The sequence below is a fragment of the Nonomuraea sp. NPDC050394 genome (assembly GCF_044459065.1).
Lineage (GTDB): Bacteria > Actinomycetota > Actinomycetes > Streptosporangiales > Streptosporangiaceae > Nonomuraea.
On record NZ_JBITIO010000005.1, the window covers coordinates 170,093 to 280,472 of the forward strand.

The 110,380-nt window shown below is 69.6% G+C and carries 106 protein-coding genes, 3 tRNA genes and 2 pseudogenes (2 of these 111 cut by a window edge); 58 read left to right on the top strand and 53 right to left on the bottom strand.

What is annotated here, in order from left to right:
• A protein-coding gene (locus tag ACIBKY_RS21660) for an ATP-binding cassette domain-containing protein (RefSeq protein ID WP_397098700.1) crosses the window boundary here: on the top strand, positions 1-1,219 show its end. The gene continues 1,445 nt to the left of window position 1, outside the view; only the last 1,219 of its 2,664 coding nucleotides appear in the window; its start codon lies off the left edge, out of view; its stop codon occupies positions 1,217-1,219.
• 2 nt (positions 1,220-1,221) lie between these two features.
• Here ACIBKY_RS21660 and ACIBKY_RS21665 read toward each other — a convergent pair whose 3' ends face one another.
• Positions 1,222-1,998, bottom strand: coding sequence for an ABC transporter permease (locus ACIBKY_RS21665; protein WP_397098702.1), 777 nt, complete (start codon positions 1,996-1,998; stop codon positions 1,222-1,224).
• Positions 1,995-2,879 carry an ATP-binding cassette domain-containing protein gene (locus ACIBKY_RS21670; protein ID WP_397098704.1) on the bottom strand — a complete coding sequence of 295 codons (885 nt, stop codon included), beginning with the start codon at positions 2,877-2,879 and terminating at the stop codon, positions 1,995-1,997. Before ACIBKY_RS21670 ends, ACIBKY_RS21665 begins: the two co-directional genes overlap by 4 nt.
• 103 nt (positions 2,880-2,982) lie before the next feature.
• Here ACIBKY_RS21670 and ACIBKY_RS21675 point away from each other — a divergent pair, with 103 nt between their 5' ends.
• Positions 2,983-3,729 (top strand): TetR/AcrR family transcriptional regulator, encoded by a 747-nt coding sequence (locus ACIBKY_RS21675; RefSeq protein ID WP_397098706.1) that lies wholly within the window; start codon positions 2,983-2,985, stop codon positions 3,727-3,729.
• Here ACIBKY_RS21675 and ACIBKY_RS21680 read toward each other — a convergent pair.
• Positions 3,722-4,246 (bottom strand): DinB family protein, encoded by a 525-nt coding sequence (locus tag ACIBKY_RS21680; protein ID WP_397098708.1) that lies wholly within the window; start codon positions 4,244-4,246, stop codon positions 3,722-3,724. The two genes, ACIBKY_RS21675 and ACIBKY_RS21680, sit on opposite strands and share 8 nt — an antisense overlap.
• Positions 4,247-4,345: 99 nt before the next feature.
• On the opposite strand from ACIBKY_RS21680, the gene ACIBKY_RS21685 reads away from it, so the two are divergent.
• Positions 4,346-5,893 carry a PucR family transcriptional regulator gene (locus ACIBKY_RS21685; RefSeq protein ID WP_397098710.1) on the top strand — a complete coding sequence of 516 codons (1,548 nt, stop codon included), beginning with the start codon at positions 4,346-4,348 and terminating at the stop codon, positions 5,891-5,893.
• A gap of 30 nt (positions 5,894-5,923) precedes the next feature.
• On the opposite strand, the gene ACIBKY_RS21690 is transcribed toward ACIBKY_RS21685, so the two are convergent.
• The 4 genes from ACIBKY_RS21690 to ACIBKY_RS21705 are packed head-to-tail and all read right to left on the bottom strand — an operon-like array spanning position 5,924 to position 10,190.
• The gene (locus ACIBKY_RS21690) at positions 5,924-7,099 is read right to left on the bottom strand and encodes an ABC transporter permease (RefSeq protein ID WP_397098711.1); all 1,176 of its coding nucleotides are present in this window, start codon (positions 7,097-7,099) and stop codon (positions 5,924-5,926) included.
• Complete coding sequence (locus tag ACIBKY_RS21695; RefSeq protein WP_397098713.1) at positions 7,086-7,763, bottom strand: ABC transporter ATP-binding protein; 678 nt, start codon at positions 7,761-7,763, stop codon at positions 7,086-7,088. Before ACIBKY_RS21695 ends, ACIBKY_RS21690 begins: the two co-directional genes overlap by 14 nt.
• On the bottom strand, positions 7,756-9,396 hold the full coding sequence (locus ACIBKY_RS21700) for a peptidoglycan-binding protein (RefSeq protein ID WP_397098715.1): 1,641 nt from the start codon (positions 9,394-9,396) through the stop codon (positions 7,756-7,758). The genes ACIBKY_RS21695 and ACIBKY_RS21700 overlap by 8 nt, the downstream gene beginning before the upstream one ends.
• Positions 9,393-10,190 (bottom strand): hypothetical protein, encoded by a 798-nt coding sequence (locus ACIBKY_RS21705; protein ID WP_397098717.1) that lies wholly within the window; start codon positions 10,188-10,190, stop codon positions 9,393-9,395. The genes ACIBKY_RS21700 and ACIBKY_RS21705 overlap by 4 nt, the downstream gene beginning before the upstream one ends.
• Before the next feature lie 131 nt (positions 10,191-10,321).
• Here ACIBKY_RS21705 and ACIBKY_RS21710 point away from each other — a divergent pair, with 131 nt between their 5' ends.
• Positions 10,322-12,055, top strand: a complete 1,734-nt coding sequence (locus ACIBKY_RS21710) for a hypothetical protein (RefSeq protein WP_397098719.1) — start codon at positions 10,322-10,324, stop codon at positions 12,053-12,055.
• 2 nt (positions 12,056-12,057) lie between these two features.
• Complete coding sequence (locus ACIBKY_RS21715; protein ID WP_397098721.1) at positions 12,058-12,351, top strand: hypothetical protein; 294 nt, start codon at positions 12,058-12,060, stop codon at positions 12,349-12,351.
• A gap of 2 nt (positions 12,352-12,353) precedes the next feature.
• Here the strand turns inward: ACIBKY_RS21715 and ACIBKY_RS21720 are convergent, their stop codons facing one another.
• Both ACIBKY_RS21720 and ACIBKY_RS21725 read right to left on the bottom strand, forming a co-directional pair.
• The gene (locus ACIBKY_RS21720) at positions 12,354-12,851 is read right to left on the bottom strand and encodes a hypothetical protein (protein WP_397098723.1); all 498 of its coding nucleotides are present in this window, start codon (positions 12,849-12,851) and stop codon (positions 12,354-12,356) included.
• A 48-nt stretch (positions 12,852-12,899) separates the two neighbouring features.
• Complete coding sequence (locus ACIBKY_RS21725; protein ID WP_397098724.1) at positions 12,900-13,199, bottom strand: nucleoside triphosphate pyrophosphohydrolase; 300 nt, start codon at positions 13,197-13,199, stop codon at positions 12,900-12,902.
• A 92-nt stretch (positions 13,200-13,291) separates the two neighbouring features.
• On the opposite strand from ACIBKY_RS21725, the gene ACIBKY_RS21730 reads away from it, so the two are divergent.
• Genes ACIBKY_RS21730 through ACIBKY_RS21740 form a run of 3 tightly spaced genes read left to right on the top strand, consistent with a single transcriptional unit; the run spans position 13,292 to position 16,417 of the window.
• Complete coding sequence (locus ACIBKY_RS21730; RefSeq protein ID WP_397098726.1) at positions 13,292-14,281, top strand: HNH endonuclease; 990 nt, start codon at positions 13,292-13,294, stop codon at positions 14,279-14,281.
• A gap of 58 nt (positions 14,282-14,339) precedes the next feature.
• Positions 14,340-15,629, top strand: a complete 1,290-nt coding sequence (locus tag ACIBKY_RS21735; protein ID WP_397098728.1) for an alpha-glucosidase/alpha-galactosidase — start codon at positions 14,340-14,342, stop codon at positions 15,627-15,629.
• Entirely contained in the window at positions 15,626-16,417 is a 792-nt protein-coding gene (locus ACIBKY_RS21740) for a DeoR/GlpR family DNA-binding transcription regulator (RefSeq protein WP_397098730.1), read from the top strand. Before ACIBKY_RS21735 ends, ACIBKY_RS21740 begins: the two co-directional genes overlap by 4 nt.
• Here ACIBKY_RS21740 and ACIBKY_RS21745 read toward each other — a convergent pair.
• Together ACIBKY_RS21745 and ACIBKY_RS21750 are read right to left on the bottom strand one after the other, a co-directional pair.
• On the bottom strand, positions 16,397-17,665 hold the full coding sequence (locus ACIBKY_RS21745) for an alpha-glucosidase/alpha-galactosidase (protein ID WP_397098731.1): 1,269 nt from the start codon (positions 17,663-17,665) through the stop codon (positions 16,397-16,399). The genes ACIBKY_RS21740 and ACIBKY_RS21745 overlap by 21 nt on opposite strands.
• Positions 17,662-18,552 carry a carbohydrate kinase family protein gene (locus ACIBKY_RS21750; protein WP_397098733.1) on the bottom strand — a complete coding sequence of 297 codons (891 nt, stop codon included), beginning with the start codon at positions 18,550-18,552 and terminating at the stop codon, positions 17,662-17,664. Before ACIBKY_RS21750 ends, ACIBKY_RS21745 begins: the two co-directional genes overlap by 4 nt.
• Before the next feature lie 160 nt (positions 18,553-18,712).
• On the opposite strand from ACIBKY_RS21750, the gene ACIBKY_RS21755 reads away from it, so the two are divergent.
• The 4 genes from ACIBKY_RS21755 to ACIBKY_RS21770 are packed head-to-tail and all read left to right on the top strand — an operon-like array spanning position 18,713 to position 22,687.
• Positions 18,713-19,651 carry a carbohydrate ABC transporter permease gene (locus tag ACIBKY_RS21755; RefSeq protein WP_397098735.1) on the top strand — a complete coding sequence of 313 codons (939 nt, stop codon included), beginning with the start codon at positions 18,713-18,715 and terminating at the stop codon, positions 19,649-19,651.
• Positions 19,648-20,514 carry a carbohydrate ABC transporter permease gene (locus tag ACIBKY_RS21760; protein ID WP_397098737.1) on the top strand — a complete coding sequence of 289 codons (867 nt, stop codon included), beginning with the start codon at positions 19,648-19,650 and terminating at the stop codon, positions 20,512-20,514. The genes ACIBKY_RS21755 and ACIBKY_RS21760 overlap by 4 nt, the downstream gene beginning before the upstream one ends.
• 3 nt (positions 20,515-20,517) lie before the next feature.
• On the top strand, positions 20,518-21,834 hold the full coding sequence (locus ACIBKY_RS21765; protein WP_397098739.1) for an ABC transporter substrate-binding protein: 1,317 nt from the start codon (positions 20,518-20,520) through the stop codon (positions 21,832-21,834).
• Position 21,835: 1 nt separating this feature from the next.
• On the top strand, positions 21,836-22,687 hold the full coding sequence (locus tag ACIBKY_RS21770; protein WP_397098741.1) for an endo alpha-1,4 polygalactosaminidase: 852 nt from the start codon (positions 21,836-21,838) through the stop codon (positions 22,685-22,687).
• An 11-nt stretch (positions 22,688-22,698) separates the two neighbouring features.
• Here ACIBKY_RS21770 and ACIBKY_RS21775 read toward each other — a convergent pair whose 3' ends face one another.
• From ACIBKY_RS21775 to ACIBKY_RS21785, 3 genes are read right to left on the bottom strand one after another with little or no spacing between them, the layout of a single operon-like run.
• On the bottom strand, positions 22,699-23,028 hold the full coding sequence (locus ACIBKY_RS21775) for a hypothetical protein (RefSeq protein WP_397098743.1): 330 nt from the start codon (positions 23,026-23,028) through the stop codon (positions 22,699-22,701).
• Positions 23,021-24,433 carry an ADP-ribosyltransferase gene (locus tag ACIBKY_RS21780; protein WP_397098745.1) on the bottom strand — a complete coding sequence of 471 codons (1,413 nt, stop codon included), beginning with the start codon at positions 24,431-24,433 and terminating at the stop codon, positions 23,021-23,023. The genes ACIBKY_RS21775 and ACIBKY_RS21780 overlap by 8 nt, the downstream gene beginning before the upstream one ends.
• 2 nt (positions 24,434-24,435) lie before the next feature.
• Positions 24,436-24,675 carry a hypothetical protein gene (locus ACIBKY_RS21785; RefSeq protein ID WP_397098747.1) on the bottom strand — a complete coding sequence of 80 codons (240 nt, stop codon included), beginning with the start codon at positions 24,673-24,675 and terminating at the stop codon, positions 24,436-24,438.
• A gap of 195 nt (positions 24,676-24,870) precedes the next feature.
• Between ACIBKY_RS21785 and ACIBKY_RS21790 the strand changes: the two genes are divergently transcribed.
• The 6 genes from ACIBKY_RS21790 to ACIBKY_RS21815 are packed head-to-tail and all read left to right on the top strand — an operon-like array spanning position 24,871 to position 29,569.
• Positions 24,871-25,656 (top strand): S1C family serine protease, encoded by a 786-nt coding sequence (locus tag ACIBKY_RS21790; RefSeq protein ID WP_397098749.1) that lies wholly within the window; start codon positions 24,871-24,873, stop codon positions 25,654-25,656.
• 9 nt (positions 25,657-25,665) lie between these two features.
• Complete coding sequence (locus tag ACIBKY_RS21795) at positions 25,666-26,124, top strand: AAA family ATPase (RefSeq protein WP_397098751.1); 459 nt, start codon at positions 25,666-25,668, stop codon at positions 26,122-26,124.
• A gap of 30 nt (positions 26,125-26,154) precedes the next feature.
• Positions 26,155-26,631 (top strand): AAA family ATPase, encoded by a 477-nt coding sequence (locus ACIBKY_RS21800; protein ID WP_397098753.1) that lies wholly within the window; start codon positions 26,155-26,157, stop codon positions 26,629-26,631.
• Positions 26,632-26,636: 5 nt separating this feature from the next.
• Positions 26,637-27,521, top strand: a complete 885-nt coding sequence (locus ACIBKY_RS21805; protein WP_397098755.1) for a DUF58 domain-containing protein — start codon at positions 26,637-26,639, stop codon at positions 27,519-27,521.
• Positions 27,518-28,468 carry a VWA domain-containing protein gene (locus ACIBKY_RS21810; protein ID WP_397098757.1) on the top strand — a complete coding sequence of 317 codons (951 nt, stop codon included), beginning with the start codon at positions 27,518-27,520 and terminating at the stop codon, positions 28,466-28,468. The genes ACIBKY_RS21805 and ACIBKY_RS21810 overlap by 4 nt, the downstream gene beginning before the upstream one ends.
• On the top strand, positions 28,469-29,569 hold the full coding sequence (locus ACIBKY_RS21815) for a VWA domain-containing protein (protein WP_397098759.1): 1,101 nt from the start codon (positions 28,469-28,471) through the stop codon (positions 29,567-29,569).
• On the opposite strand, the gene ACIBKY_RS21820 is transcribed toward ACIBKY_RS21815, so the two are convergent.
• From ACIBKY_RS21820 to ACIBKY_RS21835, 4 genes are all read right to left on the bottom strand, one after another.
• Positions 29,555-30,235 carry a DUF899 domain-containing protein gene (locus tag ACIBKY_RS21820; RefSeq protein ID WP_397098761.1) on the bottom strand — a complete coding sequence of 227 codons (681 nt, stop codon included), beginning with the start codon at positions 30,233-30,235 and terminating at the stop codon, positions 29,555-29,557. The genes ACIBKY_RS21815 and ACIBKY_RS21820 overlap by 15 nt on opposite strands.
• Positions 30,236-30,313: 78 nt before the next feature.
• Positions 30,314-30,775: a hypothetical protein gene (locus ACIBKY_RS21825; RefSeq protein ID WP_397098763.1), complete on the bottom strand. Its 462-nt coding sequence runs from the start codon at positions 30,773-30,775 to the stop codon at positions 30,314-30,316.
• A 74-nt stretch (positions 30,776-30,849) separates the two neighbouring features.
• Positions 30,850-32,838 carry a hypothetical protein gene (locus tag ACIBKY_RS21830; protein ID WP_397098765.1) on the bottom strand — a complete coding sequence of 663 codons (1,989 nt, stop codon included), beginning with the start codon at positions 32,836-32,838 and terminating at the stop codon, positions 30,850-30,852.
• A gap of 38 nt (positions 32,839-32,876) precedes the next feature.
• Positions 32,877-33,182, bottom strand: coding sequence for a hypothetical protein (locus ACIBKY_RS21835; RefSeq protein ID WP_397098767.1), 306 nt, complete (start codon positions 33,180-33,182; stop codon positions 32,877-32,879).
• 388 nt (positions 33,183-33,570) lie between these two features.
• Between ACIBKY_RS21835 and ACIBKY_RS21840 the strand changes: the two are divergent.
• The 5 genes and pseudogenes from ACIBKY_RS21840 to ACIBKY_RS21860 all read left to right on the top strand — a co-directional run.
• Positions 33,571-34,576, top strand: a pseudogene (locus ACIBKY_RS21840) (IS30 family transposase); the annotation flags it as partial.
• 259 nt (positions 34,577-34,835) lie between these two features.
• Complete coding sequence (locus ACIBKY_RS21845; RefSeq protein ID WP_397098769.1) at positions 34,836-35,885, top strand: IS110 family transposase; 1,050 nt, start codon at positions 34,836-34,838, stop codon at positions 35,883-35,885.
• Positions 35,886-36,086: pseudogene (locus ACIBKY_RS21850) on the top strand (IS30 family transposase); the annotation flags it as partial. It abuts the gene before it with no gap.
• A complete protein-coding gene (locus ACIBKY_RS21855; RefSeq protein ID WP_397098771.1) occupies positions 36,070-36,408 on the top strand; it encodes an integrase core domain-containing protein in 339 nt (112 codons plus the stop codon). The pseudogene ACIBKY_RS21850 and the gene ACIBKY_RS21855, both read left to right, overlap by 17 nt.
• A gap of 24 nt (positions 36,409-36,432) precedes the next feature.
• Positions 36,433-36,630, top strand: coding sequence for a hypothetical protein (locus tag ACIBKY_RS21860; RefSeq protein WP_397098773.1), 198 nt, complete (start codon positions 36,433-36,435; stop codon positions 36,628-36,630).
• Here ACIBKY_RS21860 and ACIBKY_RS21865 read toward each other — a convergent pair.
• Both ACIBKY_RS21865 and ACIBKY_RS21870 read right to left on the bottom strand, forming a co-directional pair.
• Complete coding sequence (locus tag ACIBKY_RS21865; protein ID WP_397098774.1) at positions 36,608-37,321, bottom strand: HAD family hydrolase; 714 nt, start codon at positions 37,319-37,321, stop codon at positions 36,608-36,610. The two genes, ACIBKY_RS21860 and ACIBKY_RS21865, sit on opposite strands and share 23 nt — an antisense overlap.
• Before the next feature lie 187 nt (positions 37,322-37,508).
• Positions 37,509-37,581: transfer RNA gene (locus tag ACIBKY_RS21870), tRNA-Arg, on the bottom strand.
• Between the two features lie 1,005 nt (positions 37,582-38,586).
• Between ACIBKY_RS21870 and ACIBKY_RS21875 the strand changes: the two genes are divergently transcribed.
• Positions 38,587-39,690, top strand: a complete 1,104-nt coding sequence (locus ACIBKY_RS21875; protein WP_397098776.1) for a D-alanyl-D-alanine carboxypeptidase family protein — start codon at positions 38,587-38,589, stop codon at positions 39,688-39,690.
• Here the strand turns inward: ACIBKY_RS21875 and mscL are convergent.
• From mscL to ACIBKY_RS21890, 3 genes are read right to left on the bottom strand one after another with little or no spacing between them, the layout of a single operon-like run.
• Positions 39,687-40,085: a large conductance mechanosensitive channel protein MscL gene (gene mscL / locus ACIBKY_RS21880; protein ID WP_397098778.1), complete on the bottom strand. Its 399-nt coding sequence runs from the start codon at positions 40,083-40,085 to the stop codon at positions 39,687-39,689. The two genes, ACIBKY_RS21875 and mscL, sit on opposite strands and share 4 nt — an antisense overlap.
• A 23-nt stretch (positions 40,086-40,108) precedes the next feature.
• Positions 40,109-40,651: an SAF domain-containing protein gene (locus ACIBKY_RS21885; RefSeq protein WP_397098780.1), complete on the bottom strand. Its 543-nt coding sequence runs from the start codon at positions 40,649-40,651 to the stop codon at positions 40,109-40,111.
• Positions 40,648-41,448 carry an S-methyl-5'-thioadenosine phosphorylase gene (locus ACIBKY_RS21890; protein WP_397098782.1) on the bottom strand — a complete coding sequence of 267 codons (801 nt, stop codon included), beginning with the start codon at positions 41,446-41,448 and terminating at the stop codon, positions 40,648-40,650. The genes ACIBKY_RS21885 and ACIBKY_RS21890 overlap by 4 nt, the downstream gene beginning before the upstream one ends.
• A 129-nt stretch (positions 41,449-41,577) precedes the next feature.
• Here ACIBKY_RS21890 and ACIBKY_RS21895 point away from each other — a divergent pair, with 129 nt between their 5' ends.
• The gene (locus ACIBKY_RS21895; protein WP_397098784.1) at positions 41,578-43,545 is read left to right on the top strand and encodes an MFS transporter; all 1,968 of its coding nucleotides are present in this window, start codon (positions 41,578-41,580) and stop codon (positions 43,543-43,545) included.
• Here the strand turns inward: ACIBKY_RS21895 and ACIBKY_RS21900 are convergent, their stop codons facing one another.
• From ACIBKY_RS21900 to ACIBKY_RS21910, 3 genes are all read right to left on the bottom strand, one after another.
• The gene (locus tag ACIBKY_RS21900; protein WP_397098786.1) at positions 43,546-43,842 is read right to left on the bottom strand and encodes an FmdB family zinc ribbon protein; all 297 of its coding nucleotides are present in this window, start codon (positions 43,840-43,842) and stop codon (positions 43,546-43,548) included. It lies immediately after the preceding gene.
• 66 nt (positions 43,843-43,908) lie between these two features.
• Positions 43,909-45,414: a potassium/proton antiporter gene (locus ACIBKY_RS21905; protein ID WP_397098787.1), complete on the bottom strand. Its 1,506-nt coding sequence runs from the start codon at positions 45,412-45,414 to the stop codon at positions 43,909-43,911.
• A 22-nt stretch (positions 45,415-45,436) separates the two neighbouring features.
• Positions 45,437-46,006: a 5-formyltetrahydrofolate cyclo-ligase gene (locus ACIBKY_RS21910; RefSeq protein WP_397098789.1), complete on the bottom strand. Its 570-nt coding sequence runs from the start codon at positions 46,004-46,006 to the stop codon at positions 45,437-45,439.
• Between the two features lie 24 nt (positions 46,007-46,030).
• On the opposite strand from ACIBKY_RS21910, the gene galU reads away from it, so the two are divergent.
• The 7 genes from galU (at position 46,031) to ACIBKY_RS21945 (ending at position 50,594) form a co-directional block, all read left to right on the top strand.
• Positions 46,031-46,933, top strand: a complete 903-nt coding sequence (gene galU / locus ACIBKY_RS21915; RefSeq protein WP_184967425.1) for a UTP--glucose-1-phosphate uridylyltransferase GalU — start codon at positions 46,031-46,033, stop codon at positions 46,931-46,933.
• A complete protein-coding gene (glp, locus tag ACIBKY_RS21920) occupies positions 46,920-48,107 on the top strand; it encodes a gephyrin-like molybdotransferase Glp (protein ID WP_397098793.1) in 1,188 nt (395 codons plus the stop codon). The genes galU and glp overlap by 14 nt, the downstream gene beginning before the upstream one ends.
• Positions 48,104-48,571: a cyclic pyranopterin monophosphate synthase MoaC gene (gene moaC, locus ACIBKY_RS21925; RefSeq protein WP_397098795.1), complete on the top strand. Its 468-nt coding sequence runs from the start codon at positions 48,104-48,106 to the stop codon at positions 48,569-48,571. The genes glp and moaC overlap by 4 nt, the downstream gene beginning before the upstream one ends.
• The gene (locus ACIBKY_RS21930) at positions 48,568-49,044 is read left to right on the top strand and encodes a molybdenum cofactor biosynthesis protein B (RefSeq protein ID WP_397098797.1); all 477 of its coding nucleotides are present in this window, start codon (positions 48,568-48,570) and stop codon (positions 49,042-49,044) included. The genes moaC and ACIBKY_RS21930 overlap by 4 nt, the downstream gene beginning before the upstream one ends.
• Before the next feature lie 40 nt (positions 49,045-49,084).
• Positions 49,085-49,729 carry a GNAT family N-acetyltransferase gene (locus tag ACIBKY_RS21935; protein ID WP_184967430.1) on the top strand — a complete coding sequence of 215 codons (645 nt, stop codon included), beginning with the start codon at positions 49,085-49,087 and terminating at the stop codon, positions 49,727-49,729.
• Positions 49,730-49,865: 136 nt separating this feature from the next.
• Positions 49,866-50,468 carry a hypothetical protein gene (locus tag ACIBKY_RS21940; protein WP_397098799.1) on the top strand — a complete coding sequence of 201 codons (603 nt, stop codon included), beginning with the start codon at positions 49,866-49,868 and terminating at the stop codon, positions 50,466-50,468.
• Positions 50,469-50,517: 49 nt separating this feature from the next.
• Positions 50,518-50,594 (top strand) — tRNA-Ala (locus tag ACIBKY_RS21945).
• Positions 50,595-50,838: 244 nt separating this feature from the next.
• On the opposite strand, the gene ACIBKY_RS21950 is transcribed toward ACIBKY_RS21945, so the two are convergent.
• The 4 genes from ACIBKY_RS21950 to ACIBKY_RS21965 form a co-directional block, all read right to left on the bottom strand.
• On the bottom strand, positions 50,839-51,459 hold the full coding sequence (locus tag ACIBKY_RS21950) for a hypothetical protein (protein ID WP_397098801.1): 621 nt from the start codon (positions 51,457-51,459) through the stop codon (positions 50,839-50,841).
• A gap of 101 nt (positions 51,460-51,560) precedes the next feature.
• Positions 51,561-52,625 (bottom strand): hypothetical protein, encoded by a 1,065-nt coding sequence (locus ACIBKY_RS21955; protein WP_397098803.1) that lies wholly within the window; start codon positions 52,623-52,625, stop codon positions 51,561-51,563.
• Positions 52,622-53,038: a hypothetical protein gene (locus ACIBKY_RS21960; RefSeq protein ID WP_397098805.1), complete on the bottom strand. Its 417-nt coding sequence runs from the start codon at positions 53,036-53,038 to the stop codon at positions 52,622-52,624. Before ACIBKY_RS21960 ends, ACIBKY_RS21955 begins: the two co-directional genes overlap by 4 nt.
• Before the next feature lie 78 nt (positions 53,039-53,116).
• Positions 53,117-53,545, bottom strand: a complete 429-nt coding sequence (locus tag ACIBKY_RS21965) for a hypothetical protein (protein ID WP_397098807.1) — start codon at positions 53,543-53,545, stop codon at positions 53,117-53,119.
• 72 nt (positions 53,546-53,617) lie between these two features.
• On the opposite strand from ACIBKY_RS21965, the gene ACIBKY_RS21970 reads away from it, so the two are divergent.
• Positions 53,618-54,004 carry a helix-turn-helix domain-containing protein gene (locus tag ACIBKY_RS21970; RefSeq protein ID WP_397098809.1) on the top strand — a complete coding sequence of 129 codons (387 nt, stop codon included), beginning with the start codon at positions 53,618-53,620 and terminating at the stop codon, positions 54,002-54,004.
• A gap of 182 nt (positions 54,005-54,186) precedes the next feature.
• Here ACIBKY_RS21970 and ACIBKY_RS21975 read toward each other — a convergent pair whose 3' ends face one another.
• The 3 genes from ACIBKY_RS21975 to ACIBKY_RS21985 all read right to left on the bottom strand — a co-directional run bounded on the left by ACIBKY_RS21975 (position 54,187) and on the right by ACIBKY_RS21985 (position 56,472).
• A complete protein-coding gene (locus tag ACIBKY_RS21975; RefSeq protein ID WP_397098811.1) occupies positions 54,187-54,678 on the bottom strand; it encodes a hypothetical protein in 492 nt (163 codons plus the stop codon).
• 136 nt (positions 54,679-54,814) lie between these two features.
• Positions 54,815-55,420, bottom strand: coding sequence for a hypothetical protein (locus ACIBKY_RS21980; RefSeq protein ID WP_397098812.1), 606 nt, complete (start codon positions 55,418-55,420; stop codon positions 54,815-54,817).
• A gap of 338 nt (positions 55,421-55,758) precedes the next feature.
• Positions 55,759-56,472: a hypothetical protein gene (locus ACIBKY_RS21985; protein ID WP_397098814.1), complete on the bottom strand. Its 714-nt coding sequence runs from the start codon at positions 56,470-56,472 to the stop codon at positions 55,759-55,761.
• A 300-nt stretch (positions 56,473-56,772) separates the two neighbouring features.
• On the opposite strand from ACIBKY_RS21985, the gene ACIBKY_RS21990 reads away from it, so the two are divergent.
• The 3 genes from ACIBKY_RS21990 (at position 56,773) to ACIBKY_RS22000 (ending at position 59,538) form a co-directional block, all read left to right on the top strand.
• Positions 56,773-57,498: an ABC transporter ATP-binding protein gene (locus tag ACIBKY_RS21990; protein ID WP_397098816.1), complete on the top strand. Its 726-nt coding sequence runs from the start codon at positions 56,773-56,775 to the stop codon at positions 57,496-57,498.
• Between the two features lie 38 nt (positions 57,499-57,536).
• The gene (locus ACIBKY_RS21995) at positions 57,537-58,811 is read left to right on the top strand and encodes an FtsX-like permease family protein (RefSeq protein ID WP_397098818.1); all 1,275 of its coding nucleotides are present in this window, start codon (positions 57,537-57,539) and stop codon (positions 58,809-58,811) included.
• 118 nt (positions 58,812-58,929) lie between these two features.
• Positions 58,930-59,538 (top strand): dihydrofolate reductase family protein, encoded by a 609-nt coding sequence (locus ACIBKY_RS22000; protein WP_397098820.1) that lies wholly within the window; start codon positions 58,930-58,932, stop codon positions 59,536-59,538.
• A 182-nt stretch (positions 59,539-59,720) separates the two neighbouring features.
• Here the strand turns inward: ACIBKY_RS22000 and ACIBKY_RS22005 are convergent, their stop codons facing one another.
• Complete coding sequence (locus tag ACIBKY_RS22005) at positions 59,721-60,488, bottom strand: acyl-CoA thioester hydrolase/BAAT C-terminal domain-containing protein (RefSeq protein ID WP_397098822.1); 768 nt, start codon at positions 60,486-60,488, stop codon at positions 59,721-59,723.
• A 60-nt stretch (positions 60,489-60,548) separates the two neighbouring features.
• Here ACIBKY_RS22005 and ACIBKY_RS22010 point away from each other — a divergent pair, with 60 nt between their 5' ends.
• Positions 60,549-61,646, top strand: a complete 1,098-nt coding sequence (locus tag ACIBKY_RS22010; RefSeq protein WP_397098824.1) for a winged helix DNA-binding domain-containing protein — start codon at positions 60,549-60,551, stop codon at positions 61,644-61,646.
• A gap of 131 nt (positions 61,647-61,777) precedes the next feature.
• Here ACIBKY_RS22010 and ACIBKY_RS22015 read toward each other — a convergent pair whose 3' ends face one another.
• A complete protein-coding gene (locus ACIBKY_RS22015; protein ID WP_397098826.1) occupies positions 61,778-62,959 on the bottom strand; it encodes a hypothetical protein in 1,182 nt (393 codons plus the stop codon).
• Between the two features lie 114 nt (positions 62,960-63,073).
• Positions 63,074-64,690, bottom strand: coding sequence for a dolichyl-phosphate-mannose--protein mannosyltransferase (locus ACIBKY_RS22020; RefSeq protein ID WP_397098828.1), 1,617 nt, complete (start codon positions 64,688-64,690; stop codon positions 63,074-63,076).
• 78 nt (positions 64,691-64,768) lie between these two features.
• Here ACIBKY_RS22020 and rsmI point away from each other — a divergent pair, with 78 nt between their 5' ends.
• A complete protein-coding gene (gene rsmI / locus ACIBKY_RS22025) occupies positions 64,769-65,617 on the top strand; it encodes a 16S rRNA (cytidine(1402)-2'-O)-methyltransferase (RefSeq protein WP_397098830.1) in 849 nt (282 codons plus the stop codon).
• 10 nt (positions 65,618-65,627) lie between these two features.
• On the top strand, positions 65,628-67,199 hold the full coding sequence (locus ACIBKY_RS22030) for a dolichyl-phosphate-mannose--protein mannosyltransferase (protein ID WP_397098832.1): 1,572 nt from the start codon (positions 65,628-65,630) through the stop codon (positions 67,197-67,199).
• Here the strand turns inward: ACIBKY_RS22030 and ACIBKY_RS22035 are convergent.
• A complete protein-coding gene (locus tag ACIBKY_RS22035; protein WP_397098834.1) occupies positions 67,150-68,670 on the bottom strand; it encodes a hypothetical protein in 1,521 nt (506 codons plus the stop codon). The genes ACIBKY_RS22030 and ACIBKY_RS22035 overlap by 50 nt on opposite strands.
• Positions 68,671-68,770: 100 nt before the next feature.
• On the opposite strand from ACIBKY_RS22035, the gene ACIBKY_RS22040 reads away from it, so the two are divergent.
• The 3 genes from ACIBKY_RS22040 to ACIBKY_RS22050 all read left to right on the top strand — a co-directional run bounded on the left by ACIBKY_RS22040 (position 68,771) and on the right by ACIBKY_RS22050 (position 71,994).
• On the top strand, positions 68,771-69,994 hold the full coding sequence (locus tag ACIBKY_RS22040; RefSeq protein WP_397099457.1) for a glycosyltransferase family 2 protein: 1,224 nt from the start codon (positions 68,771-68,773) through the stop codon (positions 69,992-69,994).
• A gap of 114 nt (positions 69,995-70,108) precedes the next feature.
• The gene (gene cseB, locus ACIBKY_RS22045) at positions 70,109-70,801 is read left to right on the top strand and encodes a two-component system response regulator CseB (RefSeq protein ID WP_397098836.1); all 693 of its coding nucleotides are present in this window, start codon (positions 70,109-70,111) and stop codon (positions 70,799-70,801) included.
• A complete protein-coding gene (locus ACIBKY_RS22050) occupies positions 70,798-71,994 on the top strand; it encodes an ATP-binding protein (protein WP_397098838.1) in 1,197 nt (398 codons plus the stop codon). The genes cseB and ACIBKY_RS22050 overlap by 4 nt, the downstream gene beginning before the upstream one ends.
• 2 nt (positions 71,995-71,996) lie before the next feature.
• Here ACIBKY_RS22050 and ACIBKY_RS22055 read toward each other — a convergent pair whose 3' ends face one another.
• Together ACIBKY_RS22055 and ACIBKY_RS22060 are read right to left on the bottom strand one after the other, a co-directional pair.
• A complete protein-coding gene (locus ACIBKY_RS22055) occupies positions 71,997-73,163 on the bottom strand; it encodes a Cmx/CmrA family chloramphenicol efflux MFS transporter (RefSeq protein WP_397098840.1) in 1,167 nt (388 codons plus the stop codon).
• 63 nt (positions 73,164-73,226) lie between these two features.
• A complete protein-coding gene (locus ACIBKY_RS22060) occupies positions 73,227-73,799 on the bottom strand; it encodes a TetR/AcrR family transcriptional regulator (protein ID WP_397098842.1) in 573 nt (190 codons plus the stop codon).
• A 72-nt stretch (positions 73,800-73,871) separates the two neighbouring features.
• Between ACIBKY_RS22060 and metG the strand changes: the two genes are divergently transcribed.
• Positions 73,872-75,662 (top strand): methionine--tRNA ligase, encoded by a 1,791-nt coding sequence (gene metG, locus ACIBKY_RS22065; protein ID WP_397098844.1) that lies wholly within the window; start codon positions 73,872-73,874, stop codon positions 75,660-75,662.
• On the opposite strand, the gene ACIBKY_RS22070 is transcribed toward metG, so the two are convergent.
• Both ACIBKY_RS22070 and ACIBKY_RS22075 read right to left on the bottom strand, forming a co-directional pair.
• On the bottom strand, positions 75,598-76,806 hold the full coding sequence (locus tag ACIBKY_RS22070; RefSeq protein WP_397098846.1) for an FAD-dependent monooxygenase: 1,209 nt from the start codon (positions 76,804-76,806) through the stop codon (positions 75,598-75,600). The genes metG and ACIBKY_RS22070 overlap by 65 nt on opposite strands.
• Before the next feature lie 24 nt (positions 76,807-76,830).
• On the bottom strand, positions 76,831-79,878 hold the full coding sequence (locus tag ACIBKY_RS22075; protein WP_397098848.1) for an ATP-binding protein: 3,048 nt from the start codon (positions 79,876-79,878) through the stop codon (positions 76,831-76,833).
• On the opposite strand from ACIBKY_RS22075, the gene ACIBKY_RS22080 reads away from it, so the two are divergent.
• Positions 79,877-80,761 (top strand): TatD family hydrolase, encoded by an 885-nt coding sequence (locus ACIBKY_RS22080; protein ID WP_397098850.1) that lies wholly within the window; start codon positions 79,877-79,879, stop codon positions 80,759-80,761. The two genes, ACIBKY_RS22075 and ACIBKY_RS22080, sit on opposite strands and share 2 nt — an antisense overlap.
• Before the next feature lie 65 nt (positions 80,762-80,826).
• Entirely contained in the window at positions 80,827-81,753 is a 927-nt protein-coding gene (locus tag ACIBKY_RS22085; protein ID WP_397098852.1) for a ubiquitin-like domain-containing protein, read from the top strand.
• A 5-nt stretch (positions 81,754-81,758) separates the two neighbouring features.
• Here the strand turns inward: ACIBKY_RS22085 and ACIBKY_RS22090 are convergent, their stop codons facing one another.
• Genes ACIBKY_RS22090 through ACIBKY_RS22100 form a run of 3 tightly spaced genes read right to left on the bottom strand, consistent with a single transcriptional unit; the run spans position 81,759 to position 85,762 of the window.
• Positions 81,759-82,853, bottom strand: coding sequence for an FG-GAP-like repeat-containing protein (locus tag ACIBKY_RS22090; protein ID WP_397098854.1), 1,095 nt, complete (start codon positions 82,851-82,853; stop codon positions 81,759-81,761).
• Between the two features lie 24 nt (positions 82,854-82,877).
• The gene (locus ACIBKY_RS22095) at positions 82,878-84,086 is read right to left on the bottom strand and encodes a hypothetical protein (protein ID WP_397098856.1); all 1,209 of its coding nucleotides are present in this window, start codon (positions 84,084-84,086) and stop codon (positions 82,878-82,880) included.
• On the bottom strand, positions 84,083-85,762 hold the full coding sequence (locus ACIBKY_RS22100) for a serine/threonine-protein kinase (protein ID WP_397098858.1): 1,680 nt from the start codon (positions 85,760-85,762) through the stop codon (positions 84,083-84,085). The genes ACIBKY_RS22095 and ACIBKY_RS22100 overlap by 4 nt, the downstream gene beginning before the upstream one ends.
• Before the next feature lie 68 nt (positions 85,763-85,830).
• On the opposite strand from ACIBKY_RS22100, the gene rsmA reads away from it, so the two are divergent.
• Positions 85,831-86,679, top strand: a complete 849-nt coding sequence (rsmA, locus tag ACIBKY_RS22105) for a 16S rRNA (adenine(1518)-N(6)/adenine(1519)-N(6))-dimethyltransferase RsmA (protein WP_397099459.1) — start codon at positions 85,831-85,833, stop codon at positions 86,677-86,679.
• A 450-nt stretch (positions 86,680-87,129) separates the two neighbouring features.
• Positions 87,130-87,960, top strand: a complete 831-nt coding sequence (locus ACIBKY_RS22110; RefSeq protein WP_397098860.1) for a C40 family peptidase — start codon at positions 87,130-87,132, stop codon at positions 87,958-87,960.
• Between the two features lie 390 nt (positions 87,961-88,350).
• Here the strand turns inward: ACIBKY_RS22110 and ACIBKY_RS22115 are convergent, their stop codons facing one another.
• Positions 88,351-89,274 (bottom strand): arginase family protein, encoded by a 924-nt coding sequence (locus ACIBKY_RS22115; RefSeq protein ID WP_397098862.1) that lies wholly within the window; start codon positions 89,272-89,274, stop codon positions 88,351-88,353.
• A gap of 137 nt (positions 89,275-89,411) precedes the next feature.
• On the opposite strand from ACIBKY_RS22115, the gene ACIBKY_RS22120 reads away from it, so the two are divergent.
• Positions 89,412-90,314: a 4-(cytidine 5'-diphospho)-2-C-methyl-D-erythritol kinase gene (locus ACIBKY_RS22120; RefSeq protein ID WP_397098864.1), complete on the top strand. Its 903-nt coding sequence runs from the start codon at positions 89,412-89,414 to the stop codon at positions 90,312-90,314.
• A gap of 425 nt (positions 90,315-90,739) precedes the next feature.
• Positions 90,740-92,548 (top strand): ABC-F family ATP-binding cassette domain-containing protein, encoded by a 1,809-nt coding sequence (locus ACIBKY_RS22125; protein ID WP_397098866.1) that lies wholly within the window; start codon positions 90,740-90,742, stop codon positions 92,546-92,548.
• Between the two features lie 655 nt (positions 92,549-93,203).
• Here the strand turns inward: ACIBKY_RS22125 and ACIBKY_RS22130 are convergent.
• Positions 93,204-93,722: a MarR family winged helix-turn-helix transcriptional regulator gene (locus tag ACIBKY_RS22130; RefSeq protein WP_397098868.1), complete on the bottom strand. Its 519-nt coding sequence runs from the start codon at positions 93,720-93,722 to the stop codon at positions 93,204-93,206.
• A 55-nt stretch (positions 93,723-93,777) separates the two neighbouring features.
• Here ACIBKY_RS22130 and ACIBKY_RS22135 point away from each other — a divergent pair, with 55 nt between their 5' ends.
• From ACIBKY_RS22135 to ACIBKY_RS22150, 4 genes are read left to right on the top strand one after another with little or no spacing between them, the layout of a single operon-like run.
• Entirely contained in the window at positions 93,778-94,557 is a 780-nt protein-coding gene (locus tag ACIBKY_RS22135; protein WP_397098870.1) for a trans-aconitate 2-methyltransferase, read from the top strand.
• On the top strand, positions 94,554-94,883 hold the full coding sequence (locus ACIBKY_RS22140) for a glyoxalase (RefSeq protein WP_397098872.1): 330 nt from the start codon (positions 94,554-94,556) through the stop codon (positions 94,881-94,883). Before ACIBKY_RS22135 ends, ACIBKY_RS22140 begins: the two co-directional genes overlap by 4 nt.
• Before the next feature lie 52 nt (positions 94,884-94,935).
• Positions 94,936-96,393 carry a CHAD domain-containing protein gene (locus tag ACIBKY_RS22145; RefSeq protein WP_397098874.1) on the top strand — a complete coding sequence of 486 codons (1,458 nt, stop codon included), beginning with the start codon at positions 94,936-94,938 and terminating at the stop codon, positions 96,391-96,393.
• A complete protein-coding gene (locus ACIBKY_RS22150) occupies positions 96,390-97,580 on the top strand; it encodes a cytochrome P450 (RefSeq protein WP_397098876.1) in 1,191 nt (396 codons plus the stop codon). Before ACIBKY_RS22145 ends, ACIBKY_RS22150 begins: the two co-directional genes overlap by 4 nt.
• Here the strand turns inward: ACIBKY_RS22150 and ACIBKY_RS22155 are convergent.
• The 5 genes from ACIBKY_RS22155 to ACIBKY_RS22175 all read right to left on the bottom strand — a co-directional run bounded on the left by ACIBKY_RS22155 (position 97,555) and on the right by ACIBKY_RS22175 (position 103,679).
• Entirely contained in the window at positions 97,555-98,385 is an 831-nt protein-coding gene (locus tag ACIBKY_RS22155; RefSeq protein ID WP_397098878.1) for an NUDIX domain-containing protein, read from the bottom strand. The two genes, ACIBKY_RS22150 and ACIBKY_RS22155, sit on opposite strands and share 26 nt — an antisense overlap.
• A complete protein-coding gene (locus ACIBKY_RS22160) occupies positions 98,378-100,438 on the bottom strand; it encodes an RNA degradosome polyphosphate kinase (RefSeq protein ID WP_397098880.1) in 2,061 nt (686 codons plus the stop codon). Before ACIBKY_RS22160 ends, ACIBKY_RS22155 begins: the two co-directional genes overlap by 8 nt.
• Positions 100,439-100,491: 53 nt before the next feature.
• The gene (locus ACIBKY_RS22165; protein WP_379637741.1) at positions 100,492-101,367 is read right to left on the bottom strand and encodes a TetR family transcriptional regulator; all 876 of its coding nucleotides are present in this window, start codon (positions 101,365-101,367) and stop codon (positions 100,492-100,494) included.
• A 70-nt stretch (positions 101,368-101,437) separates the two neighbouring features.
• Positions 101,438-102,376: an acyl-CoA desaturase gene (locus ACIBKY_RS22170; RefSeq protein WP_397098882.1), complete on the bottom strand. Its 939-nt coding sequence runs from the start codon at positions 102,374-102,376 to the stop codon at positions 101,438-101,440.
• A gap of 115 nt (positions 102,377-102,491) precedes the next feature.
• Positions 102,492-103,679, bottom strand: a complete 1,188-nt coding sequence (locus ACIBKY_RS22175; RefSeq protein WP_397098883.1) for an alpha/beta hydrolase family protein — start codon at positions 103,677-103,679, stop codon at positions 102,492-102,494.
• A gap of 188 nt (positions 103,680-103,867) precedes the next feature.
• Here ACIBKY_RS22175 and ACIBKY_RS22180 point away from each other — a divergent pair.
• The 3 genes from ACIBKY_RS22180 (at position 103,868) to ACIBKY_RS22190 (ending at position 106,490) form a co-directional block, all read left to right on the top strand.
• A tRNA-Gln gene (locus tag ACIBKY_RS22180) sits at positions 103,868-103,939 on the top strand.
• 125 nt (positions 103,940-104,064) lie between these two features.
• The gene (glmU, locus tag ACIBKY_RS22185; protein ID WP_397098885.1) at positions 104,065-105,516 is read left to right on the top strand and encodes a bifunctional UDP-N-acetylglucosamine diphosphorylase/glucosamine-1-phosphate N-acetyltransferase GlmU; all 1,452 of its coding nucleotides are present in this window, start codon (positions 104,065-104,067) and stop codon (positions 105,514-105,516) included.
• Positions 105,513-106,490, top strand: coding sequence for a ribose-phosphate diphosphokinase (locus tag ACIBKY_RS22190; protein ID WP_184967496.1), 978 nt, complete (start codon positions 105,513-105,515; stop codon positions 106,488-106,490). The genes glmU and ACIBKY_RS22190 overlap by 4 nt, the downstream gene beginning before the upstream one ends.
• On the opposite strand, the gene ACIBKY_RS22195 is transcribed toward ACIBKY_RS22190, so the two are convergent.
• Positions 106,487-107,965: an alpha/beta fold hydrolase gene (locus ACIBKY_RS22195; protein WP_397098887.1), complete on the bottom strand. Its 1,479-nt coding sequence runs from the start codon at positions 107,963-107,965 to the stop codon at positions 106,487-106,489. The genes ACIBKY_RS22190 and ACIBKY_RS22195 overlap by 4 nt on opposite strands.
• Before the next feature lie 104 nt (positions 107,966-108,069).
• Entirely contained in the window at positions 108,070-108,666 is a 597-nt protein-coding gene (locus ACIBKY_RS22200) for a TetR family transcriptional regulator (protein ID WP_397098889.1), read from the bottom strand.
• A 78-nt stretch (positions 108,667-108,744) separates the two neighbouring features.
• Here ACIBKY_RS22200 and ACIBKY_RS22205 point away from each other — a divergent pair, with 78 nt between their 5' ends.
• Positions 108,745-109,932: an amidohydrolase family protein gene (locus ACIBKY_RS22205; protein ID WP_397098891.1), complete on the top strand. Its 1,188-nt coding sequence runs from the start codon at positions 108,745-108,747 to the stop codon at positions 109,930-109,932.
• An 84-nt stretch (positions 109,933-110,016) separates the two neighbouring features.
• On the top strand, positions 110,017-110,380 hold the 5' portion of the coding sequence (locus tag ACIBKY_RS22210; protein WP_397098893.1) for a 50S ribosomal protein L25/general stress protein Ctc. 251 nt of this gene lie beyond the right edge of the window; only the first 364 of its 615 coding nucleotides appear in the window; its start codon is at positions 110,017-110,019; its stop codon lies off the right edge, out of view.

The window sequence follows — 110,380 nt, forward strand, 5'->3', positions numbered from 1 at the left end:
CGAGCCGACCTCGGGGCTGGACCCCGGGCTCGACCACGAGGTGATGACCTTCCTTCGCGACTACGCCGAGACCCACGAGGCCACCGTCATGATCGTCACACACGCCGTCGAACACCTCGGCCAGGCCCACCAGGTCCTCGTCGTGGTCAAACAGGGCAGACCCGTCTTCTACGGCCCGCCCGAGCGAGTCCTGCCCGACCTCGAGCGCGCGCGCTGGGCCGCGCTGATGAAGGACCTCGACGTTCAGGCCGACGCCTTCGCCCTCCGGTACGGCAGCCGCCGCGCCGACGCCGAAGCCCGCGACGCCGCCGCCCACATCCGGGCCCAGGGCGCCGGCGCCCGGCCGGGCCCGCGCGTCAAGCGCCGGCGGCCACCGGCCACGTTCGCCCGCCAGTGGCGCGTGCTGCTGTCGCGCCAGGTCGCGCTGCTGGCCACCCGCGGCGTACGGGCCGGTTCGACCGGGCCGGTCAGGAGATGGGCGGTGGCGTTGATGCCGTTCCTGGTCGCGGCCGGTTCCGCGGCGCTGGCCGCCTGGGTCACCGGCCCCGACGGCCTCGGCAAGGGCGCCTCGGGCGACGCGGTCACCGCGATCAGCCTGCTCACCACGCTGGCGATGCTCAGCGGTCAGGCGCTCACCTACAGCGACATCGTCGCCGAGATGGGTACGATCACCCGCGAACACCGCACCGGCGTCCTGGTCACCGCCGTGCTCGCGGCGAAATGGCAGGTCTTCGCCGCCGTGGCGATCCTTCAGGCGCTGATCATGGCGCTGGTGTTCACCGGGATCCGCCCGGGACCGGCCGCGTCCCTGTGGACGACGCCCACCCTGGACCTCTTCCTGGTGCTGGCGGTGTTGTCGGTGTCGGCCATGTCACTCGGGCTGCTCATCTCGGTCTCGGTGCGCAAGCTGGAACAGGCCGTGCTCGCCGTCACCCTCACCTCGGTCGCCCAGATCGCCCTGAACGGCTCCACCGCGGACCTGTCCGGCGGCGGCGCGCTCGCCGTGACCGCGGCACTGCTGCCCGACCGCTGGGGCCTGGCCGCCGCCGCCTCCCTCACCGGCCTGCCCGGCGAGCGGGAGGCCCTGTGGGCGCACACCTCCGGGCAGTGGTTCTTCGACCTGGCCATGTGCGCCGCGCTGGCGGTCGCCTACTCCCTGATCGCCGTCGCGGTGCTCTCGGCCCGTCTCACCCCCAGACGCGGCGTCGGCTGGGGGTGAGATCACCTGGCGGTCCGCCGCCTGAACATGACGGCCGCGATCGGGATGCTGACCACGACCGCGCCCCCGAGCCAGGCGGCCGCCACCGCCGCCGACGAGCCCATCGGCTGGTCCAGGAGCAGCGCGCGCAGCGTGTCCACCACCGACGTGATCGGCTGGTGGGTGGCGAAGTCGCGCAGCACCGGCGGCATCGTCTCGGCCGGCACCACCCCGTCGGACAGGTACGGCAGGAAGAGCACGATGAAGCTGAACGCCCCCGCCGCCTGCGTCGAACGCACGGTCAGGCCCCAGATCACCGCCAGCGACGACATCGCCAGGATGTACGCCGTCACCAGCGCCAGCACCAGTGCCCACTCGGCGAGCGAGGCCGATGGCCGGAAACCGAGCGCGACCGCGGCGGCCAGCGCGATCGCGGTCGCCACCACGTTGCGCACCACCGAGGCCACCACGTGCCCGGCGGGCACCGCCCAGCCGCTGATCGGGAGCGTGCGGAAGCGGTCGATCATGCCTCCGGTCAGGTCGTCGGCGATGGCCACGGCGGTGAGGGCGGCGCCGTACCCGCCGGACATCAGCAGCACGGCCGGCACGACGAAGTCGATGTAGTCCAGCCCGCTCGACCCCGTGGTGATCGCGCCGCCGAACACGTACACGAACAGCACCATGATGATCACCGGCAGCGCGAGGTTGACGATCAGGCTGTCCGGCGTGCGCAGCTCGCGGCGCAGGTCGCGGCCGACCAGGCGGCGCAGGTCGGCCGCGGCGGTCAGGGGCGCGCTCATGCCGCCACCGCCGTGAGCTCGAAGAAGACGTCGTCGAGGGTGGGCGTGCGCAGCTCGACGCGTTCGACGGGGATGCCCGCCCGATGGAGTTCGTCCAAGGTGTGCCGGAGGTGGTCGGGACCCTGGACGGCCAGCGTGATCTCCGCCGGATCCGCGCCCCCCGGAGCGGAGAGCAGGGCGCTCGCGCGCGGCAGGTCCGCCGGCGCCAGGCGCAGCACGAGGCGCTCCGCGCCCACCTGGCGCTTCAGCGCCTCGGGGGAGTCGTCGGCCACGACCCGGCCCCCGCTGATCACCGCGACCCGGTCGGCGAGCTGGTCGGCCTCCTCCAGGTATTGCGTGGTCAGCAGGATGCTCGTCCCCGCGGCGAGCAGTTCGCGGATCACCGCCCACAGCTCCACCCGGCTGCGGGGGTCCAGGCCCGTGGTCGGCTCGTCGAGGAACAGGATGCGCGGCGCCGACACCATGCTGGCCGCCAGGTCGAGGCGGCGGCGCATGCCGCCCGAGTAGGTGCCCGCGCGGCGGTTGGCGGCGTTGGCCAGGTCGAAGCGCTCCAGGAGCTCCTGCGTCCGCCGCCGGCCCTGGCGGCGGCCGAGGTGGTAGAGGCCGGCGAACAGTTCGAGGTTCTCCCTGCCGGTGAGCAGGTCGTCCACGGTGGCCTGCTGGGCGGTCAGGCCGATGGCCCGGCGTACGGCGGCGCCGTCGCGCACCACGTCGTGCCCGCCCACGACCGCGCTGCCGCCGTCCGGAGCCAGCAGCGTGGTCAGAATGCGCACCGTCGTCGTCTTCCCCGACCCGTTGGGCCCGAGCAGCGCCAGCAGCGAGCCCGTGGGCACGGTCAGGTCGATCCCGCCGAGCACCCGCGTGTCCCCGAATGACTTCATCAGCCCCCGCGCCACGATGGCATCTGTGAATGGCCTACTGTGTATTACGTTCATAGTTTTAAGATAATGCAGAATCCTAGGAGTGCGTCAAGGGAGGACCTCAATGGACCAGGAACGGTCACTGCCCCCCGTCATCGAGCGGATGTGGGGCCTCGAGCCCGCGCCGCGCCGGGGGCCGCGGCCACGACTCGACCTGGCCATGATCACCGCCGCCGCCATCGAACTCGCCGACGCCGACGGCATCGGCGGGGTGTCGATGGCGAGCGTCGCCTCCCGCGTGGGGGTGGCGGCGACCGCGCTCTACCGCTACGTCGGCAGCAAGGAAGACCTGCTCACCGCGATGGCCGACGCCGTGGCGCCGCTGCCGCCCGACCCGGCGGGGCGGCCATGGCGCGAGTACCTCGCCACCTGGACCCGCGCCCAGCGCGGCATCATCCTCGACCACCCGTGGGTGCTGGCGATCAGCCCGTTCGTGCCGCCGATGGGCCCGCGCCGGCTGCTCTGGCTCGACCGCGTCCTGGTCGCCCTCGACGGCACCGGGCTGGACGACGGTGAGCGGATCAACGTGGCCAGCACCCTGACCGGGTACGCGCTGACCGACGCCGCCGTGGTCTACGGGGCCGGCGATCCCGCGTACGAGAAGGCCGGGATCTCCGGCGCCGACGAGTTCGGCGCCGCGCTCGCCGAAGTCCTCGACCCCGCGACCTACCCCGCCCTGTCCGCCGCCGTGCGCGGCGGCGTCTTCTCCGGCGCCGAGGGCTGGGTGGACGACGGCGACTTCCTGTTCGGCCTCAACCTGCTGCTCGACGGCGTGGAGCAGCTGATCGCCCGCCGGGGCGGCGTCAGCTAGCCGCGCGCAGGATGCGGACGTACCCCACTTCGGCGACGTTCTTCGTCAGCTCCACGATCAGCCATCCGGCGACGCTCGCCATCGTCTGGCCCTGCCCCCAGGGCAGTTTCGCGACCTTGTCGCCGGAGTCGAGTTCGGCGTCGGTGAGCCCGAGCAGCCCTTCGCGCCAGGCGTCCTTGAGCCCGCGCAGCCACCCGGCCGCCGCGGCGGCGCCGCCCGGCCACACGATCTCCTCGCGCTCCGGAGCGCCGTCACCGAAGCAGTGGCCCAGCGTGGTCGTCCACCAGTAGCCCATGTGCCACATCACCCAGCCGGCCGACATCGCCGGAACGGGGTCCGGCTCGCTGTCGGCCCAGTCGGCCACCCAGCGCCCGTCCGCGCCGAGCCGGACGTTCCAGCTGTGAGTGGCCGGCTCCCACAGCGCCGCCTCGTCGTCGAGTCCGTCGAGGTGGTACTCGAACAGCGCCCAGGCGATGTCGAGCTGGTGGACGAGCAGTTCCGCGCGCTTGGTGACCATGATCAGCGATCCTAGGCACACGGCCCGCGCCCGCCAACGGGATAAATCTTTGGCCGATCCGACGATGAGGCATCCATTTCCTTGGCCGATACTTCAAGGATGGAGCAGGTCGAATATCTGGAGCCGTCGCTCGCCCAGGTGATCGAGCGGATCGGCCCGCAGTACATCACGGTCGTCGAGGCGCCGCACGGCGTGGACGTGCCGGTGTCAGGCCCCGCCATCCTGGACCCGGTGTTCGACGAGGCACCCCGCCCGGGAACGCTGGTCCTGCTCGTCGGCCTGACCGCCGGATCGCCGGACGCCGAGGCGACGCTCCACGGCCTGACCGGCGCCGCTGCGGCGGTGGTGCGCGCCGACGTCGCCGCCGCGAAACGGCTGGCGCCCGCCGCCCGCGCGGCCGGGATCGCCCTGGTCGCGCTGCACACACAGATGCCGTGGAGCCTCCTGCACACGATGGTCGAGGACGCCGTGCTGCTCGGCGACAGCCTGATCTCCGCCCCCGGCCTGCTCGGCGCGCCTGGCCGCGACCTCGGCAGCGTGCCGCTCGGCGACCTGAACGCGCTGGTCAACGTCATCGCCGAGACGTTCGACCGGCCCGTGGGCATCCTGGACACCGAATGGCGGCTGCTGGCGTACTCGGCCGTGCCCGGCCAGGTCAACGACGAACTCCAGCGCCAGGTCATCCTCACCAAGTCCGTGCCCGCCTCCAACGCCCCCCGCGAGACCCGCCGCCTGCTCCTGACCACGCAGCAGGCGCTGCGCTTCCACACCGGCGAGCCGTTCGACCACCCGGAACAGCGCGTCTGGCGCATCGGCGTGGGCATCCGCAGCGGACCCGAGCCGCTCGGCATGCTCTGGATACTCGAAGGCCACGAGCGGCTGCCGGAAGAGCGCCTCGTGCTCGCGGAGGAGTTCGCCCGCCTGGCCGGAGCCCACCTGCTGCGTGCCCGCACCGCCCGCGACGCCGACCGCGAACGCCGCGGCCGCCTGGTCGGCGACGCCCTCGACGGCGACGCCGCCGCCTGCCGCCGCCTGGGCCTGCCCCGTACCGGCCTGGCGGTGCTGGCCATCACCTCACAGGGCCAGCCCGAGCACCTGCTCGACGCCGTGGCCACCTATCTGGACGCCTACCGCCGCTCGGCCGCCTGCGTCCTGCGCGAGCACACCGTCTACTGCCTCCTGCCGGCGCCCGACCTCCGCACCGCCCGCGACACCGCCGCCGACCTGGCCCGCCGCCTGGCCCCCCGCCACCACCTGACCGCCGCGGTGGGCTCCCTCGCGACGGCCGACACCCTGACCGCCTCCCTGCGGCACGCCGACCTGGTGCTCACCGTCCTGCGTTCCTCGGGCGCGCGGGTGGCCACCATCGACGAGGTACGGCCCGCCGCCGCCCTCATCGAACTCCAATCCCTGCTGTCCGCCCACCCGGACCTCCTGCTCCACACCTTCACCCCGCCCGCCGGCGAGGAGACGGTCACCGCCTGGCTGGAGGCCCACGGCGACATCCGCGCCGCCGCCGCGACCTTGGCCGTCCACCCCAACACACTCCGCTACCGGCTGCGGCGCCTGGAATCCTCCGGCTACGACCTCTCCACCCCCGACGCCCGCCTCACCACCTGGCTCCGCCTCCGCCTCACCCACCCTTGACCCCCGGCCACCTCGGCGACCGTCGCGGTGTCAGCGTAGGGCGTCTACGGGTTCCATTCTGGCGGCGCGCAGGGCTGGGTAGAGGCCGGCCAGCAGGCCCACGAGTGCCCCCGCGACCGGTGCCGCGACGGCCAGCCGTACGTCCAGCACGGGGGTCCACTGCTTGATCGCGCAGATCACCACGATCGCCACCACCCCCACGGACGCGCCGACCACGCCGCCCGTGAGGCCGGTCAGCGATGATTCCAGCAGAAACTGGGCGGCGACGTGGCGGCGGGCCGCGCCCAGGGCGCGGCGCAGGCCGATCTCGGTGACGCGTTCCATGACCGTGACCAGCGTGACGTTCGCGATGCCGACCGCGCCCACGACGAGCGAGACCAGGCCGAGGATCAGGAAGAGCGCGTTGACGTCGTTCTCGACCCCGTCGCGGGCCCTGGTCGGGCTCTGCGGGGCGGTCACCTGCAGCATGGCGGCGTTGCCGGGGCTGAGCGCGAGCGGCGCCTGCTTCGCGATGAGGTCGGCCGCGCCGATGCTGGTGTTGATCAGCACGCGGGTCACCTCGCGCAGGCCGAAGCGCTGGCCGATGGTGGGCGGCAGCAGGACCGCGCTGCCCAGGCTCTTCTCCCGCCGCAGGTCGCCGAGCACCCCGATGACGGTGTACGCGTGCGTCCCGATGAACACGGCCGGAGCCCGGTCGAGCCGCGTCACCCCGAGCAGTTGCGCCGCCCGCTCGCCCAGCACCACCACCTTGTCCCCGCGGGCCAGATGCCCGGCGTCGAAGTAGCGGCCCTGGACCATGCGGCCCTTGACCGCCGCGGGCAGCCCGGGACTGCTGGCGACCACGGTCAGCGTCAGCTCGGTCATCCGGCTCGGATCGACGAGTTCGTTGGCCCGGACGCTGATGTTGGCGCTCTCCTTGGCCTCGGCCACCGCGGCGGCCGAGGTCACCCCGCGCAGGCGCGTCACCTCCGCCACGTCGCCCCACCCGACCAGCGGATGGTCGTCTGCCGGGACGTCCACGGTGACGGAGGTGGCGGTCAGCTCGTCGAAGCGGCCGACGATCTGGTTGCCGGCGGTGGCGGCGGTGCCCAGCGTGATGACGAGGGTGGCGATGCCCAGGACGGTCCCCAAAGCGGTCAGCGCCGAGCGGACGGGACGGGCCAGCAGGCCGGCCGACGCTTCGGCCCACAGGTCAAGGATCTTCACTGAGCGCTCCGTCCGTGATCCGCAGCCGGCGCTGAGCCCGGCCGCTCACCTCGTTCTCGTGGGTGATGACGACGATCGTCATCCCCTGCGCGCACAGGTCGTCGAACAGGGCGAGCACGGCCTCGGTGTTCTTGCTGTCCAGCGCGCCGGTCGGTTCGTCGCACAACAGGAGCGAGGGCTCGCCGAGCAGGGCGCGGGCGATGGCGGCGCGCTGGCGTTCGCCGCCGGACAGCCGTTCGGGCGGGAAGTCCACCCGGTGTGACAGGCCGACCCGGTCCAGTTGTTCAAGGGCGCGGGTTCTGCGGTTTTTGCGTTCGCGCCCGCCGTACACCTCGGCCAGCATGACGTTCTCCACCACGCTGCGGTGCGCGAGCAGATGGAAGGACTGGAAGACGAAGCCGATACGGCTGCCGCGCAGCCTGGTCCGCGCGCTGTCGGGCATCGAGGTGGTCTCGATTCCGTCCAGCCGGTAGCTGCCCGAGGTGGGGCGGTCCAGCAGGCCGAGCACGTTCAGTAGCGTCGACTTGCCGGATCCGGACGGGCCGACCACCGCCACGTAGTCGGCCGCGTGCACGCGCAACGACACCCGCGACAGCCCGAGCACCGGCGGGTCGGCGGGGAACTCCTTGGTCAGCCCGGTCAGCTCGATCACCGCCTCAGGCACCGCCGACCACCACCCGATCGCCCTCGTCGAGTTCGCCGGTGACCTCGACGTTGCCGTCGGCGGTCAGCCCGGTGCGTACCTCGACCTCCTTCGTCCGGTCCGCACCGACCTCGACCTGCACCCGCGGCCGGCCGTCCGCCGCCGTGACCACGGCCGCGACCGGCACCGACAGGACCTTCTCCCGCGTCGCGCCGACCGTCACCCGCACGGTGACGCCCGCACCGGACAGGCCCTTGAGCCCGGCCATCGACCTGGGCGTGATCAGCACCGCCTCCGAGCCGAGCTTGGCCTTGCCCGCTCCCACCGAGCTGACGGTGGCGGGAATGGCCTTGCCCGCCTCGGTCTCGATGACCGCCGCCAGCCCGTGCTTCAACAACTTCGCCTCCGCCGCCTCGACCGAGCCGGACACCACGAACGTCGAGCTCGTCACCGTGGCGAACGCCTTGTCCACCAGCCCGCCCGCCTTGACCGCCGCCTTGTGCAGCCGGGCCGGCAGTTTCGGCAGGAACACCACCTCTCCCGCGGGGACGGTCGTGCCGTAGGTGAGCGTGTACTCCGCGAGGATCGACCTGGCCGCGGCCAGATCCTTCTGAGCGCCCGCCACCTTGAGCTTGACCGGGGACAACTGCCTGGCCTGCCGCAACGTCTGGCCGGCCGTGGCGAGGGCCTCGCGGGCGAGCCGTACCGCCTTGCGCGCCTCGGTCAGCCGCCGCTCGCGCGCCTTCTCCGCCTCCACCCGGACGCGGTCGAGCGCCCGGTGCGCGGCGTCCAGGTCGGCGCGCGCGTTGGCGACGCGCAGCTCCTTCAGCCTGCCGTCCGACGGGGTCGGCGTGGGGCTGGGCTCCGGCCGGCTCGCCTCCTGCTCGGCCTCCAGCAGCTTCTCCTCAGCCGTCCGTACGGCGGCCTCGGCCGCCTCCACCTTGGCCGCGTCCTCGGGGGTGAAGCGGGCCGCCTCGTCCAGGGCCTGGTCGGCGTCCCGGAGGTCCTGCTTGGCGTTGGCAAGCTTGAGCTTGAGCGGCCCCACGTCCTGCCCCTGCTCCAGGGCCTTGCGCTGGTCGGCCAGCACTTCCTGGGCAGCCTGTACGGCCCGGCGAAGTTCGTCACGCCGCTGCCTGGCCTCGATCGTGGGCTGCTGCGCGGAGTACCCCTTCTTGGCGTAGAAGCGCGTCACCGCCGCGACCGTGGCCGGATCGAACACCCCCGACACCCGCACCCGCAGCGCCCGCTGCAACTGCCGGACGTCGTCGCCTTTGGTGCCCGGGGCCAGCGTGCGGTGCATCGGCACCTTGCCGGTGAAGGCGAAGACCGGGCGGCCGTTCACCTCCATGAGCGTCCCGCCGTCCCTGACCTTTCCCGGCACCGGGGCGCGGGTGGCGCGCTGAAGCGTCTCGCTGCCGCCGACGACTCCGGCCAGCATGATCGGTTGCGGCGAGCCGTACTCCAGAGTGCCCGCGACGATCACGGTGCTGACCAGCTTGCGGCGCTCCACCAGCGCGGTGACCAGCGACGGCTTGGGCGGCGTGCGCAGCGCGGCCTCGTCCGCCGGCGAGCGCAGCCGCGTGCTCACCCCCCAGCCCGCTCCCGCGACCACGACGACGCCGGCCAGCACGGCCAGCAGCTTCTTCTTCCTCACGACTGCGGAAGGAAGCCGAACTTCAGCCGCGCCTCGGTGTTGAGCCGCGTGCTCAGAGGGTTGAACGCGGCGTAGAACTCCTTGCCGCACTCCAGGTCGGTCAGCGCCGACTTGATCTCCCTCACCAGGTACGGCCGCGCCACCGCGGCCGACGGCTCCTTCTGCTTCGCGACCAGCTCCTCCCACTCCATCGGACCCCTGTTGACCAGGTCGAGAGGCTTGCCGGAGCTGACCTTCTCCCCCTTGCCGGTCAGGCACCGCGCGAACGGCCCGGCCAGCTCGTTGAGCTTGGCGTCGCCGTTGAGCTCCCTGTCCACCCTCTCGATCTCCTTGGCCGTCATGTCCGAGAAGTCGGCCAAGGACTTGACCTCGAAGCCGAAGACCTGCTTGACCGCGGTGGTGTAGCAGGTCTTCGCCCGCAGCTCGTACGCCTCCCGCTGCCCCTTGTCCAACCCCGCCTTGATGGCCCCGTTGGGGTCCTTACTCTCCGGCTCGCCCCCCTCGTCTTTATAGACAAACCGGGAAAAGGCCCCGAACCCATACTTGGATCGGACCTCCTTCAAACTCGCGTAGTCGCCGCTCGCCACGCGCTTCTGAAGGTCGGACTGCTTGAACGGCGGCACGTGGATCACATATTTGAAGCCCTTCTGCTTCATGCAGTCCGCGATCAGTGTTTCCCGCTCGTGCCGTTTGTCCTTCGCCCCGGTTTCCGGGGCGGCAGCCGTACTCTCTGCACCGCACCCCGCCAGCAGCGCCAGCCCCAGCAGGCCGCAGACGGCCAGTCGCTTCTTCATGCCGGACACTCTGGGCCCGGCGTTCATCCGCCTCGTAGTGCCCGCGTATCGGCCATGTATCAGTTGGCATTTACCGTGCTCTGGCCGTGTGCTTGACTCCTCCCTTGTAGCCACAGCCTCGGGGAGGGGCCATGGGGGAGTTCGTCGGGATCGACCCCCGCCGGGCGGAACAACTCATGCGGGAAATGGCCGGCGGCCAGGCCGTTCTGGGCCGTGCCAGGACCGGTCTGGAAGCGGCCATCGCCGAAGCCGGCCCCTCCTGGACCGGCCCCGCCGGCACCACGGCCATGCACAAATCCTGGGCCTTTCTCGACGAGACCCAGCGCGATCTGAAATGGCGCGTGGACACCCTCCGGCAAATGGTCCCCGGCACCGGCCTCCTGAGCGGATCCCTGCCCTTCGTCAGCGAGACGGAGGCGGCCCGCCAGGGCACGGCCGACGGCCGCCGCATCGCCGACGCCCTGAAAAAGCTTGAAATAGACCACTCGGTGGAGACCTGGCGCGCGGTCACCGCTGCCGCCGCCGCGGCACAATCCCACCTGACCGACCCCGCCTACGCCGCCGCCCTCCTGAACGCCCTCGGCCCCGACAGGTTCCGCGCGTTGTTCACGCACTGGATGAGGAACAGGGGCCCGGCCATGGACAAGGGCCTGCCTCCTGGCGTCCTCCAGCAGAGCGGCCTGGGTCCGCTGGCCCAGGCGTACGCGAACGCCGAACGAGCCGGCCGCCTGGACGCGAAATGGCTGGACGCCTTCCTCACAACCACCCAGCCCGGCGTCCTGGCCGCCTTGATCACGCTGTCCCGCCCGTCAAGCAGACTCCTGAACCAGGTGGCCACCCGCGTTCTGGCCCGCCCCCTGGCCGCCGACCTCCCGACCAGCCCCAACTGGAACCTGAACGCCCTGATCGACGCCTACACCCACGACCCCGCGGCCCTGCAGTCGTTGCTGGCCACCAACCAGAACGCCGCAGGCTGGCTCCTGCACCCCCAGCGCATCCGGCTCAGCGGCGTGGACGGCCTCCAGACCAAGCTGGCCGCGGTCCTGGACAGGGCCCTGGCCCAGGGCCCTCACCGCGACCAGGCGATGTTCAACATCATCCGCACCCTGGGCGCCGAGGACAGCCCGTGGATCTCCACCAGATGGGGCATCTGGAGAGACTCACCGATCAGCGAAACCCTGGCCGCCAACATCGGCCCCTACCTCGACCAGCTGGCCCGCGCCCAGTCCAGACGCGACTCACCCGAACTGACCGCCATCTACCCCACATCCCCCTGGGACACCCTCACCCCCGACGACGCCTCCCGCTTCGCGGGCGTCCTGATGCAGGACGGCGACGCGGCGAAGCTGCTGATGAAGGCCTCCCAGGACTACACGCTGAGCCTGGACATCGGCCGCTTCCGCCCCTTCGGCGACGAGGCCACCCAGGACCAGTACACGTCCCGGGCGGCGCTGGCCGGGGGAGTGGCGAACCTGATGTTGAGCGGGACCACGTACGCGGAGTGGGCTGATGACGAGTATGCGGATTGGGTGGCGGGGGTGGCATTGCTGCCTGTGTCATGGCTTTCCAACAAATACTGGCCCATCCAAAACCCCACAACCGCCACCGGCCGCGACATAGGCCTGGACGAAGCCAAGGACGGCCTCAAAGACCTGATCACTGACTACCTTGACGATAAATCACCCGCAACTGCGGACAAGGTGGCGAAACGCATCGTTGCGCAGCAGGCCGATTGGGTCAATGTGTCGCTGAACGAGCACGGCCAGAAACCCCTTACCGATGCTCAGCAGAACGAGGTCCGCATGGCCTTCCGTGGGCGTCTCTATGATGCGTTGCTCAAGGCGTTGCAACAGCGGGGAGGCTAAAGATGACGATTCCCAGCCAGAGTCAGCTGCTTCGCCAGGCGGCCGAAAAAGAACAACTGGCCACCGATCTCCTGCGATATGCCGAGGAGCTGGGTGCGGTCTTCGCCGGAACGCTGGCCAGACCGCACGATGTGGACGCGTTCTGGAAAGGGCCTGCGGCGGAACGTTTCGCCGCTCAGGCTGTCCGGCTCAACCGTGAGATCGACCTGCTCCGCGAAGGCTGTACCTCCACCGCGGACCGCCTCCGCAAGCAGGCCCAGCTAGCGCGAGCCGAGGCCGCCCAATTGCCCGCCTGAGGCTACGCGCCGCGTTTGTAGCAACTGGTCTTGCCGACGACAATGATGTGAGGCTTCTGTCCGTTGCGGACGGTTATCAGGAAGGTATTGCCTGTCGTCGGGTGCTCCAGTACGACCACGCCCACATTCTCGTCACGGAGGTCCAAGCTGTCCACGAGGATGTCGTAGCTCCGCAGCCCAAGCCAGCTCGACAGCAAACCTACGACACTGCTCGGCGACTGCTTGTACGGCGGTCCTTTGAGATCCCCCTGCGCGCGAAAGAACCGCTGCACCTGGCCCTTCAGGCACCCCGCTTCGCCATCCCGATCCGCCCGTTCGGTCACCGCGGCCGACCCCACGGAGCGCATATCCTGCGAAGCCAGCAGTTTTTCCCCATCGGCGACGAGCAGTTTCGCGGCCTCGTCCAGGCCGGGTTTCTCAGGATCCCCTGAACAGCCCGTTATCCCGAGAAGGGAAACGAGCGCTGCTGCGGCTGCCAGTCGTCGAATGTCTGGGCGCACGACCGGGACACTACCCAACCCGTACTCTCACGTACACCTGGCAAGGCGTCACGCCAGGTAGAGCCGATCCCGGAACGCCCCCCGCTCCTCACGCTTGGCGGCGGCCGCCTTCTCGATCATGCCCCAGTCGTGCCCGTCGACGGTGGCGATGGCCCGGAGCACCTCGTACACGTCCGCGATCTCCCCGGCGACCTCACCAGCCGAGGCGTCGCGGAGTTCGGCGGACTCCTCGAACAGCTTCTCCACCAGAGCCCGGCGATACTCGGCCAGGTCAAGCACGCGCACGACCGGCTCGCCGCCGTTCTGTCGGATGATCTCCGGGATGTTGTCCCGCACCAGCTTGCCCATGACGCGCGAGCCTACCGAGTCGCAGTGACACTCCTCGGTGATCGCGAACTACCCTGAAACGATCATATCGCGATCAAGGCTGGTATGTCGGGATGACTGTGGAGTTCTTCCGTGAGGAGCCGACCGCCCGAACCTCATGGCGGCTGGCGGTGCTCATGGGCGCCAACGTGCGTACCTACAAGTTCGCCCTGGGTGAGGCATTGCTGGGCGCCGCGGCTCAGGGGCATGGCGACATCCTGCTCAAGGACCTGGCCGGGCCGTACGCGATGAGTCTGGTGGAGCATCTGGCGCAGGCGCCGCAGGCGTCACCCAGGGTCACGGCCGCCGGAGCGGACTTCCTGGCCGTGGCCCGGGAGGAGGCGGCCGAGTCCGTTCAGCTCGGCGGGCCGACGGAGAAGCTGCTCGCCGCGGCGATGAAGTCGATGCCCGCCATGGTGATGCGGAAGTTTCATCATCTCCGTGGTGATGGCGAGGTGCCTCACCGTTTCTATGAGGTGACGGGCACCGCTCGCGAAGTCGTGGTCAGGGTGACCCCCTCACTTCGCGAGGTCGCGCTGTCCGAGCAGCGGCCGAGCCTGCTGGCGGAACTGGCGGCGCGGTGGAGCATCGTCGAGATGTCGTTCGCCGCGGGGGTGGGCAGAAGCCTGGTCGAGGAGGGGGTCGCGGTCGATCTGGAGACGCTGCGGATCACCGACCAGGTACGGCGGCGCCCGGTCGCGGGGGTCACCGAGGCCGTCATCGGGTTTCAGCATGGCCGCTGCGTCATCTGCGGCGATCCGCTCATCCCCGGCGTCGATGAGATCGCGGTCGACCACGTGTTCCCGTACTCGTTCAGGCGCCTCATGCCCGTCGTCGACCTGGACGCGATCTGGAACCTCGCTCCCGCGCACCGGCCCTGCAACGCCAGGAAGAGCAACCGGCCGCCCACGCCCGTCCAGCTCACCCGTCTGGCCATGCGGAACGAGGCGATCATGCGGTCGCCCCATCCGCTGAAGCGCACCCTCCAGCTCACGCTGAAGCGGCACGGCTTCCGGGGCGGATGGTGGGACTTCATCCAGGGGGTTCGCGACCAGCTCGGATAGCGAGCCGTACCGTGAAGTCGTGGGGGTCGTCTAGATTGCTCAGCACAGGAGGTGGGCGATGCGACGGATCGTTCTCGTCGGGCTGGGCGACGTTGAGCTGGTTCGGCGCGTGCTGTCTGATCTGCTGCTCACCCCTGCTCTGCGCGGTCAGCTGGAGGTCGTGCTTCATGATGCCGACCCGGGGCTGAGGGCCACGGCGGAGGCGCTGGTCAGGTCGCTGGATGCCGAGGCGGGCGCGCGGGCCGTGATCGGCGTGAGTGCCGAGCGGCGGCGGGCGCTGGCCGGGGCCGACTTTGTGGTGGCCGCCATTGACGTGGGCGGGTTCGAGGCCACGCTCAAGGACTTCGAGATCCCCCACCGGTACGGCCTGCGCCAGACCATAGGCGACACCATCGGCATAGGCGGCATCTTCCGCGGCCTGCGTGGCATCCCGACGTTCGTCGAGCTGGGTCATGAGATGGCCGAGCTGTGCCCCGAGGCGTGGCTGCTGAGCTGCAGTGATCCGATGGCCATGACCGGCCTGGCGGTGCAGCTCGCCACCGGGTTCACCCGGTTCGCCGGCTCCTGCCACGCGGTCTGCGACACCCACCTCTATCTCGCCGATCTGGTGGGCAGAGGGCTCGACGAGGTCGAGTTCGTCACCGCCGGGCTCAATCACCAGTCGTTCGTGCTGCGGTTCGAGGCTGAGGGGCGCTCGCTCTATCCGGAGCTCGATGCCGCCCTGGCCGCCGACGATCAGCATGTCCGCGTGGAGATCTACCGGCGTTTCGGATATTTCCCGACGGAGTCGAGCGAGCACGCGGCCGAGTACTTTCCCTGGTTCATGCGGCACAAGGACGAGACCTCGCGCCTCGGCGTCCAGGTCGAGGAGTACCTGAGGCGCAGCGGCCAGACCCTGCACCGCTACGAGGAGACCCGGCGCGCGCTGTCGGCGGGACGTTCCCTGCTGGTGCGCTGGCAGCACGCCGAGCCCGCGTCCGTGGCGATGCTGGCCATGCTGACCGGCCAGCCCAAGGAGGTCTACGTCAACGTCCCGAACGAGGGCCTCATCGAGAACCTGCCGCGCGAGGCCTGCGTGGAGGTCCCGGCCCTGGTCGACGCCGCCGGCATCCACCCCAAGCGGATCGGCGAGCTCCCGGTCCAGCTCGTCGCGCTCAACCGGACCTTCCAGAACGTGGTGGAGCTGACCGTGCGCGCCGTGCTCGACGGCGAACGACGGCATGTCCACCACGCCGCGATGGTCGATCCCAACACCGCCGCGACGCTGCCGCTGCACGCCATCGAGGCGCTGTGCGACGAGCTGATCGACGCCCACGGCGACCTCATGCCGGAAGGGGTGCGCCGATGACCGAGCCCGTGCCCACGGAGGTGCGGCGCGAGCGCATGCTCGGCCTGCTGATGGAGCAGGAGTTCGCGCGGGTGGCCGAGCTCGCCGAGGCGTTCGGCGTGTCGAGCGTGACCGTCCGCGCGGACCTCGACGCGCTCGAAGAGCACGGCAAGGTACGACGGGTCCGCGGCGGAGCGGTGGCGGCGGGCCCACCGGCGACCCCGGGCGAACCGTCGTTCGAGCAGTCACTCGGCGCCGCCGCCGTCGAGAAGGCCCACATCGCCAAGCTCGCCGCCCACCTGGTGCGCTCCGGTGACAGCGTGCTCATGGGCGCCGGCACCACGACCACGTACGTGGCCAGGGAGATGGTGGCCCGTACCGATCTGACCGACGTGACGGTGTTCACCAACGGGCTGCGTACCGCGCTGGAGCTGGAGCCCGCGCTCCCGCGGTTCGCGATCGTCGTGACCGGCGGCAGCCTGCGCCGGGCCCAGCATTCGCTGGTGGACCCGCTGGCGAGCAAGCTCCTGGAGGGCGTACGGGCCGCCAAGGTCTTCCTCGGCTGCGGCGGGGTGCACCCGGAGGGCGGGTTCACCAACGTCAACCTGCCCGACGCGGAGATGAAGCAGCGCATGCTCAAGGCGGGTGCCCGGCGGATCATGGTCGCCGACTCCACGAAGCTCGGCGTGATCGAGATGGCCCCGATCTGCCCGCTGAACGGCGTCGACCTGCTCATCACCGGTGAGCAGGCCGATCCCGAGGTCGTGGGGTCGTTGCGCGCGGGCGGGCTAGAGGTTCAGCTGGCGTAGGGAGTCGGGCAGCAGGTCCCAGTGCGCCCGGGTCAGGTCGTCGCACATGCGGGAGATGTCCTCCAACGGCAGGGTCGCCGAGGCGTTGGGGTCGACCATGACGGCATGCCGTACATGATCAGGACGCCCTTCCAGCGCGGCGCGGACGGTCAGTTCCGCGACGCTGACATACGCCTGGTTGAGCGCCGCGCACTGCGGCGGCAGCGCGCCCACCCTGGTCGGCCGCACGCCGCCGCCGTCGACCGCGCACGGCACCTCGACCACGCAGCCCGCGGGGAGGTTGGAGATGAGGCCGTCGTTGACGACGTTGCCGTAGACGATCCGCGGCGTGCCCGTCGCGATGCTGTGGATGATCTGCGGGGCGTACTCGTTGGTGCCCTCGACGGTCAGGGCCCGCCCATCCCGTACGGCGTCGCGGGTGCGCCCGTATTCCGCGAGGTTCTCCGCGCTGATGCGGACATAGTCGCCGACCGGGATGCGCAGCCGTTCGATCTCGCTGTCGTGCCTGAGCAGCCACGGCAGGTACTCGGCGGAATGCTCGCTGGTCTCGGTCGGGTAGTAGCCGAGGCGGCGGAACATCTCCACCCGTACCCGCCGGCTCAGCTCGGGGTCGCGTACGTCGAGCCGGTCGTAGAGGTTCTCGCCGTCGCGCTCGAAGCGCAGTACCCAGGCCTGGTGGTTGACGCCCGCGGCGAGGTAGGTGACCTCCTCGTACGGAACGCCGACCAGCGCGGCCAGATCGTGCATGGTCCAGTAGACCGAGTGGCACAGGCCGACGACGTTGCGCACCTTGCCGGACAGGTACCAGACGTTCATGGCCATCGGGTTGGTGTAGTTCAGCAGCCAGGCGTCGGGGCAGACCGCGTTCATGTCGGCGGCCAGGGCGTCGAGCACGGGGAACGTGCGCAGCGCGCGGAACACCCCGCCGACCCCGATGGTGTCGGCGATGGTCTGGCGCAGGCCGTAGCGGGCGGGGATCTCGAAGTCGGTCACGGTCGCGGCGTGCCCGCCGACCTGGATCATGTTGATCACGAAGTCGGCGTTGTCCAGCGCGTACTTCCTGTCCAGGCTCGCGCTGAGGTTGGTCACCCCGACGCGCCGGGCGACGGCCTCGGCCACCTCCAGGCGTTCGGCGTCGATGTCGTGCAGGGCGATATGGGCGTCTTTGAGCTCCGGAAAGGCCATCAGGTCGGCCAGCAGACCCTGCGTGAACACGACGCTGCCCGCGCCGACGAAAACAATCTTCATGAAGTGGCTTCCTCCCAGGTGGGCTGCGCCGCTGTGCCCCCCGCGGCTCGGGTCGAGAGGGTTCCCGCCTTCGCGGCCACGGCCAGGCTCTGCCGTACGGCGAGGCCTCGCGCCCGCGCGGCGAGGAAGCCCGCGTTGAAGCTGTCACCGGCGCCCACGGTGTCCACGACCCGGGCCGGGGTGGCGGGAACGCGGATCACGGCGCCGTCGCGCACGGCGAGGGCGCCGTCGGCGCCGCACTTGATCACCGGCGTGGTGATCCTGGCGAGCTCGGCCGCCGCTTCTTCCACGGTCGCGGCACCGGTGACGGCGAGCGCCTCGCGGTCGTTCGGCAGGAAGTAGTCGGTGACGGCGAGAAGTTCGTCCAGGCCTTTCCACCGGCCGGACGGGTCGTCGTTGGTGTCGAGCGAGGTCGTGGACGCGACCGTGCGGAAGTACTCCGCCAGCCCCGAGCCCAGCCCCGGCTGCAGAAAATAGGATGAGACGTGCACATGGGCGGCCCGAAGACCATCCGGAATGTCGGCCACCGTCAGCCGGTCCAGGCAGCCCGTGGCGGTCAGAATGGCCCGGTCGGTTCCGTCGGTGAGCACGACCGTGAGCGCCGTCTCCGCACCCGGATCCACCACGCAGGACGAGACGTCCACGCCGCGTTTCTCCAGCTCACCAAGGACGAACCGGCCCGCCGCGTCATCGCCCACCCGCCCGGCGAACGCGGTCCGCAGTCCGAGCCGGGCGGCGCCGCACGCGGTGATCGCCCCAGAGCCGCCGAGCGTCAGCCGTCCCGCCTCGACGAGCTCTTCGCGCTGACCGAAGGCGGGGACCCGGGGCGCGCCGGCGACGATCACGTCCGGGTTGGCGTCACCGACGACGAGTAGGTCGAAGTCCATGCCCCGGACCATCGCAGCGCCTTCAGTAACTTGTCAATACTTTCGTTTCCGAGGGCATTGACAAGTTTTCGAAAGTCATCATGATGGGCTCCAACGCAATCCCCCCGCCAGGAGGTCCCATGCCCGGCCCAGTCTGCCCGCCGCCGAACGGCGGGCGCCGATGACGTCGACGCTGGTACGGCCGGCGGCCGACAAACACGTCAAACACGCCGCACCCCGGGCACGCAAACGGGGCGACGGCCGGCTCGCGCTCGTCTTCCTGGCTCCCGTCCTGGTGGGGTTCGGGGTGTTCTACCTCTATCCGGCGGTACGCGGCGCCTGGTTCTCGATGACCGACTGGAACATGTTGTCGGAGCCCGAGTTCGTCGGCCTCGACAACTACGAGCGGCTGGTCGGCGACCCGTTGTTCTGGAACGCCATGAAGGTCACCGGGTTCTACGTCGTCATGACGGTGGTCGTCCAGGTGGGCCTCGGGCTGCTGCTCGCGGCGCTGCTGCACAGGCTGACCCGATCCCTGGTGGTCAGGACGTTGCTCGTGGTGCCCTGGCTGGTCCCGGGCGTCACCACCGCGCTGCTGTGGATGTGGCTGCTCGATGCCAACCTCGGCTTCGTCAACCACCTGCTCGTCGGCCTCGGGCTACCGAACCAGGGCTTCCTGACCTCGCCCGACCTCGCGCTGCCGAGCATCTCGCTGATCAACTCGTGGAGCGGGACCGGCTACACCGCGCTGCTGCTCTACGCCGGGATGCTGCTGATCCCCAAACAGATCTACGAGGCGAGCGCCATCGACGGCGCGGGGGAACTACGGCTGTTCTTCAAGGTCACGCTGCCGCTGCTGCGGCCGATCCTGGCGTTCGTGCTGGTCATCTCGCTGATCACGGCCGTGCAGGTCTTCGACACCATCGCGGTCGCCACCAAGCCGGGCGGCGGCCCGGTCAACGCCACCCGGGTGATCTACTTCTACATCTACCAGCGGGCGTTCACGAACTTCCAGATGGGCTACGCCTCGGCCATGGCGCTGACGCTGGTGCTCGTGCTGGGCGTGCTGACCTTCGTACAACTGCGCCTTCTGCGCGCCTCGACCTCGGACCTGTCATGAGACGCGCACTCGGGTGGGCCTGCCTGATCCTGGCCATCGTCATCTCGTTGTTCCCGCTGTACTGGATGATCAGGACGGCGATCACGCCTGGCAGGGAGTTGGCGGGGGACAATTCTGGATTTTTCCCGCAAAACCCTACTTTGTTTAACTTCGAGAGGGTTCTGGGGCTGGTGAGCCCCGAGGAGTCGCGGGCGGCCGGGGGCTCGGGCGCGGAGCTGGACTTCTTCCGCTATCTCGGCAACTCGATCATCTACACGGGCTTGATCACGATATTTCAGACCTTGTTCTGCGGAATGGCCGGTTACGCCTTCGCCCGCCTGCACTTCTTCGGGCGCGACGTCCTGTTCGGTCTGTTCGTCGGCGCGCTGATGGTCCCGCCGATCTTCACGCTGCTGCCCAACTTCGTGCTGGTCAAAGAACTGGGCCTGCTCGACAGTACGGCCGGCCTCGTCGCCCCGAGCCTGCTGATGACCCCGTTCGCCGTCTTCTTCCTCCGCCAGTTCTTCCTCGGCTTCCCCCGCGAGGTCGAGCAGGCCGCGCTGATCGACGGCGCGACCAAATGGACCATCTTCTGGCGCGTCGTCCTGCCCATGACCAAGGGTCCGCTGTTCACGCTCGCGCTCACCACCGCGGTCTGGACCTGGAACGACTACCTGTGGCCCCTGCTCGTCGCGCCCGGCGAGGACACCCGCGTGCTGACCACGGCGCTCGGCCTCTTCCTCAAGCAGTCGCCCAACACCCACCCCGACTGGACCGGCCTGATGGCCGGCTCGGTGCTGTCGGTGATCCCCGTGCTGCTGCTCGTGGCCGTCTTCGGCCGCCGCCTGGTGGATTCGATCCAGTTCTCTGGAATGAAGGGATAAATCATGAAGCGAGGCATCTTGGTGCTCGCACTGCTGGCGGCGGCCGGTTGCGGCGGAGCCCAGCAGACCACGGGCAAGGTGACGCTCACCTACGGCCTCTGGGACGACATCCAGCAACCCGCCTACCGGCAGTGCGCCGACGCCTTCACCCAGGCCAACCCCGACATCACCATCAAGATCACCCAGAACGCCTGGGACCAGTACTGGCAGAATCTCACCACCCAGATGGTCGCCGGCGGCGCCCCCGACGTCATCACCATGCAGGCCTCCTACTACCCCCAGTTCGTCAAGAACGGCCAGCTCCTCGACATCCAGCCCATGGTCGAAGCCGACAAGGTGGACCTGGCGCAGTACCGCCCCGGCCTCGCCGAATCCTGGGTGAAGGACGGCGGAAGATACGGCCTGCCCAAGGACTGGGACACCATGGCCGTCATCTACAACACCGACCTGGTGAAGAAGGCCGGAGTAGACCTCTCGAACCTCACCTGGAACCCCGCCGACGGCGGCACCTACGAAAAGGCCATCGCCCGCCTCACCATCGACAAGAACGGCAAACGGGGCGACGAGCCGGGCTTCGACAAGACCAAGGTCGCCACGTACGGCATGGTGCCCGAACTCAACGACGGCTCCCTCGGCCAGAACACCTGGGCCAACCTGGCGGTCTCCAACGGCTTCTCCTTCATCGACAAGAACCCGTTCGGCACCAAGTACTTCTACGACAACCCCAAACTGGCCGAAACCGCGGCCTGGTACAGACGCCTGATCGAAAAGGGCTACGTCGCCCCCTACGACAAGACCAGCACCCTGGGCACCGACGCCGTCCTGGCCGCCGGAAAGGGCGCGATGGGCGTCACCGGCTCCTGGATGATCACCACCTACCTGGGGGAGAAGGAGCGGAAGTTCGCCTTCGCACCCCTGCCCAAGGGCCCGCTGGGCCGTAAATCCGCCATCAACGGCCTGGCCGACTCCATCTACGCGGGCACCAAGCACAAGGACGCCGCCTGGAAGTGGGTCAAGTTCCTCGGCTCCACCGCCTGCCAGGACATCGTCGCCAAGGCGGCCGTCGTCTTCCCCGCCATCACCGCCTCGTCGGAGAAGGCACTCCAGGCACACGAGGCGGCGGGCCGCGACGTGAAGCTCTTCGTCGACCAGGCCAACGACAAGGACGGCACCTTCCTGCTCCCGGTGAGCGACCACGCCGACGAGATCAACGAGATCGTCGGCACCGCGATGGAACAGGTATGGCTGGGCCAAAAGGACGCCCCCTCCGCACTCACCACGGCCAACACCCAAGTCAACGCCCTCTTCGAAAGGGGATGACATGAAAATCCTCGCCCTGACCTCCCTCTTACTGGCCGGCCTGCTGAGCCCGGCCCCGGCCGAGTGGGTCCCCTCGACCTCGGACCGCTGGCAGTACCAGTTGCAGCCCACGGCCACCGGGGCCGGAACGGCAGGCGGCATCCGCCTCAATCTCTGCGCCGTGCCGTACACCGGAGGCGCCTGCGTCAAGCCCAACGTCTACGACATCGACCTCTACGGCCCCGACAAGGTGACCCCGAACAAGACGGCCGTCAACGCCATCCACGCCGCGGGCGGCCGCGCCATCTGCTATGTGTCGGCCGGAAGCTGGGAGGACTGGCGCCCCGACAAGAACAGCTTCCCGGCCTCCGTCAAGGGCAACGACCTCGACAACTGGCCGGGCGAGAAATGGCTCGACATCCGCAAGCGCGACATTCTGCTGCCCATCATGAAGGCCAGAGTCGCCAAATGCGCCCAGGCAGGCTTCGACTCCGTCGAATTCGACAACGTGGACGCCTTCCAGAACGAGAACACCGGCTTCCCCCTCACCGGCGCCCACCAACTCGCGTACAACAAGGCACTGGCCGACCTCGCCCACTCCCACGGATTGTCCGTAGGCCTCAAGAACGACCTCGACCAGGTGGACACCCTCGTCGACTGGTTCGACTACGCGGTGAACGAAAGCTGTCAGGCCTGGGACGAATGCGAAGCCCTCGACACCTTCCTGGACGCGGGAAAGCCCGTCTTCCAGATCGAATACACCGACGAAGGCGCAACGGCCCGCGAATCCTGCCCACCCGCGAACACCGCCTCCAGAAGCACCATCCTCAAAACCCTGGCCCTCACCGCAACCCCCTGGACCCCCTGCCGCTGACCAAGGGCCCGTCAGCCTGGCGTTGCACGCAACTCGAAATCCGGCGCGTACAAGGCGGGGTCCAGAAGCCCGCCGGCGGGAATTCCTGCCTTGTAAGCGTCGGCGAGAATCCGACGCACGCGTCCCCCCGCATACCCCATGTCCGGCTCGGGGTCCTCGATTTTGGTGAACCCCGCAGCCTGGTGATCGTCGGTCCACACGTGGCCCAGTAGCCGTCCACGCCGATCGTGCAGACCGGCCCGCCGTATCGGCCCGGTGGCCTTGAAATCGTAGGAGTCGTTCCTTGAGACGGTAACGGGGGTCACGTAATCATAGAAACGAGGGTTCGGGGTCTCAGTCATCAACAGGTCCTTTCCACCCGAGGTCAGCATCCATGGATGGTGGCGCGTCCCAGTCGGGTGGCCTGGTCCAGCCGTCCGGGATGACGTCCGCTTCCATGTACCACTGGCCGTCCTTACGGTACACACCGCGCACGTAGTACGACGTGTCGCGGCGCAGGAGGATCTCGCGTTCGGTGGTCAGTCCGGTGATGGGATACATGTTGAGCGCTTCGTGTCCCTTGGGGACGCGTAGCATCACCCGGAGGTCCCCGTCGAACCCTCCTCGCCGCCCCACGCTCGTGCTCAAGTACCCCGGTTCTGTGATGACGGCGCCTTCCAGCCCTTCCATTTCCTCAGGCGACTTGAAATCGACTCCCATTGCCTCCAGGAGTTTCTTGTCCACGCCTCTGTGCAACACAACGTCAGAGGGCAGGGGAGACTTGGCGATCGCCTGATCCATGGCGGCGATATGGTCAGAGACGTCGGGAGACCAGACAACCTGGGGATCAATAGCCTTTTCCCGCAGCGCCGGGTTGATTTTCAGGTAGCCGTTGCCGCCGTAGAAACGTAATGCGCGCAACTCCTCGGGCGACAGATTCGGTAGCGGCAGATTGTCCCTTGCCCATGCGCGTCCTTCGGCATTGCTGTTGTGACGCAGGGCGGCGTCCAGCGGGTTCTTCAAAGCCGGGCTGGGATCGTTGGGACGGATCACGGACTTGGCGGCCTTACCGAGCGCCCCCGTGGCCCGGGTGGCGGCTGAGGCTCCGCCGCCGGCGCCTGCGGTGGTGACGGCAGCCACGATGTCCGGTAGGAGGCGCCCGAAAGCCCGATCGGGATTGGACACCCAGGTATCCCAGTCCACCGCCGACTTCACGAACGCACCCGGGTTCTGAACGCCGTAGAGCAGGCCTTGGGTCATGTCGTTGACGCTGCGCTGCCAGCCCATGAAGTCGGCCACCGCCCGGACGGGGGAGTAGTCGATCACCATCTTCCCGAGCCCGGCCAGGCTTTCCACGGCGCCCTTGGCCGCTTCGATTGTCTTGTCACCGGAGTTCAGGTTCGTGTCGAAGGTGGCTTGGGCCTGGTGGCCGACGCGGTCCCAGAACCCGCCGGCCGTCGGCAGAACCGCCCCGGGAGCGAAGAGGGAGCCGTCGACAGAGATGGATGGCTTGCCCGCGCCGAACAGCTCCGGCTTTTCCAGCTCCATGCGTTCCAGGAGCAGCAGCCGCTTGTTGATGTCAGGGCCCTGGGTCCCAGCCCACGCCGCTGTCTGACGGATGGTGTCGGCTGAGGCGGTCGGCAACCAGGCCCCGCGGAGTATGGACCACAACTCCTCGCCGATGGCGTCCAATGATGCCTCAGCCTGGCGCAACGCATCCTTGAGGGCGCGGACCCCCTCGGGGGCCATGCCCTCCAGTTCGCTCACCTCTAGCTCGGGCTGTCCGTCGGCGTACGAGCCAACAGCGCTCGGAGTTCGTTCACCGCGTCGGCGCATCCTCTGCTCAGAGCCTGGCGCTGAGCGGCCAGTTCACCGGCGAATCGCTCCGCGGCGGGGCCGGTCCAGACGTCCTGGGCCATGAGCCCGGCCGCGCGGTCGAGGGCAGGCCTGGCCTGATCAGTGAGTTGCTCGACTCGGCGTAAGGCCTGTTCCACTTGCTCCCGCGTCATGGGCGACTCCCTTGGGCGCGTTGGCCGAGCTCGGTGTCCAAGCTATTGGCCATTGGACTGCACCTCATTCGGCAACGCAACAGAATCGACGGGATTGGTCTGCAGTGGCAGATGGGGTTCGGCCGGCGGCGGCTCTCATGGAGTTCTTAGGCGGGCTTTATAGCGCTTTTCGCTCATTTTGCTGACGATGGGGCGATGGAGCGCGTGCCGCAGGACGCCGGTGCGGCCGAGGCTCGGGGAGCCGCGGCCGGGCGGGTTCGGCGGTTTGTCGTCGGAGGCGGTGCTCTTCTCGTCGTGGCGGTGCTGGCGTACTGGATCGGGAGCCTTGGGGGAGGCGGTGGCGAGGTCGCGCTCAGACCGAGTGCGACGCCGACGCCCAGTGCGACGTTGACGACGCCCGAGGTGTTCAAGCGGGCCGGCCCGTCCGTGGTGGTGATTCAGGCCGGCGAGGCGTTCGGGACCGGGATGATCGCGGCCGAGGACGGGACGATCCTGACGGCGCACCACGTTGTTAAGGGCGCGAAGGACATCACGCTGACGTTCGCGGACGGGACCAAGGCGAAGGCCGTCATTGCCTCCTCGAATCCCAAGCGGGACATCGCCACCCTCAAGCCCGAGAAGCTGCCGGAGATCGTCGTCCCGGCCACACTCGGCGGCGCCGTCGTGGTGGGCGCGCCGGTCGTGGCGATCGGCAACCCGCTCGGGCTGACCTACAGCGTCTCCACCGGGGTCGTGTCGGGGCTTGACCGTACCTCCAATGAGGGTGATCTGAGGGGGCTCATCCAGTTCGACGCCTCGGTCAATCCGGGTAGTTCGGGCGGGCCGCTCCTGGATGCCCGCGGGCTCGTCATCGGCGTCGTGGTGTCGATCGCCGATCCGGGCGGCGATGAGGCGTTCGCCGGGATCGCGTTCGCGGTGCCGATCGGCGTGGCGCTGGGCGGCGACGAAGGCGACGGCCCGCCGGGCGGGCCCCAGATATGAAGGAAGGCCATGATCCATCCGCTGGAACAGGTGTTGTTCGAGGTCAAACGTACGATCGTCGGTCAGGACGTCCTGCTGGAGCGCATGGCCGTAGCGCTGATCGCCGACGGTCATCTGCTCGTGGAGGGCGTGCCGGGCCTGGCCAAGACGCTCGCGGTGAAGTCGCTGGCCGCCGCGATCGCCGGGAGTTTCCAGCGCGTGCAGTTCACGCCGGACCTGGTGCCCGCCGACCTCGTGGGTACGCGGGTCTACCACCAGCACTCCGGCGAGTTCCGAACCGAACTCGGCCCGGTCTTCGCGAACCTGCTGCTGGCCGACGAGATCAACCGCGCCCCCGCCAAGGTGCAGAGCGCCCTGCTGGAGGTGATGCAGGAGCACCAGGTGACGATCGGCCGTGAAACGTTCCGGGTGCCGGAGCCGTTCCTGGTGATGGCGACGGAGAACCCGATCGAGTCCGAGGGCACCTAACCGCTGCCCGAAGCGCAGGTCGACCGATTCATGATGAAGGTGGTCGTCGACTATCCGACGCAGCCGGAAGAGCAGGCGATCGTCGCACGGGCCCTGCGCCCGCCCGAGCCGCCGCAGCCGACGGTGACGGCCGAGGACCTGATCGCGATGCGGGCCCGTGCTCAGCAGGTGTACGTCGATCCGGCCATCGTCGACTACGCGGTTCGGCTCGTCGCCGTCACGCGTTCCCCCGCGACCGGCGGTCTGGGCGAGCTGGAGCGGTACGTCACCTACGGCGCCAGCCCGCGGGCGTCCATCGCGCTGGTCACGGGCGCGCGGGCGCTGGCGTTCCTGCGCGGCCGCGACTACGCCCTGCCGCACGACCTGTCCGAGCTCGCGCTCGACGTGTTACGGCACCGCCTCGTCCTGTCCTATGAGGCCCACGCGGACGACGTCGACCCGGACACGATCATCACCAGGGTGCTCGGCGCCGTCCGCGCACCCGACGTCGTCCTCCAGAACCGCTGAACTCCATGGCCACCGCCCCCGAAAAGCTCCTGCTCCGCCTGGAGTGGAAGGTCGTCCGCAGGCTCGACGGCCGGCTCCAGGGCGCCCACCGCACCGCGCATCGCGGTTCCGGGATCGATTTCACCGGTTCGCGGGCGTACACCGACGGCGACGACGCCCGCCACATCGACTGGAACGTGACCGCGCGGCTGGACGAGCCGCACCTTCGGGTGTTCACCGAGGACCGCGAGCTGACGGCGTGGCTCGTGCTCGACCGGTCGGCGTCGATGGCGGCCGGCCGGCCGGGGCGCGGCAAGCACGACGTGCTCGCCGAGCTGGCGCTCGTCCTCGCCCGGCTGTTCGGCAGGGGCGGCAACCGGGTCGGCGCGCTGCTGTTCGACGCGGGGGTGCTGCGCGTGGTGCCGCCCGGCACCTCCCGGCGGCACGCGTTGCGGATCGGCGCCGAGCTGGTACGCACCGCCGAGGCACGCGGCGCCACCACCACCGACCTGGCCGAGATGCTCGATGCCGCCGGACGGCTGGCGCGCCGCCGCGCACTTGTCGTCGTGCTGTCGGACTTCATCGGCGACGGCGACTGGGAACGCTCGCTCCAGCGCCTGGCCAGGCGGCACGAGGTGGTCGCCCTGCGAATCACCGACACCGCCGACGACGTCCTTCCCGAAGCCGGGCTGATCGTGGTCGAGGACGCCGAGACCGGCGAGCAACTCGTCGTCGACTCCGCCGACCCGCTGTTCCGGGTTCGGTTCCGCGCCGCCGTCGACGCCCGCGACGCCCGGCTCACGGCGGGCATGCGGCGGGCCGGCGTACCCGTCCACCGCGTCGACACCGACCGGGACCTGGTCGAGGCGCTGGTCGAGGTCGTGACCAGGACCCGGGACCGGTTGCCATGACCCTTTCCTCCCCGCTGCTGCTGGTGATCGGGCTGTTCGTCATGGCGGCGCTCGCCTGGGCGGCTGTCGTCACGGCGCGCCGCCGGGCGGCGTCGCTCGCGCGGGCCGGGGTCGCCATGCCCGCGGGCCGCCGGCCGTACCTCGGAGTAGGTCTGACAATCACCGGCGTCGGGGTACTCGCGATCGCCACCGCGGGACCGGCGGCCATGGTGCCGGTGCCGCGGACGGCGGGCACCGTCATCCTCGCCATCGACGTCTCCAACAGCATGGGCGCCGACGACGTCGCGCCCACCCGGCTGGCCGCGGCGCAACGGGCGGCCCGCGCGTTCGTGGCGGCGCAGCCCGACAGCGTCGACATCGGCGTTGTCGCGTTCGAGCGGGGCGCGCTCACCACCGCCCGGCCCGACGCCGACCACTCCGTCGCGCTCAAGGCCATCGACCGGCTGAAGATCACCGGCGGCACCTCGCTGGGGACGGCCATCACCGCCTCACTCTCGGCGATCACCGGCAAACAGGTGACCATCGGCCGCGATGGCGCCATACCCGACATCGGCTACTGGCCGTCGGCGACGATCGTGATGTTCTCCGACGGCCAGAACCAGGGCGCCGACGTCGAACCCGCCGCGACCCTCGCACAGCGCGCGAACGTCCACATCCACACCGTCGGCGTCGGCACCACAGCCGGGACCACGGTCAAGGTCGACGGCTACCACCTGCAGACCTCGCTCGAACAGGACACCCTCACCTTGATCGCGCAGACCACCGGCGGCGCCTACCACCCCGCCTCCGACACCGCGCGCCTCGACGGGATCGCCGACACCATCGACCTGCGACTCACCGTCTCCGACGAGCCGCTGCCCCTGGCCGGTGGGCTGATCGGCCTCGCCCTGGTGCTCCTCACCGCGGGCGCCGCGCTCACCGTGCTCCGGTCGGGACGGGTGATCTGAATGACGTTCTCCTGGCCGTGGGCGCTGCTGTCCGTTCTGGTCATCCCGCTGATCTTCGCCATCCGCGAGTGGGCCCGGCGCCGCCGTCGGCGCGCCGCCGTGCGTGTCACCTCTCTTGCCCTGGTACGCAGCGCGTTGCCGGGCCGTACCCGCTGGATACGGAAAATCCCCCCGGCACTCTTCATATCCGGACTCGCGCTCCTGGCAGTGGGAGCCGCGCGGCCACAGGCGTCCGTGCCGGTGCCGTCCACCTCGGCGACGATCCTGCTCGCTCTCGACACCTCCGGCTCCATGTGCTCCACGGACGTCGACCCCAACCGCATCACCGCCGCCCGGAAGGCCGCGGCGCAGTTCATCGAGTCGCAGCGAGGCGGGCCGCGCATTGGTCTGGTCACCTTCGCCGGCAGCGCCGGCCTGCTCGTCCCGCCCACCGACGACACCGATGCGCTGATCGAGGCCCTGGAGGGCCTGACCGTCGCCCGCGGCACCGCGATCGGTCAGGCGATGCTCGCATCGATCGACGCGATCGCCGAGGTGGACCCGTCGGTCGCGCCCACCGGGGCGGACATCGGCTCCGGCGCGGGCTCCGGGTTCGCCGGTGCCGCGATCGTCGTGCTCACCGACGGGGCCAACACCCAGGGCGTCGACCCGCAGATCGCCGCGCAGGAGGCGGCGCTACGCCGCGTCCGCGTCTTCACCATCGGCTTCGGCACCACGAACCCGGCGCCGATGGTCTGCGAGAACTCCCAGTTCGACGGGCGCGGGTTCGGCTGGGGCGGCGGCTTTGACCGCGGCCGCGGTGGTCTTGACAGCGGCCGTGGTGGCTTTGACCGCGGCCGTGGTGGTTTTGACAGCGGCCGGAACCCACGCACCATCGACGAGCCCGCACTCAAACAGATCGCCCAGACCACCGGCGGCTCCTACCACCGCGCCGAGAACGCCGGCCAACTCCAAACCGCCCTCGCCACGCTGCCCGGCAGCTTCACCGTCATCCGGCAACGCGTCGACACAGCCGCCTACTTCGCGGCCGGCGGCGCCGTCCTCATCGTCTTGGCCCTGTCCCTCTCCCTCTGGTGGAACCGCCCGCTACGCCCCGTATAGACGGGCGATGTCCTGCGATTCGGGCCAGCCACTGTAGGTGGGCGACTTCGGCCAGCCGTCGGGCGAATCCTGCCATTCCTCCTGCCGTCCGTAGGGCAGCAGGTCGACCAGCGCGAAGCTGTAGCTGATCTGTTCCGTACCCCGGCCGCTGGTGTGCCAGGTGCGGTAGACGGCATCGCCGTCGCGCAGGAACACGTTGACCGCGAACCCTTCACCCGGCCCCGCGCCCACGTCGGCGCCGAACGAGCTGTTCGCCGTGGAGTACCAGGCCATCTGGTTCCCCACGCGCCGTTTGTAGGCGAGCGCCTCGTCGATCGGGCCCTGGGTGACGATGACGAACCGGGCGTCGTAGTTGTCCAGGAAGTGCAGGCGGGTGTACTGCGAGGTGAGCCCCGTACATCCCGAACACTGCCACTCCTCGCCCTCGAACCACATGTGGTTGTAGACGATCAGCTGCGTCCTGCCCTCGAAGATGTCCGCCAGCCGGATCTTCCCTTCCTCGCCCTCCAGGGTGTAGTCCGGCATCCTCACCATGGGCAGGCGGCGGCGCTGAGCGGCGATGGCATCGAGTTCCCGGGTCGCGGCCTTCTCCCTGGTACGCAGCTCATCCAGCTCACGCTGCCAGGAGTCGGCGTCGACGACGGGCGGAAGTGCGTTGGTGCTCATGGGTCCCCCTTTGATCATGGCCGTGACTTGCCGTGCACAGAGGTAGACCTACCCTGACGGTGAAATTCATCGGTGGGGTCAGGTTAGCAACAGCGGCCTTAGCCCTCGTATGAACTCGACGGCATCCGCTCGGTGGTCGCGTCCCGGGGCGCCGCGCACGATCTGGATGACCAGCAGCTTCTTTCCGTCCTGGGTCCACGCCATCGCCTTGCCCCCGACGACGGCCCCACCAGTGTCCCTTGTCGTCGCGCTGTAGCCAGGTGCCGTGTCGACGGGTAGATCCGCGCCTCCGTCCTTGGTTTTCGTGTATTCAAGGCTTTCCACAGTGGAGGGGGACGGGTCGTGCAGTTCGATGGTCATCGACGCCTTGTCCGAGAGTCCCGGCGAAGTGGCGACCACGCAGTGTGAGAAGCGGGCGGGCGACATCGAGCCACTGGCGTAGAAGTTGTCCATCCCGATCGCACGGCCGATGGCTTGACGCGAGACGGCTCCGCACTCCAGCGGAGGTGCGGTCACGTTGCCGAGAGGGTTTCGGTCCACGGGCGGAGAAGGTGATGAGCACGCTGCCGCGGTCACGAAGATGACCGCGAGCGAAACGGTTCTTGGCCGAACTCTCATTCCGCTGCTTTCGGGTAGGGAGGTACGTCCAACTGGAACCCTCTCCACACGGATATGGCGGTCTCATTGAAGACCCCGGAAGCGTCTGAATGCTTCAGCCACTCGTCGTAGGCGCCAGCCTGGGTCGAATTCATCTGGTCGAGCGGGATGATCTTTCCGCTTGCGAGGAAGTCGCCGCCGGAGCTCTTGGCGTAGTTCTCAAAGGCGTGCGGATGAGTGGAGCCCGGCGTCGTCGCCTTTCCGAACAGTTCATGTCGCAGCATCGCATCGGCCGTCAGGGCGGTGAACAGATCCTGGCTCTTGCGCAGGGTTTCCTCGCCCTTGCTGCGCGCCGTATCGCCTTCGGTGTACTTGAGGTGATCGCTGACGTTCGCCTCCACGAACTCGTAGCCGGCGACGACCGCATCCCCTGCGGGCGTCAGCGCGAGCTTGAGGGTTCTGCCGACGGCGTCATTGAACGCCTTTCTCCGCTGATCGTTCTCGTCCGCCTCGTTGATGCTTGTCAGGTTGCCGGCGTCGACGACAAAGGAGAGCGTCTTGCTGAGCGTGTGAATCTTCGCGTCGAACAGCTGCTTCGGAGCGGTGGTCAGGTTCTGCGTGAGCAACTGCTGACGGTACGCATCCTGCTCGGCCTGCGTCGCGGACGGATGGCTCTTCTGCCATGTGGAGAACGCTGTATCTATCTTCTCGCGTATCGCCGCACCCTCGGCATCCATGATCTTCATGCTGTACTCGCCATGTCCTTCGAGCACCGTTTTCAACGCTCCAGTGTCCGTGAAGGTCCAGGCCATCGCCTGCCTGAGCGCATCGCGGTCGAACATGGCCCCGTGGGGCTGCCTGCCGGGCAGGTTCATGTCGGTATCCGGCAGCCGGGTGACACCCGGTGGTTCGCTCACGCCGGAATTGGCCACGCGATGAACGTCACTCATGTACGCCGAGAAGATGCGGGCCGCGTTCTGCCGCGTATCGGGAAGCCGAGCTTGAACCTTCGGGTCCGCCCAGAAGTGGACCGCCCACGACGCGATCAAAGCCGACTTGTAGCCTCGTGAGCCTCCTTCCTGCTGGCCGTGATCGCGGAAGGTTGTCGTCGCTGCCTCGATCGCTCGGCCGAGTTCCCCGTTGCCTTCGCCCCAGTAGTTGTCCCGCATCAGGAAGGCCAGCGGCTGGCGTACGGGATCGGTGAAGAAGTCCTGCGCGACTTTGGGATTCCTCGCCAAGGCGGCAGCGAGCCCGGGCCCGAAGCCGACAATCTTCTGCTGTTCGGAAGCCGGCTTCCGAGCGTTGTCGAAGACCTTGTTGGCGATGTCGCGGAGGAACGCGTCGTCGAAGGTGCCGTATCGCAGGAGCTTGTCGATGATGTCGTTGTCCGGCGCTGTCCACTCGGACGCGATCAGCTCGTCGGCATAGCCCTTGGGCAGCCTCATGTCGCCAACGCCTCGCGAAGCCGTACCGAGAGTCACGCTCAGTGCCGCAGCCAGCCGATCCGTGGCTGATGCTGGTGGGTCCTTCCAGCCGCGGTCTCGGGAGTAGGGGTCTTTGGCGTAGAGGTCTTTCAGCAGTGCTTTGAGCTCTTGGGCCGGCATCTCCTTGGCGAAAGCGACAGCGAAGTAGGGATCATGCTTGTGCTTCTCCAGCAGGTCCAGCGTCTCGCGGTTAGGCGCTGTCTCGCCATCTCTCCGGGCCTGTCGAAGCTGATCGGCGAGGGACTTCGCGACTGCTGCGCCGCTCGCCGGCGAGGACGACGGCCAGAGTGTTTCGTCAGCCCAGGTCACCCCCCTGTCGAGCCCGATCTTCTGGGTGGAGACGATGAGGTCCAATCTTCGCTGCAGGTCGGGGACCCGCTCACCAATTTGGAACCCGATGTCTCTCAGCAGGCCCGGCCCCGGCAGGCTGGTGCCGATCTGGCGCAAGGTGCTGTGGATTTGCGCATCGGCCGCTGACCATGACTGTTCAAGGCGCTTGATCTCGCCGATCAGCTGGGTCATGAGTGCGGGATCGATACCGACTCGATTCGGGGATGGATTCACTGGGGGAATCCCCCCGGAGGCCAGTCCGGCCGCGGTTTCCAGGGTGGGAATGCGTCCACGGAAGGATCGTTGGCCTGCGGGCTCACAGGCGTGGAGTCGACCAGCGAGAGAGCCCTGCGGAAGACGCTTTTGTAGGCCGCCTCCCAGGCTTGGCAGTCCTTGATCAGCTTGTCCGCAGCCCTGCCCTTCATGGCACCGCTTTCGAGCAGGGCGATGAGCTTGTGCACGTCGTTGGCATGCTGGTCGTGCAACTGCTCGATCGTGCGTCGGGCTGCCTCGATCTGTTCCTGTGTCGCCATCATCCGACATCCTTGACCATTGAGGACGATGATCTGTGGGACTTACGTGACGCTAAGGGGTAATCAGAAGGGCGTCGAGGTGCGCTGTAGAACCCGCACCAATTCAATGAGTGTCGTCCTACTCAGGATGCCATCGTCTCTGCAGAGTTCGTCGCTTGTTGCGTTCGCCGGTGACCCTACCTACCCGTTGCATCGCTCAGCAGAATGGGTGACGGCGGATTCAACTGGTCGTCCGCCGCTTCAATCACCGGGACGGCCGCCGGTCAACCGGCGCGAGGAGAAGCAGCGTTTCTGGCGGCTGATCGCCGAAGGGCTGCAGAGCGAGGCAGCCGCCGTGGCATGCGGTGTGTCGATGCCGCTGGGACCGCGGTGGTTCCGTGAGGGTGGCGGCATGCCGCCGATCAGCCTGGACCCGCCGTCGGGCCGCTACCTGTCCTTCGCCGAACGCGGGGAAATCGCCATCCTGCGGGCTCAAAAGTGCGGGGTGCGGGAGATCGCCCGCCGCCTGGGGCGGGCCCCGTCGACTATCTCGCGGGAGTTGCGGCGCAACGCGGCCACCCGCGGCGGCCGCCTGGATTACCGGGCCTCGGTCGCGCAATGGCACGCCGACCGGCAAGCGCGTCGGCCCAAGCCGTGCAAGCTCGCCATCAACGATCGGCTCCAGCAATACGTGCAAGACCGGCTCGCCGGCCAGGTCACCCGCATGGACGGCAGCACGGTGCCAGGCCCGCAGACCCGCTGGATCGGGCGGCGCCACGGACGTCGCCAGGACCGGCGCTGGGCGACATCGTGGAGTCCGGAGCAGATCGCCAACCGGCTCCCCATCGACTTCCCCAAGACGACACGATGCGGATCTCGCACGAGGCCATCTACCAGGCCCTCTACATCCAAGGCCGGGGTGCGCTGCGCCGCGAGCTGACGGCTTGTCTGCGCACGGGCCGTGCGCTGCGGGTGCCCAGGGCCAAAACCCGCCAGCGCGGCAAGAAGTTCATCACCGAGGACGTATTGATCAGCCGGCGGCCGGCCGAGGTCGCCGACCGAGCCGTGCCCGGGCACTGGGAAGGTGACCTCGTCATCGGCCTGGACCGTTCCGCGATCGGCACGTTGGTGGAGCGAACCACCAGGTACACCATGCTGCTGCATCTACCCCCGATGGACGGCCACGGCGACGGCCCGCGGCCCAAGAACGGCCCGGCGCTGGCTGGGCACAGCGCGCAAGCCGTCCGCGATGCCATCGCTTCCACCATCATCACCCTGCCCGAACATCTGCGCAGGTCGCTGACCTGGGACCGAGGGACAGAACTGGCCCAACATGCTCAACTGCGCATAGACACGGCGTGCAGGTCTACTTCGCAGACCCCCATAGCCCCTGGCAGCGCGGCACCAACGAGAACACCTATTGGGCACAGTGGGGTGCGCGGGGCTGGTCCGACGGGAGAGGCTCCGCGTTGGACCGTTGAGTGACTCCGGGAACACGTGCCGCAAGGCTTTCCGTTGATCTGTCCACAACGGTCCACGGGGCGAGAGTCCTGGCTGGGAGTGACTTGATAGAAGCCTGCTGAGCCGTCAACTCGCAATAGGTCTGTCCCTCAGCCGGGCTCTCGCCTCTGTCCCGTTAGCCACGACAGCAGAGAACAGGACGACCCGATGGTGACAGTGGGGATCGACCCGCACAAGCATGTCCACGTCGCGGTGGCAGTCGGCCCCAACGGCCGGCGCATCGGAAAGCCGCTCAAGGTGAAGAACGACGCGCTGCTGATCACCGAGCTCCTCGGTTGGATTCGAACGATCGCTGACGGCGGTGACGTCACCTGGGCCATCGAGGACGGACGTGGCTTCGCCCGACGTCTGGCCGATGGGCTGCTGCTGGCCGGCCACGAGGTCGTCTGGGTGCCGACCCGCCTAACCGCCGCCCACCGCAGGCTCCATGCCGCGACCGGCGCAAAATCCGACCCCGTCGACGCCACAGCGGCCGCTCACGCCGCCATCGCCACCCCCGATCTGGCCCGCCACCGCATCGATGAACACGTCCGTGAGCTGCGTGTGCTGGTCGACTACCGCACCGACCTCATCAAACGCCGCACCAACCTGATCAACCAGCTCAAGGCTCAACTCCACCTCTGGCTCGACCACACTCCCGGCGACCTCGCACGGCCCAAAGGCACGGACGCGCTGAGGTCACTGGTGACCGCAGCCAGCCTGGGCAGCCACGTCCGCCAGGTCCTCCTGGAGATGACCGCCGAAATCACCGAGCTCAACCTGCGGGTTCGCGACCTCGACACCACCATCAAGGAGATCGTCAGCCCGCTGGCCCCAACCCTCCTGGAGATCACCGGCATCAGTCACAACTCCGCCGCGGTCCTCATCGCCGAAGTCGGGGACATCAGCCGCTTTTCCACCTCGGCCAAGCTCGCCCGCTACACCGGCTGCGCGCCCATCCCCGTCTACTCCTCAGACCAGGAACGCCACCGCCTCCACCGAGGCGGCAACCGCCGTCTCAACAGCGTTCACTACACCGCAGCTATCGTCCAGAAACGCTTCCACCCAGCCGCCCAAGAACTCCTGGCCCGCCACGAACCCGCCAAAGGCAAACGCGGCGCCCGCCGCATCCTCCAACGCCACCTCATCGACGTCATCCACCGCGCCATGACCACCGACCGCGCATCCTGGCAACACCAGATCACAAACCATCAGTCTGCGGCTTGACATAGAAGCATCAATGGCCTGCTTCGCCAATACTTCCCCAAAGGAACCGACTTGAGCCGGCACGCTCGAAGCGATCTTGACGCTATCGCAGCCACCCTCAACGCCCGCCCCCTCAAGAGTCTCGGCTGGAGAACCCCGGCTGAAGCCCTCAACGATCATCTAAACTCCCTCCTGAGCAGCAGCGTTGCGACGACCCCTTGAACCCAAGGAATACACGGCCGCCCGCTACCAGGAGCTGTGCCGGCGCCTGGGCGTGGTCCAGTCCATGGGCCGCGTCGGCTGCGCGCTCGACAACGCAGCCGCCGAGGCGTTCAACAGCACCCTCAAGGTCGAGTACGTGCACCGTCACCGGTTCCGCACCCGCGCCGAGGCCCGTCTGAAGATCGCGACCTGGATCGCCGACTTCTACAACACCAGCCGGCGGCACAGCGCCAACAAGGGCTTGCCGCCCATCACATTCGAACGTCACATGATCGGGAAGAGGACAGCCTCATCGGCCCTGCTGAGGACCGCTGTGGCATAGAACCGTCTCCACGCTTTCAGGGGATTGACACCGCTGGCCGCCAGGCCGTATGACCTGCGCCATGCCGCGCTGTCCTTGTGGTTGAACGCTGGCGTTCCGGCACCTGAGGTCGCGTTGCGTGCGGGCAACAGCGTGGAGGTCCTCCACCGGACCTACGCCAAATGCCTCGATGGGCAGCGCGCCACGATCAACAACAAGATCAACGGTGCGCTCGACGAGTAGCCGAGCGTTCAAGGTTGCGGGGGCCCCGGTCGACGATCGGGCCCTTCTCACATGCCAGGATCGCCATGGCGTCGAGCACATCCGCGACCACGTGATCGGCCGGTTCGCTCTGCTTAGTCCGGCTGTGTCGATCGATCCAGATCGTCTGGAGGCCGGCGGCCCGTCCACCCGCGATGTCTGCTTCCGGGCTGTCGCCGATCATCCATCCGCCATCCTTGAGCGACAGCCCACATCGCCGTGCAGCAATCTCGAAGAGCTGTGGGTCGGGCTTGCGGACTCCCTCGACGCCAGACAGGGCGTATCCGTCGACGAGATCCACGAGCCCAGTCTGCTCGATCTTGCCTTGCTGGTTGTCCGCGGTTCCGTTGGTGATGACCCCGACCCGCCATCCGGCCGTGCGTAGCCTCGTCAAACCTTCCTTCACCTCGGGACGGCATCGGACGAGCTGAGGCACACGCCGGCGATATTCAGCCCACAGTGTGACTGCGGGTATGGGCAGCTTGAAGCGGTCGCGAACCTTGGCGAAGAAGAGCTCCCGGTGGGCGAGGCCGTTGCGATCGAGGGAGATCAGCCACTCGGCGCCCTTGCGGCCCAGGCCGTGCTTCGCGGCGAACTCCCGCACCCACACGTCGAAAGCAGCGTCCAGATCGATGAGGGTGTTGTCGAGATCGAAGAGGGCGAGGTGCTGCACGATGCTTCACCTTAGCGATTCAGTAACGCGACCTGCGGAAACACCATCAAGATCATATCGGGAATGTATCGCGATCACTGGCCTACGGCTGCATATGACTGCCTTCGGCTGCCTCTGTGCTGTCGCTTCGTGCTGTCAGGAACAGCGAGAAGGTGCAGGTCAGGAGGAAAATGCCTGGTCAGATAAGTGCCCCCGGCAGGATTCGAACCTGCGGCACCCGCTTTAGGAGAGCGGTGCTCTATCCCCTGAGCTACGGAGGCGGACGCGATAAGCCTAGCGAAGTCTGGGAGCGCATGGGTCCCCCGGCCGGGGGTGAGTTGCCGGGCCTGGCGGAGTCAGTACTGGGATGGGGTGGGGTAAAGGGATCGCCAGCGATCCCCTGGCCGATCATGGCGCGTGGATAGCGTCGGGCGGGTGACGAACAGGGGACGTAAACAAAGGCCCACCGTGCTGGTGGCCGCGTTGCTGGCGCCGGCGATCCTCGCTGGCGGGCTGATGGTGGGGGAGGGCGTCGGGTACGACGGGGAGCGCGTCGCCGGGGACGGGGTGCCGCCGGGGGTGGGGTTGGCGTTTGAGCCGGTTTATGTTCCTGCGCCTGCTCGGGCGGATCTGGTCTATGAGGGGAGCTTGCCTGCGCCTCGGACGCCGCAGGAGGTGAGGGTGCGGGTGGTGGATGTGCCTGCGGTCCCTCCTGCGGGGGAATCGGTGGTGCGGCGGGAGACGCCCGAGCCGCTGCGAGAGCGAGAGCAGGGGAGTGTGTGTCCGGGGGAGTGGGAGGAGACCTGGCTCTGGGAGTTGTGCCGGGAGCGGGAGCAGGCTCCGGCCTGACGGACCGCCTGCGCGGTTCCGGTCAGACGGACTGCTGTGCGGTTCCGGCCTGACGAACGGCTGTGCGGTTCCGGTCTGACGGGGCTGAGGGCGTGGTTTCGGCCAGACGGGCTGATGGCGCGCGTTCGTCGGGCCCGATGAACGGCGCGTATCCGGCCTGACGAGCGAACGGCGTGACGGACTGGTGGCGGGATCGCGAAGTGCCGGGGTGAGGCGCGGGCGGTGTGTGGGTGGGCAATGGGCTGGGGTGGGGGGCTCCAGGTTTGGTAGGTGGTTGGGTCAAGCGGGTTGAGTGCTGGGTGGACGGCTAGTGAACTGGGAGGGGCGGGGCGGGGATGTGGGTTAAAAACCCTAAACGGGATATAGCGGCTCTCCGGAGTTGGGTCCGGGCACTCGGGGGGCTGTAGTAACGTGCGTGCCTGACCAAGGTAACGAGTGTGCAAACGGAGGAGTCGAGCGTGCCAACTCCTCGATCAGCGGGTCTGATCGCGGTCGTCGTGGCGATGACTTCACTGTTCGCACCTCCGGTTCGTGCCGAGGCTCCAACCAACGTTCCCCCTGCCGCTGTCGTCGTGGATCCCGGCAGTCTTACGGAGCTTCGCAAGGAAGCCGAGAAGTCGGCCAAGGAGCTTGAGGACGCCACCAAGGCGCTGGAGCAGCGGCGGGCGAAGGTCGCTGCCCAGGAGAAGGAGCTCAAGACCAAGCTTCGCGCCCTTGATGAGGCCGAGAGCCAGCTGGCGGAGATTCGCAAGCCGGTCTCGCGCCTGGCCGAGCTGTTCTATCAGCAGCCCATCGGTGGCGACGGGATCATCCCGTTCCTGTCGGGGGATGCCGGGGTCGGGACGCTTCGGGCCATGAGCGATGCCAGTCAGATCGTCGCCGTCCGGCAACTGGCCGTTGAGCAGACCAGCAGGCTCTACAAGGAGACGGAACGGCTGGCCGCCGAAGCTCAGGAGCTGCGGGCCGGGAACCTGCTGGCCGAGGCGCAGATGGCGGCGGAGATCGACACCCTGCGGCTGCGATCGGACAAGATCGTGAAGTCGTTGACCGCGGCGCTCGTGAAGATGGGCATCAAGATTGACAAGGTGGGGCGGGCGGCCCTGGCCTGTAATCCGCTGCGGATCACTGCGGCCGACGCCTATCCGAACGGGCTCATCCCGCGTACGCTGCTCTGCCCGCTGCAGCAGCGCGGGCACATGTTGCGGGCCGACGCGGCCATCGCGTTCGTCAGCCTCAACGAGGCCTATCGCCGGCAGTTCGGACGGCAGATCTGCGTGACCGACGCCTATCGCAGCCTCTCCGAGCAGCAGTCCGTCTACTATCGGCGGCCGGGGTTCGCGGCGGTGCCGGGGCGGAGCAATCACGGGTTCGGCCTGGCGGTCGACCTGTGCGGAGGGGTGGAGCGCTTCCGGTCGGCCGAGTTCAACTGGCTGGAGAAGAACGGCAAGCGATACGGGTGGTTCCACCCCGACTGGGCTTACAGCAGTCCGTTCGAGCCCTGGCACTGGGAGTACGATCCCAAGATCGACTCGCTCATCTAGGCAGGGGTGAGCTCCGAGGTGCAGGCCGGGCAGCGCGTGGCGGCCTTCGGGATCTCCGTGAGGCACTGCGGGCACTCGTGGTGTGTCGCCTCCTCGCCGGCGGCCAGGCGGTCCTTGTACGAGGTGTACGGCCGGACGATCAGGAAGTAGACGACCCCGGCGACCAGCAGGAACGAGATCAGCGCGTTGATGAAGTTGCCGTAGTTGAAGTTTGACTGCCCGATCGTCAGCTTCAGCGAGGAGAAGTCGGGCATGCCGCCGAAGGCGGAGATCAGCGGGGTCAGCAGGTCGGCCACGAACGAGTTGACGATGGCGGTGAAGGCCGCGCCGATGACGACCGCGACGGCCAGATCGATCACGTTCCCCTGCATGAGGAACTTCTTGAATCCACTCATGTGCAGGGATCGTAGTCTAATGATTACGCAGGGTGAGGCTTAAGGATAACGGAGAGCCGTCCGCCGGACTGGGCCGCGGCGAGCTGGGCGGCCTGTGTCGTCGTGGTGGCCAGTACGACGAGGGCGCCCTGGTCGTCCTCTGTTCTCGGCGTCGAAAGGACGGTGACGTCGTCGGCCACGAGCTGGGCGGACTGGCTTTCCCATGCCGCCAGTACGCCGATCGTCGAGCCGGGCTTGATGAGCTTCGCGGCGTCCGGGTCGGCGATGCGGACGGGCGCGGCCACCAGGCCGGGCGCCAGCCGTACCGGATGGAGGAGGCGGACGTCCGTGAGGGGCTCGCCGCGGCGCATCGGCGCCGCGAGCACGCCATCCGCGGGCGGCGCGCGAAGGGCGCCGTCGGGGGGCGCGTTCAGCGGGGCCAGGCGCAGATCGCCCGGGCGCAGCGTGCCGGGGGCCAGGTCGCGGGCGGCGACGACCACGGGGGTGCCGGGCTCGGGCAGTACGGCCAGCAGGGCGGCGAGGGTCGCGGTGGCGGCCAGGACGGCCGCGATCAGGCGGCGTCTCATGGCAGGTCGAAGGGGAGCTTGATGCCGTCGAGAGTGGAGCCGCAGGGGCAGGTGCGCTCCTCGGGCAGGGCCTTCACCGTGTCTGCCACCAGCGTGCGCATGCGGGCGACGTTGCGCGCGAAGAAGGCCAGGACCTCGTCGTGGGTGACGCCCTCGCCCGCCTCCACGCCGGCGTCGAGGTCGGTGACCAGCGACAGCGAGGTGTAGCAGAGGGCGAGCTCTCTGGCCAGGATGGACTCGGGGAAGCCGGTCATGCCGACGATCGTCCAGCCGTTGGCGGCGAACCACCGCGACTCGGCGCGTGAGGAGAAACGCGGGCCCTCGATGACGACGAGCGTGCCGCCGTCGACGGTGTTCCACTCGCCGGCACGGGCGTAGGACACCGCCACCGCGCGGCCGGACGGGCAGTAGGGGTCGGCGAAGGAGACGTGGACGGCCCCGCCCATGTCGTAGTACGTCTGCACGCGGCCGGAGGTGCGGTCGACGATCTGGTCGGGGACGACGATCGTGCCCGGCCCGTGCTCGGCCTTGAGCGAGCCGACGGCGCTCGGCGCGAGGACCTGGCGCACCCCGAGCGAGCGCAGCGCCCAGAGGTTGGCGCGGTACGGGATGCGGTGGGGCGGGAAGCGGTGGTCGCGCCCGTGTCTGGGGATGAACGCGACCGAGCGCGAGCCGATGCGGCCGACGGTGACGACGTCGCTGGGTGGCCCGTAGGGGGTGGTGAGGGTGATCTCCTCCGCGTCGTCGAGCAGGGAGTAGAAGCCGGAACCGCCGATGACGCCGATGTCTGCACGCATGCCGCAGAGATTAGCGGGCGGGGTTGGGGGGTGGGTGGGGCAGAGCGGCGTTCTGTGGACAGCGGGGAGGCTGTGGATAGAGGTGGCTCCGATAAGTAGTCGAAAGACTACACACAGTACGATCTCGATATGCGGCAAAAGGGGCTGGGCCTCATCATCATCGCGCTCATGCTGGGCATGCTGCTGGCGGCGCTCGACCAGACGATCGTGTCCACCGCGCTGCCGACGATCGTGAGCGACCTCGGCGGGCTGGAGCAGTTGTCGTGGGTGGTCACGGGGTACCTGCTGGCCAGCACGGTCTCCACGCCGCTGTGGGGCAAGCTCGGGGATCAGTACGGCCGCAGAGGGTTGTTCATCGGGGCGATCGTCATCTTCCTCATCGGATCGGCGCTCTGCGGGCTGAGTCAGAACATGGGCCAGCTCATCCTGTTCCGCTCCCTTCAGGGGCTCGGCGGCGGCGGGCTCATGGTGCTGGCCCAGGCGATCGTGGGCGACGTCGTGCCGGCCCGCGAGCGCGGCAGGTACCAGGGCTTCTTCGGGGCCGTCTTCGCCGTCTCCAGCATCGTCGGGCCCCTGCTCGGCGGCCTGTTCGTGGACCATCTGTCCTGGCACTGGGTCTTCTACATCAACCTGCCGGTCGGCGCGGTCGCGCTGTTCGTGATCATCGCGGTCCTGCCGGGCCACGAGAGCAGGACCAGGCACAAGATCGACTACGCGGGCGTGGTGACGATCGGCGGCGCCACCAGCTGTCTGGTCCTGATCGCCACGTGGGCCGGCACCATGTACGCGTGGTCGAGTCCGCAGATAGTCGGACTCGGCCTCGCCGCCGTCGCGCTCCTCATCGCGGCATATTTCGCGGAACGGCGGGCGGCCGAGCCCATCATGCCCCTCAAGCTGTTCAAGCTCAGAGCGTTCTCGATGACGTCGATCGTGGGCTTCGTGGTGGGGTTCGGCATGTTCGGCGCCCTCACCTACCTGCCGCTCTACCTGCAGACGGTCCATGGCGTCAGCGCCACGCTGTCCGGCGTCCATCTGCTCCCGATGATGGCCGGCATGCTGACCATGTCCATCGTCAGCGGCCAGATCATCTCCCGCACCGGCAAGTACCGATTCTTCCCGATCGCGGGCACCTTCATCGCCACCGTCGGCATGTTCATGCTCTCCCGCCTCACGGAGACCAGCAGCACCCTGGTCATGAGCATCGACCTGCTCGTCCTGGGCGTCGGCTTGGGGATGACCATGCAGGTCCTGGTCATCGTGGTACAGAACGCCGTCGACTTCGAGGACCTCGGCGTGGCCACCTCAGGCGCCACGTTCTTCCGCTCGATCGGCGGCTCCTTCGGCGTCGCCACGCTGGGCGCGGTCTTCACCGGCAGGCTCAACGCCGACATGGCGGAACTGGTGGCCAGAACCCCCATACCGCCCGGCGTCGACCCCGCGAACATCCAGAAGGACCCCACACTCATCCAGAAGCTCCCGGAGCCCCTGGCCCAGGACTTTCTCCACGTCTACGCCGACGCGATCGCCACCGTCTTCCTGGTGGGCACGCCCATCCTGTTCGTCGCGTTCCTGCTGTCCTGGTTCATCCCGGAACAGCGCCTGCGCGAGACCACCAAGGCCATGGACTACGGCGAGGGCTTGGGCGCGACCTCCGCCGAGCGCTCCTCGCTCGCGGAAGTGGAAAGAGGTCTGGTACGGCTGGCCGACGCCGATCTGCGCAAGGACTACTACGTACGCCTCGGCCAGCTCGCGGGCCTGTCCGGGCTGCCTCCCCAGAGCGTGTGGGTCATCGCCAGGCTGGGCGGGGAAGGCTGGGTCAAGGCCGCCGACCTGGCGGAACGGGCCAACGTCAGCAGGCAGGAGGGCCGGCCGTACGTGGACAGGCTCACCGAGCGCGGACTCGTCACGCGCTCGCCCGACGGCGACTCGCTACGGCTGACCGAGCAGGGCGACGCGGCGGCCGAGCGGCTCCTGGAGCAGGCCAAGGCCGGGCTGGGCAGACTGGTGGCGGATTGGGGGCCGAGCCCGCAGCTGGTGCGGCTGTGCGAGCGGATCGCCCCCGAACTGCTCGGCGCGGACGCCGACCGGCCGGGCTGATCAGCTGGAGGCCGCGGCGGGGGTGCTGGACTTCTCCGACGACGAAGAGGAGGAGGTCGACGGGGTGGCGGTCTTCTCCGGGGTGGAGGACGCGGGCGTCGTGGTGGCGCTCGTGGACGACGAACGGTTGTCGGTCTTGTAGAAGCCCGACCCCTTGAACACGATCGCTGCGGCCGAGAACACCTTGCGCAGTTTGCCCTCACAGCTTGGGCAGACGGTCAGCGCGTCATCGGAGAACTTCTGAACGACCTCGAGAGGCTGCCCGCAGTCGTTGCAGACGTACTGGTACGTGGGCACGCATTCCTCCTCTGGGTTGGCACTCGACCGTGGCGACTGCTAATGCTAACCGATGGGGTCAAACTTTCATTCCAGACCCCGCTCGCCGTACCATCCGGCCAGCTTGCCACGGCGGCTGACCGCCCGCAGCCGCAGCTCGACCTGTTCGCGGCAACTCGCGGTGGTCACGACAAGCAACTGATCTTCCGCCCTGATCCGGGTGGTCGTGGCCGGAACGAACGATCTGCCCTCGCGCACGATCAGCGTGACGTTGGCCCCGGCGGGCAGTCGTAGCTCGAAGATCTCCACGCCGTGCAGCAGGGAGCCCGAAGGCACCTTGACCTGCAGCAGGTCGGCGTTGAGTTCCTCCAGCGGGGCCGCCTCCACCTCCAGGTCGTGCACTTCGCCCGGCGCGCTCACGCCCAGAATCCTGGCCACGAACGGCAGTGTGGGCCCCTGGAGCAGCGTGAACACCATCACGATGACGAACACCTGGTTGAAGATGTCCTCCGACCCCTTCACCTCGGCCGCCCAAGGGATGGTCGCGAGCACGATCGGCACCGCCCCGCGCAGTCCCGCCCAGGACAGGAAGGCCTGTTCGCGCAGACCTGTCCTGCCCATGCGGGCCATCCGGGCCAGAAGCGCCGAGACCATGACCGAGATCGGCCTGGCCAGCAGCACCAGGACCGTTCCCGCGATGAGGGCGGGGACCACCGCCTTGGGCATCTCGCCGGGGCTGGCCAGCAGTCCGAGCATGACGAACAGCAGGATCTGCGCCAGCCACGCGGCACCCTCCGCGAAGCCCCTGGTGGCGGCCCTGTGGGGGAGGCGGGCGTTGCCGAGGATCAGCGCCGTCAGGTAGACGGCCAAAAACCCGGAACCATGCAGGTGTACGGCACCGCCGTACGCCAGGAAGGTGAGGGAGAGGACCGCGAGCGGATAGAGGCCGGAGGCGGCCAGCGCGACGTGGCGCAGCGCCAAGGCCCCGAGCGGGCCGACGGCCAGGGCCACGACGGCGCCGATGAGCAGTTCGGCGCCGGTTTTCATGACGAACTCGCCGAGGCCGGGGATGGGGTCGGCGACGCTGCTCAGCAGGACGACCGCGATGACCGTGGGGGCGTCGTTGAAGCCGGACTCGGCCTCCAGGATGCCCGCCAGGCGCGGTGGCAGGGGCAGGCGGCGCAGGACGGAGAAGACCGCGGCGGCGTCGGTGGAGGCCAGGACGGCGCCGAGGATCAGGGCGGCCCGCCACTCGTAGCCGAGCAGGCCGGCGACGGCCAGTGCGACGACCAGGATGCTCACGGCCACGCCCACCGTGGCCAGGATCAGCGCGAGGGGCACGGCCCGGCGAACGTGGTTCCAGTTGGTGGTCAGACCACCTTCGGCCAGGATCACCGCCAGCGCCGTGAGGCCGATGTGCTTGGCCAGGTTCGGGTCGTCGAACTGGATGCCGAAGCCGCTCTCACCCAGCAGCAGCCCGAAGCCGAGGAACAGAAGCAGGCTCGGCAGCCCGCTGCGGTGGGCGACGCGGACGGAGGCGATGGCGGCGATGAAGACCGCGCCACCGAGAAGGAGCCAGAACTCGACGGTCACCTGGCCCCCTCTCCCTTTGAAGTCACATAAGCCTAGTGAGTCCCATCGGAGTCACCGCATAACGGACCCGCTCGTCGTGGGCTTCGGCGGGGACGCCGTCGATCAGCTCGCCGTCGTGCAGCAAGGCGACCACGGGGACGTTCGGACCGACCCTGGCCAGGGCCCGGTCGTAGGAGCCGCCGCCGCGCCCGAGCCGGACGCCGGTACGGGCGTCGACGGCGAGCGCCGGGACGATCACCAGTGCGGCGGTACGGATCGCGTCCACGCCGCGCCGGGTGTCGATGGGCTCCATGATCCCGGATCGTCCGGGTGCGAGGGTATCGGGCCCGTCGTATACCGCCCAGTCCAGGTCGTCATCATCTTTGTGCACAGGCAAGATCACCGTGGCCCCGTGTTTCCACAGGGCGAAGACAAGCCCGTGCGTCTCCGGCTCGCTTCCGATAGACCAGTAGCACGCCACCAGCCCCGCCATCTGGACCCACGGCTGATCAAGGAGGGTTTCCCGGATGCTTGTCGCGTTTGCCCTGCGTTGCTCGGGGGAGAGAGAGGTACGCGCCTCGATCAGCTCGCGGCGCAGCTTCATCTTGTCCACAGGTACCTCCACTAGGGTCTACTCATGGCTGACTTCGACCCTGTGACGAAAGCCGTCGTGCCCGCCGCGGGTCTGGGCACCCGGTTCCTCCCGGCGACCAAGGCGACACCCAAAGAGATGCTGCCCATCGTCGACAAGCCCGCGATCCAGTATGTCGTCGAGGAGGCCGCCTCCGCCGGACTCCTCGACGTCCTCATGGTCACGGGGAAGAACAAGCGGTCGATAGAAGATCACTTCGACCGCGCCTTCGAACTGGAGGAGGTGCTCGAAGCCAAGGGCGACGAGCACAAGCTGTCCCAGGTCCGCGAGCCCGCCGCGCTGGCGACCCTGCACTACGTGCGGCAGGGTCAGCCGAAGGGGCTCGGCCACGCCGTGCTCTGCGCCAAGCAGCACGTCGGCGACCACCCCTTCGCCTGCCTGCTGGGCGACGACCTGATCGACTACCGCGACGAGCTGCTCAAACGCATGATCGAGGTGCGCGGCACCTACGGCGGAAGCGTGATCGCGCTCATGGAGGTTCCCAAGGAGCAGGTCTCCCTGTACGGCGTCGCCACCATCCAGGCCACCGGCGAGGACGACGTGGTCAGGGTGACCGACCTGGTCGAGAAGCCGCCGGTCGAGGAGGCGCCGTCCAACTGGGCGATCATCGGACGCTACGTCATCGACCCCGCCGTCTTCGAGGTGCTGGAGAACACCCCGCCGGGCCGCGGCGGCGAGATCCAGCTGACCGACGCCCTGCGCACGCTGGCCGGGCGGTCGGGCTCGGAGGGCGGGCCGGTGCACGGCGTGCTGTTCCGCGGGCGCCGCTACGACACCGGCGACAAGCTCGACTATCTGCGCACCGTGGTGAAGTTCGCCGCCGACCGCCCCGACCTGGCCCCCGAGTTCGTTCCATGGCTGCGGGAGTTCCTTCGTGAAATCGGTTGACGCGCACCTGGCCGAGATCCTGGCCACGGTGCGTACCCTGGCGCCGCTTGAGCTCGAGCTCGAGCGGTCGCTGGGCACCACGCTGGCCGAGGAGGTCGGCTCCCCGGTGCCGTTGCCGCCGTTCGACAACTCGGCGATGGACGGCTACGCCGTACGCGCGGCCGACCTCGCGGCGGTTCCCGTCACGTTGCCGGTGATCGACGATGTGGCGGCCGGATCCGACGAGCTGCGTGCCGTCGGGCCGGGTCACGCGGTACGCATCATGACCGGCGCGCCCGTTCCGGCCGGTGCCGACACCGTCGTGCCGGTGGAGTGGACCGACGGCGGCACCGTCACGGTCACGATCAACCAGGCCGCGCCCCTCGGCAACGCCATCCGCCGGGCGGGTGAGGACGTGCGGGCGGGCGAGGTCGTGCTCCGCCCCGGCACGGTGATCGGTCCCGCCCAGCTCGGCATCGTGGCCGGCGTCGGCCGCCGCCGGGTGTGGGTGCGCCCGCGCCCGCGCGTGGTCGTGCTCTCCACCGGCGCCGAACTGGTCGAACCCGGACTCCCGCTCGGCCCCGGCCAGATCTGGGACTCCAACAGCTTCACCCTCACCGCCGCCGTCCGCGAGAGCGGCGGCGACGGCTACCGCGCCGCGACCGTGGGCGACGACCCGGCCAAGTTCCTGGAGCAGCTCGACGCCCAGCTCGTGCGGGCCGACGCCATCATCACCAGCGGCGGCGTCTCGATGGGCGCCTACGAGCCGGTCAAGGAGGCGCTCGCGCCGCTTGGCACGGTCCGCTTCGAGAAGGTCGCGATGCAGCCGGGCATGCCGCAGGGCTTCGGCGTGGTCGGCGAGGACCAGGTGCCGATCTTCGCGCTTCCCGGCAATCCGGTCTCGTCCTTCGTCTCCTTCATGTTGTTCGTACGGCCGGCGCTGCGGAAGATGCGCGGGCTGCCGGCCGGAGCCCCGGAGACGTTGACGGCCCATGTCGTCGGGCCGTTGCGTTCGCCCGCTGGCCGGCGTTCCTACCTGCGCGGCGTGCTGTCGGAGGACGGCACCGTGACCCCGGTACGCGGCCAGGGTTCCCACCAGCTCGCGGCGCTGGCCTCGGCCAACGCCCTCATCCTGGTGCCCGAGGACGTCACCGACGTACCGGCGGGCGCTTCTGTGCAGGTGATCAGACTGTGAGCTTCACCCATCTCGACGAATCCGGCGCCGCCCGCATGGTCGACGTCTCCGCCAAGGACGTCGGCGCGCGCACCGCCACCGCGACCGGCCGCGTCCTGCTGTCGGACGAGGCCGTGGCGCTGCTGCGTTCCGGCGAGGTGCCGAAGGGCGACGCGCTGGGCGTGGCCAGGATCGCCGGCATCATGGGCGCCAAGCGCACGCCCGACCTCATCCCGCTGTGCCATCCGATCGCGCTGCACGGGGTGAAGGTCACGCTCGACATCGTCGACCAGGGCGTGGACATCACCTGCGTCGTCAAGACGGCCGACCGCACGGGCGTGGAGATGGAGGCGCTCACCGCGGTGTCGGTGGCGGCGCTGGCCCTGATCGACATGGTGAAGGCGGTCGACCCGGCCGCGGTGATCACCGACGTACGGGTGGAGGAGAAGACCGGCGGCAAGACCGGCCATTGGACGCGGCCATGATCCGCGCATTGGTGATCACGGTCTCCAACCGCGCTTCCGCCGGGATTTACGCCGACAAATCCGGACCTCTTCTGGTTTCGCTGCTGGGCGAGGCGGGGTGTGAAGTGGACGGTCCTGTGGTGGTTCCGGACGGCGATCCGGTCGAGGCCGCCCTGCGCGACGGCGTCGCCGGCGGATACGAAGTGATCATCACTACCGGCGGCACCGGGCTCACGCCTATGGATCTCACTCCGGAAATGACCGCCCGGGTAATTTCCCGGGAAATTCCCGGTATTGCGGAGGCTGTCCGGCAGGCGAATCGCGAAAAAGTGCCGACCTCGATTCTGTCGCGGGGTCTGGCCGGTCAGGCGGGCGACACCCTCATCGTCAACCTGCCCGGCTCCAGTGGTGGCGTGCGGGACGGCGTGGCCGTACTCGCGCCCATCCTTCAGCACGCGGTCGAGCAGGTCCGCGGCGGCGACCACCCGCGCTGATGCGTGGCGACATGACGTCCGATGGGGGGATGATGAGGGTGTGGATCGACTTCGTGGCTGGCCGGCGACTCTGAGCGAAGGGCCAGTGGGTCTGCGGCCGCTGCGGCTGGGAGACGTACGGGTGTGGCGCGAGACGCGCCTGCGCAACGCCGAATGGCTGCGCCCATGGGAGCCGAGCAACCCGGAGACGCCGCTGTTCAGGACCGGTCTCGGACCGTACGTTTCCATGGTCGGCACGCTGCGCAGGGAAGCCCGCCAAGGCATGGCGCTGCCCTGGGTCGTCACCTACCAGGGGCGTTTCGCCGGACAACTCACCATCGGCGCGATCGTGTGGGGATCCGCCCGGTCCGCACAGGTCGGCTACTGGGTCGACGGCGCGCTCGCCGGTCGCGGCATCACGCCGACGGCGCTCGCCCTGGCCGTCGACCACTGCTTCTTCACCACCGGCCTGCACCGCATCGAAGCCAACATCCGCCCGGAAAATCACGCGAGCAGAAGAGTGGTTGAGAAGCTCGGTTTCAGGGAAGAAGGCATTCGGCGTCGCCAACTCCACATCGACGGAGCCTGGCGCGACCACATCTGCTACGCGTTGACCGTCGAGGACGTTCCCGGCGGTCTACTCGTGCAGTGGCGTCGCGCGCGTGAGTCAGCCGCTCACGGTGGGTCTCCGGTAGAAGAGGTTTGACGATCTCGCGACACACCGCATCGAATGCTCGTCAATTAGTGACACGCGGTCTTACGGTGCGTGACGTGAGCACATCGAAGACGCCAAGAACACACAGGCGTTTTCATGCTGCCCTTATTCGTGTCCGGAGGTGGTCGTGAGCAGCGTCCTCCTCTATCTCGCCATCGTCGTCATGTGGTTGTGCGTCCTTGTCCCGATGTGGTTGCGCAGGGACAAGACCAACCTCGCCGAGCTGGCCGAGCTCGAAGAGGAGTACTACACGGGCGAGCACCAGCTGCCGGACCTGGAGCAGGTGCAGGGCGCCTCGCTGATGGACCAGCCGGATACCGGCGAGTACTCCATCGAGGAGCCCGCCGCGCCCGTCGTGGACCCTCGGCAGTTCCGCGCGCGGCGTCGGGCGATCATCGTGGCCCGGCGGCGGCGGTTGCTGTTCTTCACGTCGTTGCTGGTGATCGCGTCGCTGGTGACGGCGGCGGTGCGGATGATGCCGTGGTGGGGGGTTGCTCCCTCTGTCGTGGTGATGGCGGCTTATCTTGGGTTCTTGCGCATCGCCGTACAGGTGGATCAGGAACGGCGGCGCCGCGCCGCCCAGTCCCGTGCCGAACGGCGGCGGCGGGTGCGGGAGCAGCGGCGGCTGGAGGCCGAGCGGGAAGCCGAGATCATCGAGTTCACGGCACGGCAGCCGGACGTCCTGTTCGACCAGTACGCGGAACCGCCTCGGCGGGCCGTCGGGGACTGAATGTGTGGCGCGAGGACCCCTGGGAGTTTGCTAATCTGGTCGAGTCCTTGGGGATGTAGCGCAGTCCGGTAGCGCACTTCGTTCGCATCGAAGGGGTCAGGGGTTCGAATCCCCTCATCTCCACCAGGGGCCGTTCTTGAGACGGCTGGACTGAAGTTGACGGGATCCCGTCTGATCATCGCGATCGGACGGGATCTTGTCGTTTCAGGGCTTTCCGAATCGGGTTCGTCCTGGTTTGAGAGCCGTGGAGCAGGTGTCCGGGGAGGCCCGGGTGGTATCAGGCCGCTGGTGGAGGTCCGAGTTCGCGTCGCTGGGCATGGCGATGCCGGCTCCGGGCTGGGTGCTGCGACAAGGTGATCTGACATGTGGCTTATGGGGCGGGTGGTGGCCTGCTCCGGCCCGTGAGCGGCGAGCGGTCGAGGTGCTCCGCCGGGATCTCATGGATGTCGGTGGATGTGTCGGGCTCGTTCGGGGGCTGGCGGGTGTGGCGCCACTGGTCGAGGAAGTGGTCGTTGGCGACGGTGACGAGCAGCGCGACCAGGATGGTCTGGGCGACGCGTCCGTGGGCGAGCCGGTTCTTGGGATCGCCGAGGTCGAGGTCGTGTCCCTTGAGTCTGCCGTTGATGCCTTCGGTGTTGGCGCGGACGGACTTGTAGGTTCCGATCCAGGCAGGGCTGAGGTAGGGCACGTCCTGGCGGAACTTGTCGAGGTGGCCGAGGTCGTCCTTGCGGACGGTGATGCTGTGCTGGTGGCAGATCTTCGGCAGTTCGCCGGCCTTCAGGTCGGGCTGTGGGGGAAGGACGCGGGGTTTGGCCGCCGGGTGAGCGGCTCGTTGCCGGGCGTCGGTCAGGTCGACCGCGGTGGGGCGGCTGGGGCCGCGCTGGTGGAGGCGGTCGAAGCGGGGGCAGGTCAGCGATGGGGAGGTGCCTGCTGCCGGGCATTGGAAGCGGACGGTGCCGCCTGTGTTCGGGCTCTGTTTGAGGCGCAGCAAGTACGGCTCTCGCGCGCTGATGAGCGCGGTGAGTTCTTACGATGGGGTGCGGATGGCGGCGTCGTCCAGACCGGTGGTCGCCTGGGCGAGCCGGTCGGGCATCAGTGGGCAGGCCAGGCTGCCGTCGATGAGCAGGGCGCCGTGGATGCTGCCCTGCACCCCTCGTTGATCCACTTTGTATCGAGGGCGAGCCGGTAACCGAGCTCTCGTGCGGGCTGGGCGAAATGGCCGGGTTGCTGGTCGGTGTAGGCGCGGTCGACGGCAGCGAATGCCGCGGGCAGGCCGAGGGTGGCCAGGGGTTTGAGGGTGGTGATGGCGTTGGCGCCGATGCGTTTGTGCGGGGTGTCCAGGACCAGGCCGAGCGCCAGCTGCGGGAAGGAGCCGAGCACGGAGCGGGTGCGGGCGGCGACGGTGAGGGTGGCGCTGTAGCCGTACTCGGGTGGGCTGTTGCCGGCCGAGTGGTGCCAGCCTGCGGTGATCTCGGTGGAGGCGAGGAGTTCTCCGGTGGAGCGGCGGGCGTGGGGCGGGCGGGCGAAGACCGGGGTGGCGGTGGTGTCGATGCCGACATCGCCGCGGAAGTGCCGGAGGTAGCCGCGGCCTTTGGCCCAGCGCACCGGGGTGAGCACCAGCGCGGTGACGATGTCCTGCAGCAATTCCCGCTGGCGCGAGCGTGCTGGGTCGTCATCCTCCCAGGCGGTGGCCAGCGCGTCGGCCTGATGCTGGAGCAGACGGGCGCGCCGATCGTGGCGGGTCGGATCCAGCAGAGTGGTGAGCCGGTCGAAGGCCCGGTAGAAGCGGCGGGAGGAGGCGAGGACCTGGTGGACATCTTCGGGGTTGATGTCGGGCAGGCCGAGCCGGTGGCGTGCGGTGGCGCTCAGGCAGAAGGCGGCGATGCGCCAGGCTTCGACGAGGGTGGCCTTGCCGGTGTGGTGGATGGACAGCAGCAGGCAGATCAGCACCGCGGCGATGGGCAGCCCGGGCGGGCCGGGTCTCGGGCCGAGTTCGGCGTCGATCAGCGGCAGGATGCCGGAGTCGTCCAGCAGCCGGGTGTAGTGGCTGGTGACCGCGTCCGGGATCTGTGCCGTCTGCTTGGCAGGAGGCCGGGGCCGGGTGGCTCGGGCTCGGGTGGTGCGCGGCGGCCAGGCGCGTGGCTTCGCCGTACTCACCTGTCGCGGCCGCGCAGCCGCGCGACCGCGGTGGGCTCGTCCAGGGCGGGGACGAGATGGCTGTAGCGGGCCAGCGCGGAGGCGCTCATCCCGGCCGCGGCGGCCACCACGCCCAAGTCGATCCGCGCGCTCAGCAGTTCGACGATCCAGGAGGAGCGCAGCCGGCGCACCGACAGGGCGGGCAGGCCACCGGTCGGCGGGTGGCGGGCGGTCCAGGAGCTGAACAGGTTCTTGGCGTGCCGGGCGGCGCGCCCAGGCCGGAAGACGAAGGCGTCGCCCGGCCGGTCGGCGGCGCGGGCCAGGACGTCCTCCCAGGCGGCGCGGCAGACGATCAACCGCTGCGTGCCGGGGACGGTCACCACGATCGCGCCGGATTCCAGGCGACGCAGATGCCCGGTCCGGACGGCGGCCACCTCCCCAGAGGTCAGACCACAACCGAAGGCGAGCGCCATCAACGCCAGCGCGTCGCCTCTGGCCTGGCCGGGCAGGCGTTAGGCCCAGCCACGAAGGCAGCCGAGCTGGGCAGGCGAGTATGGCGGGCTGACCTTCTTGGGGGTTTTCATCGGCGGCGGCGTTTGTTCGCCGCGTTCCAGCCAGGCCAGCGTGGCACGCATGTGCCGCAACCAGCTGCGGTAGGTCTGCGCCGAACTCGGGGCCAGGTCGGTGCAGCCGGTCAGGACGAACGCGTCGATCGTCTCGTGCCGCAGCCACACTGCCGGGTCATCGGGCAGTCCGGAGCGGTGGCACCACACGGCCAGGCGGGTGGTCGCGGTGAGCAGCCGCTCGACCCGGTAGGGGGAGCGGTCGGCGCTGGCGGCGACCAGCATCCGCACATGCCCGCAGATGTGATCCCACTCCGGCGGAGCGTGCAGCGGCCGGTAGCAGGTGATCTTCGTCGAGGTTTCCGCGTCGAGGGTCACACCCCACCCATAGCGGCAGAACAACCTGCCATTACTGAGTGTGAAGACTTCTACCGAAAGGAGTGCATTGTCATGGTCGGAGGACGTGCGCGGTCCCGCTCGCCCCGGGACCTGGCCCAGGACCCGGAGAACTGGCCCCACGCGGACCTGTCCGGCCATGTGGCCGCAGCCGTCGTCCAAGCCATCGCCGCCTCCCTGCGAGCAGTGATGGAGGAGCGGGGGCTGAGCTTTCGCCGCCTGGCCGAGCTGTCTGGGGTCAATCGGCAGACCGTCAACGACGTGGCCGTCGGTCGTTGCTGGCCGGATGTAGCCACCATCGCCCAGCTGGAGGCTGGGCTGTCCGTCCGGCTCTGGCCTGTCCCCGCCCGGCGGATCCTGAGGAATCTGACCCGTGGCGGACACGCTTTCGCCCTGGTGAGGGCATCGCTGATCCTTCCCACCCGTCCCTCCCAGCGGTAGGGCAGGTGAAATCGGCTCGACGCCTCTCCTCAAGACACCCCATCCGGGTTACTCTCGGGAGTGCGCGAGACACTGTCAGTTAGAACTTGGAGGGTGCTCACGCAACCTCGGGTGCCGCCGAGCTGATCCCTCGGCGGCACCCTGCTCGTTCACGGCATGCGCCGTGGTCAGGGGACGGACCGTCAATCGGCCTCCTCGCGCGGTGCGTGACCGTTGATCCCGGTGGCGATCGCGTAGAGGCCACCATCATCTCGGCGCAGCCAGCCGTCGGACACCAGTCGCTGCAGCCGCGAGCGCATCCCCTCCACCTGGGAGCGAGTATCCGGCTTGCCGATCGCCTGCACGACTTCCCGCGCACGCATCGGCTCATCGGAGGTGGCCAGCAGTGCCACCACCTGCCGACGAAACCCGCGCAACGGCGGCAGCGGCGAGGCCGGCTCTTCGGGGATGTCGCCGGCCAAGTCGGTTGGCTCGCCCTCGGCGGCCACAGCGTCTTCGGCGGATAGTTCGGCTTCGTCGGGTTGGTCGTCGGTGAACTCCATCATGACCTCAAGGGCGTGGGTTAGCCGCTGCAGCTGCCCCTCTGCCACTGCCAGCTGGTTTCGCAGTTCGTGGACGTGCTGTTGTGCAGTGCTCTTGGCTTGGGTTACACGCTCCACCAGCGACGCCACCATCGCCTCCCTCTGGGAGAAGAAGCCGTACCGCCCGGCGCATTCACATCACAGCGCCCATCAACTCCACACTGTAAATGGTGCAGCACTGGCAGTCACTACCGCCATTAAGATCAACACCTATACGTGATGCCCAGAGTCACCGACCTGCAGGCCGAGCGGGCAGCCAGTCTTCGCACGACACCTCAAGCCGGTCCCTCTCCGCAGTGCTTTCGAGGATGCAATCGGCCCCGCCGTCGTAGGGGTGGTAGATCCGGCTCATGCGCATATCGGTGATCAAAACGCCAGCTATGACATCGTCAGCCACCGCTCTCAGCAGCGGGTCGAGGACTCCCGGCCGCCAGCTCCGGCGTGTCACCAGCATGTGGGAGTAGATGGAAAACTCCTCGCCCTCCTCATCCTCCGTGACCGTCATCCACAGGCGCGCCCCGGGGTTCAACGTCAGCGGCTCTGGATACTTCAGAGGCTCGACGAGCTCACGCTCCCCTGTATAGGCGGCGGTGACCACGAACACCTCCTGGCCGTTGAACAGCGCAGACAACACAGTGTTGTGCCGGTGAAGCAGGATGTCGTACTCGGCCGGCGTATCGGCATACCGCTTGGACTCAGGAAGGCTGTGAAAGCGAACCCAGCGTGAGGCGTAGAGCCATCTCAGCTCGGAGCCGTCAGGTGGACAATCCGGCCAGTTCGCCTGCCACCGCTCACTCAACTCCGGGCACTCATCGAGCACGCAGCGCCACGTCATGCGGCCAGCGTAGAGAGATGGCCGACCAAGACGCGAAGGCATTTCACGGGCTGTCGGCCAGCCAGCCCCGTGACAGCCTAGCTGGGAAACGATCACGTCATCACTGGGAAGCGATCTTCCTTGCTGCTCTTCCGCCCCAGGTCGAACCTATTCGTGAACACCCCACAAGGGGGCCGTTCTTGAGACGGCTGGACTGAAGTTGACGGGATCCCGTCTGATCATTGCGATCGGGCGGGATCTTGGCGTTTCGGGGATTTGAGGCCTGTGGGTCGGCGAGATGGGTGGCTTGGGTGCTTTCACGTGGTCGCCAAGCGGTCTCGCGACTCCACTGCCAGGAACTACGTTGATCGGCGGTTCTCGCCGGGAGCTTGCCTGGCTTCGTCTGGGCATCGGGGGCCGGCCCATGGTTGCCATGCGCCGGTGTATCTTCTCCCACTGACGCGATCAGCTTCGGCGCAGGCGTCGATCAGATGCTCTGTCGTGAGAGGAATCGCGGCCACGTACACCTTGCCCACATGGCGGCAGAGCACCGAACAGTCGTTGAAGGCTTCCAGCGGCTCGCCCGCCACCGCGGCCAGATACTCGAACTTCCATCCGAGAGGCCCCGATATCGCCTTGAGCTGCTGCAGAGTGTGCCGGCGTCCACTGAGCATGCCGTTGATGGTGCTGCGGGACAGGCCAGTGAACGGCAACTCCATTACCCCGAAGCCGCGGTTACGGATGAGGCCGGCCAGAATGTTCGCGAATCCCGCTTCGGCGGAGGCTGTGGGTACTCCGTCTTCCTGGGCCACATCCGCCGGTGCCAGGCGTGCGACATAAGCCTCAAGCGACGCCAGTTGGGCGTGGTCACAGTGGGTCACTCGATATGCGAACTCACGTAAGGCCCGGTGATCCCGCGGAGGCGGCAACAGGCGCGCCGGCACCGAGAGGCCCGCGACGGCCAACGTGTCAGCGATGGGCAGGTCCAGTTCCTCCGCGACCTCGCGCAACCTTGCCAGGTCGTAGCGCCTGCCCTCGATCGCGAGTTTCGACAACATCTCAGCCCGAGGCACGTCCCTCACCCTAGAAGGGGCCTTCCCGGATGGCCACCCGGCCAGGGAGCGCACGGGGGAGGAGGAGTACGTCCGGCGGTGGGACGGCGTGGCCTTCCCCCTGCGTGAGCTGAACACCTTGGAATCCTGGCTCAAAGATCACTGATTCTCCCGGGCTATCGTTCAGCCCGGCCTCTCAAGGAGTCGAGTGGCGTGCCCACCCCCAGCGCGTACCGATGGCTCTCAGGGTTGAGGGGTCAGGGGTCAATCGGGGGGATGCCCGATGGGCGGTGACCGGCCTTTTCCGGCACGCTGCTGACCATGAGTGATCATGCTGTTGTTCTTGAGGAAGTGACCAGGACATATGGGAAGGGTGCCACCGAGGTGGCGGCGCTCGGCCAGGTCAGTGTCGGGTTTCCGCGTGGGAGTTTCACGGCCGTGATGGGTCCGTCGGGATCGGGGAAGAGCACGCTGCTGCAGTGCGCGGCGGGGCTGGACCGGCCGGACTCGGGCGCGGTCCGCATCGCCGGTCAGGACATCACCCGTCTGGGGGAGAAGGAGCTGGCGGTACTGCGCCGTGACCGGATCGGCGTCATCTTCCAGGCTTTCAACCTGGTGCAGTCACTGACCGCCTGGCAGAACGTGATCTTGCCCAGCAGGCTGGCCAGACGGCGGCCCGACTCCACACGCGTGCGGGAACTGCTGCACCGGGTCGGGCTGGCCGGGCGGGAAGGGCATCGACCCTCGCAGTTGTCCGGTGGCCAGCAGCAGCGGGTGGCGATCGCCCGCGCGCTGCTGGGCAGGCCGGAGGTGCTGTTCGCCGACGAGCCGACGGGGGCGCTGGACCGCCGTAGCGGGCACGAGGTGCTGGCCTTGCTGCGGGAGGCGGTCGATGAGTTCGGCCAGACGGTGGTGATGGTCACGCACGATCCGGAGGCGGCGGCCGGGGCCGACAGCGTGCTGTTTCTGACCGACGGGCGGATCGTCGACATTCTGAACAGGCCCTCGGCCGACCAGGTCGGCATGCGGCTGGGCGGCCGGCGGTGACGGTCGTACTCGCATGGAACAACGTCCGGACCAATCGGATGGGTTTCGCCGCTTCGTTCGCCGCGGTGCTGCTGGCTGTGATGCTGGTAGGTGGCAGCGGCATGGTGGTCGCCGGCGCCGGAGCGGTTGACGAGCTGAACGGCGTCATGGGGTTGCTGGTGCTGTCGGCCGTGGTGTCGGGGTTCGTGTCGGTCTTCGTGGTCGCGGGCATGCTGAGCCTGTACGTGCTGCGCCAGCGCAGGACCTGGGCGCTGCTGCGGTCGATCGGCATGACGCCGCGGCAGGTGAGCGGGCTCGTCACGGCGGAGGCGATGGTGGTGGCCGTGCTGGCGAGCGTGGCGGGCTGCCTGCTGGCCGTCCCGTACGCGGCGGCGATGGCGGCGTTCATGAGGATGACCGGGCTGGCGCCGACGGGCATCCCGGTGAAGGTCACGGCGGGGCCGTTCATCCTGGCTCTGGTGGTGGGGTTGGTGGTGACACTGCTGGCGGCTCGGGCCGCGGCACGCAAGGCGGTGGGCGTGGGACCGCTGGAGGTGCTGCGGGAGAGCGCGGCGCAGCGGCGGTTGCTGCCCTTGCCCAGGGCGGTCGTCGGAGTGGTGGCGTTGGCCGGGGGCATCGTGCTGCTGTACCTGGTGCCGCAGGTGAAGGCGTCGGCCACGGTGCCGACGGTGCTGGGAGCGACGATGGCGCTCTGCGTGGGCGCGTCCGCGCTGGGCCCCGTCGCGCTGCGCGGGATGGGCTGGCTGTTCGGTGCCGTGGCGGCCCGGCTCGACCCGGGCGCCGGGATGCTGGCCAGGTCCTCGCTGGTCACCCAGCCACGCCGGGCGATGGCGGCAGCGTCCCCGGTGATGCTGACCATCGCGCTCGCCTGCACCTTCTTGTTCGCCGTCGCGACCACCGACGCGGTGGCGGACGTCACCCGCACGGGGCCGGCGGCGTGGGCGGCCCCGGTGCTGGTGGGATCGGCGGTGGCCTACACCGTGATCTCGGTGCTCAACGCGACGGCCATGACGATGGCCGAGCGGACCGAGGAGATCCGGCTGCTGCGTACCTTGGGGACCAAGCCGCGGCAGCTCACCAGGATGGTGTGCTGGGAGACGCTGACCGTGACGTGCGCGGGAACGCTGCTCGGAACGGGCATCGCCGCCGCATCGCTCACCGCGCTCGGCAGGGCCGCGACCGGCCGGACGTGGTTCGCCTTCTCCGTGCCGCAGTACGCGGGGCTGGTCCTGGTCTGCGTGGTGAGCGGCCTGGCCGGAGCGCTGTTCTCCACACGGAAGGCGCGGCGCGGGTCACTTGGGCCCGATGACTGACCTCGAGCGCGGTTCCGACTCGGCGGTGGCCGTAGTGAATTCGTAGGGAGACCTTAAGCCGCTCCCGGCACGCTGTGGGCACAGACAGAGAGCAGGAAGAAACAGAGGGAGCGGGAAGATGGCGAGCAAGCTGATCGTCGGGACGTTCGTGTCGCTGGACGGCGTCATGCAGGGGCCCGGCGGCCCGACCGAGGATGAGTCCAACGGGTTCACGCGAGGTGGATGGTTGCCGGCCCACGTCGACCAGGACTTCAACGAGATCATGGCGGACGTTCTCGACCGGGCGGACGGGATGCTGCTGGGGCGCAGGTCGTACGACATTCTCGCCTCGTACTGGCCGGACGTGTCGGACGAGGACGGCGGCGCCAAGATCAACAGCATGGCCAAGTACGTCACCACCCGCTCGCCCAAGGAGGTGACGTGGAACAACAGCCACGTGCTTCAGGGCGAGGCCGCGCAGACGGTGGCCGAGCTCAAGAAGAGCACCGACGGGGTCATTCTCGTGCAGGGGAGCAGCGACCTGCTGCGCACCCTTCAGGAGGCCGAGCTGGTGGACGAGTATCACCTGCTGGTCTTCCCCGTCGTGGTCGGCGAGGGGAAGCGGCTGTTCTCGGAGGGGACGGTGCCCGCGGGGCTCAAGCTGGCCGCGTCGCGGGTGACCAGCACCGGGGTGGTGCATCTGGTGTACGAGTGGGCCGGGGCGCCGCTCTACGGGACGGTCGCCTAGCCGGGAATGTTCTTGGCCGGGGGGTGGTTACACAACCCGTAGCCGGTGTGTCCAGTGTCCCAGGGCCTCATCTACCGCCTTCGCGGACTACCGTTCGGCTGGAGCCGCGTTGTGCATTTCGCCGATAGGCGACCTGCGCACCGTCTACTGAAGAAGGGCCTACGCCTCGCGTGGGCCCTTCTTCATGTCCGCCCTCGAAGTGCCCTGAGGATCTCGGGCCACGCCCTTTCCCCGAGTTCGGCGTCGGCGTGCGGGCTTCCGCCGTACGCGTAGGAGGCCGATGGCGCGGGGGCGGGCTCGCCGGGCAGGCGCGGGCGGTGGCCGGCCCGCGGGTGGGAGACGAGGCGGACCTCGCGCCGGGCGGCCAGGGTGTGCGCGAACGTCAGGGACGGCCACATCTGGTCGTCGCCACCGGCAACGAGGACCACGTCGGCGCGGGAGCGTTCCAGGGGAATGGCGGACTCGGCGGGAGCCTGCGCGAGGCCACGCTCGTAGAACGCGCGGAACGAGGTGGGCGGGCCGTCGGCCGGCCAGTCCGGGGGATAGGGGGCGAAGGGGAGCGGGCGACCGCGCCAGGTCCACGAGGACCGGTACGGCCCCGCCACGCCGAACCCGGCCCAGACCACGGAGGACGGCGACAGCGCGACCACGGCCTCCACACGCGGCTCCACACAGGTGAGCGAGAGGGCCGCCTCAGCGCCCTTGGACAGCCCGAGAACGGTCAGCCGGCGCGCGCCCGCTTCGGTCAGCAGGTCGAGTCCGGTGATGAATGTCTCCAGTGGAATCTCGCAGATTCCGGGCGGTTGTCCCGGTCCGCCGAACCAGCGGATGGACAGAGCCGTCAGACCGTGTGCGGCCAGCAGGTCGCATCGGGCGGAGTCGATCCGGCCGCTGGATCCGGCCAAGACGAGGACGCCGACCTCGCCCGCACCGGCCAGGTGACTTTCCATGGTCATGGATCTTATGAGGTGGATAGTGTCGGTTCGGGCAGAGAGGACGCGGGCGGGTTCATGAACGTCGAACGAGAGCAGGTCATCGCCTTCCGGCTGCGCCGGCACCAGCTGGACGAGCGGGGCACGCTGGCCGAGGCCGCGGCCACGGCGCCGCAGAACACGCCGCCCGGGTCGGCGCAGCTGGCGCTGCGGGCCCGGGCCGAGGTGGGCGTGGCGGAGGTCGAGGCGGCGATCGCCAAGCGGCGCACGTTGATTCAGACGTGGAGCCTGCGTGGTTCGCCGTGTCTGGTGAGCAGTGCGGAGTTGCCGCTGTTCACCCGTGGGCTGCTGCCCGACGACGAGGAGTCGTGGCGGGCGCAGATGGCCGGGTTTCTGCCGATGCTCGATCAGATGGGCAGGAGCGCCAGCGCGACCATGGAGCGGGTGATCGAGGCCACCAGGGACGCGCTGGACGGGCGTACGCTCACCAAACGGGAGCTGGGTAGTGCGCTGGCTCCGCGGCTGCCGGCGGAGTTCGCGCCGTGGATGGAGCCGGACATGTTCTCGTCGTTCAGCGCCATTCTCACGCGGGCGGCTTCGCTGACGGGTGAGTTCGCGATCGCGCCCCGGGTCGGCAACGAGGCGTCGTTGATGCGGGTGGATCAGTGGCTGGCCGGGGTGCCGGTGGACAAGGACGCGCGGGCCGGGCTGGTGCGGCGGTATCTGCGGCTCTATGGGCCCAGTACGGCTGAGGACTTCGCCTCGTGGGCCGGAGTCAGCGTCCACTACGCGGCGCGCTCCTGGGCGAAGGTCGCGGGGGAGATGGCCGAGGCGGGCGGGGGGTTCGTGCTGGCCGAGGATCTGGCCGAGCTCAAGGGTGCCGGGCGGCCCAAGGGGATGCGGTTGCTGCCGCCGTACGAGCCGTTTCTGCAGTTGCGTGACCGGGGCACGCTGGCGCCGGACCCGGGGCTGCGGCCGCGGATCTGGAGGAAGACCGGCAACCCCGGGGTGATCCTTCTGGACGGCGAGACGGCGGGGTTGTGGCGGCAGCAGAAGAAGGGCGCCAAGCTGATGATCACGGTCGAGGGGGAGGTCGATCGGGACACGGTCGCGGCCGAGGCCGCGCCCTACGCGGAGTTCCGCGGGTGCACGGAAGTACAGGTCATCCAGGGCTGACGCGGGGGGTGCGTGGAGGTGAAGGTCGTCCAGGGCTGACGCGGGGGGTGCGTGGAGGTGAAGGTCGTCCAGGGCTGACGCGGGGGGTGCGTGGAGGTGAAGGTCGTCCAGGGCTTACGTGGGGGCGAGGGTCAGCCGGGGCTGACGTATTGGCGTGGGCGGAGCGCGTGTGACCGTAGTGCGGCCAGGGCGGCCAGGTGGCCGGTGGGCGTCAGCCGTACCACCAGCTCGTCGCCGAAGGCGAGGTCGAGGGCGGTGAGCTGTCCGACGAGGTCGGACAGCGGCCGGGAGATGTCCTCGCGGCCTGTCGCCGGGTGCCAGCCCTCGCCCCCGACGATCTCGGCCACGCGGGTGTTCAGCTCCTGCGGCGACATCACGCTGCCGTCGGCGAGCAGCATGAGCGCGGCCTCCCGGACCGAGAGGTCGAACTCGTGGTCCACGCGGGAGAGCAGCAGCCCGGTGGCGGTCGCCCACATCTGCTCCGGTGAGCGCAGCAGGCGCCGGCCCTCGTCGGTGATGGTCAGCTTGGAACCGTCGCGCAGCAGCGCTCCGAGATCGTGTTCGGCCACCTCGCGCAGGCGCAGCGCCTCGGGCGATGGCGCCAGGCGCAGCGGGAGGCTTTCCGAGGAGGCCAGGGTGAGCAGCCGGTGCAGTGCGGGCAGCGGCTGGTGGGGGATGGGGGCGTGCAGACGCACCTCGAACGGCTGCGCCAGCTCGCGCCTGGCCGGGCCGCGGCCCAGGACCCAGCGGTTGAGGCGCTCGCCGTGCACGCGGTTGAGCCAGCTGTCGCCGCCGAGTTCGGTACGCGGCTCGGTGAGCCAGCGGCGGGTGAGCGCGACGCGGTCGATCTCCTCGCCGGACAGGATGGCCAGTTCGAGCGCGGCGGAGCAGGCCACGTGGGCGCCCAGCTCCTCCGGGCCCATGATCATGCTCCAGCGCAGGTCCGGGACGTCGGGAGGGAGCACGCCCGTGGCTTCGAGCGCCTCCTGGTAGGCGGCGGTGCCGGCGTCCTCGCCGTCGCGGGCGTAGGTGCGCAGGATCTGGGTGGTCGTGGGGGAGTCGCACAGGGCGGCGTAGCGCTCCAGGCCGCCGATGGCCAGGAGCCGGCCGAGGGAGCGGGCCAGCCGCTCGTGGTCGCCGCCCACCTTCAGCGGAAGCGTGTACCAGAGAAACTCGCATACATCGAGCTGGGTCACCGTCTCCAACGGCTCCCCGCCCGTCAGCCACTCGACTGCGGTCCTGGCATCCTCGGCCAGGTCCGGCTCGGAGCGCTCCAACTCCGTGAGAAGCGCTGTGACATCCGGTGCACTCATGCCTCGAAGTTTGCCGTATGGACCCCAGGCCTGACGATGACCGAATCCGGTGCGTATTGGGTCGTGCACAGTGGCTACCCTATGAATTCATCCTATTGCGGCTTGTGATGCGGGTCAGATCCAGCGTTTGTCGAAGAGCATGCGTGCCTTCCACTCCGCGTAGGGGATCAGATCGGCGGTCAGGATGGGGTGCAACCACCAGAAATTCACCAGAGCCAGCAAGGCGAACGCGCCGACCGCGGCGGCCCCGACGGTACGCCGCATCGGCAGCGGACTGCCCGGAGGCGTCGCGGGGCCGATCAGCAGACCGGCACAGAGCGTGATGGCCAGCACCATGAAGGGAATCATAGGGATCGCGTAGAACAGGAACATCGTCCGGTTGTCCGCGATCGCGTAGTAGAACCACGGCAGCCAGCCCACCGCGTACGCCAGCAGCACCGCGCCCGCCCGCCAGTCCCGCGAGGCGACGTACCAGGCGATCAACGCCACCAGCGCGGCCAGCGCCCCGAACCAGATCACCGGCGTGCCCACGCCGAGCACCGCCTCCGAGCAGTCCTTGACGCCGCAGCCGGGCAGGTTGCCCTGGTAGTAGAAGGCGACCGGCCGCAGCAGCAGCGGCCACTGCCACGGCTCCGACTGGTAGGGGTGCGTGGACTCCAGGCCGGTGTGGAAGCCGAGCACCTGCACCTGGTAGTTGAACCACGACTTGGCCGAGTCGATGACGAAGTAGAGCGGCCCTGACGAGGTCGCCTGCGCCCAGTTGCGGCCGTAGCCGTCGGCGCTGGCGAACCAGCCCGCCCAGGTGGCGACGTACGTGACCGCGGGAACCAGCGCCACCGCGCCCAGCCAGGTAGGCGCGTCCTTGCCGAAGGCCCCCGCGTACGGCCTGCGCAGCCCGACCGCCCGGCGCGCTCCCATGTCCCAGATCAGCGACATGATCCCGAACGCGATGAGGAAGAAGATGCCCGACCACTTGACCGCGCACGCGGCGCCCAGGCACACCCCGGCGGCGATCCGCCACGGCCGCCAGCCCAGCCACGGGCCCTCCGGCGTCATCGGCGAGGTCTCGTACCAGTCGACCAGCCGCCCGCGCATCCTGTCCCGGTCGACCACCAGGCAGGCGAACCCGGCCAGCACCCAGAACATGAGGAAGATGTCGAGCAGCGCGGTGCGCGAGAGCACGAAGTGCAGGCCGTCGAGTGCCAGCAGCAGGCCGGCGAAGCAGCCGAGCAGCGTCGAACGCGTCATCCGGCGCGCCAGCCGGGCGATGACCAGGATCGACAGCGTGCCGACGATGGCGGCGGCGACGCGCCAGCCGTACGGGTTCATGCCGAACAGCCACTCGCCGAAGCCGATCATCCATTTGCCGAGCGGCGGGTGCACGACGTAGGAGGCACACTTGTCGAGTGCGTCCTGCGTGCACTTCTGCCAGATGTCGGTGTTGCCGGCGAGCAGCGCCTTGTCGGCGTCCTTGATCGCGACCTTCTCGACGCCCCAGGTGATCAGCGAGAAGGAGTCCTTGGCGTAATAGGTCTCGTCGAAGACGACGGCCTTCGGATGGCCGAGGTTGACGAAACGCAGCACCCCGCCGAACACCGTGATCAGAAGCGGGCCCACCCAGCCCCAGAGCACGCTGCCGCGCATCGGCGGGACCAGCCGGTCACGCACCGACCGCGGCTGCGGCTTGTTCGGATCGTCCACGGCCCGGTACTGGAAATCGGTCACGGCCATTCGGACATCGTACGGGCCCCAAGCCGTGGAATAGATAAGAAACACGGTGCAATTGGGGTGCCCTGCGACAATGGCCGGGTGACACATGACGGCAAGTTGGTGCTGGCAGGAGCCCCGATCGGGCAAGCGGGAGACGTCTCCCCCCGGCTGAGACAGGCGCTCGAAGGCGCGGACGTGATCGCGGCCGAGGACACCAGAAGGCTGCGCAGGCTGGCGCATGACATCGGCGCGGAGATCACCGGCCGCGTGGTGTCGTACTACGACGCCAACGAGGCCGGGCGTGCCCAGGAGCTCGTCGAGACGCTCAAGGAGGGCCGCACCGTCGTCGTGATCACCGACGCCGGGATGCCGGGCGTGTCCGACCCCGGCTACCGCCTCACGCTTCTGGCCGTCGAGGCGGGCGTCACGGTCACCGCGCTGCCCGGCCCGTCCGCGGTCACGACCGCGCTGGCGATCTCCGGGCTGCCCAGCGACCGCTTCTGCTTCGAGGGCTTCCCGCCGCGCAAGGGCGGTGAGCGGGCGCGCCGTCTGGGCGCGCTGGCCGAGGAGGAGCGCACGATGGTCTTCTTCGAGGCGCCGCACCGCCTGGCCGGCTCACTGGCCGCGATGGCCGCCGCCTTCGGCGCCGACCGTCCCGCCGCGGTCTGCCGCGAGCTCACCAAGACCTATGAGGAGGTACGGCGCGGCGGCCTGGCCGAGCTCGCGGCCTGGGCCGAGGCCGGCGTCAAGGGCGAGATCACGGTCGTCGTGGCAGGTCACACGGCCGGAGCCGGCGAACAGGACATCGAGGCGCTCGTCGCCGAGGTCGACCGCAGGGCCGAGGCGGGAACCCAGCGTAAGCAGGCCGTCGCGGACGTGGCCAAGGAGGCCGGGATTCCCAAACGAGAGCTGTACGACGCGGTTCACAGGAGATCCCCAACGCCATAGGGTGCGCATCGTGAAGAACTGGGGGGTTTCCGCACAGCGGCTGGTTCCGCCGATGCAGGAGGGCGCGTTGTGGGGGTGGCTCGGCCCCGCCCTCGTCGCCGCCTTCGGCGCGATCCTGCGGTTCTTCCGGCTGGGCGAGCCGCACTCCGTGGTCTTCGACGAGACGTACTACATCAAGGACGCCTACTCACTCCTCAAGTACGGCGTCGAGCGGACCTTCCTCGGCGACTCCAAGAACCCCATCGCCGACCAGCGCCTGATCACCGGCAACCTGGACATCTTCAAGCAGTGCGCGGAATCGGCGGAGTGCGCCAGTTACGTCGCCCATCCGCCGCTCGGCAAGTGGATGATCGCCGTGGGCGAGTGGATGTTCGGCATGACCCCGTTCGGCTGGCGCTTCATGGCCGCCGTCGCCGGCACGCTGTCCATCCTGATCCTGGCCCGCGTCACCCGCCGGATGACCCGCTCGACGCTGCTGGGCTGCCTGGCCGGGCTCCTGCTGGCGCTGGACGGGCTGCACCTGGTGCTGTCGCGCACCGCGCTGCTGGACATCTTCGTGATGTTCTGGGTGCTGGCCGGGTTCGCCTGCCTGGTGACCGACCGGGACCACGCGCGGCGGCGGCTGGCCGACTGGTACGAGCGTTCGCGGCTGTCGGACCAGGGGCCGCGGCTCGGGTGGCGGCCCTGGCGGCTGGCCGCCGGGGTCTGCATGGGCGCGGCCTGCGCGGTCAAGTGGTCGGGGCTGCCGTTCCTGCTGGCGTTCTTCCTGCTGTCGTTCGTGTGGGACATGGGGGCCAGGCGGGCGGTCGGGCTGCGGCAGCCGTACAGGGGGGCCTTCTCGCTCGATCTCGCGCCGGCGATGGGCGCGCTCGCCGCGGTGCCGGCGGCGGTCTTCACGCTCTCGTGGACGGGCTGGTTCGCCTCGGCGCACGGGTGGGGGCGCAACTGGGAGCAGGCGACCTCGTCCGGGCCGGTCTTCTTCGTGCTGGACTCGGTGCGGTCGTGGGTGAAGTACCAGCTGCAGGTGCTCGGCTACCACACCGGGCTGGTCGAGGGGCATCCCTACCAGTCGAAGCCGTGGGAGTGGCTGGTGCTCAAACGGCCCGTCTCCTTCCACTACGAGGGCGATCTGCCGCCGGCGGGCTGCGGGGCCGACAAGTGCTCGCAGGCCGTGCTCGGGGTCGGCACGCCCGCGCTCTGGTACGCGGCGCTGTTCGCGCTCGTCGCGCTCATCGTCTGGTACGTGGCCACGCGTGACTGGCGGGCGGGGGCGGTGCTGCTGGCGTACGCCGCGGGGTGGCTGCCCTGGGTGTACTACTGGCTGGCCGACAAGCGCACCATGTACCTGTTCTACATGGTGCCGCTCGTGCCGTTCATGGCCATGGCGCTCGCGCTGGTCGGCGGGCTCGTGCTCGGCAGGCAGAACGCGCCGCCCATGCGGCGGGCCGGGGGCGGCGCCGCCGTCGGGGCGTTCACGCTCGTCGTGCTGATCAACTTCTGGTGGCTGTATCCGGTCCTGTCGTCGGAGACGATCACGCACGCTCAGTGGTGGGCTCGGATGCTGATGCGCTCGTGGGTGTGACCTTCCCCTTGATGCCGTTCCGCAGGGTGATCGCGGCCGCGACGCAGGCGAGGGGTACGGCCGGCAGCACGTACCGGTAGTCGAACTCGGCCGTGGCGGCCGGGGCCAGGAGCAGTCCGAACGCGGCCAGCCACGGCAGCGCCACCGGCCCGCCCCAGGTGCGCCAGCGGACGGCCACGCCGTACAGGCCGATCAGGAGGATGCCGCCGAGCATGATGCCGCGCAGGTAGAACACCTTCTGGTAGCCGCTCATGATGTCGGCCCAGGGGCTGACGATGCGGGTCTCCGGAGGGCCCTGCTCGTAGGCGTAGGCGTCGGTGTCGGTACGGCCCTGCGCGTAGGAGGGCCAGGTGGGCAGGCGTTTCGGCTTGCCGTTGACGAGCTCGTAGTAGGGCCGGAACTCGTACATGTTGTAGGTGGAGGCGTCCGGGAAGCGCGGGCGGCCCCAGTGGAAGGAGCGCAGGAAGTCGCGGCCCACGACCTGGAGGTAGTCACCGGGCTGGGACAGGATCGCGCGCATGGCGAACTTGCTGGCCGCGTCGTTCTTGACCGACTCGAACGTCTTGCCGCCCAGGCGGTGCAGCGGCTGGCCGTACTCGGAGCGCCACAGGTACCACTGCGCGTACTCGGGACGCTGGCTGACCGGCTCCTCGATGCACAGCAGAGCGATGTCGAGTTCCTTGCGCGGATCGACGTTCATCTTCGAGCAGTCGGCGAAGATGGCGGTGCGCATGTAGAGGATGAGCCCGTCGCTGTTGGTCATCGCGAATTTGCCGAAACTTGTGGAGAACCACGCCATGTAGCAGAGCACCGGAACCGCGCACGCAGTGATCATCGCGACAATCGGCCGCCAGCCCACCCGCTTCACCAGCAGGTACGCCACGACCAGCGCCAGGATCGGCAACCCGATCGAACGAGTCAGCCAGGTCAGCGCCAGCAGCACCCCCACCAGCGCGCCGATCTTCCACGACATCCGCCGGTTCCACAGCACCAGCGTGATCACGCCCACGACCAGCAGGGTGAACATGGCGTCCGACATGATCAGCTGCTCGAGCTGGATCTGGTACGCGTCGAACAGCACCGGCGCCGCCGCCAGCGTCGCGCCCCACGTCGGCAGGCCGAACTTGCGCCGCAGCAGCGCGTAGATCAACGCGGCCGTGGCCAGGCCCATGACGTGCTGCGTGAAGGTGACCAGGGCGAAGCTGTGGAACGGCTTCAGCGCCAGCAGCCAGAATCCGTAGCCGTCCGGCCTGATCGGGTGCGGCCTCGGGTGCAGGGCGACCGAGACGTACTCGTAGGAGTCGTTGAACCACATCGCCGGGCCGTACCCGAGCATGGTCACGAGCCGCAGCAACCCGCCCACGGCGAACGCTGCGGCGAACACCCGATGACGGCGCAGGAACGAGCGCAGACGCGCGGTTCGGCCACGGGCGGAGTCGTCCACTGGGGTTATCTCCGCGACGCTCACCATGGCAACAAGAATGCCAGGCGTTTTTCGGACTTGACCCGAGCATGGGTGGGCAGACGGCATGATGGTGTGCTGGATGTGCCGTGACTGGAAGGGCTACGACGTGGAACTGACGGTGGTCATGCCTTGCCTCAACGAGGCGGAGACCGTGGAAGTCTGTGTCCGCAAGGCGCTTGCGTGCATGGAGGAGCACGGGATCGAGGGCGAGGTGCTCATCGCCGACAACGGCAGCACCGACGGTTCCCAGCAACTGGCCAGGGACGCGGGCGCCCGTGTGGTCCACGTTGACGCGAAGGGCTACGGCAACGCGTTGATGGGCGGCATCAGGGCCGCGCGTGGCAAGTACGTCATCATGGGCGACGCCGACGACTCCTATGACTTCACCGGCCTGCTGCCCTTCGTCGAGCAGCTGCGCGAGGGCGCCGACCTCGTCATGGGCAACCGGTTCAAGGGCGGCATCGCCCCCGGCGCCATGCCCCCGCTCCACCGCTATCTCGGCAACCCCGTCCTGTCGTTCGTCGGCAGGCTGTTCTTCCCGAGCGCCATCGGCGACTTCCACTGCGGCCTGCGCGGCTTCCGCCGCGAGTCGATCCTGCGCCTCGGGCTGCAGACCGGCGGCATGGAGTTCGCCAGCGAGATGGTCGTCAAGTCCACGCTCCAGGGACTCGACGTGCGCGAGGTCCCGACCACGCTCTCGCCCGACGGCCGCTCCCGCCCGCCGCACCTGCGCTCCTGGCGCGACGGCTGGCGCCACCTGCGTTTCCTGCTCCTCTACAGCCCGAAGTGGCTGTTCTTCATCCCCGGGCTCGCGCTCATGCTCGTCGGCCTGATCGCCGGCACCGCGCTGACCTTCGGCCCGGTCCGGATCGGCGAACTCGCCTTCGACGTCGACACCCTGGTCGGGGCGTCGGCCATGGTGGTCATCGGCTTCCAGGCGGCGCTGTTCGCCCTGTTCACGAAGGTGTACGCGGCGGAGGAGGGCTTCCTGCCCGAATCGCCACGGGTCCGCAAGCTGATCAGCATCGTGACCCTGGAGAAAGGCCTCGTGGTCGGTGGCCTGCTGGCCCTGGCCGGTCTGATCGGGCTGGTCATGTCGCTGGTGCACTGGCAGGTGCGCAGCTTCGGCGAACTGGACCCGCGTGAGTCCCTGCGCCTCGTGGTGCCGGCGGCCACAGCGTTCATCATGAGCTTCCAGACCATCTTCGCCTCGCTGTTCATCAGCATCCTGGGCATCCGGCGCAGCCGCGAGACCCCGGTCGACTACGCGGCCAAGGCCGCCGAGGAGGCCGCGGAAGCGGTCACCCGCGAGGACTCCACCACCCGCTAGAGGCATCCCCCGCGCGGGCGCTTCCGACCTTGGTCTGATTCACGGCTGATACATGCCCGAGGTGGAGTGGACGCGCGCGTACGGCACCATGGGTGTGTCGACGTAAGGGGTGAAATGTCTGGTTTTCGGGAGGAGGCTCCCGTCAGGGTGCTGCTCGTCGAGGACGACGAGGTGATCCGCAAGGCGGTCGCCATGGCGCTGGAGCGCTACGGCTACCGCGTGAGCACCGCCCAAGACGGCCTCACCGGACTGGAGATGTCCCGGGAAGGCGGCCACGACCTGCTGCTCCTCGACGTCATGCTGCCCGGCCTGGACGGCATCGGCCTGTGCAGGAAGGTCAGGGAGACGAGCCTCGCGCCGATCCTGATGATGTCGGCCCGCGGCGACTCGCTCGACGTGGTCTCCGGGCTGGAAGCGGGTGCCGACGACTACGTGGTGAAACCGGTCGACACCGCCGTGCTCGTGGCGAGGATTCGGTCGCTGCTGCGGCGTGCCGCCCCGGCCCCGGAGTCCGCCGGAACCGGGGCGCTCGTCTTCGGCGATCTGTCCATCGACCGGGACGGTCTGGAGGTGACCCGGGCCGGACAGCCGGTCGCGCTGGCTCCCACCGAGCTACGGCTGCTGCTGGAGTTCGCGGCCAACCCCGGGATCGTCCTGGACCGCCAGACGCTGCTCACCAACGTCTGGGACTACGGCTGGAACGGCGACAGCCGCGTCGTCGACCTGTGCGTGCAGCGGCTGCGCAAGAAGATCGGCGCCGACCGGATCGAGACCGTGCGCGGCTTCGGCTACAAGCTGCGCCGGTGAGGTCCCTTCGCTGGCGGATCGCCGCCCTGGTGGCCCTGGCCTGCTGCGCGGTGGCCGTGGTCGTCGGCGTGCTGGTCCACCGGGACACGCTCGAACGCTCCTTGCAGGTGGGCAGGGAGCGCGCGTACAACGCGCTGGCCGACATGCGGAAGGAGGGGGCGGGGCAGGACAAGCCGGCCGAGGAGATCCCGCCGCCTCTCCTGACCCAGATGCGCCTGTCGGACGAACCGGTCTACTGGTTCGACGACCGCGAACCGGAGAGCCCCTGGATGTGGGGCGGCCTGCGCGAAGGCGACCAGTTGCTGACCGTGCAAGTGGACATGGGCGTGCACATGCGGGCTTTGGTGGCCTTCGACCGGGACGTCGCCCAGGCCTCGCTCGGCGCGCTCGCGGTGATCGTCCCGCTGTCGCTGCTGCTGGCCGAACTGCCCAACCGCCGGCTGCGGCGGGTGGCGGGAACCGCGCGGCGGATCGCGGAGGGCGACCTGGACGCCCGCATCGCCGGCCCCGTCCGCCGCGGTGACGAGATCGCCGAGATCTCCACGGCCGTCGACTCGATGGCCGACAGCCTCCAGAACCGCCTCAGGAACGAACAGCGCTTCACCGCCGACGTCGCCCACGAACTGCGCACCCCGCTCATGGGCCTGGTCACCTCCGCCGAGCTGCTGCCGGAAGGGGAGGCGACCGACCTGGTCCGCGACCGGGTGCGCGTGCTGCGCGCCCTCGTCGAGGACCTGCTGGAGATCTCTCGCCTGGACGCGGGCGCCGAGCACGCCGACCTCAGGCCCGTCGCGCTCGCCGACGTCGTCGCGGCCTCTCTGGAGCGGACCGCCCTCCCCGTACGGCTGGCCGTCACCACCCCGGGCACCGCCGAGACCGACCCCCGCCGCCTCGATCGCATCCTGGCCAACCTGGTCATCAACGCCCACCGCCACGGCGGCGCCCCCGTGGAGGTGACGGTGGACGGCACGACGATCGTGGTCCGCGACCACGGCCCGGGTTTCCCCGCCGGCCTGCTGGCCGACGGCCCGCAGCGCTTCCGCACCGGAGCCGCGGAGCGCGGCCGGGGGCACGGCCTGGGCCTGACGATCGCGACGGGCCAGGCCCGTGTCATCGGCGCCGCCCTCGTCCTGGCCAACGCTCCGGACGGCGGCGCCGTCGCCACCGTTCGCCTGCCGCCTCCGGCAGGGTGAGCTCACACCGCGACGGGGACGGCGCGGCGGTGCAGCGCGTGGCCCAGCGCGCCCAGTCCCAGCGCGCCCGCCGCCATGGCGGCGCCCACCCAGCCCACGGACGAATAGCCGAACCCGGCGCTGATGCCCAGTCCCGCCAGCCAGGGGGCGAGGGTGTTGCCGACGTTGAACGCCGAGACGTTCGTGGACCCGGCCAGCGTCGCGGCGGAGCCGGCCAGGGCGTACACGCGGACGCTGACCGCCGGGTTGGTGGCCATGCCGGCGACGCCCATGAGGAAGACCGTGACGACCATGGCCACCGGGGATGAGGCCAGGAGCGCGACGCCGGCCGAGGTGACGAGCACTCCGGCCATGCCGACGTAGAAGGTGGTGAACGGCCGGGCGTCCGCCGTACGGCCGCCGATGGTGATGCCGATGAGGCTGCCGAGCCCGAACAGGGCGAGGACCAGCGAGACCCATCCTTCGGACAGGCCGGTCGTGTCGGTCAGGAGCGCGCCGAGGTAGCCGAAGCTGGCCATCATGGAGCTGAAGCTCAGCGAGACCGCGCCATAGGTGATCCACAGCCGCAGGTTGGCCATGGCCCGCAATTCGTCGCGCAGGCGCGGTACGGCCGCCGCCGCGGCCCGCCCGGCGGGCACCAGGGCGAGGACACCGGCGAAGGCCAGCGCGGTGAGCACGGCGACGGTCCAGAAGGCGGCGCGCCAGTCGGCGTACTGGCTGATGAGCGTGCCCGCGGGCACGCCGAGGACCGTGGACAGAGTGATGCCGCCCACGACGACGGCCAGCGCCCTGGCCCTGGAGCCGGCGGGCACCATGTCGGTCGCGGCGACGGCGGCCACCCCGAAGAACCCGGCGTAGACGAAGGCGCCGACGACGCGGGTGGCGAACAGCACCCCGTAGCCGGGCGCGAGCGCGCCCACCACGTGCATGGCGACGAAGACCGCGAGGAAGGCCAGCAACGTACGGCGGCGCGGCCACCGCAAGGTGAGCGCGGCCAGGAGCGGCGCCCCGATCACCATCCCGATCGCGAACGCCGAGATCAGCAGTCCGGCGTCCGGGACGGAGACGCCCAGGTCGGCGGCCATCGCGGGCAACAGCCCGGCGAGCATGAACTCCGAGGTCCCCATGGCGAAGATCGCCAGGCCGAGGACATAGACGGCGAGGGGCATACGTCTCCCTAGTTTTAGATGGATCAGTTCAAAATGAGGGCATGCGTCAGAGACATGCGAGCGTCAGAAGGCGCCGAGCGCCGTCTGGATGATCGCCTGTGCCGCCGCGGGACCCGCGCCCCCGCGCAGCGAGACCTGGATCCCGCTGATGGAGGCGATGACGAAGTGCGCGAGCGCGGTGGCGTCCTTGTCCGCCGCGAGCTCTCCCGAGATCTTGCCCGCCTCGATCGCCGCCCGCAGGGCCTCCAGCCGCCGCGCGTAGTCCCGCTTGAGCATCGCGGCCACCTCGGCGTCGTGCGGGGCCAGTTCGATCATCGTGTTCACCACCAGGCAGCCCCGGGGGAGTCCGTCGCGGGGTTCGACGGCCTGGCGCATCAAGGTCCCGATCTTCTCGCGGACCGGTGCCGGGCCCTCCAGTGTCTCGAGGATGCCCGCGGTCCTGATGTCCATGTAGTGCCGCAGGGACTTCTTGAACAGGTGGTGCTTGCTGGTGAAGGTGTTGTAGATGCTGCTGCGGCCCAGGCCGGTGGCGGTACAGAGGTCCTGGGTCGAGGTCGCCTCGTACCCGGAGCCCAGGAACGCGCGCATCGCCGCGTCCACCGCGCGCTCCTCGTCGAACTGCCTCGGTCGTGCCATGCGGGCGACGTTACCACGTTTTGGACTGATCCATCTATTACTCCAGGTGGCGGGAACCCGTAGGCTTAGGGCATGTCCCAGCACATCTTGACCGCTGTCGCGTGGCCCTACGCCAACGGCCCCCGCCACATCGGGCACGTCTCCGGGTTCGGCGTGCCGTCCGACGTCTTCAGTCGCTACCAGCGCATGGCGGGCAACAAGGTGCTGATGGTCTCCGGCACCGACGAGCACGGCACCCCGATCCAGGTTCAGGCGGACAAGGAGGGCGTCACGGCGCGCGAGCTGGCCGACCGCTACAACCGGGTCATCGCCGAAGACCTCACCGGCCTGGGGCTGTCCTACGACCTGTTCACCCGGACCACGACGAACAACCACTACGCCGTCACACAAGAGATCTTCAAGGGCCTGTACGACAACGGCTACATCTTCCCGAAGACCACGATGGGCGCCATCTCCCCGTCCACCGGGCGCACGCTGCCCGACCGCTACATCGAGGGCACCTGCCCCATCTGCGGCTACGACGGAGCGCGCGGCGACCAGTGCGACAACTGCGGCAACCAGCTCGACCCGATCCAGCTCATCAACCCCAAGAGCCGCATCAACGGCGAGACCCCGATCTTCGCCGAGACCGAGCACTTCATGCTCGACCTGCCCGCCTTCGCCGAGGTGCTCGGCACCTACCTGCAGTCCAAGCAGGGCGAGTGGCGGCCCAACGTGCTCAAGTTCGCCCTCAACCTGCTCGGCGACCTGCAGCCCAGGGCGATCAGCCGTGACCTCGACTGGGGCGTGCCGATCCCGCTCGACGGCTGGAGCGAGCAGGCCAACAAGCGGCTCTACGTCTGGTTCGACGCGGTCATCGGCTACCTCAGCGCGAGCATCGAGTGGGCCAGGCGCAGCGGCGACCCCGACGCGTGGCGCCAGTGGTGGCAGAACCCCGACGCCAAGAGCTACTACTTCATGGGCAAGGACAACATCGTCTTCCACGCCGAGATCTGGCCGGCGATGCTGCTCGGCTACAGCGGCATCGGCGCCAGGGGCGGCAAGGCGGGCTCGCTGGGCGCGCTCAACGTGCCGTCCGAGGTGGTCTCCAGCGAGTTCCTGACGATGGAGGGCCGCAAGTTCTCCTCCTCGCGGCAGGTCGTCATCTACGTACGCGACTTCCTGGCCCGCTACGACGCCGACGCGCTGCGCTACTACATCGCGGTGGCGGGTCCGGAGAACCAGGACACCGACTTCACCTGGCAGGAGTTCGTCAACCGCAACAACGGCGAGCTCGTCGCGGCCTGGGGCAACCTGGTCAACCGCTCGATCTCGATGGCCGCCAAGAACTTCGGCGTCATCCCCGAGGCCGGCGAGCTGACCGACGCCGACCGGGCGCTGCTGGAGCGTTCGCGCGCGGCGTTCGGGCCGGTGGGCGCCGAGCTGAACCGCTCGCGGTTCAAGAACGCCATCACCGAGGCGCTCGACGTGGTCCGCGACGCCAACAAGTACCTGGCCGAGCAGGAGCCGTGGAAGCTCAAGGACGACACGGAGCGGCAGAAGTCGATCCTGTTCACCGCCCTGCAGGTCGTCGACGACGCCAAGACGATGCTGACGCCGTTCCTGCCGTCGTCGTCCAACAAGGTCCACGCCATGCTCGGCGGCGAGGGCGTCTGGTCGGGCATGCCGGAGATCCGGGAGGTCGACGAGGACGGCGGCACGCCGTACCCGGTGATCACCGGCGACTACCGGGACGGCGCGCGGTGGGAGCACCGGCCGATCAAGCCGGGCACCCCGCTCGCGCCGCCGGTGCCGCTGTTCAAGAAGCTCGACCCGAAGGTCGTGGACGAAGAGCTCGCGCGTCTGGATACTCCGGCAGAGTGATGGCCTCGGCGGTCTTCCTGACCGACTTGGCCATGATGCCCTTCCACGGCAGGTAGGGCAGGAGCTTGTAGTTCTGGTTCATGAACCAGGCCATGAACCTGTTGTCGGGGACCATGAACCTGCTGACCCCCACGGCCGACTTCTGCGCTCCGGCCACGTAGTCGCGCATGATCCGCTCGTAGGCGGCGAAACCGTCGGCGTGGCCGTGGGTGGCGATCTCCCCGGCCAGCACGTACGCGCCGACCACCGACAGCCCGGTGCCCATTCCCGACAGCGGGGACGGGCACCAGGCCGCGTCACCGACGAGCGCGATCCGCCCGCGTGACCACCGGTCCATGTGGATCTGGCTGATCGAGTCGAAGTAGAACTCCTCCGCCTCCCACATGTCCTCAAGCAGTCGCGGCACGATCCAGCCGACGTCCTTGAAGGCATCGGCCAGGAGGCGCTTCTGCTCGTCGGTGTCGTGGCGGTCGTAGGTGAGCTCCGGCGAGCCGAAGAAGAACACCGCCTTGGCCTCGGTGTTGGCCCGCGAGCTGTAGGAGGATGCCACCTTGCCGGGAACGTTCAGGCCTTGGGCGCTGTAGTTGAGGTTGAGGTGGTTGGGCGTGGTGAAGACCGCGTTGTACAGCCCCAGGTAGGTGTGGAAGCGCGATTCCGGGCCGAAGGTCAGCGACCGTACGTTGGAGTGCAGCCCGTCGGCGCCGATGACCAGGTCGAAGCGGCGGGTGGCGCCGCGCTGGAAGGTGACGGCCACGCCGTGGGCGTCCTCGTGGAGTTCGGCGATCGAGTCGCCGAAGACGTACTCCGTCTTCTCCCGCGTCCGCTCGTACAGGATGCGGCCCAGGTCGCCGCGCAGGATCTCGACGTCGCCGGCGAAGATGTCGTCGGGCATCTTGGCCAGCTTCTTGCCCGCCTCGTTGACGTTCCACAAGGCGCCCATGTGGGTCTGCTCACGCTCGATGTCGGAGAGAATTCCCATCTTGCGCAGGACGCTCAGGTGCGCCTTGCCGCGGAAGTCGACGGCGTGGCCGCCTTCACGCAGCGCGGGGGCACGTTCGACGATCGTCGTGGTGAAGCCGTAGGCGTTGAGCCAGTGGGCCAGGGCGGGGCCGGCGATGCTCGCGCCGGAGATCAGAATGTCCATGGCCGCGAGCGTGCCCGGCGGTGCTCACCGGTGCCTCACCGGCGGCTCACCGGTCATCGCCGCGATCACGCCCAGCGGTGAGGCGCGGATGGCCTCGGGGCTGACGCCCGCGAGCGTGAGCGCCGCCTGCCTGCTCAGCTCCGCGCCCGCGCGGTGCGCGGCCGCGAACTCCCGCTCACCGAGCGCCGCACGGGCGCGCGCCTCCGCCGCGAGACGGTCCTCGTCACCGGGTACGGCGCAGCCGCGCAGCGCCACGGCCGCACCGAGCAGCCTCGCGGCCTCGGCCGGTTCTGCCAGCCCGGCCAGCGCCTCCACGGCCCGCGCGCTCTCGGGGACGGCCCCGGTCGCCACCGCCACCTCGACGGCCTGCCGGTAGGCCTCGGTGGCGGCGGCCTGATCGCCTTCCGCCTCGGCCATCCGCCCGACGCCGACCAGCACCCGCGTGTGGTTGCCCGAGCTCTTGATCCATCCGGCGTCGGAGCGGGCCAGCGCCTGCTGGTACAGCTCGCGGGCCGCGGGCAGGTCGCCCGCCATCCTCGCCAGGTCGCCCAGGCCGCGCAGGGCGGCGGCGAGGTAGGTGGGGATGCCCGAGCGCCTGGCCACCTCGGCGGCCAGCTCGTAGTCGGCCCGCGCGGCCGCCGGGTCGTCGCGCTGGCGCAGATCGCCACGGTTGCACAGCAGGTCGGCGTGGTCCTCGTCGGCGCCCAGCAGCTCGGCCAGTTCCAGCGCCCGGCTGGTGTGGGCCAGCGCCGCCGCCCGGTCGCCGGTGTTGGCGCCCAGCCAGCCCAGCGAGTCGAGGGCCAGCGCCGAGCCCCAGCGGTCGCCGAGCTCCTGGAAGCCTTCCAGCGAAGCGGTGAGGTCGGCGTGCGCGGCGGCGTACTCGCCGGCCGCCATGCTGGGGAAGGCCCGGATGATCCTGGCCATCGCCCGCGCCCACGGATCGCCGCCGCTCTCGGCACGGCGCAGCACGCGCAGGACGAGCTCCGGATCGCCGCCGTTCGCCGTCATCAGCGGCCACAGGAACGTCAGCAGCGGATGGTGGTGCTCCCGGTCGATCAGGGCGGAGGCCCGCCGCAGGTAGCGCTCCTCGCCCGCGATCAGCGCGCACAGGGCGTAGCCGTCGCCGAGCGCGGGGTCCGGTCGCGGGCCCGCCGCCGCCAGCAGCGCCGCGGCCTCGGCCATGGCGGTGGTGCGGATGCCGCGCATCCACAGGTAGTGGGCCTGCGCGCCGATCAGCCGCATGCCCAGCTCGACCGCTCCCGACTCGACGGCGAAGCGCAGCGCCTCACGCAGGTTGCCGTGCTCGGCGGCCAGCGCGTCCAGCCAGCGCAGCTGTTCGCCGCGGCGTAGGTGGGGGTCGGCCTCCAGGGCCAGGGCGAGGTAATAGGCCGCGTGCGCCTGCCGTACGGCGTGGGGGGCGTCGAGCTTTTCCGCGCAGAAGGCGCGGATCGTGGCGAGCATGCGGTAACGGCCGCCCGAGACCTCCACGAACGACTTGTCGGCGAGCGAGTCGAGCAGCGCTTCAGCGTCCGGCAGGCCGCTGACCCGCGCGGCGGCCGCGGCGCTCGCACCGCCGGCGAACACGGTCAGCCGCGCGGCCATCGCCCGCTCGTCGGCGCTCAGCAGCTCCCAACTCCACGCGACGACCGCGCGCAGCGTCCGGTGCCTGGCCTCGGCGGTACGGCTGCCGCGCGACAACAGCGGGAACCGCTCGGACTCCAGACGTCCGGCCAGCTCGGCGGCCTCGTGGGTACGCATGCGGGCGGCGGCCAGCTCGATCGCCAGCGGCAACCCGTCGAGCGCGAGGCAGATCGACTCCACGGCCGCCTGCGCGGGGAAGTCCGGCCGCACCGCCCGCGCCCGGTCGTTGAACAGCTTGACCGCGTCGGCCGGCGGCAGCGGGCGCACCGGCCACAGGTGCTCGGCGGTCAGCCCCAGCGGCTCGCGGCTGGTCGCCAGGACGCGCAGGCCGGGGCAGGTCGTGAGCAGCCGCTCGGCGAGCGCGGCGACGTCGTCGATGATCTGCTCGCAGTTGTCCAGCACGAGCAGCAGCTCGCGCCCGGACAGCGCCGCGACCAGGCGCACGGCCGGGTCGGCGGGTTCCCCGCGGTCTCCCGGCGGGTGCAGGCCGCTGTCGCGGACGCCGAGCGCGGCCATCATGACCTGCGGCAACTGGCCACCGTCGCGGACGGCGGCCAGCTCGACCACCTGCCGGTCCGTCCGCCCGCGCACCACCTCCGCGGCCAGCCTGGTCTTGCCGACCCCGCCGGGCCCGAGCAGCGTCACCAGCCTGGCCCGCGCCAGCAGCGCGCGCACCCGCGCCGCGTCCTGCTCGCGGCCGACGAAGCTGGTGAGCGGGAGCGCCTCCGGCGGGGCGGGAGGATCTTCCCCGCGCAACAGTTCCCGGTGTATCGCGGACAGCTCGGGAGAAGGGTCCGCGCCCAGCTCGTCGGCCAGAAGCCTGCGGGTGCGCTCGTAGACGACCAGGGCCTCGGCGGGCCGGCCGGCCGCGTGCAGGGCGCGCATGAGCTGCGCGCGCGGGCGCTCGCGCAGCGGGTGGCTCTCGACCAGCTCGCCGAGCGCGGCCAGGGCCGCGCGGTGGTCGCCGCGCCGCAGGTCGGACTCGGCCAGGTCCTCCAGGGCGGCGAGGTGCCGCTCCTCCAGATGTACGGCCGGCGCCGGCGACGCCCACCACCCGAGCGCCTCCCGCAGCAGCCCGGCGGCCCGATCCGGGTCACCGGAGCCGAGCGCCTCGCGGCCCTGTTCGGCCAGGCGCAGGAAGCGGTGCACGTCGACGTCGTCCGGGTCCACGTTCAGCACGTATCCGGCCGCCACGCGCTCCACCGCGATGCCGTCTCGGCGCAGCCTGGACACCTGGGACTGCAGGGCGTGGTGCGCGTCCTTCGGGGGGCGCTCGCCGTACACCTCGTCGATGAGGCGCTCGGCGCCGACCGCGCGGCCGGGACTCAGCAGGAGTGCCGCCAGCAGCGCGCGCCGGGCCGGGCCGCCCAGCGAGACCTCGCCCCCGTCCGCCCGCCAGGCGCGGACCGCCCCGAGCACGCCGAACCGCATGGCAGCCACTATAGGGTTGGGTCACGTGAGCAAGAGTCCCGCTGTTCCCGAGCCTCTGGGCGCCGAGGTCTTCGACAGCCACTGCCACCTGGACATCATGGTCGGCAACCGGCAGGCCTCATCGGGTGATCCGGTGGCGCAGGCCGCGCAGGCGGCGGCTGCCTCGGTGGAGACGATCCTGGCCGAGGCGCGCTCGGTGGGGGTCACGAGCCTGGTGACGATCGGCTACGACCTGACCTCCTCGCAGTGGAACGCGCAGGTCGCCGCCGATCACCAGGGCATCTACGCGGGCGTGGCGATCCACCCCAACGAGGCCCACGCGTCCACGCCCGAGGTGCTGGCCGAGATCGAACGGCTCGCGCGGCGCGCGGAGGTGCGGGCCGTGGGCGAGACCGGGCTCGACTACTACCGCGACTGGGCCTCGAAGGACGACCAGCACGAGAGCTTCCGCGCGCACATCGAGATCGCCAAGCGCACCGGCAAGGCGCTGGTCATCCACGACCGCGACGCGCACGACGACGTGCTGAAGGTGCTGGCCGCCGAGGGGGCGCCGGACGTCGTCGTCTTCCACAGCTTCTCCGGCGACGCCGAGATGGCCACAAAGTGCGCCGAAGCCGGATATTTCATGTCGTTCTCCGGTCCGGTCACCTACAAGAACGCCGGCTACCTGCGCGAGGCCGCCGCCGTCGCGCCCGCCGAGCTGATGCTGGTCGAGACCGACGCCCCCTACCTCCCGCCGGTGCCCCACCGGGGCAAGCCCAACGCCCCCTACCTGATCCCGCTCACCCTGCGCTGCCTGGCCGAGGTCAAGGGCGTCCAGCCGGAGGTGCTGTGCGAGGCGATCACCGCCAACGGGGCCACCGTCTTCGGCATCTTTTCGTGAACCGGTAGAGGCGGGCGCGCGCCCGCCGCTAGCGTCGGGCGCCCGAGTCTCTCCGGAGGTCGCCCGTGCGTGGCAGAAGGCGCGCCCCGCGCCCGCAGGTCCCATGGCGCTCGCCGTGGACGCTGGTGGCCGGCCTGGCCGCGGTCGCGGTCGCGGGCGGACTGGTGGCCATCGCGAGCATGTCCAAGGACATCAAGCTCGTCGTGGACGGTGAAACCGTCGTGATCCGCAGCTTCGCCGGGTCGGTGTTCGAGCTGCTGACGGAGGCCGAGGTGGCGGTGGGACTGGGCGACTACCTGCGGCCGGGCGGGCACGACCTGGTCGTCGACGGCGCCACGATCGTGGTCCGCCACGCGCGCCCGCTCCGGCTCACCGTCGACGGGCGCACCAGCAACCGCATGGTGACCGCCACGAACGTCGCCGCCGCGCTCGACGAGCTGGAGATCGACCACGCGGGCGGCCGGCTGTCCGCGCCGCCCGACCGGGTGGTGCCGCTGTCGGGGATGTCGCTGACCATGTACACCTCGCGGCGCGTGCAGGTGATCGCCGGGACGGACCGGAGGTGGATCAGGACCACCGCTGGAACGGTCCGGGAGGTGCTGCTGCAGGAGCGGATCAGGACGCCTCGGGGGTACAGGATCACCCCGCCGCCGGACAGCTTTCCGCGGCAGGGCACCGTGATCAAGGTGACGCCGCCGGGGCCGGTGCTGCCGCCGCGTACCGTGCCGGTGCAGGCGGCGGTCGCGAGGCTCAACTGGGCCGGGCTGGCCCAGTGCGAGTCCCACGGCAACCCCAAGGCGCTCAATCCTGCCGGGCCCTACTACGGCATGTACCAGTTCAGCCTGGCCAGCTGGCAGTCGGTGGGCGGGGCGGGGACGCCGGTGATGTGGCCGGCGGAGGAGCAGACCTACCGGGCGCAGCTGCTGTACCAGCGGGTGAGCGGCCGGTGGGAGGGCCAGTGGCCGCACTGCGGGGCCCGCCTGTTCGGCTGAAATGGTCAGCCGGATATGGCGTCGCCGAACTGGGTGCTGCCCGGGACCCGATATGTCTGGATATTTTCGGATTTGAGGTCTAGGACGGCCACGGCGCCGCCCGGACTGGCCGTCGGCATGCCGACGGCCAGGCTCGTCTCCGTGAGGGCCGCCGACCAGGGCTCCGGCTGCTGCCAGGGGCGGGCCTCTCCGGGCGGCACCTGCCAGGCGCCGTCGCTCCACACCGCCGCATAGCCCCGGGCCGAGGCCGTCAGCAGGGTGGGGTTCGCCTTCCTGACGAGGTGGGACCTGGGTGCGCCGTCGTCGGCATAGAGCCTGACCTGGCCGCAGCCGCTGACGACGTAGCCCTGGTGGTAGGCGACGGCGGCGGCGTAGTTGCGGCAGCCTTTCGGCGGCTGGAGCCTGATCGCGCGCTCGCCGACGAGCGTCGCCGTCCTGTTGTACGGCGTGCCCACCAGGACCGCGTCCGGTCCCAGGGCCAGGGCGGTGCCGAAACGGTCGTACGGTTCGCCGGTGCCCGGGATGCCGGGTGAGTTCTGGGTGATCGTGCGGTGGATCGTGCCCCTGCCAGCCAGGTGTACGGAACCGGAGGCGGTGACGCCGTCGGCGTCGTCGTGCGGGGCGCCGACGGCGATCTGGTCGCCGCGGACGGCCAGGGACTCGCCGAACCCGGCCCCCGGTCTGGGGACCGGCGCGACCAGCTTTCCGGGAGGCCGCTTCCGGCCGCCGTACAGGATGTAGACGGCGCCCGCTGCCCGCTTGCCCCGCACGTCGGTGTACGGGGCTCCCGCCACCACGTCCGCGCAGCCGTCGCCGTCCATGTCGCCCATGCCCACGGTGGCGCCCAGGCCCCTGGCGTCCTTGTCCGGGGCCGGGAGTCTGGTCACCTTGCCCGCGCTGATCAGGTACAGCGCGCCGGGACCGCCTCGCCACTGTTCGGTGTCGCCCACCACCAGGTCGTCGCGGCCGTCGCCGTCCACGTCCCGTGGGCTCGCCTTGGCGCAGTCGGCCGCGGGGCGCCGGTCGCCGTCTGGCGTGGTACAGGCCGTGACCAGCAGGGACACGACCGCCGCCACGGCCAGTGGCCTTGATGCCTTCAACGCCCTCCCTGCTCTTCGTGGGGTTCAGCCGGTGACGCTGGAGCCGAAGTCGGCGCCGGCCGGGGGTTCGGCGCGCTGGACCTCGTCGGTGTTGCGGCCCAGGACGGCTACCTGGCCCGCGCGGCCCGCGTCGGGCTGGCCGGCCAGCAGGCGGTTGCCGCTGAAGGCCACCGCCCGGCCGTCCAGGTTTAGGCGCCGGTCCTGGCCGGAGGACTGGAACGAGGAGAGCAGGACGCCCGCGCCGTACGGGCTGCCCACGGCCAGCCGGCCGTCCGGCGCGATCGCCAGCGAGTAGCCGAAGCCCTGCGCGCCCTGGCGGATGGTTCTGGCCGGGCGCAGCGCCGGGGTGTAGAGCTGCACGTAGCCGGGGCCGGGGGCGCTCGCCGCCAGGCCCACGCCGTCGGTGTAGGCGAGCGCGTAGCCGAACCGGTCACCTGCCTTTTTGGTGGGGGAGTCCCATTTCTGGCCCCGCAGGGTGGGCGCGGTGGCGTCCGTGATGATGGTGATCTGGCCTGAGTGGATCTTGCCGGTGCCGACCTGGCGGCCCGCCCCGTCGTCGTTCTCGTACGGCACGCCGACGAACAAGGCCCGATCCTTGGACAGGGCCACCGAGTAGCCGAACTGGTCGCCGACTTCGCCGTTGCCGGGGACTTCGGACGATTCCTGACTTATCCGCCTCAGGGGCTGGCTGCCGGATCTGATGTCCACGGATTTGATGTCCACGGGTTTGATGTACACGGAGCCGGTGTCGGCGGTTTGGGCTTCGTCCTCGTGGGGTGCCCCTATGGCCAGGAGGTTGCCGTTGGCGGCCAGGGACCAGCCGAAGTGGGCGTCCTGCTGGGGTTGCGGGGCGGTGAGGAGCTGGGGTCGCGTGGCGGCTCCGCCGTACAGGATGTGGACCGCGCCCGCGTCGCGCACGCCCCGCACATCCGCGTACGGCGCGCCCACCACCAGGTCGGCGCAGGCGTCCGCGTTGACCTTGGCCAGCTTCACCGACCAGCCGAACGCGTCGCCGTCACCCAGGGGAGGCGACGGGAGGCTGACCACCTTGGTGCCGGAGAGCAGGTGTACCGCGCCCTTGCCGCCGTTGGCGAAGGGGTCGCCGACGGCGGCGTCGTCCTGGCCGTCGCCGTCGAAGTCGCTCTGGTTGTTGCAGGCCGCCGGCGTCACCGCCTGGACGGGGGCGATGGCCAGGGCGGCGAGGGCGAGCGTGACGATGGTCTGGACGATCATGACAGTCGCACCTCGATCTGCTTGCCGCCGGTGAACATCGTGCCGGACAGCCGCGCCGCCTTCCTGACCGGCGGCAGGTCGAACACGAACACCCCGTCGAACCGTCCCCCCGCCGTCAGCGCGGCCGGGAGCTGGGAGGAGACCGGCAGCGGGTCGTGGCGGCCGTTCCTGTCGTCGATCAGGGTGAGGGCCGGGGTGCCGACCGTGGTGAGCTCGCCGCCGGGGTTCAGCAGGGTCCAGCGCAGCAGGCAGAGCTGGCCGTTGGCGGGGGTGGCGCCCTGGTATCCGGCCACGCCGCACTCGGGGGCGGTCGCGATGATCAGCTGCGGGCCGTCGAAGGCGTCGCTGAGCTGGAATCTGCGGCCCACGTCGGTGACCGTGGGTTTGCCCGCCTGCGGGGTGCTCTGGACCGCGGGGCTGTTGCGGGAGCCCTGCCAGATCAGCACGCCCGTGGTCAGCGCCAGCGCCAGTACGGCCGCCGCCGCCGCGATCAGCCAGCGGGTGCCTCTCGTCCTGGGGCGGTCGGGGGCGTAGCCGGCCGGGGGCGCGGTGGCGTACTCGACCGGTGGGAGGAGTTCCTCCGGCCGGTCGAGGTCACGGAAGGTGTTCTGGTCCGCCGGGTGGCCGGGGTGGGTCTCCGGTGTCGCGGTGGCGCGGGCCGGGGTGGTGGGGGCCTGGGTGGCGGTGAGAGGGAGCCTGGGGGGCGGGGTGGGGGTGACCGAGAAGGTGGAGGTGATGTCCGGGCTGTCCACGACGTTCTGCGGCGGCTGCCAGTCGCGCAGCAACGCGGTGCCCGCCAGCGTGGGCGGGTCGGCCGCCGGTGCCGGGGCGCCGCCGCTGACCAGGGCGAGGAGGAGGTCCTGGGCGGTGGGGCGCTGGGCGGGGTCCATGGCGGTGGCCCGCCGTACCAGATCGTCGAGAGGCGCGGGCAGCGTGCCGACCTCCGGCGGCCCGTTCAGGACGCGGGTGGCCAGCGTGATCACGTCGCCGCGCCCGAACGGGTGCCGGCCGCTTCCGGAGTAGGCGACCAGGCAGCCCCAGGAGAAGACGTCGGCCGCGGGGGTGACCTGTTCGCCGCGTACCTGCTCGGGGGCCCACCAGCCGGGGCTGCCGAGGAGCTCGCCGGAGAGGGTGAAGCCGGTCTCGCGGTCGAGGGCGCGGGCGATGCCGAAGTCGATCACGCGGGGGCCGGAGAGGCTGAGGATCACGTTGGCGGGCTTGAGGTCGCGGTGCACGAGTCCGGCGACGTGGATGGCGGCCAGGGCGGCGGCCACGCCGAGGGCGACGCCGTGGAGTGGTCCGGCCTCCAGCGCGCCGAATCTCGCGATCTGCTCGGACAAAGGAGTGCCTGCGATGAATTCCGTGACCATGTAGGGACGGCCTTCGTCGCTGTTGCCGTTGTCCAGAACCTGGGCGGTGCAGAACGAGGCGACCCGCCGGGCGTTGTCCACTTCCGCGTGGAAGCGGGCCGCGAACCCCTCCTGATTCGCAAACTCCGACTTCACCACCTTGAGCGCGACAAATCGCCCGCCTGGCGCCCGTGCCAGGAAAACCGTGCCCATGCCACCCTCGCCGAGCCGTCCCAGCAGCCGGTAAGGGCCGATTTCCCGGGGATCCGCCGGGCGGAGCGGCGCGGCGCCCGTTGGCTCCATCAGGGATGTCCCTTCGTCTTTCACGCCATCCTCCCCTGTGGTGCCCCCCGTCCGCTATCTCAGGTTCTTCGGTGCGGGAGACTAGTTGGATGATGGACCTGCTGGGCCCGATAGAAATACGTAATTTGGCGGAGAAGCTGGATCTTCGGCCGACAAAGCGACTCGGGCAGAACTTCGTGATCGACGGCGGCACCGTCCGCCGCATCGTCCGGGTGGCCGAGGTCGCGCCGGACGACGTCGTGATCGAGGTGGGGCCGGGGCTGGGGTCCTTGACGCTGGCGCTGCTCGCGGCGGCCGAGCACGTCGTCGCGGTGGAGATCGACCCGGTACTCGCCGCGCAACTGCCGGAGACCGTGGCAGGCCGGGGTCTGTCAGAGAAGCTGACCGTGGTGGGCGCGGACGCGCTGCGGATCGGCCCCGGCGACCTGGCCGGGCACGTACCGACCGCGCTGGTGGCGAACCTGCCCTACAACGTGGCCGTCCCCGTCGTGCTCCACCTGCTGGAGTCGCTGCCGTCGCTGCGCAGGTCGCTGGTGATGGTCCAGTCCGAGGTGGCCGACCGCCTCGCCGCGCCGCCCGGCTCCAAGGTGTACGGCGTGCCGTCCGTCAAAGCCGCCTGGTACGCCGACGTGCGCAGGGCTGGACCGGTGGGCCGTACCGTGTTCTGGCCCGTCCCCAACGTGGACTCCGGCCTGGTCTCCCTGGTCCGCAGAGACCCGCCCACGACCACCGCCACGCGCGAGCAGGTGTTCGCCGTCATCGACGCCGCCTTCGCCCAGCGCCGCAAAACCCTCCGCGCCGCCCTGTCAACGTGGGCCGGCAGCCCGTCCGCCGCCGAAACCGCCCTGCGCGCGGCCGACGTCGACCCCTCGGCCCGAGGCGAACAACTCGACATCACCGCCTTCACCCGCATCGCCGAGAACACCCCCTTGTCGCACTGACGTCCACGAGCCGGCTGCCGGGCGACCACCTCTCTGCCGCCGCCCTTGACAACGTCGCCGAACGACGGTTGTCCCGCTTAGGCGCACGGCGGGGCACGGCTCCGTGTGTGCGTACGGCGGCGTGGTTCTGTGTGTGCTTACGGCGGCGCGGTTGCGTATGTGCAATGCGGCGCGCGGCGGCGCGGTTGCGTGTGTGCGGCGGCGCGCGGCTCCGTGTGTGCATGCGGCGTGGGTTCTGTGTGCGTGTGTGCGGCGGCGCGCGTTCCGCGTGTGCGTACGGTGGCGCGGCTCCGTGTGGGCGTCTGGCGGGGCGCGGTTGCGGCACGGCGTTGTCCACAACCACTCGCGCGATCCCGCACCCCCATCCCCAGAACCGCGTTCGCCGCCAAATCCGCCACCCGATCCGCACGATCCTGGGCCTCCCATCCGATCCAGCCCAGGAGAAACACCATGATGTGGCTCACCCTCGGCGGCGGCTTCCTGGCCACGCTGAGCACGGTCCCCGCACCGACCGCCGAGTGCCAGGTGGTCATCACCATCCCGGCCGCGTACGCACACCTCGTCGTCCCGCAGCCACCAGGCCAAGAATCCGTGGCCCCTTCCCGGAGTCCCGGCACCCGCGAGGTGAAGCGAGTGATCACCCTCCCCGCAGAAGCCTGCGCCCGGTCAGGGCACCCAACCACCGCCGGCCCAGACGGCGCACCCACCAAACCCGCACAGGCACGCTCCCACCCTCCCCATCCGTGGTGGACCACCCCCAAGCTCGAATGGATCACCACCATCAAGCCCACCCCACCGGAGCCTGCTCCCGAACGGCCCGCCAAACCAACCCCCAAGCCCGACCCCGGCACGAAAAGAACCCCAAAGCCCACCAGGGGCGAAGCAGCGGCCACAGCGGCCCTGGCAAGGCTGGGCACCCCGTTCTCCTGGGGCGGAGGCGCCCCATCCGGCCCCACCCGAGGCATCGGCAGAGGCGCGAACACCATCGGCTTCGACTGCAGCGGCCTCACCCTGTACGCGTGGTCGAAGGCAGGAGTAACGCTGGGCCACTACACCGGCACCCAGTTCCGCCAGGGCCGCCGCGTGGCGCTGTCCGACCTCCGCAAGGGAGACCTGGTCTTCTTCGGCGGCGGCAACGGCGACCCCACTCACGTGGGCCTCTACCTGGGCAACGGCATCATGATCCACGCCCCCAAAACCGGCGACGTGGTCAAGAAAACCCAGTTCCTGAAGTCGTCGTACTACCGCTCCACCTACCGAGGCGCCGTCCGCCCCGGCTAACCCTCATCCCACCCCACCCGGTACCCACCTGGTGCCGCAGCCCCGGCCGGGTCGAGGACCCTGCAACCAGGACCCTCGGCCCGGCGCTCACGGCCCAGGTCTACAAGCCTGGGCCGCGGCACCGGCCCTACTCCACAACCGTGCGCCAGCGCGTGCCCTCGCCCCAACCCCGGCCCACTTCCTCCCCGCAAGTCGTGAGTCCCGCAAGTCGTGGGGTCTCGCCGGACTGGCTCACCCCATGCTGGCCGCCTCGGCCGGTCACCGAGTTTGGGCGCGGTCCCGATTGTGTGCGGTTCCGGGTCGGAGGGCGTGGGCGAGACCTGGATCACCGGGTATGGGCTCATCCCATGCTGGCCGTCTCGGTCGGTCAGTGTGCTTGGGGGAGTCGGGTCAGGGGGTCTGGGTGCAGGTCTTTACCAGGGCGGCGACCAGGGGTGTCAGGGTGGCCTGGTCGCCGGGGTCGTTGGGCTCGTACTCGGTGATCCCGAGCCCGGCGATCTCGAACCGGCCGGCCACAGCCTCCACCAGCCCCAGCAACTGCCCTGCCCGCAACCCACCCCGAGCCGGTGCCCCCACGGAAGCGAACTCCCCAGGATCCAGCACATCCAGATCGATGTGAACGTAGACGGCGACCTCCCCGTCACCGGCCCGCGCGACCGCGTCCAGAAGAGCGTCCGCACCGGCCCGCGCGACCCCGTCCGGAAGAGCGTCCGTACCGCCTTGCGCAACTGCGTCTGGGAGAGCGTCCGTACCGGCCTGCGCGACCGCGTCCGGAAGAGCGTCCGTACCAGCCAGATCCTCCACACGAAGGTGACGAACCCCGCGCTCCTCGATGAACGACACCTCGGCCGCATCCAGGTCCCGCGCCCCGGCGAGGACGATCCGCCGAGGATCCAGGCTCACCTCGGGCAGCAGTTCACGATGCCCCTCGCCGGTGAGCGCCCGCAGCACCATCCCGTGAAAGGCCCCGGAAGGAGAGGTGTCCGGCGTGTTCAGGTCCCCGTGGGCGTCGAACCACAGCACCACCAGCCGCTCCCCATACCGGCGCACGGCCGCGGCGATCGGCTCCAGGTCGACCCCGCAGTCACCGCCCAACGTCACCGGGAAGCCCTGGGCGCCGTCCCGCGCGGCACGGACCCGGGAGGCGGTGACCGCGAGTTCAGCGGGGGTGGAGCCTTCCGCCACCTCCACCCGCACCCGGTCCCCGCCGGGCACCATCTCGGCCAGCAGCCTGGCCCCTTCGACGAGGCGCTCCGCCGTACGGGATCCCGACGACCGCCACTGCGGCACCTCAATAACCGAAATCAACGTCATCTGCCCACGATGCATCATCTCCGGACGAAACGTGTGGCCGGGGGTGACGTGCGGGTTTGGGATGGGGCGTGGGGCGGCCGGGAGCCCGCTACCATCGAGGGTCCCGACCCCGAGGCGATGAAAGTGGCAGCAGATCGATGAGTTCGGTGACCGTACGGGTGCCCGCCAAAGTCAACGTGCAGCTTTCCGTCGGCCCCTTGCGTGACGACGGCTACCACGACCTCGTGAACGTCTTCCACGCCGTGTCGATCTTCGACGAGGTCGAGGCCAGGGAGTCCGAACTCGTCAAGGTCGGCGTCGAGGGCGAATGGGCCGACCAGGTGCCGCTCGACGACGGCAACCTGGCCATCCAGGCCGCCCGTGCGCTGGCCAAGCACGCGGGCCGCGGCTACGGCGTCGAACTGGTCATCAGGAAGGCGATCCCGGTGGCGGGCGGAATGGCCGGAGGCAGCGCCGACGCGGCGGGCGCGCTGGTGGCGTGCAACGAGCTGTGGGGGCTCGGCCTGCCGCCCGAGGACCTGATGGAGATCGCCGCCGACCTGGGCAGCGACGTACCGTTCTCCCTACTCGGCGGCACGGCGGTGGGCACCGGCCGAGGCGAGCAGCTGACCGGCCTGGAGACGAACGGAACCTTCCACTGGGTCTTCGCCATCGCCGACGGCGGCCTGTCGACGGCGAAGGTCTATGCCGAGTGCGACCGACTGCGCGAGGCCACCGGCGAGGCGGTCGGCTGGCCCCAGGTCAGCGAGCCCCTGCTGACCGCCCTGCGCACCGGCGACGCGCACGCCCTGGGCGCCGTCCTCACCAACGACCTGCAGCCCGCCGCTCTCATGCTGCGCCGCAGCCTGGCCCGCACCCTGGAAACCGGCCGCGAACTCGGCGCCCTGGGCGCCATCGTCTCCGGCTCCGGCCCGACCTGCGCGTTCCTCGCCGCCGACGCCGGACACGCCCGCGACCTGGCCATCTCCCTCACCGCCTCCGCCGTCTGCCACACCGCCGCACCCACCACGGGCCCCGCCCCCGGAGCCCATCTCATCTGATTCGCTCTGTCTTTGATCTCTGAACGTTCAGGACTCCCATCCCTTACGGCTCGTCCGCTGTGCTTTCTGAACGTTCGGGCTTTCTCTCCCTTACGGCTCTGAACGTTCAAGCCCTCCATCCCTTACGGCTCCGCCGCCCCACCCGCCCCGCCGTACCCGGTGGACGTCTGTCGAGCGATGGTCGTGAGGGCTCACGGAGCACTCGCCGTAACAACTCCGCCCTTGACCCCCAAAGGCACACCGGCATACCCGGCCAGGCGAGGGGCCCACCCGAGACCCGAATCCCACCTGGCCAGGGCAGGCCCGGCACTGCGCAGCCAAGCGGGCAGGACCGGTGGGTTGGAGGGTGGACGGTGTTTGGAGGGTGGATGGTGGTTTGGAGGGTGGATGGGGTGGCGTTGGGTTGCCAGTACGCTGGGACGGCCATGAATCTGGTCAATCTTGAGTCTGTTTCCCATGCCTACGGCCCCAAGCCGTTGCTCAGCGATCTCTCCCTGGGGGTGGAGGCCGGTGAGCGGATCGGGGTGGTCGGGCGTAACGGCGGTGGCAAGACCACTCTGCTGGCGGTGATCTCCGGTACGGTCAAACCGGACAGCGGCCGGGTCACGCACAACCGTGGCCTGCGGATCGGTGTCCTGTCGCAGCAGGACACGTTGGATCCCGGGCTGAGTGTGCGCGAGACCGTGCTGGGTGGGCGGGCCGAGCATGAGTGGGCCGGTGACCAGGGTGTACGGGAGATTCTGGCCAACCTGATCGGCGACCTTGACCTGGAGTCCAAGGCGTCGGAGTTGTCGGGTGGGGAGCGGCGGCGTACGGCGCTGGCCAAGCTGCTCATCGACGAACACGAGCTGATCATGCTCGACGAGCCCACGAACCACCTGGACATCGAGGCTATCGCCTGGCTGGCCGGGCACCTGGCGACGCGTAAGAGCGCGCTCGTGGTGGTGACGCACGACCGGTGGTTCCTCGACGCCGTCTCCACGCGGACGTGGGAGGTCGTCGATGGCAAGGTCGAGCGCTATGAGGGTGGTTACGCGGCGTATGTCCTGGCCAAGGCCGAGCGGGCACGCATCGCCCAGGCCGCCGAGGAACGCCGCCAGAACCTCATGCGCAAGGAGATCGCCTGGCTGCGGCGGGGCCCGCCCGCGCGTACCTCGAAGCCGAAGTTCCGCGTCGACGCCGCGCAGGCGCTGATCGCGAACGAGCCGCCCGCGCGGGAGAGCGTGGAGCTGGTGAAGTTCGCGACGGCGCGGCTGGGCAAGACGGTGTACGACCTCGAAGACGTCACCCTCCACGCCGGTGGCCCCGGCAGCGGGCCGATGGTGCTCGACGCGTGCACGTGGCAGTTCGGGCCGGGTGACCGGATCGGGCTGATCGGCGTCAACGGCTCCGGCAAGTCGTCGGTGCTGCGGCTGCTCGCGGACACGGTCCAGCCGGACACGGGCCGCGTGGTGCGCGGCAGGACGGTCCGTCTGGCACACCTGTCGCAGGAACTGACCGAGCTGGACCCGACGCGCCGCGTGCTGGAGACGGTCGAGGAGATCCGCAAGTACATCCAGGTCGGCAAGCGCGAGTGGACCGCCTCCCAGCTGCTCGAACGCCTCGGGTTCAAGGGCGAGGCGCAGTGGAAGGTCGTCGGCGAGCTGTCGGGAGGGGAGCGGCGGCGGCTGCAGTTGCTGCGCCTGCTCATGGACGACCCCAACGTGCTGCTGCTCGACGAGCCCACCAACGACCTCGACATCGAGACGCTCAACGAGCTCGAAGACCTGCTCGACGGCTGGCCCGGCACGTTGATCCTGGTCAGCCACGACCGCTACTTCCTGGAGCGCGTCGCCGACCGCTGCGTGGCGCTGCTGGGCGACGGCAGGCTGTCGATGCTGCCCGGCGGCGTGGACGAGTACCTGGAGCGCCGAGCGGCCGGCACCGCCCTGACCGCCCGCCTCGCCTCCGCCCCCGCCCCATCCGGTACGGCTCCCGCCACCCCTTCGCCGGCTACCACCCCTTCGGGCCCGTCGGCCAAGGAGGAACGCGAACTCCGCAAGGAACTGAGCCGCCTGGAGCGCCAGCTGGACAAGCTGACCGGCCAGGAGGCGAAGCTCCACGAACAGATGGCAGCGGCGGCCAGCGACTACGAAAGGCTCGGCTCACTGGACGCCCAGCTGAGGGACATCCAGACCCAGAAGGACACCGTCGAGGCCGAGTGGCTGGAAACCGCCGACCGCCTCGGCGAGTAACCCACCCCACCCCTGGCAAACAACCAACGCCGCCAGCCAGGGAACGGCGCCAGGCAGGGGACGACGCCGGGTAAGGTACGGCGCCAGGCACAAGGGGAGCCGGGTAGGGGCCGGTGCCAGGCAGGGGGCGCCGCCGGGTAGGGGATGGCGCCAGGCGCAAGGGGGAGCCGGGTAGCAGGGGCCACCCTGGTGGGCTGAGCACCGTAGAAGGGCGCCGGAGCCCGCCGCGCGGCGCCCGAAAAGCGTGGGTGGACGCTCCTGGAGGGAGTGGGTGGGCGCTTCTGGAGGGCGTGGGTGGACGCTCCTGGAGGGCGTGGTGGCCGCTGCTGGAGGGCGTGGGTGGTGCCGTGGGCTTGGGGTGGGCAAGGGCGGAGTCGTTGCGGCGGGCACCCCGTGAGCCTTCACGACCGGCGCTCGACGGTCGCGCGCCCACGGCGGTGGTGCGGGCAACCGGGCGCAAGCCGTAACCCTGAGGGGGTGTGACGGCAGCGCGCATAGAGCCTGAGGAGGCGTGACGGCAGCGCGCATAGAGCCTAAGAGGGCGGGATGGCAGAGCGCCGTAACACCGCGAGGGGCGTGACGGCAGAGCGCCGTAACCCTGGGGCGTGAGGGCAGAGCGCCGTAACCCTGGGGCGCGGCCGGGGAGAGGGGGCGGTCAGTTGGAGGAGGTTGCGTCGAAGGGGGCGAGGAGGGTGCGGAGGAGGGCGGCGAGGGTGCGTTGGTCGGGGCCGTCGAGGCCGGCGAGGAGGTCGTGTTCGCGGCGTAGCAAGCCGGAGAACGCCGAGTCCACCCGCTGCAGTCCCGTGTCCGTCAGCGAGACGAGCACGCCGCGCCGGTCCTCCGGGTCGGGGCGGCGGCGGACGAGGCCGGCCTGGGCCAGGCGGTCGATGCGGTTGGTCATGGTGCCCGACGTCACCAGCGTGGCGCGCAGGAGGGCGCCGGGGGACAGTTCGTAGGGTTTGCCCGCTCGCCGCAGCGCCGTCAGCACGTCGAACTCCCATGGTTCGAGGTCGTGCTCGGCAAAGGCGGCGCGGCGGGCCCGGTCGAGGTGCTTGGCTAGGCGGGAGACGCGGGAGAGCACCTGGAGGGGTTCGACGTCGAGGTCGGGCCGCTCGGTCCGCCAGGCGGCGACCAGCCGGTCGACCTCGTCAAGGGACTCGTGCGCATCCGTCATGGATGCAGTGTACTGTCTTGACATCGAGATACATATCTCGATATCAAATATCTTTATGTCGAGAGATATCTGGGACCCGTCAACGTACGAACGCTACGCCGACGAGCGGTCACGGCCGTTCTTTGAGTTGACCGCCAGAATCCAGGCCGACGCACCCCAGTATGTCGTAGATGCCGGTTGCGGCACCGGCGAGCTCACCATGGCGCTGTCCGAACGCTGGCCGGGGGCGACGGTCGAGGGATTCGACTCCTCGCCCGCGATGATCGCCAAGGCCCGCGAGACCGGCGGCAGGTTCACCGTGGCCGACGTCACCCTGTGGCGTCCCGACCGGCCGGTGGACGTCCTGGTCTCCAACGCGGTGCTCCAGTGGGTGCCCACCCACCGCGACCTGCTCGGACACTGGGTCGACGCGCTCGCCGACGGCGGCTGGCTGGCCTTCCAGGTGCCGGGCAACTTCGACGCGCCCAGCCACGTGCTGATCCGCGAACTGTGCCGCAGTGACACCTGGCGCGACAAGCTCGGCGAGTTCGACCGCGGCGCGCCGGTCTCCACGCCCGTGGAGTACATGGAACTGCTCAGCGCCATGGGCGCCCGCGTCGACGCCTGGGAGACCACCTACGTCCAGTTGCTCCAGGGCGAGGACGCCGTGCTGACCTGGGTTTCCGGCACCGCCCTGCGTCCCGTACTCGACCGGCTCAACCCCGGCGAGCAGACCTCCTTCAAACGGGACCTCAAAAAGCTCTTCGATGCGGCATATCCTCGCAAGGAGTACGGCACCGCCTTCCCCTTCCGGCGCATCTTCGTAGTGGCCAGCAAAGAGGAGGCGCACGCGTGAAGCTCATCGCCATGCACCATGTCCAGCTCGCGGCGCCGAAGGGCAGCGAGCCGCAGCTCAGGGAGTTCTATTCCGGCTTCCTCGGCCTCACCGAGGTGCCGAAGCCGCCGGAGCTGGCCAAGCGCGGCGGCGCCTGGTTCCGGGGCGACGGCGTGGAGGTGCACCTCGGCATCGAGGAGGACTTCCGCCCGGCCGGCAAGGCCCATCCCGCGTTCCTGGTGGACGAACTGCCCGAAGGCGAGGTGGACCTGCTCTTCCCCGGATATCGCCGCGTCTACGTCACCGACCCCGTGGGGAACAGAATCGAGCTCCTGCAGGTCGTGTGAAGTTAACCTTCCAGTGGCATGATGTTCCGAAATCGGACACTTGCGAGGTGCTGTGGGCATCGAGATCGAAGACAAGTTCGACGTCGCCGACGACTACGCCATCCCGGACCTGAGCAAGATCGGTGACGTGGACGGGCCGAAGGGCTATCAGCTCGTCGCGCTCTATTACGACACTCCCGACCTGCGGCTGGCGGCTCGAGGGATCACGTTGCGGCGCAGGCGAGGCGGCTCCGATCCCGGCTGGCACCTGAAACTCCCCAAAGCCAAGGGAGCGCGCCAGGAGATCACCCACCCGCTGACGCGCAGCACCAAGGTCGTCCCGGCGCCGCTGGAGAACCTTGTGCGCGCGTTCACCCGGGGCGCGGAGCTCGTGCCCGTCGCCGAGCTGGACACCCGCAGGAACGTCACGGTCGTCTCCGTCGACGGCACCCCGCTGGTGGAGATCGCCGACGACCGGGTCAAGGGCACCGTGTTCGGCGACGAGCCGCGTGTGGAGCGCTGGCGCGAGGTCGAGGCGGAGCTGCTCGAAGGGGACCGGGCGGTGCTCGCCAAGGTGGGCAAACGTCTCATGAAGGCGGGCGCCACACCGGCCGAGTCGTCCAGCAAGCTCGCGCGGCTGCTCGACCGGCCGCCCCGTCCCGGCGGGCCCGCCAAGGCGGGCTCCGCGGGCGAGGTCGTCATGGACTACCTCGACAGCCAGGTCAGCGCACTGTTGTCGCAGGATCCGAGGGTACGGCGGGCCGAGGACGACGCCGTTCACCAGGCCCGCGTGGCGGCGAGGCGCATGCGCAGCGCGCTGAAGGCGTTCAAGAGCATCGTCACCGGCACCGAGCACCTCCAGGACGAGCTGCGCTGGCTGGGAACGGTCCTCGGCGAGGCCCGCGACCTGGAGGTGACCAGGGCCAGGTTCGCCGGCCTCCTGCGCTCGCTGGCCCCCGAGCTGGTCCACGGACCCATCCAGGAACGCCTGGGCGAGGACCTGCTCAAGCGCGAGCAGGACTCCTACAACCGGATCAGGGAGGCGCTGAGCGGCGACCGCTACTACACGCTGCTCGACGGCCTCGACGCGCTCGTGGCCGAGCCCGAGCTGGCCAAGCCCGCGGGCAAGGCGGCCGAGGCGACGCTCCAGGGTGTCGCGGCCAAGAACTGGAAGCGGGTCACCGACGCCTACGACCACGCGCAGGCCATCGAGGACGAGGAACGCCGCGAGATCGCCATGCACGACGTCCGCAAGGCGGCCAAGCGCGCCCGCTACACGGCCGAGGCGCTCGGGATGAAGAAGCTGGCCAAGCACGCGGAGGCCGTACAGGAGATTCTGGGGCTCTATCAGGACGGCGTGGTCGCGCAGGAGACGCTCGCCAAGGAGGCCGAGAGCGCGCGGCAGGCGGGCGAGGACACCTTCACCTACGGTCTGCTGATCGGCATGGAGAAGAGCACCGCCGAGCGGGCACACGCCGAATTCCCGGCAGTCTGGGAGAAGACGGTGGAGGCTGTTAGAAAGATCCTATGAGTGAGCTCCCCGTCATCCCATTCGAGCGCACCACACCTCTGGACGTTCCGGCCGCCTACCGCGAGCTACGACTACAGCAGGGCATAGCCAAGGTCCGTACCCGGACCGGCGACGAAGTCTGGCTGGTCAGCGGCTACGAGGACGCCCGCAAACTGTTCGCCGAGCCGCTTCTCGGCCGCTCGCACCCCGAGCCGGAGAAGGCCGCGCGCATCTCCGGCTCGGCGCTGCTGGGCGGCCCGTCGGGCGACCACGCCACCGAGAAGGCCGACCACGAGCGGATGCGGCGGTTGTTCCAGCCGTCGTTCTCCGCTCGCCGGATGAAGGCGCTGGCCGATCACGTCGGAACGCTGGTCGAGGAGCGCCTGGATCACCTGGCCGGCCTGACCCCGCCCGCCGACCTGCACGCCGAGCTGTCCTTCCCGCTGCCGGTGCTGGTGATCTGCCAGTTGCTCGGCGTGCCGTTCGAGGACAGGGACTACTTCGGCGAGGTCTCCATCCGCATGGGCGACATCGACGACGCGGTCAAGGGCGAGGCGGCCCGCGCCGAAATGGGCGCGTACATGGCCGGGCTGATCGAGCGGAAGCGCCGCGAGCCGGGCGAGGACGTGCTGACCGACCTCGCCGGGGTCATCGACGACGACGGTACGGTCGCCCGGCTCGCCGGCGGCCTGCTGTTCGCCGGCCACGAGACGACCGTCGGCCGCATCGACTACGGCGTGCTGCTCCTGCTGGAGCGTCCCGACCAGCTCGCCGAGCTGGAGGCGGACCCGTCGCTGGCGCCCGCGGCGGTCGAGGAGATCCTGCGCATGGCCGTGCCCAGCCTGCACGGCATCCCCCGCTGGGCCCGCGAGGACGTCGAGTACGGCGGGCTGACCATCCGCAAGGGCGAGGCGGTGCTGATCTCCACCGACGCCGCCAACCGCGACGAACGGGTCTTCTCCGACCCCGACGTCTTCGACCTGCACCGCCAACCCGGCGACCCGCACCTCGGCTTCGGTTACGGCCCGCGCTTCTGCCTCGGCGCCACTCTGGCCAGGGTCGAGCTGGAGGCGGTCTTCAGCCGCCTCTTCCAGCGCTTCGAGGGCCTACGGCTCGCCGTCCCGCTGCGAGAGCTGGAGGTGAACACCGGCCGGCTGACCCAGGGCTTCGCGAAGCTGCCCGTCACGTGGAATAGCGTTCGACGCTGACCGTCCTGGTGCCGGCCCGGTGCAGCACGGCGAAGGCGCCCTTGCGCAGGTGGACGTCGACGCCGCTGAGCGCGGAGATGAGGTGCGGCAGCACCTTCCCGTGGCTGCAGACGGCGGCGGGCACGGTGATGCCGTTCACCAGCGCGGGCGTCTTGTCGGCGTCCTGGTGCCGCTCGCTGAGCAGCGGATCGGTCGTGACGGCGGTGGAGAACGCCTCCATCGTCTGCACGCAGCGCAGGCTCGGCGAGCTGAGCAGCACCTCGGGGCGGTAGGCGGGCAGCACCTGGGCGAGCGTGACCGCCTGGACGTAGCCCTCGGCCTCCAGCGGGCGCAGGTCGTCGTCGCCCTTCCAGTTCTGCCGGGATCCGGCGGCGCCATGCCGTACCAGGACAAGGGGGACGGTGCGCAGCGGCACGGCGGTCAGCGCGTGCAGGAGGCCGCCGTCCCAGGAGTAGGTCAGGCGGGTGCGGGCCTCGGCGATCGGCATCCACTCCAGGGCGTCGACCTCGTCGTTCGGTACGAACGGCGCTTCGTCGGCCACCTGCGCGGCCCAGTAGTCGACGCGCTTCAGCCTGCCCTTGAACAGATAGTGGATCGGCGGCAGGGCGCGGCCCAGGTGCGCGGTGATGCCCGTCTCCTCGCGCACCTCGCGGACCGCGGCGGCGATCATGTGCTCGCCGGTCTTCAGCTTGCCCTTGGGGAAGGTCCAGTCGTTGTAACGTTCACGGTGGATCAGCGCCACGTGGGGGTTCTCCGCGTCGCCTCGCCACACCACGGCGCCGGCGGCCCGGAAGATCTCAGTCATCAACGGTTCTCCAGCGGCGGGTGCCGATGAGGTGGGTCTGCAGGTCTTCGCCCTGGTGCCGGACCCAGGTGCCGTCGGCGTTCAGCCACCACGCGTTGGTGGTGTCGGCCATCGCCAGGTCCATCAGCTCGATGAGGTACGCCTTGTGCTGCTGCCCGGTCACCTTGACCAGGGCCTCGACCCGGCGGTCCAGGTTGCGGCGCATGAGGTCGGCGCTGCCCACCCACACCTCGGGACGGCGGCCGAGCCCGAACTCGTAGACACGCGAGTGCTCCAGGAAGCGGCCGAGGATGGAGCGTACGCGGATGTTCTCCGACAGGTCGGGGATACCCGGACGCAGGATGCAGATGCCGCGTACCCACAGGTCCACCGGCACGCCCGCGCGCGAGGCCCGGTAGAGGGCGTCGATCAGGGGCTCGTCGACCAGCGAGTTCGTCTTGATCCGGATCCTGGCGGGGCGCCCGGCCTGCTGGTGGGCGATCTCCCGTTCGATCCTGGCCAGCAGGCCGCCGCGCAGCGAGTGCGGGGCGACCAGCAGGCGGCGGTAGGCGGAGTGGTTGGAGTAGCCGGTCAGGTGGATGAACAGGTCGGTGACGTCCTCGCCGACCAGCGGGTCCGAGGTCAGCAGGCCGAAGTCCTCGTAGTGCCTGGCCGTCTTGGGGTTGTAGTTGCCGGTTCCGATGTGGCAGTAGCGGCGCAGCTCTCCGGACGGCTCCTGCCGTACGACGAGGGCGAGTTTGCAGTGGGTCTTCAGGCCCACGACGCCGTAGACCACGTGGCAGCCCGCGCGCTCCAGTTTGCGGGCCCAGGAGATGTTGGCGTGCTCGTCGAAGCGGGCCTTGATCTCCACCACCACGACGACCTGCTTGCCGGCCTCGGCGGCCTCGATGAGCGCGTCCACGATCGGGGAGTCGCCGCTGGTGCGGTAGAGGGTCTGCTTGATCGCCAGTACGCGCGGGTCGGTCGCCGCCTCCTCGATGAAGCGCTGCACGCTGGTCGCGAAGGAGTCGTAGGGGTGGTGCAGGAGCACGTCGCGCTCGCGCAGCACGGCGAAGACGTCGTCATCGGCGTGTACGGCTTCCGCCGGCACGAACGGCCGGTAGCTGAGCTCGCCGCGGTCCAGGTCGGCGATGGCGTGCAGTCCGGTCAGGTCGAGCGGCCCGGCGACGCGGTAGATCTCGTGCGGCGCGACGCCCAGTTCCTCGACGAGCAGGTCGAGCACCTCGGCGGTGATCGTGTCCTCGACCTCCAGCCGGACCGGCGGTCCGAAGCGGCGCTTGAGCAGTTCCTTCTCCAGCGCCTTCATGAGGTTCTCGGTGACGTCCTCGTCCACGTCGAGGTCCTCGTTGCGGGTGACGCGGAAGACGTGGTGCTGGACGATCTCCATGCCCTTGAACAACTGGCCGAGATGGGCGGCGATCACATCCTCAAGCGGGACGAAGCGATCCTTGGAGGCGGTGACGAAACGCGGCAACTGGGACGGGACCTTGACCCGGGCGAAGACCGTGTGACCGTTGGTCGGATTCCGCACCACGACGGCAAGGTTGAGGCTCAGGCCGGAGATATAGGGAAAAGGGTGGGCGGGATCCACCGCCAAGGGCGTGAGCACGGGGCGGATGCGCTCGCGGAACAGCTTGCGCAGCTCGGTGCGTTCCTCGCGGCCCAGGTCGTCCCAGCGGACGATCTCGATGCCCTCTCCGGCGAGTTGCGGGCTGAGCCGCTCGTGGAAGCCCGCCGCGTGCCGCTTGGCCAGGTCGCCGGCGATCGTGGCGATCCGGGCCAGTTCCTCGCGGGGCTTCAGCCCGCTCTTGGTCCGCAGCAGCAGGCCGGTGGCCATGCGCCGCTTGAGACCCGCCACGCGTACCCGGAAGAACTCATCCAGGTTGCTCGCGAAGATCGCGAGGAAGCGCACCCGTTCCAGAAGGGGTAGCGAGTCGTCTTCGGCCAGTTCCAGGACCCGTTGGTTGAACTGAAGCCAGCTCTCCTCACGGTTGAGGAACCGCTCCTGGGGCAAGGGCAAGTCGTTTCCTGGGTGCAACGGTTCCGCGGACATATGAGCAATATGCCCTGTTTGATTGAACAGAACGTTAACGACGTCTCAACGGCTTACTCTGACTGGTCGCCCTGGCCCAACTTGGCCGCCCGCTCCGCCAGCCGCGCCTCGCGCTGACGCAGCTTGTCCTCCCGTTCACGTGCCTTCTCCGCTTCCTTGAGCAGCCGTTCACGCTCCTTGAGCTCGCGAAGCCTGGCCTTCTCCGCCTCCTTCAGTTCGCGCTGACGGAGCTTCTCGGCCTCCTTGGCCTCGCGCTCACGCTGCTTCTCCAGCTCGCGCAGCTCCTTCTCGCTGGCCCGCGGCGGCGCGGTGACCGCGAGCTCGGCGCCCTCGCGGGTGGCGGCGGTGATGCGCGGCTGGGGGTTGAGCCCGGTCAGGCCGTTCCAGGCCAGGTTGACCAGGTGCGCGGCGACCTCCTCGCGCCCCGGCTTGCGCACGTCGAGCCACCACTGGCCGGTGAGTGCCACCATGCCGACCAGCATCTGCGCGTACATGGGGGCGAGTTTCGGGTCGTAGCCCCGGCCGGCGAACTCGTCGGCGAGCACGTCCTCCACCTGGCTGGCGATCTCGCTGATCAGGCTCGCGAACGTGCCGGTGCCCGAGGCGGCGTGGGAGTCGCGCACCAGGATGCGGAACCCCTCGCTGCTCTCCTCGATGTACTGCAGCAGCGCCAGTGCCGCCCGCTCCAGCTTGATCAGTGAGTGGGACGCCGCCAGGGCCGAGGTGATCATGCCCAGGAGCTTCTGCATCTCCCGGTCCACGACGACCGCGTAGACGCCCTCCTTGCCGCCGAAGTGCTCGTACACGACCGGCTTGGAGACCTGGGCGGTGGCCGCGATCTCCTCGATAGAGGTCCCGTCGAACCCCTTTTCGGCGAAGAGCGTGCGGCTGATGCGGATCAGCTGCTCTCGGCGTTCTCTTCCTGACATGCGTCTGCGAGATCGGGGTTCGGTGGTCACATTCTCCATAATTGCAGTGCCCGCCGACACAGCGGTCGCCTCAGGCAATGCGCTTCGCCGCCAGACGCTCGGGGGTCGGCCAGCGTACGTCGTGGACCCAGCCCAGCTTCTCGAAGATCCGGATCAGGCCGGCGCTGAGGTCGATCTGCCCCTTGAGCGCGCCGTGACGGGCGCAGGTGGGGTCCGAATGGTGCAGGTTGTGCCACGACTCGCCGAAGGACGGGATCGCCAGCCACCAGACGTTGCGCGACTTGTCGCGTACCTGGAATTCCTCCTCGCCGAACACGTGGCAGATGGAGTTGATCGACCAGGTGACGTGGTGCAGCAGGCCGATGCGGACCAGCGAGCCCCAGAACAGCGCGGTCAGCGCGCCCTGCCAGGACCAGGTGAGCAGGCCGCCGATGATGCCCGGCAGGAAGATCGAGGTGATGGCCAGCGCCCCGAACCACTTGTGCAGCTTGACGACGTCGTCGTCCTTGACCAGGTCGGGGGCGTACTTCTCCCGGTTGGTCCGCTCGGCGTCGAACATCCAGCCCATGTGGGCGTAGAGCAGGCCCTTCGTCAGCGACTTGAAGCCGGGGCCGAAGCGCCACGGCGAGTGCGGGTCGCCTTCCTTGTCGGAGAACTTGTGGTGCTTGCGGTGGGTGGCCACCCAGTCGAGCACGGACATCTCGAGCGACAGGCTGCCCGCGATGCCGAGCGCGATCTTCAGCGGGCGCTTGGCCTTGAACGAGCCGTGGGTGAAGTACCGGTGCAGGCCGACGGTGACGCCGAGGCCGGAGACGATGTAGAAGACGAAGGCGATCGCCACGTCCGTCCAGCCGAGCCCCCACCCCCACGCGAACGGCACCGCGGCCGCGATGGCGACCAGCGGCAGGCCCACCACCAGGCCGAAGGTCAGAAGCTCGACCTTGGTCCTGGGCTCCGGATCGGCGTCCGGCTTGGGACCGGGAGCGGAACGCTCGGCAACAACGGTCATGGGCTACCTCTCACGACGTGTATGGGGAGAATGTCCTGGCTACGCAAACGTAACCTACGCTGTCGTAAGTAAGGAAGCCCTAAGGCCGTTCATTTACCTAGGACTCCCGCGGCGATCACGCCCGGTCGAACGTCTTGACCACCATCGGGAGGGCCTTGCGGACGCTCTGGTTGTGGTCGAGGCCACCGAGGTCGGTCAGGGTGGCGGCGGCGCCGTACGACGTGAGCCGCTTGAGGCAGTAGCGGGAGTTGTCGATGGCCACGTCGGCGTCGCCGGTGGCGTGGTAGAGCGCGACCGGGACGCCCGGCTTCCAGTCGCAGGTGGAGTCGAGGGTGGTGAACAGCCGCTTGATCGGGCCGGTCGGGTTGCGCACCCGGTCGAGGAAGGCGGGGGTGAACAGCTTGGCGGAGGTCGGCGGCAGGGCCTGGGCGATCTCCTGGGGCTGGTGCTCGCCGTCGAAGAGGGTCTCGGCCTGCTTGTCGTAGGGGGCGCGGAAGACCTCTGAGGGTGTGCGGTAGATGTCGGTGTAGCGGTCGGCGGCGATCGCGAAATAGGCGAGATAGAGCGAGGCCATGCGGACCTTGTCGTTGGCGGCGGCGGTCTCGAAGGCGGTGAGGTTGAAGGGGCCGCCGACCGGGGCCAGGGCGCCCAGCCGGAAGTAGCGGTCCCGGCCCTGCTGCAGCGCCCTGCCGACCATCATGGTCGCGGGGCCGCCCTGGGAGAAGCCGCTGACCAGTACACGCCGGTCGAGGCGGCGGTTCTGCCCGGCCGCCACGATGCGGGTGGCGCGCAGGGCGTCCAGCGGGGCGGTCACCGTGCTGCGCGGGTCGCCATAGGGGTGGAGTCCGGGGCCCTCGCCCAGGCCCAGGTAGTCGGGCGCGGACACCGCCCGGCCGGTCGAGGCGAACAGCAGGGCCGCGGCGCGGTCGGTCGACTCCTTCTTCATCGAGGCCACGTCACCCCGGTACACGGTGGTGCCGTGCAGCCAGGACACCACCCGCAGGTCTCGCCGGCCGTCATCCGGCAGGGCGACCAACTGGCTGGCCACGGTGGGCCGTCCCTTGGGGTCAACGGTGCGGTACACCACACGGTAGGCGTTGACGCCGTGCTCGGCCCGCGCCGGGTCGATGCCCGTGGCCTTGAGCCGGTCGGCGACCTGGCTCCTGCTCAACTTCTCCACCTGGGTGACGGAGACGACATCGCCCCGGTCGGCGGTGCGGGCGTTCGCGGCAGTGGCCAGCACGGGGGCGGAAAGGACGCCGAGCGCGAGCGCGCCGATCAGGATGTTTCGCGAAAAGGTCATGGAAAAACCCTAGAAACGGTCGAGGGTGTGGGGCATTGCCGACGGCACCCGGGCGGTGGGTAGTGCCCACCCCACCCTTAGGGGAGACCTAGTGGGGTGTCGCACGAGGGATATCCGGGCGCGCAGTCCTCTCAGGGCTCGGTATCGTTAGGTGTGGAGATCGGACTCCCCACTGGTGTCCGATTCAATCCCGGATCGTCTAATCGGCAGGACAAGTGGTTTTGGTCCACTTTGTAGGGGTTCGAGTCCTCTTCCGGGAGCCGTGAACGTCCTCCCGCTGGGAGACAGCTGGGACCGGGCAGGTATCCTCAGCGTGTCGGGAGGGTAGCGGTGCGGTAGCCGTACCAGCAGCCCTGATCCGTCCAGCCACAGGGAGCCTCAGTCCGTGAGTGTGCCGCGCCCGGCAGCCGTCATCGTCCTCGCCGCAGGCGAGGGCACCCGGATGAAGAGCCAGACCCCGAAAGTCCTCCACGAGGTGTGCGGCCGTGCCTTGGTCGACCACATGCTCGCGGCCGCCCGCGACCTGAAACCCGAGCGGCTGATCGTCGTCATCGGCCATGCGCGCGAGCGCGTCGGCGCCCATCTCGCCGAGACCAGCCCTGACGCGCGCGCCGTCGTGCAGCGCGAGCAGCGCGGGACCGGCCACGCCGTCCGCACGGTGCTGGAGGAGACGGGCACGATCAACGGCACGGTCCTGGTCACGTACGGCGACGTGCCGCTGCTGCGCGCCGAGACGCTCGCCGCGCTGCTCGCCAAGCACGCCGACGACGGCAACGCCGTCACCGTGCTGACCGCACGGGTGCCCGACCCGACCGGGTACGGGCGGATCGTCCGCGACGAGTCCGGCGCCGTGCTGCAGATCGTCGAGCACAAGGACGCCACCGACGACCAGCGCGCCATCGACGAGATGAACTCCGGCATCTACGCCTTCGACGGCCTCCTGCTGGCCGACGCGGTCAAGCGGGTGTCGACGGACAACGCGCAGGGCGAGGAGTACCTCACCGACGTGCTGTCGATCCTGCGCGAGGACGGCCACCGCGTCGGCGCGCACGTGGCCGCCGACTACGTCGAGGTCGAGGGCGTCAACGACCGCGTGCAGCTCGCGTTCGTGCGCAAGGTGCTCAACCAGCGCGTGCTCGAATCCCACATGCGCGGCGGCGTCACCGTCGTCGACCCCGCCTCCACCTGGGTGGACGTCCAGGTACGGCTGGCGCCCGACGCCGTGATCCACCCCGGAACCCAGCTCCACGGCGAGACCGTCGTGGGGGAGGGCGCCGAGATCGGCCCGGCCACCACGCTCACCGACACCACCGTCGGCCCCGGCGCCGTCGTGCGCAACGCGGTCTGCGACAGCGCCGAGGTCGGCCCCGGCGCCAGCGTCGGCCCGTACGCCTACCTGCGCCCCGGCACCGTCCTCGGCCGCAAGTCCAAGGCCGGGACGTTCGTGGAGATGAAGAACACGCAGGTCGGCGAACGTTCCAAGGTGCCGCACCTGTCGTACGCGGGCGACGCCACGATCGGCGACGACGTGAACATCGGCGCCGCGGTGATCTTCGTCAACTACGACGGCGTGAACAAACATCGCACCACCGTGCGCGACGGCGCGTTCGTGGGGTGCGACAGCATGCTCGTCGCTCCGGTGACGGTCGGAGACGGCGCCTACACGGCAGCCGGGTCCGTCATCGACGGCGACGTGCCACCCGGAGCGATCGGGGTGGCGAGAGCGCGGCAGCGCAACATCGAGAAATGGGTCTTGCGCAGGCGCGCGGGCACGAAATCGGCCGCGGCCGCCGAACGGGCGCTGGCCGAGCAAGAGCAGCGGGAGAGTGGCACGTGACCAGCATCAAGCAGCCAGGTGAGAAAGAGCTGATGCTCTTCTCCGGCCGGGCCTACCCCGAGCTGGCCGAGGAAGTGGCCAACAACGTCGGCGTGTCGCTCACCCCGACCAAGCTCCACGACTTCGCCAACGGTGAGATCTACGCCCGCTACCTGGAGTCGGTACGCGGCTGCGACGCCTTCGTCATCCAGAGCCACACCGCCCCCATCAACAAGTGGATCATGGAACAGCTCATCATGGTCGACGCGCTGAAGCGGGCCTCCGCCAAGCGCATCACCGTGGTCATGCCGTTCTTCGGCTACGCCCGCCAGGACAAGAAGGGCCGCGGCCGCGAGCCGATCACCGCCCGCCTGATGGCCGACATGTTCAAGACGGCGGGCGCCGACCGGCTGATGTCGATCGACCTGCACACCTCGCAGATCCAGGGCTTCTTCGACGGCCCGGTGGACCACCTGTTCGCCATGCCCGTCCTTGAGCGCTACCTCAAGGACAAGCTCGACCTGGAGAACACCACGATCGTCTCGCCCGACACCGGCCGCGTGCGGCTGTCGGAGCGCTGGGCGGACACGCTCGGCACCCCGATGGCCTTCATCCACAAGCGCCGCGACCTCGACGTCGCCAACCAGGTGAAGGTCAACGAGGTGGTCGGCAAGGTGCGCGGCCGTACCTGTGTGCTGATCGACGACATGATCGACACGGCCGGCACCATCTGCAAGGCCGCCGACGCCCTCTACGAGCAGGGGGCCACCGACGTGATCGTGGCGGCCACCCACGCCGTCTTCTCCGACCCGGCCGTCGACCGGCTGAAGAACTCGCGCATCTCCGAGGTCATCGTGACCAACACGCTGCCGCTGCGCGAGCACCAGCTCTTCGACAAGCTGACCGTGCTGTCCATCGCCCCGCTGATCGCCCGCGCGATCACCGAGGTCTTCAGCGACGGCAGCGTCACGAGCCTGTTCGAGGGCGACTCCTAGCCGCGGCAGGTGAGGTCGGCTGCGGGCAGGACGCCGTCGCGGAAGTAGGTGTTGACCGCCTCCTCCACGCAGGCGTTCCGCAGCCGGCCCAGGATCCCGTGCATGCGCACGTCCCGCAGCGTGACCAGCCGCGAGCCCGACATGGCCCGCCGCAGCGCCACCCCTTCCTGGTAGACGGTCCTGGTGTCCCGCGTGGCCTGCACGATCAGCGCGGGCACGTCGTTGCGCACCACGGTCCGCGGCTCCAGCGGCGCCCGCCAGAACGCGCACGCCGTGATGTTGTTCGCGTAGGCCCCGAACACCGGCTGGGTGGCCCGGCTGCGCTGAATGTCGCGCCAGTACCCTTCCGGATTCCGCGGCGCGCTCGTGTCACCGCAGATGACCGCGCCCTGGCTGGAGAGGTCCTGCGGCTCGCCGTTCAGGTGCAGGCGCAGTTCTTGGTCGAAGTCGGCGGTCGGCTGGACGGGCTTTCCCTCGGCCGCGTCCGCGATCTGCCGGACCCGCGCCGCCAGGTGGGCGTTGTAGCGGGCGTCCTGCAGCAGCGTGAACAGCGTCATCGGCAGGAACCGCGCGTCCAGCAGGTGCGCGCCGATCCGGATGGGCGAGCTGGCCGCCTGCCTGACCAGGCCCTCGACCCGGGCCCGTACCCGCGCGCCGGTCGTGCCGAGGCCGTAGTCGGCGTCGCGGGCCGCGGTCCAGGCGGCCCAGTCGTCGAGCGCGGCCTCGTTGACCGGCCCCTGCTTCTTGATCGACGCGGCCATGTAGGAGGCGGGATCGACCGCGCTGTCCAGCACGATCCGGTCGGCGCGCCGCGGGAACATCTGCGTGTAGACCGCGCCGAGGTAGGTGCCGTAGGAGAAGCCCAGGTAGGACGTCTTGGGCTCGCCGAGTGCGCCGCGGATGACGTCCATGTCGCGCGCGGTGTTGCGGGTGGTGATGTGGGCGATCCGGTCGCCCTCCTTCCGTTCGCACCGCCGCGCGAGATCCTCCTGAGTCCGTACGGCGTCGCGGAAGTCCCGCCTGGTGAGCCCGGCCGACCAGAGCATGTGCCCGACGGGCCAGTCGCAGTCGATCGCCGCGCTGCGCCCGACGCCCCGCGGGTCCATGCCGATCAGGTCGTAGCGTGAGGCGACCTCGGGGGTCAGGCCGCCGCGCACGTACAGCATGAAGTGCAGCCCCGCCCCGCCCGGCCCGCCGGGGTTGGAGAGCATGATCCCGCGCCGCCGCGCGGTGTCGCTCGCCTTGATCCTGGAGATCGCGATCTTGAGGGTACGGCCCCGCGGCGCGGAGTAGTCCAAAGGCACCTCGACCTGGGCGCACTGGGCGCCCGCCTGGTCCAGGGCGGTGTCTGCGCAGGCGGTCCACGTGACCTCCTGCCCGTAGAAGCGGCCGAGGGCGTCGTCGGCGTGGGAGACGCCGGTCAGCGTCCCGGTTCCCACCGCGAGCGCGGCGAGCACAGCAGCTACCCGTTTCATTCATCGTCCTCAGATAAGGGGATTTCCGGGCACGCCGATGCCGGCCTCGCGCACCCCGAAGGAACGCAAGCAACCGTAGTTGACTAATTTCGTTCTAGTCAACCTCAGTTGCTAATGCCGCGCACGATCGCGTCGGTGAGCGCCCTTGCCTCCCTCGCGGGCGAGAACAGCCCGGGACAGGCCAGCCACGTGGCCGCGGTGCCGTTGGCCGAGGTGATGATCGCGAGTGCCGCGGTGTCCGGGCTGACGCCGGGCCGCAGCTCGGCGGTGCTCAGCAGTCCGGACAACTGCCGCCGCCAGCCCTCCATGACGACCTGCTTGTCGTGCAGGCCCTTCTCCAGCTCGGGCACGCCCTCGGCACTGCGCATCGACAGCGCGTAGACCTGGCGGAACGTCGTGTCCTCCTCCAGTGCGGTGAAGAACGCCACGAGGAAGCCGCCGACCCGCTCGACGGGCGGTTCCGGGCCGTCGAGCCGGCTCCAGACGGGCGTCGCCGACTCGGCCCACAGCTCGTTGATCGCCGCCAGGCAGAGCGTGGCCTTGTCGGTGAAGTGGTGGTAGAGGGCGCCGCGGGTGAGTCCCGCCCGTGTGGCGATGCCGTTCAGGGTCGCCGTCGCGAAGCCGCGTTCTGCGAACTCCGCCAGGGCCGCGACCAGCAGGGATCGGCGGGTCTCCGCGGCCTCCTCGGCGGTTCTGCGCATGACGCCCAGATTCTCATACGTGTCGGCATGTATGCTCGCTCTAATGATACGTGCTGACATGTATGTAAAGGGGGCACGATGTTGCAGTTCCGCGACGTCAAGGTGTTCGACGGGGAGAAGCTCCTCCCGTCCACGCACGTCACGATCGACGACGGCCTCATCGCCGCGATGGGGCCGGAGGAGGCGCCGGGGGCGGCGGTCGTCGAAGGCCGCGGCGCGACGCTGCTGCCCGGCCTGATCGACGCGCACGCCCACGTCTTCCCCGGCGACCTGGAGCAGGCCGCGGCCTTCGGGGTCACGACCGTGCTCGACATGATGGCCGACCCCGTCCAGATCGCGAAGCTCCGCGGCGCCCGCGACGGGGCGGACCTGCGCACCGCGGGCACCGCGGCCACGGTCCCCGGCGGCTACGGCTGGTACCTCGTCGAGATGGGGCTCCTTCCGCCCTTCCCGACGCTCACCGCCCCCGGGCAGGCGGCCGCCTTCGTCGCCGACAGGATCGCCGAGGGGTCCGACTACCTCAAGATCATGCTCGACGACGGCTCGACCGCGGGTATGCCGGCCCCGACGCTGACCGGCGAGACCCTGCGCGCGCTTGTCGCCGCCGCGCACGACCACGGCATCCTGGCCGTCGTCCACGCGCTGAACGCCGGCTCCGCCCGGCTGGCCGCCGAGGCCGGGGCCGACGTGCTCGGGCACCTGTTCGTGGACACGCCGGACCCCGGGCTCGCCCATGAACTGGCCGAGCGGGGAACCGTGGTCATCCCCACGCTGGCCGTACTGGGAGAGCTGTTCGGGCAGCCGCGCGGCCGGCAGCTCGCCGCGGACCCCCGCGTCGCGCCCCACCTGGGCGAAGGGGCGCGACGGATGCTCACCATGGGCCCCGTGCCGCTCGGCGGGGGCGCGCGGCACGACGTCACCGTGGCCACGCGCACCCTGGCGGAACTGCTCGACGCCGGCGTCACCGTGCTGGCGGGTTCGGACGCCTCCAACGTCGGAACCGCTCACGGAGCCACACTCCACGACGAACTACGCCGGCTCGTGGCCGCGGGGATGACCCCGGGCCGGGCCCTGACCGCCGCCACCGCGGCGCCCGCCCGCCACTTCGGCCTCGCCGACCGGGGCAGGATCGCGCCGGGACTCCGCGCCGACCTGCTCCTGGTCGACGGCGACCCGACGGCCGACATCGACCGCACCCTCGACATCCTCGGCGTCTGGCGCGGCGGCAGGCGGCTGATGCGGGGCACGGATGCGGGTAGGCTGTGAGGGTTGCGCTCGTAACGCCTCCCGCTAGGGCGGGCCAGGGGGAGCGCAGAGAAACTCCGCCAACGTGCATCCCTAGGAGATGTCGTGTCTGAAGTACGTATCGCCGCTGAGGCTCGCACCGAGTTCGGCAAGGGCGCCGCCCGCAAGATCCGCCGCGCCGACAAGGTGCCCGCCGTCCTCTACGGCCACGGCATCGACCCCAAGCACCTCACGCTGCCCGGCCACGAGGTCCTGCTCGCCCTGCGCACCGCCAACGTCCTGATCCACCTCAAGGGCGAGGGCGTCGACGAGCTGGCCCTGCCCAAGGGCGTCCAGCGCGACCCGATCAAGGGCTTCATCGAGCACCTCGACCTGCTCCTGGTCAAGCGCGGCGAGAAGGTCACCGTCGAGATCCCCGTCACCACCGTCGGTGACGTCGACTCCGAGGGCATCCTCGACCAGCAGCTCA

Excerpts from the sequence above, each read along its gene's own strand:
- metG (WP_397098844.1), top strand. The coding sequence starts at position 73,872 with ATGTCCCAGCACATCTTGACCGCTGTCGCGTGGCCCTACGCCAACGGC.
- ACIBKY_RS21750 (WP_397098733.1), bottom strand. The coding sequence starts at position 18,552 with ATGGACTTCGACCTACTCGTCGTCGGTGACGCCAACCCGGACGTGATC.
- ACIBKY_RS21820 (WP_397098761.1), bottom strand. The coding sequence starts at position 30,235 with ATGAGCACCAACGCACTTCCGCCCGTCGTCGACGCCGACTCCTGGCAG.
- ACIBKY_RS21760 (WP_397098737.1), top strand. The coding sequence starts at position 19,648 with ATGAGACGCGCACTCGGGTGGGCCTGCCTGATCCTGGCCATCGTCATC.
- ACIBKY_RS21665 (WP_397098702.1), bottom strand. The coding sequence starts at position 1,998 with ATGAGCGCGCCCCTGACCGCCGCGGCCGACCTGCGCCGCCTGGTCGGC.
- ACIBKY_RS21890 (WP_397098782.1), bottom strand. The coding sequence starts at position 41,448 with ATGCGTGCAGACATCGGCGTCATCGGCGGTTCCGGCTTCTACTCCCTG.
- ACIBKY_RS21740 (WP_397098730.1), top strand. The coding sequence starts at position 15,626 with ATGACCGAGCCCGTGCCCACGGAGGTGCGGCGCGAGCGCATGCTCGGC.
- ACIBKY_RS21980 (WP_397098812.1), bottom strand. The coding sequence starts at position 55,420 with ATGACGTGGCGCTGCGTGCTCGATGAGTGCCCGGAGTTGAGTGAGCGG.
- ACIBKY_RS22000 (WP_397098820.1), top strand. The coding sequence starts at position 58,930 with ATGGCGAGCAAGCTGATCGTCGGGACGTTCGTGTCGCTGGACGGCGTC.
- ACIBKY_RS22125 (WP_397098866.1), top strand. The coding sequence starts at position 90,740 with ATGAATCTGGTCAATCTTGAGTCTGTTTCCCATGCCTACGGCCCCAAG.
- ACIBKY_RS22130 (WP_397098868.1), bottom strand. The coding sequence starts at position 93,722 with ATGACGGATGCGCACGAGTCCCTTGACGAGGTCGACCGGCTGGTCGCC.
- ACIBKY_RS22095 (WP_397098856.1), bottom strand. The coding sequence starts at position 84,086 with ATGATCGTCCAGACCATCGTCACGCTCGCCCTCGCCGCCCTGGCCATC.
- ACIBKY_RS21685 (WP_397098710.1), top strand. The coding sequence starts at position 4,346 with ATGGAGCAGGTCGAATATCTGGAGCCGTCGCTCGCCCAGGTGATCGAG.
- ACIBKY_RS21735 (WP_397098728.1), top strand. The coding sequence starts at position 14,340 with ATGCGACGGATCGTTCTCGTCGGGCTGGGCGACGTTGAGCTGGTTCGG.
- ACIBKY_RS22020 (WP_397098828.1), bottom strand. The coding sequence starts at position 64,690 with ATGGCCGTGACCGATTTCCAGTACCGGGCCGTGGACGATCCGAACAAG.
- ACIBKY_RS22135 (WP_397098870.1), top strand. The coding sequence starts at position 93,778 with ATGTCGAGAGATATCTGGGACCCGTCAACGTACGAACGCTACGCCGAC.
- ACIBKY_RS22120 (WP_397098864.1), top strand. The coding sequence starts at position 89,412 with ATGAGTTCGGTGACCGTACGGGTGCCCGCCAAAGTCAACGTGCAGCTT.
- ACIBKY_RS21680 (WP_397098708.1), bottom strand. The coding sequence starts at position 4,246 with ATGGTCACCAAGCGCGCGGAACTGCTCGTCCACCAGCTCGACATCGCC.
- ACIBKY_RS21765 (WP_397098739.1), top strand. The coding sequence starts at position 20,518 with ATGAAGCGAGGCATCTTGGTGCTCGCACTGCTGGCGGCGGCCGGTTGC.
- rsmA (WP_397099459.1), top strand. The coding sequence starts at position 85,831 with ATGGACCTGCTGGGCCCGATAGAAATACGTAATTTGGCGGAGAAGCTG.
- ACIBKY_RS21705 (WP_397098717.1), bottom strand. The coding sequence starts at position 10,190 with ATGAAGAAGCGACTGGCCGTCTGCGGCCTGCTGGGGCTGGCGCTGCTG.
- ACIBKY_RS21795 (WP_397098751.1), top strand. The coding sequence starts at position 25,666 with ATGATCCATCCGCTGGAACAGGTGTTGTTCGAGGTCAAACGTACGATC.
- ACIBKY_RS21800 (WP_397098753.1), top strand. The coding sequence starts at position 26,155 with ATGATGAAGGTGGTCGTCGACTATCCGACGCAGCCGGAAGAGCAGGCG.
- ACIBKY_RS21710 (WP_397098719.1), top strand. The coding sequence starts at position 10,322 with ATGGGGGAGTTCGTCGGGATCGACCCCCGCCGGGCGGAACAACTCATG.
- ACIBKY_RS22110 (WP_397098860.1), top strand. The coding sequence starts at position 87,130 with ATGATGTGGCTCACCCTCGGCGGCGGCTTCCTGGCCACGCTGAGCACG.
- ACIBKY_RS22070 (WP_397098846.1), bottom strand. The coding sequence starts at position 76,806 with ATGGACATTCTGATCTCCGGCGCGAGCATCGCCGGCCCCGCCCTGGCC.
- ACIBKY_RS22075 (WP_397098848.1), bottom strand. The coding sequence starts at position 79,878 with ATGCGGTTCGGCGTGCTCGGGGCGGTCCGCGCCTGGCGGGCGGACGGG.
- ACIBKY_RS21745 (WP_397098731.1), bottom strand. The coding sequence starts at position 17,665 with ATGAAGATTGTTTTCGTCGGCGCGGGCAGCGTCGTGTTCACGCAGGGT.
- ACIBKY_RS21810 (WP_397098757.1), top strand. The coding sequence starts at position 27,518 with ATGACCCTTTCCTCCCCGCTGCTGCTGGTGATCGGGCTGTTCGTCATG.
- ACIBKY_RS22060 (WP_397098842.1), bottom strand. The coding sequence starts at position 73,799 with ATGGCACGACCGAGGCAGTTCGACGAGGAGCGCGCGGTGGACGCGGCG.
- cseB (WP_397098836.1), top strand. The coding sequence starts at position 70,109 with ATGTCTGGTTTTCGGGAGGAGGCTCCCGTCAGGGTGCTGCTCGTCGAG.
- ACIBKY_RS21970 (WP_397098809.1), top strand. The coding sequence starts at position 53,618 with ATGGTCGGAGGACGTGCGCGGTCCCGCTCGCCCCGGGACCTGGCCCAG.
- ACIBKY_RS21770 (WP_397098741.1), top strand. The coding sequence starts at position 21,836 with ATGAAAATCCTCGCCCTGACCTCCCTCTTACTGGCCGGCCTGCTGAGC.
- ACIBKY_RS22005 (WP_397098822.1), bottom strand. The coding sequence starts at position 60,488 with ATGGAAAGTCACCTGGCCGGTGCGGGCGAGGTCGGCGTCCTCGTCTTG.
- ACIBKY_RS21715 (WP_397098721.1), top strand. The coding sequence starts at position 12,058 with ATGACGATTCCCAGCCAGAGTCAGCTGCTTCGCCAGGCGGCCGAAAAA.
- ACIBKY_RS21730 (WP_397098726.1), top strand. The coding sequence starts at position 13,292 with ATGACTGTGGAGTTCTTCCGTGAGGAGCCGACCGCCCGAACCTCATGG.
- ACIBKY_RS21895 (WP_397098784.1), top strand. The coding sequence starts at position 41,578 with ATGCGGCAAAAGGGGCTGGGCCTCATCATCATCGCGCTCATGCTGGGC.
- ACIBKY_RS21790 (WP_397098749.1), top strand. The coding sequence starts at position 24,871 with ATGGAGCGCGTGCCGCAGGACGCCGGTGCGGCCGAGGCTCGGGGAGCC.
- ACIBKY_RS22035 (WP_397098834.1), bottom strand. The coding sequence starts at position 68,670 with ATGGTGAGCGTCGCGGAGATAACCCCAGTGGACGACTCCGCCCGTGGC.
- ACIBKY_RS21675 (WP_397098706.1), top strand. The coding sequence starts at position 2,983 with ATGGACCAGGAACGGTCACTGCCCCCCGTCATCGAGCGGATGTGGGGC.
- ACIBKY_RS22055 (WP_397098840.1), bottom strand. The coding sequence starts at position 73,163 with ATGCCCCTCGCCGTCTATGTCCTCGGCCTGGCGATCTTCGCCATGGGG.
- ACIBKY_RS21835 (WP_397098767.1), bottom strand. The coding sequence starts at position 33,182 with ATGATGGCGACACAGGAACAGATCGAGGCAGCCCGACGCACGATCGAG.
- ACIBKY_RS21830 (WP_397098765.1), bottom strand. The coding sequence starts at position 32,838 with ATGACCCAGCTGATCGGCGAGATCAAGCGCCTTGAACAGTCATGGTCA.
- ACIBKY_RS21670 (WP_397098704.1), bottom strand. The coding sequence starts at position 2,879 with ATGAAGTCATTCGGGGACACGCGGGTGCTCGGCGGGATCGACCTGACC.
- ACIBKY_RS21805 (WP_397098755.1), top strand. The coding sequence starts at position 26,637 with ATGGCCACCGCCCCCGAAAAGCTCCTGCTCCGCCTGGAGTGGAAGGTC.
- ACIBKY_RS21885 (WP_397098780.1), bottom strand. The coding sequence starts at position 40,651 with ATGAGACGCCGCCTGATCGCGGCCGTCCTGGCCGCCACCGCGACCCTC.
- ACIBKY_RS22205 (WP_397098891.1), top strand. The coding sequence starts at position 108,745 with ATGTTGCAGTTCCGCGACGTCAAGGTGTTCGACGGGGAGAAGCTCCTC.
- ACIBKY_RS22160 (WP_397098880.1), bottom strand. The coding sequence starts at position 100,438 with ATGTCCGCGGAACCGTTGCACCCAGGAAACGACTTGCCCTTGCCCCAG.
- ACIBKY_RS21725 (WP_397098724.1), bottom strand. The coding sequence starts at position 13,199 with ATGGGCAAGCTGGTGCGGGACAACATCCCGGAGATCATCCGACAGAAC.
- ACIBKY_RS22175 (WP_397098883.1), bottom strand. The coding sequence starts at position 103,679 with ATGACCTTTTCGCGAAACATCCTGATCGGCGCGCTCGCGCTCGGCGTC.
- ACIBKY_RS21995 (WP_397098818.1), top strand. The coding sequence starts at position 57,537 with ATGGGTTTCGCCGCTTCGTTCGCCGCGGTGCTGCTGGCTGTGATGCTG.
- ACIBKY_RS22010 (WP_397098824.1), top strand. The coding sequence starts at position 60,549 with ATGAACGTCGAACGAGAGCAGGTCATCGCCTTCCGGCTGCGCCGGCAC.
- ACIBKY_RS21975 (WP_397098811.1), bottom strand. The coding sequence starts at position 54,678 with ATGGTGGCGTCGCTGGTGGAGCGTGTAACCCAAGCCAAGAGCACTGCA.
- ACIBKY_RS22195 (WP_397098887.1), bottom strand. The coding sequence starts at position 107,965 with ATGAAACGGGTAGCTGCTGTGCTCGCCGCGCTCGCGGTGGGAACCGGG.
- ACIBKY_RS22080 (WP_397098850.1), top strand. The coding sequence starts at position 79,877 with ATGGCAGCCACTATAGGGTTGGGTCACGTGAGCAAGAGTCCCGCTGTT.
- ACIBKY_RS22115 (WP_397098862.1), bottom strand. The coding sequence starts at position 89,274 with ATGACGTTGATTTCGGTTATTGAGGTGCCGCAGTGGCGGTCGTCGGGA.
- ACIBKY_RS21815 (WP_397098759.1), top strand. The coding sequence starts at position 28,469 with ATGACGTTCTCCTGGCCGTGGGCGCTGCTGTCCGTTCTGGTCATCCCG.
- ACIBKY_RS22155 (WP_397098878.1), bottom strand. The coding sequence starts at position 98,385 with ATGACTGAGATCTTCCGGGCCGCCGGCGCCGTGGTGTGGCGAGGCGAC.
- ACIBKY_RS22165 (WP_379637741.1), bottom strand. The coding sequence starts at position 101,367 with ATGTCAGGAAGAGAACGCCGAGAGCAGCTGATCCGCATCAGCCGCACG.
- ACIBKY_RS21755 (WP_397098735.1), top strand. The coding sequence starts at position 18,713 with ATGACGTCGACGCTGGTACGGCCGGCGGCCGACAAACACGTCAAACAC.
- ACIBKY_RS21775 (WP_397098743.1), bottom strand. The coding sequence starts at position 23,028 with ATGACTGAGACCCCGAACCCTCGTTTCTATGATTACGTGACCCCCGTT.
- galU (WP_184967425.1), top strand. The coding sequence starts at position 46,031 with ATGGCTGACTTCGACCCTGTGACGAAAGCCGTCGTGCCCGCCGCGGGT.
- ACIBKY_RS21785 (WP_397098747.1), bottom strand. The coding sequence starts at position 24,675 with ATGACGCGGGAGCAAGTGGAACAGGCCTTACGCCGAGTCGAGCAACTC.
- ACIBKY_RS22150 (WP_397098876.1), top strand. The coding sequence starts at position 96,390 with ATGAGTGAGCTCCCCGTCATCCCATTCGAGCGCACCACACCTCTGGAC.
- ACIBKY_RS22015 (WP_397098826.1), bottom strand. The coding sequence starts at position 62,959 with ATGAGTGCACCGGATGTCACAGCGCTTCTCACGGAGTTGGAGCGCTCC.
- ACIBKY_RS21930 (WP_397098797.1), top strand. The coding sequence starts at position 48,568 with ATGATCCGCGCATTGGTGATCACGGTCTCCAACCGCGCTTCCGCCGGG.
- ACIBKY_RS22200 (WP_397098889.1), bottom strand. The coding sequence starts at position 108,666 with ATGCGCAGAACCGCCGAGGAGGCCGCGGAGACCCGCCGATCCCTGCTG.
- mscL (WP_397098778.1), bottom strand. The coding sequence starts at position 40,085 with ATGAGTGGATTCAAGAAGTTCCTCATGCAGGGGAACGTGATCGATCTG.
- ACIBKY_RS21990 (WP_397098816.1), top strand. The coding sequence starts at position 56,773 with ATGAGTGATCATGCTGTTGTTCTTGAGGAAGTGACCAGGACATATGGG.
- ACIBKY_RS22170 (WP_397098882.1), bottom strand. The coding sequence starts at position 102,376 with ATGACCGTTGTTGCCGAGCGTTCCGCTCCCGGTCCCAAGCCGGACGCC.